This window comes from Streptosporangium sp. 'caverna' (assembly GCF_003203775.1).
GTDB lineage: Bacteria > Actinomycetota > Actinomycetes > Streptosporangiales > Streptosporangiaceae > Streptosporangium > Streptosporangium subroseum.
In genome coordinates, this window is sequence record NZ_CP029711.1 from 1,660,844 (window position 1) to 1,776,186 (window position 115,343).

Below are 115,343 nucleotides of genomic sequence, written 5' to 3' on the forward strand. Positions count from 1 at the left end.
GATGTTCATGGACGCCGGGGCCGCCGTCGTGTTCGATGGCCCCGGCGTCCGGGGTCATGGCCGGGAGGGGAGCAGCCTGACCTGGCCGTGGCCCAGCAGGAGCAGCGGGTCGAGATACAGGTGCTCGCGGAGCAGGCCCCAGTGCAGGCAAACGGCCGGGCAGTGTCCGCGAACGTCCTGCACGACGCCGATCACCTCGCCCTCGCTCACCGTCTGCCCGCGCCGTACCGACGGCTGGACGGGAAGATAGGTCGTTCGCAGGCCGCCTGCGTGGAGCACGGTGACCACGCCCCGCTCGGCGAGTGGTCCGGCGTAGCCGATGATCCCCGGTCCTGCCGCCCGGACCTCAGCGCCGGGCGTCGCGGCGAGGTCGACTCCCCGATGCCCGCTCAGCCACGGCTGCGGCGGCGGTGCGAAGCCTCGGATCACCTGGGGCCGGCCGGTGAGCGGCCACTCCCAGCGGGCGGAGGGCTCGGGTGCCCTCTCATGGCTCATTTCGCTGGTTAGGGTGTGCGGCCCCGCTGTTCCCGGTACGGCGAACAGCAGCGCGGACATCAGAGCTCGGACCCCGGAGGCGCGGAGAGAATTCACGCACCCGAGGATGGAGACCTCACGGGGACGCGAGCGGACCGAGTGGGGTTCTGTGGACAGGCGACATGGGGCTGTGGACCGACGAACCGGTCTTCTGAGAAGCGCCGGCCTGAGGAGAGAACCGATCTTCTGAGGCCGATCCGAGAAGCGCAGGTCTGGGAAACACCGGCCTGAGGGGTGGCGGTCCGAGGAGCGCAGGTCGAGGAAGTGCCGGTCTGAGGGATGGGGGTCTGGGAAGTGCCGGTCTGAGGGATGGGGGTCTGGGAAGCGCCGGTCTGAGGGGTGGGGGTCTGAGGGGTGGCGGTCATGGGAGGCGCCGGTCCGAAAAGTGACGACCTGAGGAACGTGGGTCTGAGAAGAGAGCCGGTCCAACCGGACCGGCCTACCAGACCGACCTGACCGAGGAGAGCGGCGTGATCGAGGAGAACATGGTGGAGGATCGCATCCACGAGCTGGCCACTGAGGTGGGGGTCGAGCTGCCATCGGTCAGGTGTACCGGGGACGACCCGGTGCTGCCTTCCGTCTTCCGGGTGGGTACCGCCGCCGCTGTCGCCGTTGGCGCCGCCACCGCCGCGGCCTCGGCTCTCCTGGGGAAGGCACGGGAGGCCGCGGTGGACGAGGCCCGGGAGGTCGTGGTGGACGTGCGGGAGGCCGCGGTCGCCTTCCGTGACGAGCGCTACTTCAGAATCGACGGCGCCACCGGGGAACTGTGGGCCGCGCTCTCCGGTGACTACCGGACCGCGGATGGCTGGGTCCGGCTGCACTGTAACTTCGATCACCATCGTGACGCGGTTCTCGCGGCGCTGGGGCTGCCCGCAGGGGCGGACAGGGACGCCGTCGCCCAGGCCTGCGCGCGCCGTACCGCCGTCGAGGTCGAGGAGTCCGTGACGGCCGCCGAGGGATGCGCGGCGGCGATGCGCAGCCGCGCAGAGTGGCGGGGGCACCCGCAGGCCCGTGTGATCGCCGAGTCGCCGCTCATCGAGCTGACCCGGATCGATGACACCGGCCCCGCCTGGCCCGGTGACGAGGGCCCACGGGAGCGGCCGTTGAGCGGGGTGCGGGTGCTGGACCTGACCAGGGTGCTCGCGGGACCGGTGGCGACACGTTTCCTGGCCGCCCATGGAGCCCAGGTGCTCAGGGTGGGAGCCGAGCACCTGCCCGAGGTCCCGGGTCTGGTGATCAGCACCGCTTTCGGAAAACGGTCCTGCCGGCTCGACCTGAGGACTCCCGCCGGAGCCGCCGCGCTGCGCGACCTGGTCGCTGGGGCGGACGTGTTCGTGCAGTCGTATCGGCCGGGCGCCCTCGAAGCGCTGGGCTTCGGCCCCCGGGAGCTGGCCGCGATCAGACCCGGAATCGTGTGCGTGGACATCTCGGCGTACGGCTCGCGCGGCCCCTGGGCGGGCAGGCGCGGGTTCGACAGTCTGGTCCAGATGGCGTGTGGCATCGCGCACGAGGGTGGCGGTGGATCGCGGCCGCATCCTCTGCCCGCCCAGGTCCTCGACCATGCCACCGGTTACCTGGCGGCATTCGGAGCGATGGCCGCGCTGTTCCGCCGCCCGGTCGAGGGCGGTTCGTGGCGGGTTCGGCTCTCCCTGGCCAGGACCGCGCAGTGGCTGGATGATTTCGGCCGGGTCGACGGGGCGGGCACGCCGGATCCGGACGTCTCCGATCTGATGGAGGAGATGGACGGCACCTTCGGCAGGCTCGCCTACCTCCGGCCGCCCGGCACGATCGACGGTGCCTCGCCGTACTGGTCGAGCCCGCCGCCCAGGCAGGGGGAGCATCCGCCCGCCTGGTGGTGAAGCCATGTCGGTGAAGCCCCGGTGGTGAAGCCATGGTCAGACCGGCCGCCGGAGTCATCGTGCTTCTCGCGGGGAGAAGTGGCGGAGCGGGGAGAGCCAGATCCACGGGATCGTGAGCAGGACTCCTACCGCGCCGATCCACAGCACCGGGCGCAGCCCCAGCAGGCTGCCGAGCAGGCCGCCCGTGAGGCCGCCGAAGGTGAGAACGCCCTGGATCGTGAAGGTCAACGTGGCGTTGACCCGGCCCATCAGTTCGGCGGGGGTCTCGCGAAGGGTGACGGCGCCCATGCAGACGGCGAAGAACACGACGGCCATGCCGCTGATCAGCGCGCTGGCGGACATGAGCAGGAACTTGCCCCACACCGGGCCGGAGGCGAGCGCCGCGACCACGAAGTCGATCGGGAACAGCAGTACGGAGTAGGCCAGCATCCGGTTCTCGCCGAACCTTCTGACCAGGCGCGGGGTGACGGCCGCCCCGATCAGGCCGCCGACGCCGAAGAAGGCGGTGAGCGCGCCGACCAGTCCCGCGGGCAGGCCGATCACGTCGAGGGCGTAGAGCACGAACAACGCCATGTACACGCTGCCGAAGAAGTTGATCGTGATTCCGCAGCCGCAGAGTGCGCGGAGCGTCGGGTGCCGGACCACCGCGTGCAGACCCTCGCGGACCTCGATCCACATCCCACGCGGGGGAGCGGGGGTGCGGTTCTCCGGTGCCGCGATCTTTCGGATCAGGAACGCCGAGACCAGGAACGACACCGCGTCGGCCAGGATCGCGAACGGCGCCGTGACCAACTGGACGAGCAGTCCGGCGAGTCCGGGACCGCCGACGCTGGCGAGGGCGTAGGCCGACTGGAAGCCTGCGAGTGCCTCGGTCCGCTGGCTCTCGTGGACCACCGTGACCAGGTGCGGGAAGTTGGCCGCCCGGAAGATCACGGAGCAGGTGCCGACGACAAACGCCATCGCGATCAGCCACGGCACGGTCAGCAGCCCGGCGATCCAGGCCGCGGGGATCGTGGCCATGGCCGCGGCCGAGATCACCTCACAGGCGATCATGACCGGCCGGTGCCGTCCCAGCCGGTCGGCGATGGCGCCCGCCTGGAGCCCGATCAGCAGGTAGGGCAGCGAGGTCACGGCGGTGAGGATGCCCATCTGGACGGGGGAGGCGCCGAGCAGGATGGCGGCGGTCAGCGGTATGGCCAGCCGGGAGACCTCGGCACCGGTCTCGGAGACGGCGCGGGCGGAGAGCAGCAGCCGGTAGTCGCGCTGTTTCTTGAGAGGGATCTGCTGGAGCACGGGGTTCACGGCGCCTTCCGGGGGGTCTGAAGGGAACGCTTCATATTTATGAAAGTAACCCTTCAGAGTTGTGAAGGCAATACTTCAGACCTGAAATGGGTACGGTCTTCCCATGACCCAGGTACGGAGGCCGCTCACCGATCCCACGGCGATGCGCGCGCTGGCGCACCCCGCGCGGCTCGCGATCCTGACCCGGCTCCAGGAGGGCCCCGGCACGGCGACCGAGGTCGCCGAGGTCGTCGGGGTCACACCGAGCGCGGCCAGCTATCACCTGCGAATGCTCGCCAAATACGGCTTCGTCGAGGATGCGCCCGCGCGCGGTGACGGCAGGGAGCGTCTGTGGCGCCACGGCGGCTCGGGTCTGACCGTCACCCCCGAGGTGGACGACCTCCCGGAGGTGCGCAGCGCCAAGGAACTGCTGATCAAGATCGTGCGCGACCAGGCGGCGGATGAGATGACCCGGGCGCTGGACAACCACGACAGGGAGTCCCAGGAGTGGCGCGATGCCTCGGTCTTCCACCGCACGGTCCTGCTGGTCGACGCCGAGGAGCTGAAGCGGCTGGGTGAGCAGATCGACGAATTGCTCGCCCCCTACCTGGTCTCCGTCAGGGACAGGTCCGAGGCGTCCACCGGGGTGCGGATCTCCGAGGCGCAGGTGAGTCTTTTCCCCCGCGTCGTACGCCGGCCGCATGGGCTGCCGCGAGAGGGATAGGGAGGTCTGACGCGCTGAGGCCGCTGAGGTCAAGGTAAGGCCCGTTAACGGGTAGACTTTTCGATGGCCTGTATTCATGGGCCGACTTCGCATGCCCCATAAAGAACCGCGGTCCCTCGGTCCGGGTGAGAGCCCGGCTGGATCCGGTTCGGGGTATCAGGGCGACAGCCGCAGGCTGTCGCGTCAAAACCGAGAACTGCGCCCAGCGATGGGCGCCCCGACCTGGAGGACAATCACATGTCCACCCCCGTCGTCACCATGCGACAGCTGCTGGAAAGCGGCGTTCACTTCGGTCACCAGACTCGTCGCTGGAACCCGAAGATGAAGCGTTTCATCTTCACGGAGCGCAACGGCATCTACATCATCGACCTGCAGAAGTCGCTGGCCTTCATTGACCGGGCCTACGACTTCGTCAAGGAGACCGTCGCGCACGGCGGCACGATCATGTTCATCGGCACGAAGAAGCAGGCCCAGGAGGCCATCGCCGAGCAGGCCGCGCGCGTCGGCATGCCGTACGTCAACCAGCGCTGGCTGGGTGGCATGCTCACCAACTTCTCCACCGTGCACAAGAGGCTCCAGCGTCTGAAGGAGCTCGAGGAAGTCGACTTCGACAACGTGGCCGCCTCGGGGCTCACGAAGAAGGAGCTCCTCATGCGCCGCCGCGAGAAGGAGAAGCTGGAGCGCACCCTCGGCGGTATCCGCGACATGTCCCGGATCCCCAGCGCGGTGTGGATCGTCGACACGAAGAAGGAGCACATCGGGATCAGTGAGGCCCGCAAGCTTCACATCCCGGTCGTCGCGATCCTCGACACCAACTGCGACCCGGACGAGGTCGACTACCCGATCCCGGGTAACGACGACGCGATCCGCGCCGTCGGCCTGCTGACCCGCGTCGTCGCCGACGCCGTCGCAGCCGGTCTCATGGCCCGCGCCGGTGCCAACCGCGGCGACGACAAGCCGGCCGTCGCCGGTGGCGCCGAGCCGCTGGCCGAGTGGGAGCAGGAGCTGCTGACCGGCAGCACCGAGAGCGTCGCCGAGGCGGCTCCGGCCGCCGAGGCTGACGCCGAGACCTCCGAGGTCGCCGAGGCCGAGGTTGCCGAGGCCACGGAGGCCCCCGAGGTCGCCGAGGCTGAGGTCGAGGACGCTCCGGCCGCCGAGACCGTCGCCGACGAGGAGGCCGCTCCGGCCGCCGCCGAGGCCGAGGCCAAGCCCGCCGACAAGACCGACGAGCAGGCGTAGTTTCGTCGCTTCGCCGTCTGTCGCTTCTTCTCGTACGGCCCGGCCGTACGAACCGCACGACCCTTCCGGGTGGGTGTCCTCACATGAGGGCACCCACCTGATCCACCCAGCTACCTGATCTCATGCCGACTTCTGAGATCAGTGATGATCCCGACGAGGAAAAGACAATGGCTTCCGTGAACATGGCCGACGTGAAGCGGCTTCGTGAGCTGACCGCCGCCGGCATGATGGACTGCAAGAAGGCTCTTGAGGAGTCCGAGGGCGACTTCGACCGCGCCGTCGAGATCCTGCGGCTCAAGGGCGCCAAGGACGTTGGCAAGCGCGAGGCTCGCACCGCCTCCAACGGCCTGGTCGCTCTGAAGCAGGATGGCGACTCCGCCGCCGCGCTGCTCGAGCTCAACTGCGAGACCGACTTCGTCGCCAAGGGCGAGCGTTTCCAGGAGCTCGCGGCTCAGGTCGTCGCGCACATCCTGGCCACCAAGCCCGCCGACGTTCCCGCGCTGCTCGACTCCGACCTCGGTGGCAGCAGCGTCAAGACGCACCTGGACGAGGCTAACGTCGCGCTCGGTGAGAAGATCGAGATCCGCCGTTTCGCGGTGCTCGAGGGCGGCTTCATCGGCGCCTACATGCACAAGACCGACCCCCAGCTTCCCCCGGCGGTCGGCGTTCTCGTGCAGCTCGACAGCGCGAACGCCGAGGTCGCCAAGGACATCGCGCAGCACGCCGCCGCGATGGCTCCGAAGTACCTCAGCTCCGCCGAGGTCCCCGCCGACGTCATCCAGAAGGAGCGCGCGCTCTTCGAGGAGATGACCCGCGAGGAGGGCAAGCCCGAGGCTGCCATCGGTAAGATCGTCGATGGACGGATCAACGGCTGGTACAGGGACTTCACCCTGCTTGAGCAGGCTTTCGTGAAGGACAACAAGAAGTCCATCGCGAAGTTCGCCGACGACAACGGTGTCAAGGTCCAGGCCTTCGTCCGCTTCAAGGTCGGCCAGGCTTAAATCTTGATCCAGCTCTCAGTAGAGCACTAAACGAGGAGGCCGCCGCCGTGCAGGAGAACCCGGAACCCGCTACGTCGGCGGTTTCGTCGTATTCGGACCCGCTTCGCTGGAAGCGGGTCATGCTGAAACTGTCCGGCGAGGCCTTCGCCGGAGGTGAACCGCTGGGCATCGATCCGGGCGTCGTGGGTCATCTCGCCGACTCGATCGCCGAGGCCGTCAGCGAGGGCGTACAGGTCTCGATCGTGGTCGGCGGCGGCAACATGTTCCGGGGTGCCGCCCTGTCCGAACGCGGCATGGACCGCGCCAGGGCCGACTACATGGGGATGCTCGGCACGGTCATCAACTGCCTGGCCCTCCAGGACTTCCTGGAGAAGCGAGGCGTCGGCACCCGCGTCCAGACGGCCATCACCATGCAGCAGGTCGCCGAGCCCTTCCTGCCCCGCCGCGCCATCCGCCACCTTGAGAAGGGGCGAGTGGTCATCTTCGGGGCGGGGCTCGGGTCGCCGTTCTTCTCCACCGACACCTGCGCCGCGCAGCGCGCACTGGAGATCGGTGCCGAGGCGCTGCTCAAGGGCACCCAGGTGGACGGCGTCTACGACGCGGACCCCCGGAAGAACCCCGACGCCGTCCGATTCGATCACCTCGAATATGGTGAGGTGTTGACCCGTGGTCTCGGTGTCATGGACGCCACCGCAATCAGCCTGTGTATGGACAACAGCCTGCCCATCGTGGTCTTCGACCTCATGGGTGAGGGCAACATCCTGCGGGCGGTGCGTGGTGAGAAGATCGGCACGCTGGTGAGTCCGGCAGGGAAATAGGGAGCGAGCCTGACGGAGCGAGCGGAGTGGTGCGCGACGTAGGAGCGTCCCGCGATGTGAGTGAGGAAGGTAAGCGACCCGTAGGTGGAGAGCGAGCCTGACGGAGCGAGCGGAGTGGTGCGCGACGTAGGAGCGTCCCGCGATGTGAGTGAGGAAGGTAAGCGACCCGTAGGTGGAGAGCGAGCCTGACGGAGCGAGCGGAGTGGTGCGCGACGTAGGAGCGTCCCGCGATGTGAGTGAGGAAGGTAAGCGACCCGTAGGTGGAGAGCGAGCCTGACGGAGCGAGCGGAGTGGTGCGCGACGTAGGAGCGTCCCATGAAGTGAGCGAGGAATGGTGAGTGACCGAGAAGACAGGGAGCCGCTGTGATCGACGAAACCCTCCTCGAAGCCGAGGACAAGATGGACAAAGCCGTGTCGGTGGCGAAGGACGACTTCGCCGGCATCCGCACGGGCCGGGCCACCCCGTCGATGTTCAACAAGATCACCGCTGATTACTACGGGACGCCCACTCCCATTCAGCAGCTGGCCTCGTTCCACGCCTCCGAGGCTCGCATGATCATCATCCAGCCCTTCGACAAGGGCTCGATGGGTGCGATCGAGAAGGCGATCCGCAACTCGGACCTCGGTGTCAACCCCGGCAATGACGGCGTGGTCATCCGCGTGTCCTTCCCCGAGCTGTCGGAGGATCGCCGCAAGGAGTACATCAAGGTTGCCCGCGGCAAGGCGGAGCAGTCCAAGGTCTCCATCCGCACCATCCGCCGCCACGCCAAGGAGACCCTCGACAAGATGGTCAAGGACAGCGAGGCCGGTGAAGACGAGGTGCGTCGCGCCGAGAAGGAGCTCGACGATCTCACTCAGAAGCACGTCGCCGAGATCGACGAGCTGCTCAAGCGCAAGGAAGCCGAGCTGCTCGAAGTCTGAGCCACGATCCTTGTCCCGCGTGGGCTTTTCGCGCGGGACAAGGATTTTGTGTATGAAAGTAGGACGCCTTGGAACCCGCGGCGGGTAGTAGCCGTACCGGCAGGAATCTTCCCGTTGCGATCGCGGTGGGTGCCACCCTGGGTGCGGTCACCATCGCCTCCCTCTACTTCGTAAAGGTGCTTTTCCTCGCCGTGATGATCGCGGCGGTGGGCATCGGCGTGACAGAGCTGGTCCGGTCGTTCGCGACCCGGGGAATCAACATTCCGTTGATCCCCGCCCTCGTGGGAATGACCGTCATGATCGGCGGCGCCTACTGGGGCGGGACCGCGTGGCTGCTCGGCAGCTTCGCGATGACGGTGCTTCTGCTGATGTTCTGGCGGATGTTCCAGGGCGTCGAGAACTACGTCCGCGACATCACCGCGACCATCCTGGTCCTGGTCTATCCCTCGCTGCTCGCCGGATTCGCGGCGCTGCTGCTCGCCGTTCACGGTGAGCAGGGCAACCGGGGTGCGGATCTGGTGCTCGTCTTCATCGCCACCACGGTCGCGAGTGACATCGGCGGATATTTCGCCGGAATCTCCTTCGGCAAGCACAAGATGTCCTCGTTGATCAGCCCGAAGAAGACCTGGGAGGGCTTCGCCGGCTCCGCGCTGGCCTGCATGGCCGTGGGCGGCTGGCTGGTGTCCTGGCGGCTGGAGGAGGACGTCTGGAAGGGCGTGCTGATCGGCGCGGTCGTGGTGGTCTTCGCCACGCTCGGCGACCTGATCGAATCGGCGATCAAGCGGGACCTCGGCGTCAAGGACATGAGCAGCTTCCTGCCAGGTCACGGCGGCATGATGGATCGCCTCGACTCCCTGGTCGTCGCACTGATTCCGGTCTGGGTGCTTCTCACCTTGCTGGTGTGATCCAGCGGCGGAGACCGCTCACCCCCTTATGAATTGAGCTCCGCTCGCCCATGGGGCGAGAGGAGGAGGCCGCCCACACCTTGCTCGTGGTCTGGGCGGCGGAGACGCTCACCCCACGTGCGCATCGAAGAGGCGGGGGTCGCTCACCTCGTCCGTGAGCAGGGGACGGAGACCGTTCACCCCGCCCGTGTGAGCCGGGCGGCGGACAGCCGGGGGACCAGCGCGCCGTATCCCTCCGCCGTGACCAGGCGCAGCTCGTCGGCGGTGATCGGGATCAGCCAGAGCCACTGCACGGCGTCGCCGCCGAAGGTGAAACCCGACAGCTCGGGTAGTCCCGGCAGCTCGGCCAGCATCATGACGCCGCTGTAGGCGGAGCCGAGGGGGAAGGTCTCCGGCCGGTGGTACCACTTGGCGGTGTGGCCGTGGCCCAGCCAGGTGACCGAGTGCCATGGATACTGTGCCAGCCAGAGGAACAGCCGGGCCGCGTCGCGTGCGTCACCGGGAGAGGCGACGGCGAGCTCCACCCGGGCGTAGGCCTCCGGCCTGTCGATGTACTGCTCCACGGTGGGCATCCGCTGGCAGCTCATCCCGACCGTGGACAGGATCGTGTGGTTCCGCCCCTGTTCGGGTGGGCGCTCGGTGATGCCCACCGTGGGCAGCCGGCCGCCTCCGGCGTCCCAGAACCTGCCGGCGGTCCCGATTTTCCGGTCCAGATGGCCCATCACGAACTGCTGGAACGTCGCCCAGGCGCCGTTGCCCCCGCGCCACTGCCAGTAGGCCTGCGCCTTGGCCAGCCGGGAGGCGAGGCCGTCGTAAGCCTCCTCCAGCGACCAGGCGAACGGCGACTCGCCCACCGCGTCCCGGGAGTAGCCCGGCATTCCCCTGCTCATGTCCGCCCAGCCAGGAATGACGGCGAGAAGCTCGTCGTTCTCGTACAGGGCGACGCCGTCGCCCTCCTCGAACCACAGCGGTCGCAGTGTGCCCAGCGGAGGCCTGCCGCCGGGGTGCCGGGTGTTCGCCCGGGGCACCACCGGAGGCAGCCCGGAGTTCATGCGCTCCAGGTCGATCTCGGCCGGGGCCGGGCCGTGGTTGGCCAGCCAGGCCGCTCCGTGCACCATGCCTCCGGACCCGCACAGGTAAGCTACCGAGGAAGTCTCGTCGCGTTCGACCACCAGGGTGCGGCTCCCATAGGGATTGACGTCGGTGAGTATGACCTCGACGCCGTCTCCCCGCTCTCCTGCGGGGCGGATTGTCGCCATACCTCCGGACTCTAGATCAAGGTTGAGCACCGCTTCGAGCATTCGTGTAACCGTCGAGAGAAGGCGTTGGACTTGTCGACTGTCAGCCCGCCCGGGGCCCCCGTACCCGGCCAGCTCACCTTCGTGGCGCGTCCGCGGGCCAAGCCCGCGCGTCACCTGGCCGATCTGACCATGGCCGAGCGCCGGGCGGCGGTCGCCGAGCTGGGTGAGAAGCCGTTCCGTGCCGATCAGCTCTCCCGGCACTACTTCGAGAAACTGAACAGCGACCCGAGCCTGATGACCGATCTGCCGGCCGCCGCTCGCGAGAAGCTCACGACCGCGCTGTTTCCCCCTCTCCTGACCTCGGTCCGGGAGATGACCGCTGACGGCGGCACCACCCGCAAGATGTTGTGGCGGCTGTTCGACGGCGCGCTGGTCGAGTCGGTCCTCATGCGGTACACCGACCGCACCACCATGTGCGTGTCCTCCCAGGCCGGATGCGGTATGAACTGCCCGTTCTGCGCCACCGGCCAGGCCGGTCTGACCCGCAACATGACCACCGCCGAGATCGTTGAGCAGGTCGTCGCCGGAGCGCGGGCGCTGGCCGCGGGCGATGTCCCCGGCGGCCCCGGGCGGGTCAACAACGTGGTCTTCATGGGCATGGGCGAGCCGCTGGCCAACTACAAGGCCGTGATCGGCGCCGTCCGCCGGATGGTCGATCCCGCTCCCGACGGCCTGGGCATCTCCGCGCGGGGCATCACGGTCTCCACCGTCGGCCTGGTGCCGGCGATCGGCAAGCTCGCCGACGAGGGCCTGCCGGTGACGCTGGCGGTCTCCCTGCACGCGCCCGACGACGAGCTCCGCGACACCCTGGTGCCGATCAACACCCGCTGGAAGGTCGCCGAGGTTCTCGACGCGGCCTGGGAGTACACGGCCAAGACCAAGCGCCGTGTCTCCATCGAATACGCGCTGATCAAGGACATCAACGATCAGGAGTGGCGGGCCGACCTGCTCGGCAGGCTCATCAAGAACCAGCTTGTGCACGTCAACCTGATCCCGCTCAACCCGACTCCGGGCTCGAAGTGGACCGCCTCCCGGCCGGAGGACGAGCGCGCCTTCGTCCGGCGCCTGGAGTCCCACGGCGTCGCGGTGACGGTCCGTGACACCCGTGGCCGCGAGATCGACGGCGCCTGCGGCCAGCTGGCCGCCGCCGAATAGCCGTTACTCCGCTGTCGCCCGGCACACCGTACGGCCGTGCCCCCGAGGCGCCGACCGCCGCTCGCGGGAAGGACCGCGAGCGGCGTTTCCCTGCCGCCCGGCATCCCGCCGCATCGCCATATCGCGATCAATCCGCAGGTAACCCAGCGACCAATCTGCCAGCAGAGCGGCGATCAATCTGCAGGCAGCCCAGCGACCGACCGGTCGGCTGCCGTCAAATTTGTTACTCAGCGTGACGAATGGGAGCCGGGGCCTCCGGCCTGGCCGGTCAGGGGCGGGTGCGGCGGAGCCTTACGTAGAACACCATGCCGGCGGCGGCCCAGAACAGTGCCGCCGCGGCGAGGCCGGGCAGGGCCCCGTCGAGCACTTTCTCGTTCGCCGCGCGCATCCAGAGCACGATCGGCACCGAGAAACGACCCACCGGGGTGAGGCTGATCAGCAGCAGGGCCACGTAGCCGCCGAACAGGACCAGCATCGAGACGGCGGGCGAGGGCAGGATCGCGTTGCTGGCCAGCGCGCCCAGTGCGGTCCCGACGCTCAGGCTGAGCAGGTGCAGCCCGATGCCGCGCATCAGGTCGGCGGGGACGGGCATGGCGGCGAAGCCGTGGATCAGCGGCAGCACGATCGCGATCGCGGCCATGCCGAGGTTGACGACGAGCGCGCTGATCAGGCCCGCCGTGATCTCCCGGACGGGTCCTCTGGCCGCCGTCATCGAGATCAGCCGCTGCGTCGGAGGTTCGGTGTCGAGCAGTCCCCGGGACGCCCAGGCGAAGATGACGATCAGCAGCCCGGCGGAGTCCGCGTAGGAGGACAGCTCGCTGCCTGGCGGGATCAGCGTGGAGTAGAAGAGGATCAGCATCGCGGTCAGCCCGATCATCGGCTGGAGCAGCCGGTGCGACCGGGCGTAGGCGGCGAGCTTGAAGCGCACGAGATGGATCATGAGGTCCGCCTGGTGAGGTAGCCGTCGGCGCGGAGTTTCTGCTCGACCTCGTCGGCGTCGTCGGCGTCCACGAGCACTTCGATGACCACCCGCCGTTCCCCTTCGCCGTTCTGAGGGGCGGACGGCCACTCGTCGCCCTGGGAGATGGACGGCTGTCTGTCGCCCTGGGACGGGGAGGCGGAGAGCTGCGGTGTCTCCACGCCGTCCGGGGGAGCGGGCGCCTGCCGGGTTTCCGCGCCGTCCCGGGGAGTGGATGCCGGTGACCGTTCGCCGCTCCGGGAGGTGACCGCGCCGTCCTCGACGAGCCAGTGGTCGGCGCCGGGAAAGTTCTGGAGCTGGTTCTGGTGGTCGCTGACCACGACTATCCCGCCGCTTGCGGCGATCTCGTCGATGATCAGGGGGAGCTCGGCGCGCGTCTGCTGGTCCAGTCCCGCGAAGGGCTCGTCCAGGATCAGCAGGTCCGGCGGTGCCATCAGCGACTGGATCAGCCCGACCTTCTGCGCGCTGCCCTTGGACAGGTCGCCGAGCGGCTGGCCCAGCAGGTGAGTCGCGTTCAGCCGAACGGCGAGCTCCTCGGCGGAGGCGGGGGAGATGCCCCGGATCCTGGACATGTGTTCCAGGTAGCCGATCACGGTGAAGGGCTGACCCACGGGGAACACGTCGGGGGCGTAGCCGACGACGCCGGGACGGCCGGCGATCGTGCCCCGGGAGGGGGGCATGATCCCGGCCAGCAGGCGCAACAGCGTGGATTTGCCCGCGCCGTTGCGGCCGGTGACCTCGATGACGGAGCCGGGATCGAGCGTGAGCTCGACGTCCCGCAGGACCCATGGACCGCGACGTGAGTATCGAAAGGACACGCTGGAGAGCCGCATAGGCCCGTCACCCTACCGCGATCACCTGCTTTTGGCGGATCTGTTCCGTCGGGCCGGAGCGAGGGGGAAGGCTTCCCGCTCCTGGTCGAAGCCGGCGGAAGCACGGCCATCGCGCGGGGTGTCCCGGGAGCCGGCGACGTGCTCGTCAGCCTTGGCGACATCGGACGTCCTGGATTGGACGAACTCGCACGGGACGGAAGCAGGCCCATCACGCGGGGACGGCGACTGCGGGTGTCCGGGACCCGGCGACGTGCTCGTCGGCCCCGGGGACGTCGCGGGCCGGACGAATCCGCGCGGAACTCTTTTTCGGGAGTGCCTATCGGGGCGGGCGCCTGACGCCTCGGGGGCCCGTCGCCATCCGCCGTCCGGCGGGCCTGCGGCGCGTCAGCGAGTGCCCCAGGAGTAGGTCTGCTTGTGAAGTCTGAGGTAGACGAAGGTCTCGGTGGCGCGGACCGCGGGGATGGCCCGGATCTTGCCGAGGATCTCCAGGAGGTGCTGGTCGCTCTCACAGACGACCTCGACCATGACGTCGAGGGATCCGGCGGTCAGGACGACATAGTCGATCTCCTTGATGGCCGACAGTTCGTCGGCCACCATCTCCAGATCGCCCTCGCACTTGATGCCGATCATGGCCTGACGGGAGAAGCCCAGGGTGAGCGGGTCGGTCACCGCGACGATCTGCATGACTCCGCCGTCGATCAGGCGCTGAACCCGCTGGCGGACGGCGGCCTCGGACAGGCCCACCGCCTTGCCGATGGCGGCGTAGGGCTTGCGCCCGTCCGCCTGCAGTTGTTCGATGATCTGCTTGGAGATCTCATCGAGGACGACGGGGCCAAGCCTGGCGTCGTTTTCGCGGCGTACCTTGGGCGGCGTCGTCATCCGCGCTCCCTGGCGTCATGTTGCGAGGCTGTTGCCGTCATGTTGCGGCTCCGATGCGACATGGTGTCAGTTCTGGGCCTTCTGTCAAGCGATTTCGTAGCAATTTGGTATCTTAACAACGAAATCCCTTGTCGCGAGGCTTCCTCTCTGTAAGAGTCGCGACAACTCAGCCCCAAGCGCAAGGAGGTCGACCTTGACCACCCCGGTTGAGAACCACGCACCCACTCACCTGCGGAATTACATCAACGGTGAGTTCGTGGACGCCAAAAGCGGCCGGTTCTCCGATGTCATCGACCCCTGCACCGGAGAGGCCTATCTTCAGGCCCCGATCTCCGGTCCGGAGGACGTCGACGCAGCCTATGCCGCGGCAGCCGCCGCGTTCGAGTCCTGGAGCCAGACCACGCCGGGCGAACGCGCCAACCTGCTCCTCAAGGTCGCCGACGCGATCGAGGCGCGGGCCGACGAGCTGAACGAGGCCGAGTGCCTCAACACCGGCAAGCCGCGCGCCCGCATGGCGGAGGACGAGACGCCGATCGCCGCCGATCACTTCCGCTTCTTCGCGGGCGCCGCGCGCACGCTGGAGGGGCCGACGTCGGGTGAGTTCCTCGCGGACCACACCTCCATGATCAGGTACGAGCCGATCGGCGTCGTGGGCCAGGTCACGCCCTGGAACTATCCGATGATGATGGCGGTCTGGAAGATCGCCCCCGCGATCGCCGCGGGAAACACCGTCGTGCTCAAGCCCTCCGACACCACCCCGGCCGCGACGATCAAGCTGGCCGAGATCCTGGGCGAGATCCTGCCGAAGGGCGTCTTCAACGTCGTCGCCGGCGACCGCGAGACCGGTGCCCTGGTCGTGGGACACCCGACCGCGCAGATGGTCGCGATCACCGGTTCGGTCGGCGCCGGCATGGCCGTGGCCAAGTCCGCGGCCGACGACCTCAAGCGGGTCCACCTGGAGCTCGGCGGCAAGGCCCCGGTCGTCGTCTTCGACGACGTCACCGACCTCAAGGCCGCCGCCGACGCCATCGCCACGGCGGGTCTCTACAACGCCGGCCAGGACTGCACGGCGGCCTGCCGCGTGCTGGTCCACGAGAACGTCCACGACGAGTTCGTGGCCGCGCTCACCGAGGCGGCCGCGAACACCGTGACGGGTGACCTGTCCAACGAGGACGCCCTGTACGGCCCGCTCAACAACGCCAACCAGCTGGCCCGCGTCTCGGGTTTCTTCGACCGGGTCCCTGACCACGCCAAGGTCCTGACCGGCGGCCACCGGGTGGGTGACAAGGGCTACTTCTTCGCGCCGACCATCGTGGACGGCCTCCACCAGGACGACGAGATGGTGCAGGACGAGATCTTCGGGCCGGTCATCACCGTCCAGACCTTCTCCGACGAGACCGACGCCGTGGCCAAGGCCAACGGCGTCAGGTACGGCCTGTCGAGTTCGGTGTGGACGTCGAACCACGGCCGGGCAATGCGCGTGTCAAAGCGTCTTGACTTCGGCGTCGTGTGGGTTAACACTCACATCCCTTTCGTCTCAGAAATGCCTCACGGAGGCTTCAAGCACTCTGGTTACGGCAAGGATTTGTCCGTTTTCGGACTGCACGATTACCTTCGCATCAAGCACGTCATGCACTACATCGGCGAATAGCCGCGAACAGAGGGATAAGCCTGGCATGACCGAAACCCAGGCGGGCATTGAGGCGGCCGCCGCCGCCTCCGGCTCGTCCAATGTGCCCGCCATCGAACTCGACGGGGTCGTCAAGGAATACCTCTCCCAGGGAGAGGCCGTCCGGGCGGTCAAGGGCGTCACCATGTCGATCACCGAGGGAGAGTTCTTCTCGCTCCTCGGACCTTCGGGCTGCGGTAAGACCACGACCATGCGCATGATCGCCGGGTTCGAGGATCCGACACAGGGCAAGGTGTGGTTGCACGGCCAGGACGTGACCAACGTTCCTCCCAACAAGCGCGACGTGAACATGGTGTTCCAGTCCTACGCGCTGTTCCCGCACATGAACGTCTGGGAGAACGTCGCCTTCGGCCTCAGGCGCAGGAAGGTGGCGGCCGACGAGATCAAGCGGCGCGTCGGCGAGATCCTGGAGATCGTCGACCTCACCGGCCGTGAGAAGCGCCGTCCCCGGGAGATGTCCGGCGGTCAGCAGCAGCGGGTCGCCCTGGCCCGCGCCCTGGTCAACAACCCCCGGGCGCTCCTGCTGGACGAGCCGCTGGGCGCCCTGGACCTCAAGCTCCGCCAGGCCATGCAGATCGAGCTCAAGCGAATCCAGCGCGAGGTCGGCATCACGTTCGTCTACGTGACGCACGACCAGAGCGAGGCGCTCACCATGAGCGACCGCATCGCCGTCATGAACGACGGCCAGGTCGACCAACTCGCCTCACCCCGCGAGATTTACGAGCGTCCGGCCACCCCGTTCGTCGCCGGATTCATCGGCACCTCCAACCTGCTCAGCGGCACCGTGGACCGGATCACCTCCGGCTTCGCCGTGCTCAGGCTCGGAGGGGAGGATCGGGTGCTCGTGGCCGGTGAATCACACCAGGCCGGAGACCCGATCGCCGTCACGGTACGGCCGGAGAAGATCAGGATTTCCACCGAGGAGCCGACGGGTGACGTCAGCGTCGTGCGCGGCACCGTCTTCGAAGTGGTCTATCTCGGCCTTTACAACAGCTACGCGGTAAGTCTGGCCGACGGTGCCGAGGTCACCGTATTCCAGCAGAACGCGGTCGACAGTACGAGCACGGCGGAGCGTGGCGATGCCGTCTGGCTGTCGTGGCAGCCGCAACACTCGTACGCAATCGGAAGTTGAGTCCTGCCATGCACGATTCCCGCACGAACCCCGCCTTTCTGCGTGGCATGACGCAGAGCCGTTCCGTCACCCGTCGTGACGCCTTCCGCATGGCGGGGCTGTCGGCCGCCGGTCTCGCACTGGCCGCCTGCGGTGTCCAGGGCAAGAAGGTCGCGGCGCCCCAGAAGGACGCCGTCGCCGAATACTGGGCCGCCCAGAAGAAGAACGGCACCCTGCGCTTCGCCAACTGGCCGCTGTACATCGACAAGGACGGCAAGAAGTATCCGTCGCTGGACCTGTTCACCAAGGACACCGGCATCCAGGTGGCCTACCAGGAGGCCATCCAGGACAACAGCACGTTCTTCGGCAAGGTCCAGCCTCTGCTCGCGGCCAACAACGACATCGGCTACGACCTGATGGTGCTGACCAACGGCCTCCAGCTGAGCAAGGCCATCGAGCTGGGCTACCTGGTCCCGCTGGACCACTCCAAGCTGCCGAACTTCGCCGCCAACGCGGCGCCGAAGGTCAAGAACCCGACCTGGGACCCGAACAACACCCACACGATCCCGTGGACGGTCGGCCTCACCGGCATCGCCTACAACCCCAAGTACGTGGACGAGGTCACCAGCATGGAGGACCTCTGGAACCCCAAGTACAAGGGCAAGGTCGGCATGATGCTCGACACCCAGGAGGTCGCGAACTTCGGCATGTTCGCCCTGGGCATCGACCCCGACACCTCGGGCGAGGCCGACTGGCGGAAGGCCGGCGAGAAGCTCAAGCAGCAGCGCGACGCGGGGCTCGTCCGCAAGTACTACGAGAACGACTACGTCGACGCGCTCGCCCGGGGCGACGTGTGGATCACCATGGCCTGGTCGGGCGACATCTTCCAGCAGGTCGCCGAGGGCAAGGACCTGAAGTTCGTGGTGCCCCAGGAGGGCGGCACGATCTGGACCGACAACATGTGCATCCCCAAGACCGCGCAGAACCCGCTGGACGCGCTGACGCTGATGGACTACGTCTACCAGCCCAAGATCGCCACCATGCTGGTGGAGTACATCAACTACATCACCCCGGTGCCCGCCACCAAGGACCTGGTCCTCGCCGACGCGGAGAAGGCCACGGGTGACGACAAGGCGTCGCTGGAGCAGATCGCCAACAGCCCGCTGATCTACCCCTCCGAGGCGGACCAGGCCAAGCTGCGGTCGTACAAGGCGCTGACCTCCGCGGAGGAGAAGATCTTCGAGAGCATCTTCCAGCCGGTCACGCAGGGCTAGAGGTCATGGAGCCGATCCGGCGCCCTGAGCGCCGTGAGCCTCGTGAGGTGAGCGACCGATGAAACGCTTCGCTCCCTACCTGCTCATCCTGCCCGGCGGCCTCTGGCTGTTGATCTTCCTGGTGGTGCCGATGGTCTTCATGGCCTCGGTCTCCACCCAGGAGGGCGACGTGGTGAACGGTTTCGTCCAGACGTTCAACTTCTCGGTGTACGGCGACGCGCTGGTGCAGTACCAGACGCAGTTCCTGCGGTCCGCCGGATACGGCCTGGTCGCGACGGTCATCTCCATCGCGATGGCCTACCCGGTGGCCTACTGGATCGCCTTCAAGGGCGGCGCCCGGAAGTCCACCTACCTGCTGCTGGTGCTGCTGCCGTTTTTCGTCTCGTTCGTGCTGCGCACGGTGTCGTGGAAGTTCCTGCTGGCCGACGACGGCATGCTGCTGTCCCCGATGAAGTCGATGGGCCTGGTGCCCGACGACTTCCACGTGCTGCAGACGACGACGGCGGTGATCGGCGGGCTGGTCTACAACTACCTGCCGTTCATGATCCTGCCGATCTACGTGGCACTGGAGCGGGTGGATCCCCGGGTGGTCGAGGCCGCCCAGGACCTCTACGCGGCCAAGCGCTCGGCCTTCGCCAAGGTCGTGCTGCCGCTCTCGCTGCCGGGCGTGTTCGCCGGGGTGCTGATGACGTTCGTCCCGATGACCGCGGACTACGTCAACGCCGGCATCCTCGGAGGCCCGCAGAACACGATGATCGGCAACATCATCCAGACCAAGTATCTGGTCAACAACGACTACCCGACCGCCGCCGCGCTGTCGTTCACGCTGATGGCGGTGATGCTGATCGGCATCTTCGCCTATGCCAAGGCGCTCGGCACCGAGAACGTGCTGGAGGCGGCGGCCCGATGACGAGCACGAGTGAAACCGGCGCGGTCGGCACCGTACCGCCCCCGCGCGCGTCCGGCACGACGTCCGGCGCACGATCCGGGCCACCGGTGACGAAGAAGAGCGGCCGGTTCGGTGACCGGCTGCTCAAGGGCTACGTCTGGCTGATCCTCGCCTGGCTGTTCCTGCCGATCGTGGTCATGATCGTGTTCGGCTTCAACGACACCCAGAGCAAGTCCAACGTGACCTGGCAGGGCTTCACCTTCAAATGGTGGGGCCGCCTGGGCGACTACCCCGATCTGACCACCGCGGTGTTCAACTCGCTCAAGATCGCCGTGATCAGCGTGGTGATCACGACGGTGATCGGCACGTTCATGGGGCTGGCCCTGGGCCGTTACCGGTTCCGCGGGCAGGGCGCGACCAACCTGGTGCTGTTCGCCGCGATCGCCTCGCCGGAGCTTGTCATGGGCGCCTCGCTGCTGTCGCTGTTCGTCAGCAGCGGCGTGCAGACCGGCTTCGTGACCGTGATCATCGCGCACGTGCTGTTCTCGCTGTCGTTCGTGGCGATCACGGTGCGGGCCCGGGTGGTCGGGCTGGACCCGTCGATCGAGGAGGCGGCGCGCGACCTCGGGGCGTCCACGTGGGTGACGTTCTGGCGGGTGACGTTCCCGATGATCCTGCCCGGCGTCGTCTCGGGCGCGCTGCTGGCCTTCGCGCTGTCCATCGACGACTTCGTGATCACCCAGTTCACCAGCGGTTCCGTCCAGACGTTCCCGCTGTGGATCTGGGGTGCCACCCGTATCGGGGTGCCGCCACAGGTCAACATCATCGGAACGCTTATATTCGCGGTAGGCGTCGTGATCGCCGTGGTCAACACGGTGACTTCCCGCCGCCGCACCTAAGCTGCCCTCAGCCCCGTGCCACCGAAGGGCGGCGCGGGGCTTCGGTGTATTCAGATCCTCGGCAGAGAACAGGGAGGCGAGATCGGACTCAGGCGGGGGGAACCCGCGCGTGATCTTCAAGGTCACGCGATACACATAAAAACAACCTGACTCACGTAGGGAAGTGAGATTTGTGGATCCGCTGAAGGCTCTTGCTGATGCGGAGCGCAAGCCGTACTGGCTCGACAGTCCGGCGAAACCTGAGCCGCTGCCGCGGCTCTTCGGAAACACGACCGCCGATCTCGCGGTGGTCGGCGGAGGCTTCTCGGGGCTCTGGACCGCCCTGATGGCGAAGGAGCGTGATCCGTCGCTCGACGTGGTCCTGCTTGAGGGACGCAGGATCGGCTGGGCGGCGTCCGGCCGCAACGGCGGCTTCGCCATGGCCACGCTCACCCACGGGATCGCGAACGGGCTCGAACGCTGGCCCGAAGAGATCTCCACGCTCGAGCGCCTGGGTGTCACGAACCTCGACGAGATCGGTGAGGCCGTCGCCAGGTACGACATCGACTGCGGCTACGAGCGCACCGGCGAGCTGCACGTGGCCACCGAGCCCTGGCAGCTGGAGGCGATGAGCGAGCACGTCGAGATCACCCACGAGCTGGGTGTCCGCTTCGACATCCTCGACCAGGAGCAGATCCGGGCGGAGGTGAACTCGCCCACGTACATCGGAGGCCAGTGGGAGCGCGACGGCTGCGCCATGCTCGATCCCGCCCGGCTGGCCTGGGGGCTCAGGCAGGCCTGCCTCTCCCTGGGCGTGCGCATCTACGAGCGCACGCCGGTCCGGGCCATGAAGGACTCCCAGGTGAGCATGGATCTGCTCACCCCCAACGGCACGGTCAAGGCGGGCAAGGTCGCCCTCGGCACCGGGGTGTTCCAGCCGCTGCTGCGGCGGCTGAAGCACTTCCTCGTGCCGGTCTACGACTACGCGCTGATGACCGAGCCGCTCTCCGCGGAGCAGATGGACGCCGTCGGCTGGCACAACCGGCAGGGCGTCGGCGACTCGGCCAACCAGTTCCACTACTACCGGCTGACCGACGACAACCGCATTCTCTGGGGTGGCTACGACGCGGTCTACTACAACGGCGGAAAGATCAAGCCGGAGTACGAGCAGCGCGACGAGACCTTCGTCAAGCTGGCGGAGCACTTCTCCGTGACGTTCCCCCAGCTCTCCGAGCTGCGCTTCACCCACAAGTGGGGCGGCGTCATCGACACCTGCAGCCGGTTCAGCGCCTTCTACGGCCAGTCGCACGGCGGGCGCCTCGCCTACGCCGCCGGCTACACCGGCATGGGCGTCGGCGCGACCCGCTTCGGGGCCAATGTCATGCTCGACCTGCTGAGCGGTGAGAAGACCGAGCGGACCGAGCTCCGGATGGTTCAGGAGAAGCCGGTCCCCTTCCCACCCGAGCCGGTTCGCTCGGCCGGGATCCAGATGACCCGGTGGTCGATCGCCCAGGCCGACCTCCACCAGGGCCGCCGCAACCTCTGGTTGCGGACCCTGGACCGGATGGGTCTGGGATTCGACTCCTAGGTTCTTCAGAGGGTGTTCCTCCGGTCCCGCCCTCCAGGCGGGGCCGGAGGCATCCGCTTCCGGCCGGTCGTGGGTTCGCGAGACCCGGCCCGATCGATCGTCTCCGGCCGCGGAGGCCCTGCGGGCTGTGCGGGCTGCGCGGGCTGTGCGGGCGCCTTCGCGTCCGGTGCGCGGGTTACGCGGATCACCGTGTTTGCGGCCCCGGCCCCTGGCCCCCGTGCGCGCTGTCAGGCGCTTTCACATTCGGCGCGCGGATCGCACGGATCGTCGTATTTCCGGCCCCCGGTCACCGTGCGTACCGTCGGGTGCTTTTGGCGTCCGGTGCGTAGGCCGTACAGACTTGGGGGTATGTCCGAGAAGGTGAAGTTCACGGTCGACGGCGTCACGCTCGTCGGCGACCTGCGGGTTCCGGCGACACCGGGTCCGCACCCCGCGCTTGTTCTCACGGGACCGTTCACCGGCACCCGGGACCAGGTCATCGGGCTGTACGCGTCCCGCCTGGCCGGGGCGGGATACGTGACGCTGGCGTTCGACCACCGGAACTGGGGCGAATCCGGCGGTGAGCCGCGCTGCCACGAGGACCCGCAGGGCAAACTGCACGACCTGCGGGCCGCCGTCTCGCTGCTCCGCTCGCGGCCCGAGGTGGACGGCGAGCGGATCGGCGCGGTCGGGATCTGTCTCGGCGGGGGCTACGCGCTCAAATTCGCCGCGTTCGATCCCCGGGTGAAGGTCTTCGCGGGCATCGCCGGGGCCTACAACAACCCCTACGGCATGCGCGCCGGAATGTCGCCGGGCGGTTATCAGGACGCGCTGAGCTCCTTCGCCGGGATACTGGAGCGCCAGGATCTGGGTGGTCCGGTGGAATACCTGCCCGCGGTGGCACAGGAGGGGGAGGCGGCCATGCCGTCCGGAGAGCCGTTCGCCTACTACGGCACCTCCAGGGGTGCTTCCGCGCACTGGCGCAACGAGGTGACCAGGGCCTCCGTCCGTGAGCTGATCACTCTGGACAACATGACCGGCGCCGACTTCCTGTCTCCCAAGCCCGGTCTGATCGTGCACGGGGTGGTGGACGGCTTCTGCTCGCCCGAGGGCGCGGAGGAGGCGTACAAGCGGATGGACGGACCCAAGAAGCTCGTCTGGCTGGACGCCAAGCTGCACATCGACCTCTACGACGCCGAACCGTACGTCACCCAGGCCGTGGAGGCCACGGCCTCCTTCCTCGGCGAACACCTCTGATCGCGATGTTCGTTCTGGGACTGGACGTCGGCGGCACGTCCTCACGCGCGCTTCTGCTCGACGCCTCGGGGCGACGGGTCGGGTACGGCAAGGCGGCGGGCGGCAACCCGGCCGCCCACGGGACCGAGGTGGCCGCCGCCAACATCGGCAGAGCGCTGGAGCCCGCCCTCCGCGGGATCGACCCCGCCCAGGTGGCCGGGGCGGTCATCGGGATGGCCGGGGCCGGGGCACTGGAGCGGGCGGTGTTCGACCTGATGTGGGCCTCGGCCGGGCTGCGCCCCGCCCCGCGGGTGACCGGCGACCTGGGCATCGCGTTCGCCGCCGGTACGGCGGAGCCGTGCGGCACCGTGCTCATCGCCGGGACCGGGGCGATCGCCGCCAGGATCGAGGACGGCGAACCGACGGTGATCGCCGACGGGCTCGGCTGGCTGCTGGGGGACGAGGGCTCCGGGTTCTGGCTGGGGCGGGAGGCGGCCCGCGTCGCCGCCCGCGCGCTCAGCCGGGGCGAGGCGGCCGGGCGGCTGGTCCGCCTGGTGGCCGCCGCCCTGCTGGACGAGGAGTCACTGCCGGACGCCGTGCACGTGGCGCGCGGACCGCAGGGACCGCAGGGACAAGGCTCTGGGAACGGTGCTCAGGAGGCGCAGGGGCGGCCTCCCGGGAACGGTGCTCGGGAGGCGCAGGGCCGGCCTCCCGGGAACGGTGAGATCCTGCGAGGCGGTGTTCCGGAGATCGGCGCCGGGGCCGCCGGAACGCTCGCGGGCATGCGGGCTCTGGCGATCAAGCTGGTGATCGGGGCGCAGTCGCGTCCCCCGCTGGAGCTGGCCAGGCTCGCGCCCCTGGTCAGCCAGGCGGCGGCCGAGGGGGATCCGGCCGCGCTGGAGATCGTGGACACGGCGGCCCGGCTGCTCTGCCGGACGGTGGCCGAGGTGCGCGCGGCGGAGGAGAGCGGCCCCGTCGTGCTGTCCGGAAGCGTGCTGACCAGCGAGGGGCCGGTGTGCTCCGCCGTACGGGAGCGGCTGGGGGCCTCGACGGTCCTGGCGGGGGACGGGGCAGGGGCGGCGGCGTGGCTGGCGGGCCGGGAGGCGTTCGGCTGGGATCCGGTGACCGCCGCGCGGCTGCACGAGCGGATCGTCTCGGGCGGGTGAGTCACGTCGCGCGCCGGGGCCGCGCCGTTCCGAGCGGGGGCCGATCGAGACGCCCCGGCATTTCCAGATCGAGACGCTCCGGCGTTTCCGGCGGGGCCGATCGAGACGCTCTGAGGTTTCCGATGGGGCTGATCAAGAGGCTCTGGGGTTTTCAGCGGGGCCGATCGAGACGCTCTGGCGGTGGGCCCACCTGGCGCCGCGACCTAATCCGACAAACACTGATAAAATGGTAGAGAATTCCACCAAGCGTTAGGGTCTGGTTTGTCGCGGAGGGTCGTCGGTACGGTCGCGGCCCTGCTGCTGGCCATATTCGCCGTCCTCTACGCGCCGCTCTCGAAGCCCGCGGACCACCACCCGGTCGCTCCTGACGCCGCGATAACGCTGGCCAGCGGGGTTGGGCTCTCTCCCGCGCATCTCCACCCTGCGACCCACACCCTGCCCCCGCCGGGCCTCGGGCTCGCGCCGCCCGGCACCGGAACGCCGGCCCCGCTCCTGTCTCCGGGACGGGGCCCCGCCACGCGGGCCGTGAACGATGACAGCAGTCCCCGAGCGCCTCCGTCAAACGACCTCTGAGATTCGGTTCCCAGGTCACTTGACGGAGGTTTTCCATGTTCCACGAATGTGTGTTCACCCTGCCCGGATTCTCCCTTCGAGGGGGACCTCATGGCACTGGGTGACGCTCTCATCGCCCTCGGCGGCTCGTTCCTGGCCGCCGGGATCATCGCCAGGCTCGGCACCCGGATCGGGTTGCCGACCATCCCGCTGTTCATGCTCGCGGGCGTCATCTTCGGCCCGCACACCCCCGGCCTCGCCCTGGTCGAGAACCCGGCGGACCTGAAGGTCATCGCCGCGCTCGGCCTGATCTTCCTGCTGTTCTACCTCGGCCTGGAGTTCTCCCTCGACGACCTGGTCTCGGGGGGCAGGCGGCTGGTGATGGCCGGGGTCGTCTACATCCTGCTCAACGTCGGCGGTGGTCTGGCCTTCGGATTCGCCGTCGGATGGGGGACCAGGGAGGCGCTGGTGCTGGCCGGGGTGATCGGCATCTCCTCCTCGGCGATCGTGACCAAGCTGCTCGTCGACCTCGGACGCCTCGGCAATCCGGAGAGCCGGCTCATCCTCGGCATCATCGTCGTCGAGGACGTCTTCCTCGCGCTCTACCTCGCCGTGCTGCAGCCGGTCCTCAGCGGCGCCGACAGTTTCGCCGCCGCCGCGATCTCCTTCGGCAAGGCGTTCGCCTTCCTGCTCGTGCTGACCGCCCTGGCCCGGTGGGGCACCCGGCTGGTCAGCAAGCTGGTGAACACCAGGGACGACGAGCTCCTCGTGGTGACGTTCACCGGTCTGGCGATCCTCACCGCCGGGGTCGCGGAGGAGTTCGGCGTCTCCGACGCCATCGGCGCCTTCATGATCGGCCTCATTCTGAGCTCGACCAAGGCGGCTCCGCGCATCCGCCGGCTCGTTCACCCGCTCAGGGACGCCTTCGCCGCGCTGTTCTTCTTCGCCTTCGGCCTGTCCATCGAGCCGGGGGACATGCTCTCGGTCGCGTGGCCGATCGTGATCGCGGTGGTGATCACGCTGGTGCTCAACGTCGTGGCCGGCGCGCTGGCCGCGAGGCTGAACTCCCTCGGCACGTCGGAGGCGGTCAACATCTCGCTCACCGTGCTCTCTCGCGGTGAGTTCGCCCTGATCCTGGCGACCATGGCTCTGGCCGCGGGCCTGGACGGCAGGCTCGCCCCGTTCATCGCCGGGTACGTGCTCGTGCTCGCCCTGTTCGGACCGCTGATCGCGAGCCGTTCCGAGCCGATCGCACGTCTGCTCCCCGACTGGGGACGGAGGGCCGAGAAGCGAGAACTCGTGCCCTGAGGGGTAGGACTCCGGAGTACTTCGGGGGTTGACCTGGCCGGGGGCAGAGGGAGTCTCCCGGTCAGGTGCCGAGAACCGGTGGAAACTCACCACCTCCGACCGGGAGGACCGGCTCGACCGGCTCGACCGGCATGCCACCGGTCGACGGGGAGAACCCCTCGGCCACGTCGGCGGCATGATCAACCCCCGAAGGATCTCCGAAGCCGATGGTCGCTTGGTGAAACGATCGCCCGGCGGCATCGTCCGGGCCGAAGGTAAATCCGATATCAAGCCAATTTTTGTCGGAATCCGGCCATCGGAGGGGGTGAAGTTGGATCGTTTGGCCAGATCGGCTATTACGTAGATGGTGACCACGCACCGTGTGATTGGCTCCGACCCGCCGCCTGACGCTCGACGCCGCTGTCGCGGAGCCGTCACGCCAATCGGTCCGCGGACACGGCGATGACGACGCGCGGAGTTCCGATCGACGCCGATGCCGTGGATGACGCGGCAGGCCGCCTGGCCGGCGTGGTGTCGACGACGCCACTCGAACGCAACACACGCCTCTCCGATGCGATGAGCGCCGAAGTGTGGCTCAAACGCGAGGATCTGCAGACCGTGCGCTCCTACAAGGTGCGTGGCGCGTTCAACTTGATCGCACAGCTCGACGACATCGCGCGAGCGGCCGGAGTGGTCGCCGCCAGTGCGGGCAATCATGCGCAGGGCGTGGCTTACGCCTGCTCGGCGCTCGGCGTTCACGGGCGGGTGTACCTACCGCGCACGACGCCGCGCCAGAAGCGCGACCGGATCGCGGCGCTGGGCGGCAGCATGATCGAGACCATCCTGGGCGGCGATACCTACGACGAGGCGGCCGCGGCCGCGGCCGCCGATGCCCGTGCCACCGGCGCGACGATCGTGCCGGCGTTCGACGACGCGCGGACCATCGCCGGCCAGGGGACCGTCATCCGCGAGGCGGTGGAGCAGCTCGGCGCCAGCCCGGATGTGGTCGTACTGCCCGTTGGCGGAGGAGGGCTGCTGGCCGGTTCTCTCACATGGCTGGCCCAGCGGCACCCGCAGACCCGCGTCATCGGCGTCGAGCCTGAGGGAGCGGCAGGCGTCGCCGCGGCACTCGCGGCCGGCGAGCCCGTCACCCTGAGCGAGATCGACACCTTCGTCGACGGCGCCGCCGTGCGCAGAGTCGGAGCCATCACATTCCCGATCATCGCGGCCTCGGGTGTTGAACTCGTCGCGGTGCCGGAAGGCCGAGTGTGCAGCGAGATGCTGGCCCTCTACCAGACCGACGGCATCATCGCCGAGCCTGCCGGTGCGCTCGCCAGCTCCGCCCTCGGAATGTCAACGGTCGAGATCCCAGACTCCGCCAGAGTGATCTGCGTGCTTTCCGGTGGAAACAATGACGTCAGCCGCTATGCCGAGGTTGTCGAACGCTCTTTGATCTACGAGGAGCGCAAGCATTATTTCCTGGTCGAGTTTCCCCAGGAGCCGGGTGCCCTGCGCCGATTCCTCGACGAGGTGCTCGGCCCCAACGAAGACATCACGCTGTTCGAATACGTCAAGCGCAGCAACCGCGAAACGGGCCCCGCCCTGGTCGGTATCGAGCTGGCCAGCCCCGATGACCTGCCGAGTCTGCTGAAGCGAATGGAGACCGCTCCGCCCCGGATCGAACGGATCGATGCCTCCAGCCCGCTCTTTCGATTCCTGCTGTGAGCCCCGGGAGCCGCGGCGCCCCGTTGCCGGGGTCGGCCATCGGGGTCGGCCGAGGAACATCGCCGACACCGGAGATCGGGCCGGATCTCAGCAGGCTTCTGTCTCCACCCGCCGCGACCCACTGTCGAACACGCCCTCAATGCTCAATTTCGATATAATTCCATATTGTGCGGGATTCGAGCCAGGCGTGGGATACCGCGACGATGGTCCTTGAGCTGCCCTCGCGTGCGGTGATCGCCCACCATGTGCACGACGAGCATCAGCTGGTGTATGCCAGCACCGGAGTCATATCGGTCGCAACGAGTGCGGGGAGTTGGATCGCCCCCGCAAATCGGGCGATCTGGATTCCCGCAGGGGCGAGCCACCAGCACCGCGTGTACGGACCGACCAGGTTTCACGGTGTCGGTCTGCCCGCCACGCGCAACCCCCTGGGCGTGGACGTCCCGGCGGTGGTCGAGGTGAGCTCGCTGTTGCGCGAGTTGATCATCCACTACACCGAGCAGCCGGACGGTACGGAAGAGCCTCGGCGTCGCCAACGGTTGCTGGCCGTGCTGATCGATCAGCTGGCCGCGTCGCCACAGCAACCGATCCGACTTCCCGCGCCACACGATCCTCGATTGATCGAGGCCTGCAGGCTGGTCGAGGAGAACCTGTCCACAACCTTCGATCTTGAAGACCTTGCTCAGGCGTGTCGCTCCAGTGCACGCACCTTGGCTCGACTGTTCCGAGACGAGATGCGGATGAGCTACGTGCAATGGCGAACTCAGCTACGGCTGTATCACGCCCTACGCATGCTTGCCGACGGAGCCCAGGTGAGCACGGTGGCGCACCGCTGCGGGTGGAGCACGGCGAGCACGTTCGTCGACGTATTTCGCCGCACCTACGGGCATACTCCCGGCGGGCGTCAGCGCGCCGAATAGGCTGCCCGGGCCGCACCTCGGCGAGTGCCGTACGGATGAGGCCTCAGGATGTCTCCTCCAGCGTCGCCGTACGGATGACGGCACCCCGGCGGCGACCGGGTGCCGGATCCGGTGACGGGGCCTCCTACGGCTTCCGGTTCGGTCCGATGATCGGGCGCAGGACGTCCAGCACCGTCGCGTCCTCGATGGTCGGGGGCGCGGGCTCGTCGGCTCCCTCGGCGATGCCGCGCATGGTCTTGCGCAGGATCTTCCCCGACCTGGTCTTCGGCAGCGCGGGGACCACGTCCACCTTCTTGAACGCCGCTACGGCGCCCACCTGATCCCGGACCGCCTGGATCAGCTCGGCCCGCAGGGAGTCGAGGCCGGTCTCTACCCCGCTCTTCAGCACCACGAAGCCATGAGGGACCTGACCTTTCAGGGCGTCGGCCACTCCGATCACCGCGCATTCGGCCACCGCCGGATGCGCGGCCAGCACAGCCTCCATCGACCCGGTGGACAGCCGGTGCCCGGCCACGTTGATCACGTCGTCGGTGCGGCCCATCACGAAGAGGTAGCCGTCCTCGTCCAGATAGCCGCCGTCACCGGTCAGATAGTGGCCGGGGAAGGCCGACAGGTAGGACTTCACGTAGCGCTCGTCGTCCTGCCAGAGCGTGGGAAGCGTGCCGGGCGGCAGCGGCAGCCGTACGCAGATCGCGCCCTCCTCGCCCGGGGCGCAGTCGGCGCCCGAGGGCGTGAGCACGCGCACGTCGTAGCCGGGGACGGGCACGGTGGGGGATCCCGCCTTGATCGGCATTGGCTCCAGGCCGCGCAGGTTGGCGGCGATGGGCCACCCGGTCTCGGTCTGCCACCAGTGGTCGACGACCGGGACGCCCAGTTTGTCCGACGCCCAGTGGTAGGTGTCGGGGTCCAGGCGCTCTCCGGCGAGGAAGAGCGTCCGCAGCGACGAGATGTCGTAGCCGCCGAGCAGGGCCGCGGACGGGTCCTCCCTCTTGATCGCCCGGAACGCGGTCGGCGCGGTGAACAGCGCGCTCACCCCGTGTTCGGCGATCACCCGCCAGAACGCGCCCGCGTCGGGGGTGCCGACCGGCTTGCCCTCGTACAGCAGGGTCGTGGCGCCGAGCAGCAGCGGGCCGTAGACGATGTAGGAGTGGCCGACCACCCAGCCGACGTCGGAGGCCGTCCAGAACACCTCGCCGGGGTGGATGTCGTAGACGTTCGTCATGCTCCACAGCAGCGCCACCGCGTGCCCGCCGTTGTCGCGCACGACGCCCTTCGACCGGCCGGTGGTTCCGCTGGTGTAGAGGATGTAGAGCGGGTCGGTCGCCTTTACCGGGACGCACTCGGCCGGTTCGGCCTCCGCGCTCGCCCAGTCCACGTCCCGGCCGGGCACGAGCTCCGCCGGGGCCTGCTCGCGCTGCAGGATCACGCAGCGCGCGGGCGGGTGTTCGGCCAGCTCCAGGGCGGCGTCCAGCATCGGCTTGTACGGCACGACGCGGGTGGGCTCGATCCCGCAGGAGGCCGAGACGATGACCGTGGGCTGCGCGTCGTCGATCCGGGCCGCCAGCTCCCTGGGCGCGAATCCGCCGAACACCACCGAATGCACCGCCCCCAGCCGCGCGCACGCCAGCATGGCGATCACCGCCTCCGGGATCATCGGCATGTAGATCACCACCCGGTCACCCCTGCCCACCCCGAGTGATCGCAGCACCCCGGCGAACCTCGCGACCTCATCGAGCAGTTCGGCGTAGGTGTGCTTCCCCGAGGCGCCGGTGACGGGGCTGTCGTAGATCAGCGCGACCCGGTCGCCGTGGCCCGCCTCGACGTGCCGGTCGAGCGCGTTGAAGCAGGTGTTCAGCTCCCCGTCGGGGAACCAGCGGTACAGGGGCGGGTTTCCCGCGTCCAGCACCTGACGGGGTGCCCTGGTCCAGGTGACCGCCTCGGCGGCCTCGGCCCAGAAGCCCTCGGGGTCGGTGATGCTGCGGGCGAAGGCGTCAGCGTACGGCATCTCGCCATCATCTCCCTTCCCCAACCGCTTGGTCGAGACATCCCTCCGCCAGGTCGTGCGCCGTTTTCCCGACGCCCGGCCGGATCACCTGGTCGGCGGGGACGCCTCGCCTGCCAGGTCACGCGCCCACGGCGGGTTGGCCCCGGCGACGGAGCAGGTGAGCGCGGCGACCCGGGAGGCGAAGGCGGCGGCGTCCCTGGCCTGGTCGAGGTCGAGCTCGTCGAGCCGGCCGCCGAGCCGGCCGGAGGCGTGCAGCCGGTGCAGGAGTCCCGCGGTGAAGGAGTCGCCCGCGCCGACCGTGTCCACCACGTCCGTGGGAGGCGCGGGCACGGTCGCCCGCTCGCCGTCGAGGGAGACGGTCGCGCCCCGGGAGCCGCGAGTGATCACGATCAGGCGGGCGCCCGCGGTGTGCCAGGCGTCGCAGATCCGCTCGAAGGGCTCGCCCGGGTGGATCTGCTCAAGGTCGTCGTCGCTCAGCTTGACGATGTCGGCCAGCGCGCACCACCGGGTCATCCGCTCCCGGTAGACGGCCAGATCGACGAACCCGGCGCGCACGTTGGGGTCGATCGAGACGGTGGCGCGGGTGGCGGCCTCGGCCAGCAGCTCCTCGACGGGTTCGGCGCCGGGGGCGCGGACCAGGGCCAGGGAGCCCGTGTGCAGGCAGGAGACGTCGCCGAGCCGCTCGGTGGTCAGCTCCGCCGCGGTCCACTGCCAGTCGGCGGAGCCCTCCGCGTAGAAGGTGTAGACGGCCTGTCCCGACTCGTCCAGGGTGGCCACCGCCAGCGTGCTGGGCTCCTCGGCGGTGACGGAACCGGTCAGATCGACCCCGGAGGCGCCGAGGTGGGCGCGGAACAGGGCGCCGAAGGAGTCGCGGGAGATCCGCCCGAGAAAGCGAGCGGAGGTGCCCAGGCGGGAGAGCGCCACGGCGGTGTTCGCGGGGCTGCCGCCGGGCAGGACGCGCAGGGCGAGCTCGCTCTGCGCGGTGCTGCCCGGCTCGCCCTGCGAAGGGCCGCCCGGCCTGGCCTGCGAAGGGCTTCCCGTGACGAAGGCGTCGGCGACGCACTCGCCGAGCACGGCGACCTGGCTGCGGGGCATGTGGCTGCCTTTCTGAACGGTCCGACAGGAGGCGCTCGTCGGCATCGCCGATTCGTCACGGCGATTGTCGCAGGCGCGGAGTCCGAACCGTTGCCGCGCCGGACCGGTTGAGCACGAGGGCCCACTCTGTCACCGGATATTCAGGGCGGATGCCCGTCCCTCGGGCGAGGGAGGAAGCACTCCTTCAGACCCGACTGAAAGGCCGGGTGCTGGAATCCCCGGTTTCACAGCCGAGGAGGACGTGAAGGTACGGCTGTGATCACGGCGCCCGAGGTGCCGTCGACGGTGATCATCTGGCCGGTGACGATCTGGTCGATCGCGTGGGCCACGCCGACGACCGCCGGAATGCCGTACTCGCGGGCGACCACCGCGCCGTGGGAGTTGGCGCCGCCCATCTCCATCACCAGGCCGCCCGCGGTGAGGAACAGCGGGGTCCAGCCGGGGTCGGTGGAGGGGCAGACCAGGATCTCGCCGGGCTCCAGATGGGCGCCGATCGGGTCGAGGACCACCCTGGCGACTCCGGTGACGTGGCCCGCGGAGGCCGGGGTTCCGGTCAGCGCGCCGTCCACCGGTGCATGTGTGGCGACGGCCTCCGGCTCGGTGCCGTCCGACAGCATGACGCGGGGCACATGCCTGCGGCGGAGCTCCCGGGCGGCGTCCTGGTGCCGTTCGGAGACGAGCGCGCGCAGTGCGGTGGGGCCGGAGGTGGAGTCGAGGGCGGCCCTGACCTCGCCGAAGGTCAGGAAGAAGATGTCGTCGGGCGAGGAGAGCAGGTCGCGGGCGGTCAGATCGGCGCCGATGATCCTCAGCTCGGCGCGCAGGGCCGCCAGCGCGGTCACCAGGTAGTACTTGGGCAGTTCGCGGAGGCCGGCCAGGGCCCGTGTCCGGCCCAGGGCGAAGCGGACGGTCCGGCCGCGGAGGCCGCCCGCGCGGGAGCTCAGAGTCTTGATCATGAGAGCGGCCTCGGCGGCACCCCTGGTGAACAGGGCGTCGGGGGACAGCGCCGGGTCCTCCAGCCGGAGGTAGTTGGCCAGGACCCCGATGATGTGCGTCGGGTCCTCCGACCAGCGCGGCACCCCGAAATCGATCTCGGCGACCGCGCGACCGCCGTAGACGGACAGGAACTCCCTCAGGCCCCGATCCACCACGCCGGGCAGCGACCCGTCGTGGAAGTGCTTGACGAGCTCGGCGGCGGGAGCGCTCAGCAGCAGCGATGTGGCGGTCTCATCCTTGCGGATCCGTTCGGCCAGGTGCCACAGGGCCAGGTCCATCTCGGTGGTCACGTTGTGCGGGAGCCCCCGCAGGACGGTCTGGAGCTCGCCGGGGCGGGCGCGGTCACCGAGAAGGCGGTAGGCCAGGCCGAGCATGGCGAACCCGGCCGCCGCCCCCGGAAAGATCTCCGGCAGCACCGGGATGACCTGGGTGCCCAGCACTCGTTCGACGCGGTCGAGCCGCTCCAGGGGCGTGGCGTTCGCCGGGGACACCAGCCGTTCGCGCAGAGCCGCCCCCACTTGATCCACGTGCCTGTGCGCCGACTCGGGCTTCAACAGGGCGTGTAAGGCGCGCGGCGGGATCCGGAAGCGGACCCCGAGCCTGACGAGCCGGCGCAGGGTGGGGCGCACGGAGCGCTGGGTCACGCTGAACCGCGGGTCGGTGAACAGGCCGCGCAGAACCTTGGCGGACCTGGCCTCCATCACGTCGAGCACCCTGGGGAAGAGCGCCCGGCCCACCCTGCCGCGGATCAGCCCGGTGGCGTCGATGAACAACCGCCCGCCCGCCTCGGCGAACAGCGGAGCCCCGGACAGCCGGTCGGGCACCGGAGCTCCCAGCATCTCGGCGGCGGACGAGGACAGCAGCCGGAAGGCCGACATGCCCATCGGGGTGATCGGCGCGTAGAGCCCCTGGGCCACGCTGAAGCAGAAGTAGATCCGGATGTCCTCGGAGGCGACGGATCCCGCCGCGCCGCCGGGGACGGCACGGGCATCGGTGACCCCGCGTGTCGCCCCTCCCTCCGGCGTGGAACCGAGCCCGATCGGGTGGTTTCCTCCGGTGGGTCCGGCGTGCCGGGGGATCGGGAAGAGGGTGGTGATCGGGCGTGACTGGGTCAGCCACAGGGTGCCGTCGGCGTCGATGGCCCACTCGGTGTCCTGCGGGGATCCGTAGTGGTCCTCGACCTGGCGGCCGAGGTCGGCCAATGCCCCTACCTGGGCATTCGTCACGCAGGCCTCCTCCATCGGGGCCTCGACGTGCTCGACGCCGCCACCCGCCAGAGACCGTACGGCCAGCCGCTTGTCGCCGAGCCGTCGTTCGGTGATCTGTCCGGTGGCGGTGTCCACCACGAAGTGGTCGGGGTTGACCGCGCCGGAGACCACGGCCTCGCCGAGGCCGGGGCTGGCGTCGATCACCGCCTCGTGGCGCCGCCCGGTGACCGGGTTGGCGGTGAACATCACTCCGGCGACCTCGGACTGGACCATCTCCTGGATGACCACGGCCAGCCGCACGGTGTGGTGATCGACGCCGTTCGCGGCGCGGTAGGCGACGGCCCGGTCGGTCCAGAGCGAGGCCCAGCAGCGCCGGACCGCGTCGAGCACGGCGTCGGCGCCGATCACGTTGAGGTAGGTGTCCTGCTGCCCGGCGAAGCTGGCGTGCGGCAGGTCCTCGGCGGTGGCGGAGGAGCGGACCGCGACGGGACCGTGCGCGCACCGCCGTACGGCGTCGGCGATGTCGTCCGGGACCGGTGCGGAGAGCACCAGGTCGCGGGCCCGTGCGGCCAGCGCGTTCAGGGCCGTGATGTCCCGGGCGGGCGTCGCGGCCAGCGTCGTGAGCACGTCTTCCAGACCGGCCCGCTCGGTGATCCGGCGATAGGCCTCGGTGGTGACGCACAGGCCGGGCGGAACGGGGAGCCCGGCGGTGGTGAGCACGCCGAGGTTGGCGGCCTTGCCGCCGACGAGGGGCAGCATCTCTGCCCCGATGTCATCAAATTTCAGGATGAGTGGGATGGACATGGGTGCGTCTCCTTGAGGCTTCGCCGAGCAGCGCCATCGCCCGGGTCACGAGCTCGCGTTCTTCGGCGGTCAGATGGGCCATGACGTCCAGCTGGGCGTCGGCCCTGGCGCGCTCGAACTCCCGCAGAAAATCCGTGCCGCGCTTGGTGAGGGCGATCCGCCGGGCACGGCGGTCGTGGGGGTCCTCGTGCCGGTCGACCAGGCCCCGCCGCACGAGCTGGTCGACCAGACGGCTGGTGGCCGAGACCGATCGGTCGATGCGTTCGGCGAGTTCGCGGAGCGTCGGGGTGGAGGGGTGATCGAGGACGTAGAGCGTGGCGATCTGGATCACGGAGGGCTCGTCGCCTTCGAATCCGCGCAGCAGGTGGAGCAGGAAGCCGGGGATCAGAGCCCGCCGGAAGTCTCCGATGTCGTCGGCCAGGCGGTCGCGCGCCGCGCTGGCCGTCGGCGTCATGGGGTCCACTGGATCCATCGGACAACTCCTTGCATCACTGCAACTAGTGCGTGTATGCAACGTTAATCCGAGTCGCCAAATAAGTCAACAGGTGATGAAATTAGACCACGGAACTCGATCGACTTCCCCATCGAGCGGGATGCGCGCGGTGACGCTTCGCCTGCCTGCGGCGGATGACGCTCGCGAAGCGTCACCGGCGCCGAAAAATCTTTGACGTCACTGTCCGTGGGCCGGCGACACGAGAGTCTCCCGGCTCAGAAATCCGCGGAGACACGCGCTTGATCGTTGATGATGCAACGGTCGCGTCCTACCGTGAGTATCTGCATCGACGCTCAAAGTAGCGAACTTTCGGTTGTGAATCATGAAAGGCCGAGCATTTCGCCGGTCCGGCAGGTCGGCTACTCGAATGGCGTCGGCCCGTGGCAGAGGCCATTGGCCTCGAATCGTCGCCCTATACGACCGGGACGGCTGGGAGATTCCGGGGCTCCCTTCGCCACGCCTTTCATGCATCGCCCGTAAATCATCGATTCCGAATGAGGTTCCGTATGAACAGGCACATCATTGGTCGAGTGATCGTCGCCCTGGTGACCGCGGTCGTGGTCGTGTCTCCGAGCACGCCGGCCGGAGCATCGGTTCGGGTCGCGGGGGACCCCCCGAGGCTTCCCAGGGTGTTCTTCGATATGGAGAGGGGCGGAGAACCCATCGGGCGCATCGTCGTCGAGTTGCGTAGCGATGTGGCACCGCGGACGGCGGAGAACTTCAGAGTGTTGGCCACCGGCGAGAAGGGCTACGGGTATGAGGGGTCCGGGTTCCACCGGGTGATTAAGAACTTCATGATCCAGGGCGGCGACTTCATCAACGGTGATGGAACCGGTGGTGTAAGCATTTACGCCGAAAGATTTAACGACGAGAATTTCACCCTCCGCCATGACGGTCCGGGCCTCCTGAGCATGGCGAACACGGGGCCGAACACCAACGGCTCGCAGTTTTTCATCACGACCGTGGCAACGTCCTGGCTGGACGGGAGGCACGTCGTGTTCGGCAGAGTGATCGAGGGCATGGACGTGGTGCGTACGATCGAATCCTCCCCGACCGACCAGGGTGACAGGCCTCTGAAGAACGTCGTCGTGAAGGACTGCGGAGTGCTGCCGAGCTGAGAGGGCACGGGTGCCGGGCCGCTTGGATGTCGCCGGCATCGGATGGCACCACCCGAGAGGGGCGGTCCCCTCGCCCCCATGGGAGTCGTTGTCGAACGTCACGTCCTTGAATCCGCATTCCGACCAGGTCATGCCGGTCAACCGGCCGGAAGGTGGCCGCTCCGGGGTTCGTGTCCCACCGGCCGCCGATGGGTCAGGAGCCGGGAGCGGGGAAGGGCGGGGCGAGGCTCCACACCCGTACCGTCTCGTCGCGGCTGCCGCTGACGGCGACGGGGGCGCCGCCGACCTGGCCGACGGCGACGGCCCAGACGCGGTCGGTGTGTCCGGTGAAGGGGGAGCCGACCCGCTGTCCGGTGAGCAGATTCCAGACCCGGACCGTACGGTCCTCGCCGCCGGAGACGGCGATCGGGGTGTCGTTCGCCTCGCCGAGGGCCACGGCCCAGACGGTGCCGTCGTGGCCGGTCAGCGAGTCGCCGAGCTGCCGTCCGCTGTCCAGGTCCCAGACCCGCACCGTGGCGTCGTCGCTGCCGGAGATCACGACAGGAGCGCCCTTCACCTGGCCGAAGGCCACCGACCTGACCTCGCCGGTGTGTCCGGTGAGCGGGTCGCCGAGTTGCCGGCCGCTGGTCAGGTCCCAGACGCGCAACGTGTTGTCGCCGCTGCCTGAGACCGCGACGGGCTCTCCGCCGACCTTGCCGTACGCGATCGACCAGACCGTGTTCGTGTGGCCGGTCATGGCCGCGTACAGCTGGACGCCCGTCGCGATGTCCCAGACCCGCACGGTCCGGTCCGCCCCGCCGGTGATGGCGACGGGAGCGCCGTTCACCTCGCCGATCGCCACCGCCTTGACATCCCCGGTGTGCTCGGTGAACGGCTTGCCGATCTCCTTGCCCGTGGTCAGGTCCCATACGCGGACCGTGTCGTCGTCGCTGCCGGTGAGGGCGATCGGCGCGCCCTTCAGCTCGCCGTACGCGATCGACCGCACCCACCCGGTGTGTCCGGTGAGCGGGTCGCCGAGCTGCCGTCCGCCGGCCAGGTCGAACACGCGGGTGGTGGTGTCGTCGCCACCGGTGATCGCCACCGGCGTCGCCTTCATCTGGCCGATGGCGATCGACCGGACGTCGTTGCTGTGATCGGCCAGTGGGTGGTCGTACAACGGGGTGCCGAAGGGCGCCGCAACCGGCCCCCCGGTCGCCGCGGGGGAGACGCTCGTGCCCGTGGACGGGGAGAGGGTCGTGCCGATTTCGGAGGTGCCCTGCCCCGTGACGGTCGTCTCCCGGAGCAGTGGCGGCAGGACCAGCGCCGCCGCGATCGCGACCACTCCCACCGCGGCGGCCGCCAGGGCACGGCGCGAGATCCCGCCCGCCCTCCGTGACCCCCCGGAGGGCACGGTCGCCGTCTCCGGAGGCGGCAGGAGTGAGGTCCCGGACATGGACTCGATGGGCGGTGCGGGCGGGGCCGCGGATGTGGATGCGGCGGGCGGAGCGGGCGAGGCCGCGGATTCGGCGGGCGGTACGAACGGTGACGCGGCAGGGAATCCGGGTGAGGACTCCCGCGCCGTCCCGGACGGGAATCCGGGTGGGGATTCCTGCGATGTTCCGGACGGGAATCCAGGGGAGGACTCCCGCGCCGTCCCGGACGGGAATCCGGGTGGGGATTCCTGCGATGTTCCGGGCGCGAATCCGGGGGAGGACTCCTGCACCGTCCCGGGCGGGAATCCGAGCGGGGACCTCTCCGATGTTCCGGGCAGGGGCGGGGCGGCGCCGTCGCCGGTGAGAATGCGGAACACGTCGGCGGTCGCGGGCCGTTCGGCCGGGTTCTTGGCCAGGCAGGCCGCCAGCAGCGGGCGGAGTATCTCGGGTACGCCGGACAGGTCCGGCTCGCGATACAGGATCGCGTTCACGATGGCGGGGACCGTTTCCCCGGGGAAGGCGCGATGGCCGGTCGCCGCGTACACCATCGTGCACGCCCAGCTGAAGACGTCGGCGCTGTACCCGGGCGACTCGTCGGTGAACTGCTCGGGCGCCATGTACGGCGGCGTGCCGATCGAGCCGGTCCCGGTGACGGTGTGGTCCAGGGCGCGGGAGATGCCGAAGTCGATCACCACCGGCCCTTCCGGGCCGAGGATGACGTTGCCCGGCTTGAAGTCGCGGTGCACGATCCCGGCGCGGTGGATCCCGGCGAGTGCGCTGATCGTGGCGATGGCCAGGCGGTCCAGGCCGCCGCCCGACCGTGGCCCGTCGGTCTTGACGAGCTGGTGCAGAGAGAGGCCGGGGACGTATTCGCTGACGATGTACGGCCGATTGCCGTCCAGTCCCATGTCGAGCACCCGGGCGGTGCAGAAGGGCGCGACCCGTCGTGCCACGTCGACCTCGCGCAGGAAACGCCGCCGGGCGTCGGCGTCGTCCGCCATCCAGGCGTGCAGCACCTTGACCGCCACGTCGCCGCCGGCCGGGGCCCGGCCGAGGTAGACCACGCCCTGGCCGCCACTGCCGAGACGGCGGATCAGCCGGTAGCCGCCGACCTGCTCCAAATCCTCCGGGCCGGGTGGGAGTGGATCCGACATGCCCACCTCTTCACGACCCCGTTGGAACGCAGCATGACAGGCTCCCCATGGTACGCGTCAGCGGTTTGGCGAACGGAGATGGGATCACCCTCGAATTGCTGAAAGGCGTTGCCGGGGTTGGGTCCTCGGTACGGCGTCGGCGGTCCGGCGAACGGAGATGGGGTCACCCTCGAATTGCTGAAAGGCGTTGCCGGGGTTGGGTCCTCGGTACGGCGTCGGCGGTCCGGCCGACGGTGAGGGGACCACCTTCGAACTACTGGAAGACGCAGCCGGGGTTGGGGACGTCTTCGGACAGCGGGCTTTGCGCCGGGTTCACGTAGAGGACGTCGAGCACGAGCGGCGTGGAGCCGAGGTTGCGGCCGACATGGACGTGATCTGCCCCGCTGGGCTCGACGAACGTGCTGCCGACGCCGTAGGTCTGGGTCTTCGTGCAGCTGGGGCCGGTGTGGGTGAGGATGCCCTGCTTCACCAGCGCGTGGAGCGTCCCGTCGTGGTAGTGCCAGCCGGTGCTCCCGCCGGGCTTGATGGTGATCTCCCGCAGGATGTAATCCTTTCCGGCCACGGTTCTCTGAGCGATGGTCTTGCCGGTGACCCCCATGGCCGGAGTGGCGATCGCGACCCCCGGAGACAGGGAGAGGCAGACGGCGGTCGCACCCGCGAGCGCGACCCGATGTGCAGTGCGCATGTGCTTTCCTTTCGAGCAGCCGAGAGGCGACTGAGAGGTGACACCGGTGTGCCGATCTCGAACAGCGGTCCACTCCGGGCCGTGCGATCGGCGGACCCGTGCCGAGCATTCGTGCGGGAGCGGTGTTCACGGTGCGTGACACCCGCCCCACCCCGAAGGTACAACACCTGCTCAGGACGGGGGTGCGGTGGATGGCGAATCGCCTACTCCTCGATGGTGATCCCCATCGCGCTCGCCAGGCTGTAGACCAGTCCCTGCGCGTCCTGGCTCTTGATGATCACGCCTCTGAGGCTGGTCACCCCGCCGATTTTCAGCAGCACGCAGTCGGCGAACCGGGCGCCTTCCATCTGCGCCCCGGAGAACTGGGCCTCCGTCAGGTTGCAGCGTTCGAACCGGACCCCCCTCAGATCCGCGTTCTGGAAGTTGATCTCCGGCATGGAGCAGTCGCGGAAGACGACGTTCTTGAACGTCGAGAACCGGAACGCCGTCAGGTCGGCGCGGCAGGAGTCGAACGTCACGTCCTTGAACCCGCACTCCGACCAGGTCATGCCGGTCAACCGGCTGGCGGACACCAGGGTGCGGTGCATCGAGGCCGACCTGGCCGCCATGCCCGACAGGTCGCAGCCCTTCAGCTCCACGTTGGAGAAGCCGCCCCGGCGCATCTTCGTCCCCGAGAACCGTGTGTCGACGAAGCGGCAGGTCTCGAACTCGACCGCGTCCGCGTCGCGGGACGACAGGTCGGACCCCCTGAACTCCAGCGACCGATACACCCCGTCGTCCTCGAGATCGTGCTCGGGGAGCCCCGCGGTGGGGAGCGACGCCGCCATTTTGGGGGCGAGGGGCTCTTTCAAACGCTGCGGCCGAGCGGGGGAGGTGCGAGGAGACATGCAGCGGAGCCTACTGAGTGCCGGTGACGGCCGTGATGACGCGCTCGATCACGTCGCTCCAGGGGCGCGCGGTCACCGTCGGGACGCCCGCCTTCGCTGCCTGCTCGGTGAGGCGATCACCGTAGAGGGCGCTCACCCGGGCTCGTTGGAGCTGCTCGCCGAGGCCGGGTTCGCGGCGCAGGTAGTTCGCCACGATCTGGGCTTCGTCGGGCTCGTGCAGGACCACGGCGGCGACCCGTCCCTTGGCGGGGATCCCGGCGAAGCCGTCGCGCGTGGCGAGGGAGGGCAGGAGGTAGTCTCCCTCGATGATCACCGGGGTGTCGGTCTCCAGGTGGTTTCCCACGATGGCGTCCACCGCGGGAACGAGCGCCTCGGCGACGGCGACCTGCAGATCGGCGATGTCCGCCGGGGGCAGCCGCGCGGCTTCGGGGTGGGTGCGCCAGTAGTGCAGGATCGGCTGCTGCTCCGGTGTGGTCATGGCCTGCAGCGCCTCGACGAGGTCGTCCACCTCCACGATCGGGACTCCGTAGTGCCGTGCCAGCGGATAGCTCACCCGGGTCTTCCCGGTCCCGGAGGCGCCGCAGAGGAGCAGGACACTCCAGCGGGGCCGACCGCCTCCGTCCATCGTGATGACGTCCCGATCCACATTCATCCCTCTCATTCGCGGTCACCGATTATCACCGGATGAGGAACATCACGTAAGGAGAGAACGACGGCCGGGCGGAAAGGTCCAGGGCCGTCGGACCTCAGAGGCTGCGGGCGGTGATGTCGCCGTGGGAGGTGGTGGCGCGGATGTCGAGCTCGACACCGCCGTTGTTCTTCAGGGCGTTGCTGATCCGGCCAAAGGAGGTACCGGCATCCAGCGCGGCCGAGACGCCCGCGGCGGCGGTGACCGAGATGTCGCCGGACTGGGTGCGCAACACGAGGGTGCCGCGCGCGGCCTCGGTGATGCGGATGTCGCCGCGTGCGGTGCTGACCTCGGCGGAGCCGCCGAGTCGGCCGATCTCCACGTCACCGTCGACCGCGGTGAGGCGGACGCTGGCGGCTTCGTCGATTTTGATCTGGTGGTAGGCGCCGTCGAAGGTGACCTCGCCCAGCCGGCCGACGCTGCGGAGTTCGCAGGCGGCGGTGGTGGCTTCGAGGTGGGAGCCGGTGGGCAGCTGGACGGTGATCTGGATGGATCCGGAGGGGCCGAAGAGCTGGTTTTTGGGCTGGGGGGTGTGGATCCGCAGCACGCCGTCGGTGTGGGTGACGGTGGTCTGCTCGGCGGCCTGGACGTCGCGGGTTTTGGCGGGGTTGGTGGGCAGGATCTCGACGGTGGTGTCGGGGCGGTCGGCGGCGATGAGCTGGAGGCGTCCGGCGGGGAGGTCGATGACGGTGGTGATCGGGGTGGGGGTGGCGAACTTCTGCATGATGCGCTCCTGTGCCTCGTTGTTTCTGACAATGGAAACGCTACGTTGCATTCCAGTACAAGGCAACATGTTCGTTGCGGATAATCGATATATTCGCAGGTGAAAGCGAGAAAATCGTTGCGATGACGTTGAAAGGAATGCAACAGTCATCTTCGTATGTGTTGCAATGGATTGAGAGTGAACGCTATGGTGGGGGCCTCAGGAACACGAAGGAGATCGCGATGCCGGGAGGCAGACTCACCCAGCAGGACCGCCAGCAGATCGCGCTGGGGCTGGCCGACGGCCTCGCCTACGCGGAGATCGCCCGAGGTCTGGACCGTCCCACCTCCACGATCACGCGTGAGGTGATGCGCAACGGCGGACCCACCGCCTACCGCGCCGACCTGGCCCACCGCGCCACCGAACGCCGCACCCATCGGCGCAGCCCGGCCGCGCCCCGGGGGCCGCAGGCGTCCCCGCAGCCCCACGGGCGCGACGCCGAGGCCGTGCGCGAGTACGAGGAGACGTTGACCACCGTCTTCATGCAGTCGGGCCTGCCCAAGATGATGTCCCGGGTGCTGGGCTGCATCTACACCACCGACTCGGGCAGCATCACCACGTCCGAACTCGTCCAGCGACTCCAGGTCAGCCCGGCGTCCATCTCCAAAGCGATCACGTTCCTCGAAAGCCAGGACCTCGTCCGCAGGCAACGCGACGAACGCCGCCGCGAGCGCTACGTCGTCGACGACGACCTCTGGTACCAGTCGACGATCGCCAGCGCCCGAGCCAACGACCTGCTCGTCGAGACCGCACGGCAGGGCGTCGCCATCCTCGGCCCCGGCACCCCGGCCGCCACCCGCCTCGAAAACACCGCCCGCTTTCTCGACTTCGTCACCGAGAGCCTCCTCCGCGCCGCGGAGCAGGCCCGCGAGGTCCTCCACACCAAGGCCGAAATCCCCGAGCCCAACGACCAGTGATCAAAAGTGCGGCCCGACTCTGCCGCGTTCCGGTGGGACCCCCTCACGGTCGAGACGGCTGTCCATGTCGAGGCAGAACCGGCCGCGGGAGTTGACGTGTGCCCCAAAAAGCGGAGACAGGGCGCGCCGGACGGACCGCAAGATGGCTCACTGCTGTTCTGCCCCTGGCCGTAGCCGGAGGAGTTCAGGGCCGAGATCCCCGAGAGTTCGCATGAACCGAAGGTTCTTCGGGTTCTATGAGTGGCCCTGGCCCTCGGGTTCGTACCGTACGGGCGTGTCCGTCGCCCCCGTGGGGAACTCCTCGAGGCCGAGCACCCGCAGCAGCTCCAGCCGCTCGCGCGTCTCGGCGTCCGCCGGGGTGAGCACCAGCAGCTGCTGGCCCTGGTCGGGAGTGACCAGGGTCTCGCAGTCCATCAGCAGGCGGCCCACCCGCGGGTGCAGCATGGTCTTGCGGTCGGCGCGCCGGACCGCCACCTCGTGCTCGGCCCAGAGCCGGCGGAAGTCGCCGCTCGCGGCCCGCAACCGGTCGACGAGTCCGGCGAACGTGGGATCGCCGGACCGGCGGCCGGCGGCCGCGCGCAGGTCGGCCACGAGCCGGCGGGAATGATATTCCTGCTCCTCGGGCGGGCTGACGGTGCGGGCGGCGGGATCGGTGAACCAGCGGTATACGACGTAACGCCGATCGCCGGAGAAGCCGGTGTGGTCGCCCGCCAGCAGGACGGCCACCCGGTTCTGGGCGAGGACCTCGCCCAGGTCGGACAGCACCATGGCCGGGGTGTCGCCGAGCAGGTCGAGCATGCGCATCAGGCCGGCGCGGGCGAGGCGGGCCACCCCGTCGGCGGGCGGGGGCCGGTGGCCGGCCAGGTGGAACAGGTGGTCGCGCTCGTCGTCGGACAGGCGCAACGCCCGGGCCAGCGCGCCGAGCAGCTGCGTCGAGGGCTGACTGCTGCGGCCCTGCTCGAGGCGTACGACGTAGTCCACCGACATGCCGGCGAGCATGGCCACCTCTTCCCGGCGCAGACCGGCGGTGCGGCGACGTGGACCGTCGGCGATGCCCACCTCGGCCGGGCGGATCGCCTCGCGGCGACGGCGCAGGAAGTCGGCGAGCTGTTCACGTTGCATGCCCTCATGGTCCCTCGCGGCGGGCGAGCCGATCCAGGGAGCGGCTCTCCCACGATGACCGCTCCGCTCCCGGATGTCACGGCGGGGGAGCAAAGTGGGTGACAGATCGACGACGAAGGAGAACACCATGCAGATGCGAACCCTGGGCACCACCGGCCCGGCCGTTTCCGCGCTGGGCCTGGGTGCGATGGGCATGTCGGGCGCCTACGGCGAAGCCGACCGCGCGGAGAGTATCGCCACCGTGCACGCCGCGCTGGAGAACGGCGTCACGCTGATCGACACCGGCGACTTCTACGCCATGGGCCACAACGAGTTGCTGCTCGCCGAGGCGCTGCGCGGCCGGGATCGGGACAGCTACAAGCTGAGCGTCAAGTTCGGCATGCTGCGGGGGCCTGGCTCCTCCGGGTTCGGCGGGTATGACGGCCGCCCCGAGGCGGTGAAGAACTTTCTGGCCTACTCGCTGACCCGGCTGGGCACCGACCACATCGACATCTACCGTCCCGCCCGGCTGGACCCGGCGGTCCCCATCGAGGAGACGGTGGGCGCGATCAAGGAGATGGTCGACGCCGGGTACGTGCGGCACGTCGGCCTCTCGGAGGTCGACGCGGCGACGATCCGCCGGGCGCACGCCGTGCACCCGGTCGCCGACCTGCAGATCGAGTATTCGCTGATCTCCCGCGCGGTGGAGGCGGACATCCTGCCCACGCTGCGGGAGCTCGGCATCGGCCTGACCGCGTATGGCGTCCTCAGCCGCGGACTCATCTCCGGGCACTGGTCCGCCGACCACATCGCCGGCCCCGGCGACAGCCGCAACTTCAGCCCACGGTTCTCGAGCGGGAACGTGGAACACAACCTCGCCCTCGTGGAGGCTCTGCGCCGGGTCGCCGAAGCGAAGGGGTGCACCGTCGCCCAGCTGGCCATCGCCTGGGTGGCCGCACAGGGCGAGGACATCGTGCCGCTGGTCGGAGCCCGCACCCGCGAGCGCCTGGCCGAGGCGCTGCCCGCGATGGACCTGAACCTCACCGCGGACGACCTCGCGGAAATCGAGAAGGCGGTGCCGCCGAGCGCGGCCCGCGGCGACCGATACCCGTCCGCGTTCATGTCCAACCTCGGCGTGGGCAACTGAGCCCGGCCCTCCGACGGCCGTGACGCTGTCACCTCCAACGGCAGGAGAGCCAAGCCGGTGATCAGTTGGTGTGGTCGCCGCCACCGACGACGGCGACCCGGTCCTGCACGGAGAAGGACATCAGACCGCGCCGGGCGAAAAACATGCAGCCCGCCAGGAGGGTCACGCCGGACAGCACGCCGCTGACGAAGGGCACCCATTCGACGGCGGAGGTCGCCGACAGGACGAGCCCGGCGACACCGAACAGGCTGAGGATCACACCGGGCAGGATGATGCTCCGTTGCTTCCAGGCCGGTGCCAGGGCGATGAAATGGACACCGACGACAAACGCGATCCAGGCGACGTTGGTCTCCTCGGGCCGGTCCCAGGCGCGGAGCACCGCGATCCCGCCGAAGAGCAGGACGACCTCGGCGACGACGACCAGCCAGTAGCCCCGGTTGAACATCCTCGCCGCCGGCGGTCCCGGAATGCCGGCCGGTTGGGCGCCGTCGGCCCTTCCTCTCCGGCCGGCGAGGACCCACATGGCGATGACGCAGGCGAGGCCGACGGAGGCGGCCACCCGAAGGACGATTCCGATCACTGTGTTCAGAGGGCTGTGTGCGTTGACGATCACAAAAACCGTCCCAAAAACCGCACCGATCAACATTCCGGTCATACGTTGCATGGCGCGAAATCCTGTAGGCCTCTTGATCAATGGCGGCCTCGGGGTGCTATGAGCGTCAGGACAGGAAGCTCGCGACGGCGTCGAGCCACGCGCGGGGCTGGTCGACGTGGGCCATGTGGCCCGCCTCCTCGATCACCACGGCACGGGCCGAGGGGATCAGCCTCGTGGTCTCGTCGGCCAGGGCAACGGGGAAGATCATGTCCTGCCGGCCGTGGAGCAGGAGCAGAGGGATGCCGAGGGCTGCGAGCCGCTGGGCCGCGTCCGTGTGACGGGCGGTGGGCAGGCCACCGGCTTTCCAGGAGCGCATCCACTCCCCGGAGAAGTGGACATCTGCCAGGCGATCCAGGTAGGCGGGCAGCATCTCCGGGCGCCAGACGTTCGCCGCCGCCCCCGCGACCGCCGCCGCGCGAGTGAGTTCGGGGCCGGACAGCGACGGGTCAGACCACACGGCGGACTCCGGGGCGCGCCGCTCCTCGCGTTCGCGCCAGCCGTCGAAGGCGTCAGGGGGCACTGGCAGAACGCTGCTGGAGGCGATGACGAGCCGTCGGACGCGTTCGGGCGCGGCCAGGACCAGGCGCTGGGCGATCAGTCCCCCGTAGGAGAAGCCCAGGACGTCGATCCGCGGGGTGCCGAACGCGTCCAGCAGGGCGACGAGGTCGGCGGTGGCCGCGGCGGGGGTGTACCGGTCATCGCTGAGGCCACGGGTGGAACGCCCGCAGCCGCGCAGGTCCGCCAGGGCCACCCGGTGGCGGCCGGCGAGCTCCGCGAGCGGTTCGCGCAGGTAGGTGTGGTCCCAGTCGGGGCCCCCGTGGACCACCAGCAGGGTGCGATCGGCGGGACCCGCTGTCTGCGCGACGAACAGTTCCACGACGGGTTCGGCGGACACGGCCACAACGCTCTCGGTGAACATCCGGCCAGTGTCCCCCACCGCGGGAAGGGCTCGGCTCACAGGAGCCCCGTGACGTCTATCCGCGGGTACGCCGTGCCCTGCTCCGCGTCCCGGCGGAGACGAGGGCCGTCGCGCCGAGGCCGAGCTCCACCCCGAGGTAGGCCCAGAAGGTCCAGTCGGTACGCGGGCGATCGAGTTTCAGGGAGGCCAGCCGGACCCCGGCCGCGCCGAGCCAGGTCACCCCTACGGCCACGTCGGCGGCGGGCTCCCGGCTGACCAGCGCCCATCCGCCCAGGGCGGCGTAGGTGCCGCCGAGCCCGGCCCGGGTCTCCGTCACGCCTCGCGCGCTCGCGGCAGGCAGGTCGAGCGCGGATCCCACGCTTTTCGGAACGACCATCCCGGCGACACCGGACAACATCAGTGCCGCGCTGCTCACACGCCCAAAATTCACTTACGTGACATTACAGCGGCGGGTACGGCGCGTGGCGACGGGGATGCCCGGGCCGGCCGAGACGCGTCCCCGACCTCGCCCACATCTTGCGCCGCCTCGCGGCGCAACGACCGCGGGCGGTATCGCCACCCGGTGGACAGAAGGATGAAAGTGGGGGCGCGAGCCACAATCCCCCAGTGGCTCGCGCCCCTACAACGCACGGTTCCGGCCCTCCAACGCGGCACCGTGCGGGCTTTTCCGCTCCGTCGTACCTCAAAGGAGTACGGCGAGCCGCGGTCATGATGATCGGCGGGGCTGGAGACGCGGCGATATGGCAGCTGACCGGCCGCAACCCGACTGAGGCCGGTCGCCGGCCATATCGCCGCGTCGGTCAGGAGGCCGGTCGCCCGACTTCCGCAAGGACGCGCTCAACGCGGTCCGCTGCGGCGACGATGTCGGATGCCGGGGTGATGGCCGTTCGCCAGGGGAACCAGAACCAGAGCACGCCCTTGGTGTCCGGCAGGGCCATGACGTTCTCGCTCAGAGCGGGGGCCGCGGGATTGATGACGGTGAGGAAGTGGGGCCGCCCCTTGACCGTGCTCAGCAGTACGGAGAACCTGCGGCTCTCCAGTTCGTTGCCGAGTTTGCTCAGGTAGTCGATGACCTGTTGCGTATCCACTGGCACAGGATGTCCTTGATGGGCTGGGGGGCTGATGGTTTACAGATTGACCGTCAGACGCCCCCGCGAGTGACACAGAGTGTGTCATCGGTGATTCTCTGTCAGATCGCGCGTACCCAGGCGGCGAAGCTGAGGAAGGCATCGGGTGGCGTCCTCTGGAGCCGCAGCAAGGTGATCAGCATTTCGCGGACCCGGGGATGCTCGCGAGTGTGCTGGGGCGCGATCTTCCGCGCCCGTTGCAGTGAGGCGAAGGCATCGTCGCGCCTGCCCGTCCAGAGCTGAGCCTGAGCCAGGTCGATGTAGTAGTGGGAACGCCGCTCCGCCGGTAGCGCCTGCGGTGGCGTCCAGTCTCCCGCCGCCCGCTCCGCGCGCTCGCCGTCCCCGAGCTCAACGGCTACGGATATCTCGTGGATGCGGACGGACGACGACCCGAAGGCCGTGCCGTGGTACACGCCCTCCGGCACGTGCCGGGCGCTCTCCCTCGCCTCGCCCAGGTGATCCCATGCCGTCGTGGCCTTGCCCGACCTTCCGGCCACCACCGCCGCGCGCATGTGCAGCGACCCGTAGGCGGCTGAGGCGGCGATTGACGTTCCCGGGTTCACCCGGGTCGCCGCCACCTCCAGCGCCCGGAGCGCGGGGCCGAGGTTGTGGTCGGCGAAGAACACCTCGGTACGGACGTAGGCCGCGGCGGCGCTCACCAGCTCGTCGCCGCTCATGGCGGCCGACCAGCGCATCAGCTCGATGATGCGCGACGAGAGATCGAGGTACTGGTATTTGAACGCGACCCCGTCGGCGGCCCGATAGGCCAGCGCGAGCAGTGTGGCGGCGCGCTCTCGCTCGTGACCCGTATGCGCGTGGAAGACCCGGATGAGCTCTGGAAGGAGGCTTGGGAGTGTCTTCGCGAGCTTGGTGTACTGGGACTCGAGACGCCAGGTGACCGCTGCCCGGACCGCGGGGTCCAGCTCTCGAAGCGTGCGGATCGGACCGTCCTCCGGCAGGTCGAAGGAGCCGATGATCTGCCGGATGCCGGGGATCGCGGCGTGCACGCGGCTGTCGCTCGGAGCGAGGCTCCCGGTGAGGCGGCTCGGGTCCACGTCGAGTGCGTCGCCGACGGCGATGAGGATGGCGGGAGTCGCGCGCCTGCTCCCTTGCTCGATCTTGCGGATGAGACTGGCCGACAGGTTCGCGGCAGCGGCGAGTTGCACCTGGCTCAGCCGGCGACCGGTGCGGGCAGCGGCTATACGCCTGCCGGTGGGGCTGAATTCGGGGAGAGACACATCAACTCCGCTCCGTTATATTTCCTTGGAACGGTACTCGGCGCAGACGTCTCGTATGAGGGGTTCGGGCCATTCATCGGCCCCGGCCGAGCAGCGCGGGCAACTCCGAAAGGGAGTCGATCCGCCGGTCGGCGGCCTCGATCAACGCGGGGTCACTCGCCCAGAGGTGCCCCCAGGGGCCGCGACGGATGGCGGCGGTGCGGAGACCGGCCGCTCTCGCCGGGAGGATGTCGTTGTCTCGGTGATCCCCCACGTAAACGATCTCCGCCGAACCGCCGGGAGCCATCTCGATGACCCGGCGGAAGAAGGCCGGATCCGGCTTGGCGACCCCCCACTCGCCGGACGTCGCGATCAGATCCACCGGCAGGTTCAGTTTCCGGAGCAGTTCGGCCGCCCGCGGGGTCTGGTTGCCGGCGATGCCGATCCACAGCCCGGCCTCCCGCAGGGCGGAAAGCGCGGGACGCACGTCCGCGTAAAGGTCGCGCTCCTCGATGTTCTCTCCCATCCCGGCGTCCTCACGACGCTGGCGCTCAAGATGAAGGTCGAAGCCGGGCCGGAAATACGCGAAGGCCTCGGAGTTGTCCCGCCCCGCCGCTGTCACGGCCCCAAGAACGGCGGAGAACGTATGGCGCGGTACGCCGATCCAGTCGGCCCACGCACCGAACTCCCGGCTGTCATCGAGCAGAGTCTCGCCGACGTCGAATACCACGGAGAGGATCACACTGCCAGCGTACGGACAGCGGTCTCCGTACGGTGACCGCGGAATCAACAAAATAAAGTTTCCATATTTACTGGACCTTGTCAGGAGTATGGCGGCGGCCGACCCGACCGCGCGTCCCAGCGGATGCGCGGCGCGATCGCGGAGGGGTCCGGCCGGTTCGAGGTTGTCGCCACGCGTCTCCGGCCGCAGGCAGACGGCGGCGGCTGTTCCGAAAATCGATCAGCACGGTGTGCTCACCGGTGCGTGGTCGTCGGCGCGGAACGTGTGGCGGTAGGTCGTGGGCGAGACGCCGGTCGTGGCCACCAGGTGCTGGCGCAGAGAGGTGGCGGTCCCGAAGCCCGCCTCGTCGGCGACGCGATCCACCGTTAGGTCGGTGGTCTCCAGCAGGCGGCGCGCGTGCTCGACCCGTTGCCGGGTCAGCCACTGGCCGGGGGTCATCCCCACCTCGTCGCGGAAGCGCCGGGAGAACGTGCGGACGCTCATCCGCGCGTGACCGGCCAGCTCGGCCAGCGAGAGCGGCCGATGGAGCTGATCGAGCGCCCATGCGCGGGTCGCGGACGTGGTGGCCGCCGACGGTTCGGGCACCGGACGCTGGATGAACTGCGCCTGGCCGCCTTCGCGCCACGGCGGTACGACGCAGAGGCGGGCCACCCGGTTGGCGACCTCGCTGCCGTGGTCGCGACGCAGGATGTGCATGCACAGGTCGATGCCGGCGGCGACCCCCGCCGCGGTGAGCACGTCGCCGTCGTCGACGAACAGGACATCCGCATCGACCTTGACCTTGGGGAACATCCGCTGGAAATGGTCGGCCTCGTTCCAGTGCGTGGTCGCCTGGCGGCCGTCGAGCAGGCCCGCGGCGGCGAGGACGTACGACGCGGTGCAGATCGACACGATGCGGGTGCCTCGCCGGAGGCGGGTGAACGCATCGGCCAGCGGTTCGGGGAGCCAGTTCCTGCCCTCCCCGGGGGCGCACGTGAACGGAGGGATCACCAGGGTGTCCGCCGTCTCGAAGGCCTCGACCCCGTGTTCCACGGTGACGGCGAAGTCGGCGTCCGTCGTGACCGGGCCGCCGTCGAGGCTGCAGGTGATCACCTCGTAGAGCGGCTCGTCACTCTCTCCGACCGCGGTGCCGAAGATCCGGACGGGGATGCTCAGCTCGAACGGATAGACACCCTCAAGGGCCAGTACGACGACGCGGTGCATGGCCGGATTCTTTCACATGTTGGCTATCTGGCCACTCGTCGGCGTCTGCCGATTCCAGCACCGTTGGTCGCACACCGCAGGGAAACCGAACGAGAGCAAGGAAACGTGACTATGCGCGCCATCGGTCAGGAGTCGCTGGGAGGGCCCGAAGTGCTGAAGGTGGTCGAGGTGGACCCTCCCGAACCGGGCGCTTCGGAGGTACTCGTCCGGGTCCACGCGGCCGGAGTCAACCCGACCGACCGGTGGAACCGGGCCACCGGGGGGCTGCTGGGCGGCTCGCCGGTCAGGCTGGGGTGGGACGTGTCCGGCGTGATCGAGGCCGTCGGGGTCGGCGTGACGATGTTCAAGCCCGGCGACGAGGTGTTCGGCATGCCGCGGCACCCGCGGGAGGCGGGCACGTACGCGGAGTACGTGACCTCCCCGGCGCGGCACCTCGCTCGCAAACCGGCCGGGCTCTCCCACGTGGAGGCCGCCGCGCTTCCCCTGGCCGCGCTCACCGCGTGGCAGGCGCTGGTGGAGACCGCCGACGTACGTCCGGGTCAGCGCGTACTGATCCACGCGGCGGCGGGCGGCGTCGGCCACCTCGCCGTCCAGATCGCCAAGGCGCGCGGCGCGTACGTCATCGGCACCGCCCGCTCGGCCAAGCACGCCTTTGTCCTCGGCCTCGGCGCCGACGAGGTCGTCGATTACACCCGGGTCGATTTCGCGTCGGCCGTCCGCGACGTCGACATAGTGATCGACACCATCGGGGGTGACTACGGACCACGCTCACTTCGGACCCTGCGTGACGGCGGCATCGTCGTGTCGCTCGCCTCACCGGCCGAGGCGTCTCTGGCGTCCGAGGCGCACGCGCTCGGTCTCCGGGCCGGGTTCATGATCGTCGAGGCCGACCACGCGGGGATGAAGGCGATCGCGGCGCTTGTCGAGACAGGACGGCTGCGCGTCGAGATCGACACGGTTCTGCCGCTCGAACAGGCGGCCAGGGCCCACGAGATCGGCGAGGCGGGCCGTACGACCGGAAAGATCGTCCTTAGCGTCGTCGGCGAGGACCCGTTCGGGTCGGAAAGATCATCCGACCTGCGGTGACGCGCCGGCGAACCGACCGGGGACCTCCTTCCGCCGGGTGCCGTCAGCGAGGCCGGCCGGTTGGCCGAAGAAGTTCATTTTGAGCGCCTTGCGGCCGTCCGTCGCGCAGGATGGTCGCGCAGGATGACGGTCATGGAATCACGGCGGTTTTATCACGGCACCGGCCCGGGACCGATCACACCGGACGGTTGCGCGGTCGACTACTACGCGATGCTCACGCCCAGCGGTGAGCCGGAGCGCGTTCACGCGGCGATCCCGGAGGGGGCGTCCATCCTGGAGCTCGGTGCGGGCGCGGGCCGGATCACGCACAGCCTCCTGGCCCTCGGGCACCAGGTGGTCGCCGTGGACGAGTCGCCCGAGATGCTCGCACACGTCAGGGGGGCCGAGACGGTCTGCTCCTCCATCCAGTCCCTGGCGCTCCACAGGGTGTTCGACGTCGTCCTGCTCATGTCGTTCGTGATCGAGACGGCCGACGACGAGCTGCGCCGGGCGTTTCTGAGGACCTGCCGCGAGCACGTCGCCGATGACGGGTGCGTGATCCTGCAGCGCCAGCCTCCCGGGTGGTACGACACGATCCAGCCCTTCGAACGGGACACCGGTGACGGCCGTACCGTCCGCATGACGGAGATCAGCCGACCGGAGCCCGGCCTCCTCGCCGCCACCATGGAGTACACGGTCGACGACCGGCGCTGGACCCACTTCTTCCTCAGCCGCCGCCTCGACGACGACTTCCTCGAGGCGGAACTCGGTGAGGCGGGCCTGACGATGTCCGGATTCCTGGACGGCGACCGCGGATGGGTGCGCGCGGTGCCGCGCTGACCTGTGCGCCCGGCGCGATCGAACCTCGGCGGATCCGGCGTCGAACGGATCCCGGCGTGGGCTAGGGCCGACGGGTGGAGGCGCGTCTGACCAGGTTCCAGGCGACCTCGGCGTCCCGGTCGGTGGAGGTGAGACGGCCGAGGGCGATTCGGGCGCAGCGGGCGCCCTGGTCGCGTAGTGACTGGGCGATGGTGGTGAGTCCGGCGGGGGCGGCGGCGTCGGTGTCGTCCCAGCCGCTGACGGTGACGTCACCGGGAACGGCGAACCCCAGGCGGGCGGCGGCGCGGAGAGTGCCCAGGGCCAGCTCGTCGCCCATCGCGGCGATGGCGTCGCAGGCGTCCGGGCCGGTGAGCAGCTCGGCGGCGAGCGCCTCGGCCTCGCGGGCGCTGTTGATCGAGCAGACGGCCACGCGGACCTGCGACCACTCGCCGCCGGCCTTGGCCCAGGCGTCGCGGAAGCCGAGCAGGCGCCGGCGGGTGACCCGGAAGGTCGCGGTGTCGGGGTCGATCCCGGACGCGGTGCCGGCGGTTGTGACGTCGGGGTCGGCTCCGGTCGCGGCGTCGGGAACGGTGCCCGCGGTCGCGGCGCCGAAGGCCACGGTGGAGATTCTGTCGCGGTCGAGCGGAAAGCTGAGCACCGCCGGTCGTCGCGCGCCCGCGAACACCTCGCGGCCCACGGCCTCGGCGGCGGCACGGTCGTCCACGGCCACGAAGGAGAGGCCGTCACGGCGCGGCCCGCCGTGGACCACGGCGGGCAGGCCGGTGGCGGCGATGGCGTCGATGACGGGATCGTCGTCGGCGGTGGTCCAGACGACAAAGCCGTCGACGGCCGCCTCGGTGACCCGATCGACGTCGGAGGGGCCTCCGGTGATGGGGACGAGGGTCAGCGCCATGCCGTGGTCGGCGCAGACTCCTGCGACGCCGGACAGGAAACGGGTCGCCTGCGGGTCGTCGAAGGCATAGGTGAGGTGTTCGCCGAGGACGACCCCCAGGGTGCCGGTACGGCCCCGGCGCAGCGAGCGCGCTCCGGGGTGCGGGCCGGGGTAGCCGAGGCGCTCGGCGGCCTCGCGGACCCTGGCCCTGGTGTCGGCGGAGACCCGCTCGGGCCGGCCGTAGGTGTAGGAGACGGTCATCACCGACACCCCGGCCGCGTGGGCGACCTCCACCATGGTCGCTCGCCGCCGGGCCGCCGTCTCGCTCATGAGCAGAGGATATCTATTCAGGATTATGATCTTTGTGTATCGTTACACGCATGCCGATTCCGAAGGGCGCCGTCCGCGCACGCACCGCCTGCGTAAGCTTCGCCGCCTTCGGTGGTTTCTGGGGTGTCTGGGGCGCTTCGGTGCCCGCGATCCGGGCCCAGGCGGAGATCGGTGACGGCCGGTTGGGGACGGCGTTGCTGTTCGTGGGTGCCGGGGCTCTGCCCACGATGCTCGCCACCGGAAGGGCGGTGGATCGCTGGGGATATCGGGTGACGGCCGCCCTGCTCGTGGTGCTCGGCGCGGTGGGGGTGGCGGTGGCCGCCACGGCACGAGACTTCCTGAGCCTGTCGGCGGGCCTGGCGCTGCTCGGCGCGTCCTCCGGTGCGGCGGACGTCGCCATCAACGCGGCGGCGGGCTCGGCCGAACGAGCGGCGGGAAGACCGGTCGTCATCCGCGCACACGGGTTCTTCTCCGCGGGGGTGGTGCTCGGCAGCCTCTCCACCGGGCTGCTGGCCGGTCTCGGGACACCGGGCATCGTGCCGTTCCTTCTTGTGGCGGCCCTCCTGGTGGGAGCGGGCCTCGCCGTCATGGCCGACGGACGGGCGGCCTCCGCGGTGTCGGGCGTGGACGGGCGGGCCGCTTCGGTGGTGCCGGACGCGGGCGGGCGGGCGGTCTTGGCGGGATCGGAGCGCGATGCGGCACGTGGGCCCGCGTCACGAGGAACCGGCGTGCGCCTGGTGCCCCTGCTGGTGATCGGAGGGCTGGGCGCCCTGGCCTTCGGTCTGGAGAACGCCCACCAGAGCTGGGGGGCGGTCTATCTCGCCGACATGCTCGACGCGGGTCCGGTGCTCGCCGCGGCCGGCCCGGCGGTCTTCGCCGCCATCGTCGCCCTCACCCGCTTCACGGCGGGTTCGGTGGGATCTCGCCGGGCCACACCCCTGCTCGTCGCCGGCGCCACGACGGCCGGCGTCGGAACCCTGGTGGTGGCCGTCGCCGATGCCGTGCCGATCGCCCTGCTCGGGCTCGCCCTGGCCGCGGCCGGTACGGCGGTGCTCTTTCCCACACTGATCAGCCTTGTCACCGCACATGTCGACGACGCCGCGCGGGGGCGGGCGACGTCCATCGTGACCACCGTGGCCTACCTGGGGTTTCTCGCCGGGCCGGTCTACGTCGGACGCTGGGCCGAGGCGACCGGCCTCTCCGGGGCGATGGTGGCGGTGGCCGCCCTGGCCGCCACCCTCGCCATCCTGGCCTGGCCGGCCCTTCGGTCGGTCGTTCACCCCGGCTCCTCGTGGGATGTGATCCCGGATGATCCCAACCTCGTCAGGAAGGCTCCCAGTCTTGACCCGTGACATCGCATCCCACCGGAGGTCGAGGAAGGTCTCCAGCGCCGACCCGTGACATCTCACATCCCACCGGAGGCCGAGGAAGGACTTCAGCCCCGGCCCGTGACGGCAGACCCCACCGGAGGCCGGGCATGTTTCGTGGCATAAACTCTGGGGCCGTTGTGTTCTGAACGGACGCACACCCCGAACGAACACACGCACTGACCGCTCGGCGGCCGCGACAGCGGTATCACCCCGGTCGAAGCCCGTCACCCCCGGCGGGCTTCCGAGCCGGGCGGAGTCTCCGTCTGGATGTTGGATGGAGATCCGTTGAAGTCGTATTTCGCCGTGCTCGGCTCGCCCGGAGCATGGCGCTTCCTCGTCCCCGCGTTCGTCGCGCGCCTGCCGTACGCGATGCTCCAGCTCGGCGTCCTTCTGCTCGTGCACTGGTCCACCGGTTCGTACGGCGCGGCCGGCATCGCCGCCGCCGCTGCCGCGGTGTCACCGGCGCTGGTCGGCCCGCAGACCGGACGGCTCGCCGACAGGTACGGCCAGGCGAAGGTGCTGATCCCGCAGGTCGTCGTGCACGCCGCCGCGCTGGGCGCCCTGCTGCTACTCGCCTCGGCACACGCCTCGGCGGTCTTGCTGGTGGTCGTCTCGGCGCTGGCCGGCGCCACGGTGCCGCAGGTCGGCTCGATGGTCCGCGCCCGCTGGGCGCACGTGCTCGGCGGCTCGGGCAGGCTGAGCACGGCCTTCGCCCTGGAGTCCATCACCGACGAGCTGACCTTCACCCTCGCACCGGTACTGCTGGTGGCCATCTCGACCGGTTTCTCGCCGGTCTGGGCGCTGCTGGTGGCACTGGTCATGGTCGTGGCCGGGACGCTCGTGTTCGCCGTGGTCCGCAAGGGCGCCCCCGAGCCGATGCCGGTGCGGGTCCGTTCCCGGTACGGGGTGCTGCGGCTGCGCGGCGTGGCCGTGCTCGCGGTGGCCTTCGTCGCCCTCGGCACCGTCTTCGGCAGCCTCCAGGTCGGCATCACCTCCTACACCGCGGCCCTCGGCCAGGCCGCCGCTGCCGGGCCGATCTACGCGAGCTTCTCCGGCGCCAGCTTCGTCGGCGGCATCCTCTACGGCGTGGTCAACTGGCGGATCGGCGCCCCGGCCAGGCTGGCCGCCACCCTCGGCCTGCTCTCCGCGGCCACCGTCGCCCTGACACTCGCCGGATCCATCCCGCTGCTGTACGGCGGGGCGGTCGTGGCCGGGTTTGTCATCGCCCCCGCCCTCATCACCGGCTACACCCTGGTGGAGGGCCTGATCCCGGCCGAGGTCAGGACCGAGGCGTTCGCCTGGCTCAACGGCTCCGTCGGCCTGGGCATCGCCCTCGGCGCGGCCATCGCCGGTCAGCTCGTGGACCGCTTCGGCGAGGCCCTGGCCTTTTTTGTCCCTCCGGTCACGACCGGCCTGGCCGCCCTGCTCGTGCTGGCCTTCCTGCGCAGCCTGCGGCCCGGAGCCGACCGCTCCCAGGCCCGCGAGCTGGTCATGACCGTCTGAGAGCCGAGTCCGTGAGCCGGTCACGGCTGCGTGAGACCCGGGCCTGTGATTTCTCGTGAATCGGTCATGGCCGTGTGAGGCTCGGGCCCGTGAGCCGGTCATGATCGTGCGAGGCTCGGGTCCGGGAGCCGACCGGGCACGTCGAACGCGTCGTCGCACCGGGACCGCCAAGGGCGTCAGGACCATCGAGGGCGTCGGGACCGCCAAGGGCGTCGGAAACGCCAAGAGGGACCGCTCGGAAGCGGTCCCTCTTTGGAGAACGATCAGGCCGGGAGGAGGGGGTCAGGCGCCGGCGGCCTGGCGGGCGCGGCGGGCCTCGCGGCGCTCGACGAAGCGGGAGGCGGAGGTCTCGATGCGGGCGAGGAACTCCGAGAGCTCGTCGCGGGCCTTCTCACCGTCGGCGTCGAGGTCCGTCATCTCGAACACGCCCCACTGGCGCAGGACGGGCATGAGGACGTCGTCGATGTGCAGGCGCAGGTCGTAGATACCGGCGTTGGCGATGGTCATCGCCTTGCGGGTGAAACCCTCGATTCCGGTGCCGGGCATCTGGAAGGTGGTGACCACGTCGGTCACGGCCCGCATGGTCTGGGCGGGGGCGAGCTTGAAGGCCGCGTTGAGCAGGTTGCGGTAGAAGAGCATGTGCAGGTTCTCGTCGGCGGCGATCCTGGCGAGCAGGCGCTCGCAGTTCGGGTCCTGGGAGGCCTTGCCGGTGTTGCGGTGGGAGATCCGGGTGGCCAGTTCCTGGAAGGAGACGTAGGCCAACGAGGGGAGCACGCCGTCATAGGAGTTGGTGAAACCCTCGCCCATGTGCACCATCCGGGCGCGCTCCAGCGCGACCGGGTCGACCGCGCGGGTGACCGTCAGATAGTCGCGGATGGCGACGGCGTGCCGGCCCTCTTCGGCCGTCCACCGGTGGACCCAGGTGCCCCATGCCGCGTCGCGGCCAAAGGTCGTGGCGATCTCATGGTGGTAGCTGGGGAGGTTGTCCTCGGTCAGCAGGTTGACGATGAGGGAGATCCGGGCCTCTTCGGGGATCTTCGAGTCGGTCTCGGCCCAGGCCTCGCCACCGAAGACGCCGTCGTAGTTCGTCCCCTCCGACCAGGGGACATACTCGTGCGGGAACCACTCCTTGGCCACCGCGTGGTGCCGGTCCAGCTCACCGGCGACAACGGGCTCAAGCTCCAGCAGCAGCTCGGTCTCACTGAACTCACGCATAAGGCTCTCCCTCACAGACTACGGAACCGTAACCTACGTTAGCGTAGGTTGATCGGAAGCGGTAAGCGAGATATGTCTCATTGGACGCCTATTGGCGGATTTGGCGAGGCCGCAGCCGGGCAGCCGGAACGGTCATGTGGAGTGGAGGCCGACCGGCTCGCGAGGGCGCCGGGCGTCGTCCGCGGACGGCTGGGCGGGGACCGTCGCGCGGGCGCCGAGGCGGTCGGCTCCAGGCGATCGGTGAGTGAGGGGGAGCGCGCTCTCGCGCTTCCGGTCGTCCGCGTCGCGGGGAGCCGGAACCACGCTCGCGCGATTCCAGCCGCCCACGCCGCGGGCGGCCAGGAAGATCAACACGATCTCGGTGAGCACCAGCAGGCGTTCGATCAGACCGTAGTATTCGGAGCCGTCGATCAGATCCGCGGTCAGTGAGCCCGGGTGAGCCGCGAGGAACGCCGCCAGGAACACCACGGACAACGCACTGACGGCCGACAGCGCCCGATCGCTGGAGCGGCGGCCGAGCATCCAGCCCGCGCAGGGCAGAGCGGTGAAGACCACCGCCGCCGACCAGCGGTGGATCTCCCCGCCGATCGACACGACGTCGGGCGCCGAGTCGGTGGGGAATCCCGCGGTGAGAAGGAGGCCCAGCGCGGCGGCGAGGAGCAGCACACGTGCCGCGGCACTGCGCGCCGGGTCCACCCGTGCCAGGCCGAACGCGGTCCACAGGGACCCCATGGCCAGCATGATCGTGCCACCGACCAGCGCCCAGGCGCTGGTGCCGACCAGTGCGTAGTCACTGATCAGGCCGCTCGCCGGGTTCACCGTGTCGGCCGCGGCCACGTGCGCGTAGGCCATCGCGGCCAGGGCGAATGCGGCCCCGGCCATCCCCGGCCAGCGTGACAGGGGGGTTCCGTTCATCGAGCCACCTCCTGGTAGATCGCCTCGAAGCGGGAGAGGGAGGCCTGGTGGTCGTGGGTCACCGCGATCGCACGGCTCGCGGCGCCCATGGCGGCGCGCAGGCCGGGCGAGCCGAGCAGGCCGGTCAGGTGGCGGGCCAGTTGCTGGGCGTCCCCCGGCGTGAACAGGTAACCGTTCTCGCCGGGCCGTACCAGATGGGGCAGGGCCATCGCGTCGGCGGCGACGACCGGCAACCCGGTGGCCATGGCCTCCAACGTGGCGATGCTCTGCAGCTCCGCGACGCCCGGCATGGCGAAGACGTCGGCGGCGGCGTAGGCCTGGGGGAGCATCTCGTCGGGGACGAACCCCAGGAAGATCACTCGGTCCCCGACCCCGATCCGGCGCGCGAGCTTCGCGAGCGCCTCCCGCTGCCCGCCGGTGCCGACCAGGGCGATCTGGGCGTCGGTGTTGTTGAGGACGTACGGCAGGGCGCGGATGAGCTCGTCCAGCCGTTTCTCCTCGTCCAGGCGTCCGACGAACAGCACGGTGTCCCGGTCGGGCAGGTCGAAGGCCTTGCGCGCCCACAGCTTGGGCTCGGCGCGCGGCTGGAACCTCTCCAGGTCGATACCGCAGGAGATGGGCTCCACCGAGCGGCTGAAGCCCTTGCCCATGAGCAGCCCCGCCGCGATCCGGGTCGGCGTGGTCACCCGGTCCACGCGGGAGAAGACACGGTTGAAGTCGCGCCAGGCGATCGCACCCGCCCGCACGCGGAGCCGTTCGGGGATGTGCGCGAACTGGAAGAGGTTGTCCGGCATGAAGTGGTTGGTCGCCACCACCGGGACGCCCTCGCGCCGGGCGGCGGAGATCGAGGCCCGGCCGACGACGAAGTGCCCCTGGACGTGGACCACATCCGGGGCGATCTCCTCGACAAGCCGGTCCAGCCGGGTCGGTACCGAGATCCGCATGGTCGGGTGGACCAGCAGCGGCGCTGAGCGCAGCCGGTGCACGGTCACCCCGTCCACGCGGTCGACCCTGGCCGGCCCCTCGTCCGAGGCGCAGACCACGTGGACGTCGTTTCCCCGTTCCGCCAGACCGCAGGCCAGCCGGTGGGTGAAGTAGGCGGCGCCGTTCACGTCCGGCGGGTAGGTGTCGGTCCCGATCATCACCCGGCGCGGCCGGGAGGCGAGGGAGCTGGGAGCGAGCGCGGGGGCGGCGACTGACATGACCATGGGGGCTCCGTTCATCGGGCTATCGCGTCGTGCGTGGGGGACATCGGGGTGGTGCGTGCCAGCGCGACGGTGCCGGCGGCGGTGAGCGCCGCCGCCGCCAGCGCGATGAGCATGCTCGACGTGCTGGTCGGCAGCGGTTCGCCGAGAAGAAGTGCGCCGAAGGCGACGGCGGTGAGGGGGTCGGCCACCTGAAGGGTGGCGAAGGAGATGCCGAAGTGGCCGACGGCATAGGCACGCTGCAGCAGGGCCAGCGCGATCAGGGCGGGCATCGGGACGGCGAGCAGGAACCAGGGCTCCCAGTTCCCGTCGACCAGGACGCGGGTGAGCGTGGCGGTCGCGCCGTACAGCACCCCTGCCGCCATGGCGAGCAGTCCGGCTCGCGCGGCCGGTGAGGCCTGCCTGGCGGTGATCCACAGCGCGAGAGCGGCGGTGGCCGCCCCCGCGAGCAAGGTCGCCGCCCCTCCCGTGCTGAGGTGGGGGTCGCCGGTGTGCTCGGGCACGACCAGCACCAGACCGATGAGCCCGATGGCGATCACGGCCGCGGCGGCGAGTTCGCCGGGCTGGGGCCTGCGGCGTTGCAGGGCGGCGGCGCAGGGCAGGGCGAACAGGAGGCTGGCCACGCCCATCGGCTGGACCACCGTGAGGGGGCCGTACTTCAGCGCGACGATGTGCAGGGCGGTGCCGACCGCGATGGCGAGGCCGCCGAGCAGCCATCGGGGACGCCTGATCAGGTGACGGAGGTTGACGTTGACCGTACTCGCCGCTTCGAACTGTTGTAGCGCGGCGCCGAGTGCGAAGAACAGTGATCCCAGCAATGCCAGACCGACCGCCAACACAGTCATGCGCACTCCTCTCAAGCAGATGAAGACATGGCGAGATGTCCGAAGCGCCTCGCTGAGGCGTCCGGATGTGGTCTTTCGGTGGACTAGTGGCAGCGTCCCGCGAAGGTGGCGCTCAGGCCATCGGGGTTCACCCTGACTTCGGGGCGAATTCCCTGAGATTCGCGTCGGGGCTGTTGACCTGCTGGCTTCGCTTATCGTAGTTTCGCGAGCATGGATCTGGTCGGAGCCTGGAAGCTGGTCGAGTGGCGGATCGTCAGTGCGGCCGGGCGGGTCTCACATCCCTTCGGCCCGGACGCGGTGGGCCTGCTCTGCTACACATCCGACGGCCACATGAGCGCGACCGTCGCACGGGCCGGGCGCGTCCCGCTGCCCGCGGAGACCGCTCGGCACGCGTCGGCCGAGGCGCAGGCCGAGGCGTTCGCGTCCTTCTTCTCCTGCGCGGGACGCTACGAGCTCCGAAACGGTCACGTGGCCCACGACATCGAGATGGCCCTCAACCCGATCTTGGTCGGCACCCAGATCCGCGAGCTGAACTTCGACGACGACCGGCTCGTCCTGGCCGCCGAGGAGAACGGCAGGTGGCACACGATGATCTGGGTACGTCCCTGAGCGCGGCCGGCACGCGCGGTGGAGGTCCGGCCGTCAGTCGTTCGAGGCGACCAGGACCGGCTCGGGCTCCCGGACGGTACGGCGTCGCCGTACGTGCCGGACGATCTCGACGAGCGCGGTGATCGTCAGGGCGATGCCGAGACCGAGCAGCAGGCCCTTGATCGGGTCGTTCTCGAAGGCCGCGCCGCCCACGTAGCCGATCAGCCCCGAGTAGATCGCCCAGGATCCGGCGGCGACGGCGTCGAAGAGGGCGAACGAGCGCCGGGGGTAGGCGACCGCGCCCATGGTGATGGTGCAGGCGGTCCGGCCGCCGGGGATGTAGCGGGCCACCACCAGGACGAGCCCGCCGCGCTCGGCCAGTGCCCTCTCCGCCCAGCCGAACGCCTTACGGCTGCGCCTGCCGTTGCGCAGCCGGTCGTTGGTGGTGCGCCCGATGGCATAGGAGATGTGGTCACCGGCGAACGCGCCCAGGGCGGCCGCCACGATCACCAGCGCGAGATTGGGCGCGCCGGTGGCGGCGGCGAACACACCCGCCGTGATGACGGACGTCTCGGCGGGGACCACGGGGAAGAACCCGTCGAGCATCGCCAGCGCGAAGAGGGCGAGATAGACCCAGGGGGAGCTCATCACATCGTGCAAGGCGTCAAGGATGGTCTGTGTCATGGTCGTGCTCCAGTCAGGGTCGGGGGGATCCACACAGCACGCTGCCGACCCGGTGATCTCAGGGCATCCGGGGAGGACCCCGGTGTTCGCTCGCCGTGTCCCTGAGTTCGCTCAGGGACCGTCGTGCCCTGAGCTCATCGGGGGATCGGTCCCATCGACCCTAGGAAGAGGACGAAGCACGGCACATCGCACGAAAGGTTGCCCCCACCCCCCACTTTCGTCAGGGGGCCCGTTACCTCGGGGGAGCCCGCGGTCCTGGCCCGGCTGGTCATCTCGGAGGGAGGAGCCGCTCACCTTGGGGGAAGGGGGCGCCACGGTCCTGGCCCGGCTGGTCATCTCGGGGGAAGCCGCGGCCCCGGCCCGGATGGGGGCACGCGGCCGGGCCCGGATCGCGATCCTCACCCGCCGGGCGGGGCCGCCGGGCTCAGTTGAGCCGCCAGATGGCGATGGTGAGCGATGCCGCGTAGGTGACCCAGAGGAGATAGGGCACCAGAAGCCAGGCGGCCGGTCGGCTGATCCGCCGGAACATCATGATGTTGACCACGATCGCGAGCCAGAGCACCGCGATCTCGGCGACCGCCAGGCCGTACCGCTCCGCGCCGAAGAACAGCGGTGTCCACGCCGCGTTGAGGATCAGCTGGGCCGCGTAGACGCCGAGCGCGGGAGTCCAGCCGCGCGCCGACCAGGCGAGCCAGCCGGAGATCGCGATCATGACGTAGAGCACCGTCCAGGCCGGGCCGAACAGCCACTGCGGCGGCGCCCAGGGCGGACGCTCCAGCGACATGTACTCGCTGCCGGCGTTGATCGCGGACAGCGATCCCACGACCGCCACCAGCACGAGTGCCAGAGCGAAGACCGGAAGCCCTGCCCAGCGTTTCGGTTGCCGTGCGATGACCATGAAACCTCCCTGCCCTTTCTTCGGGCCCACACGCTGATCGGTTTCATCCGCGGGGAAACCGATCCTGCGGAGGCCGGAGATCGGGGCCACCGGAGTGGTACGTATAGATCACATGACCGAAGCGAACGACGGCACGCGGGCGGGAGCGCTTCAACTGGCGGCCGCCGCGACAGTCGTCGCGGGTGTGCTCCCCTACATCGTTCTAAAGATCACCTGGTTGGCCGGCGGCAACCTGGGCGTCGAGAATCCAGCCGTGATCGAGGACGGCGGTTTTTTCGCCCTCAACCTCCTCACCTTCTGCATGGACCTGGTGGCGTTGCTGGTCGTGCTGGCCCTGGTCAGGCCCTGGGGCCGCCGGATCCCGGCAGGGCTGATCCTCCTGCCGATGTGGGTCGCCACGGGACTGCTGGTCCCCATCTCGATCCAGGCTCCGCTGGGCGCCCTGGCCGCGCTGTTCGGCGGTGCTCCGGTCATCCCGGGAAACCTGGTGGCCGGATGGGTCTACCTGGTCGTCTACACCGGGTTCGTCTGCCAGGGGCTGGGCCTCACGATCGCGTTCGTCCACCACGCCAGGCATCGCTGGCCGCTGGTGTTCGCCACCCGGGTCGAGGACGGCCCGCCGAGCCCGACACGGGAGCTGCAGGTCTTCGTGGCGCGGGGGACCGTGCTGGTCGCGGGGATCCTGGCGACTCTGAACCTGAGCTGGGTCCTCGGCTCTCCCCTCGGACTCCCGGCGGACGTGATCGCGGGGCGTTCCTTCATGTTCTACCTGGGGTACGGGGTGAACGCGGCGGTGGCGATCGCCGCGGCGGCGGGCCTGTGGATCGTCATCGGCCGGCGCTCCGGCAGGCCACTCTGGGTGCCGGTGACGCTGGCCTGGATCGGTTCGGGTGCCATGTTCGGATGGTCGATGTGGCTGATGCTCGTCGTCCTGACCCCGAACGGTTTCACCACCGGCGGCCCCGGCAGTGCGGGCGTGGTCAGTCTGGTGAGCCTGTTCACGCTGCTCACGGGTCTCGTCGCGGGTCTCACCGGCGCCTTCGCCCTGGCCGAGCGGGTCCGTTCTTAGGCGGCCTCGCTCCTGGAGTGTCTCGCCGGCGGGGAGAGGCGGCCCTCACCTGATCCGGGTGCCGGACCGGTCGGTGGTTTTTTCGCGCGTGTCCCGGCCTCGGGTCACCGCCATTCTCCCCGGTTCATCGTGAACTCTCCGTACGGCACGGTCCAGACGACCTCGTGGCCGATGCGGTGGCCGGTGTATCCGTCCTCGCCGTAGGCGGTGCCGTGATCGGAGCAGACGATCGCGAATCCCGGCCGCCGGGCACTCATGGCGGCGAACAGCCTGCCGATGTGCCGGTCCACGTACTCCAGCGCGGCGGCGTGACCGGCGTGGCCGTCGCCGCGCTCGCGGGTGCCCTCCGGCAGATGAAACCAGTTGGGCTGGTGCAGGGCCGAGACGTTGACGAACAGGAACACCGGTCCGGCAGCCCCCGCGACCGCCCGCTCGGCGCACTCGATCTGCGCCTCGAACGAGGTCGGCGAGGTGACCCCGAAGGACTGCTCCCAGTGGCTCTCGGCGAACATCCCCGGGAGGGTGGAGCCGAGCGGGGTCCGCTTGTTGAAGAACCCCACCCCTCCGATGCAGATGGTGTGGTAGCCGGCCCCGGCCAGCCCCTCGGGCAGGTTGGGCTCGTCGAACATCCATGTGCGCGGGACCGTCGTCTCGCTCCCGTGGAACGCGGCGGCGAACAGCCGGGGGTGAGGGCCGGGCGCGACGGGAGTCGGCAGGAACCCCGCCAGGATCGCGGCGTGCGCCGCGTAGGTGAAACTCCCCGGGCTGTGCCGCCGCTCCCACCGCCCGCCCGGCAGCGCGCGCTCAAGAGTGGGCAGCCGCCCGGCCGCCATCAACTCCTCGGCCACGTCGTAGCGGAGTGTGTCGAGGGTCACCAGCAGCAGGTCGTGGCTTCCCACGATCTCGTTCATGTCATGCATTCCGCTCCCTCTCGTCACCGGGGCCGTCTTTTTCCGGCACGTGTTGTGCGAGGGTGAGGCCAAGGGGCCAAGCGCCGGTGACCATGGCATCCTTCAGATGCTTGACCCTCGCCCCCGGACGAGCAAGCTCCTGAAAATCCGGCGAATCTGCCACGATGTCTACGGCTAGCCTGCCATGGATCTTGCGGCAGAACTGCCGTGCATACTTCGGCAAATCCGCCACTCCGTTAACCGCTGGCGACCATCCTGGCCCGGCTCACCCTCACCGGGGCGGGCGAGACGCAGGGTGTGCGCACGCACCTCATGAGGCTGGTCCGGATCGGCCGATCGACCGACCGGTGCGTGTCCTCGTACTCGCCACGAGCAGCGGTCATAACCAAAGTCCGCGCCGGCTGATCCGCGCTAAGCGGATCCGGCGGTGAGGGCGGCGGGGGCGGGGTCGTGGTGGAGGCGGCGCAGGACGCGGCGGAAGGCGTAGAGGGAGACGGCCACCGCCAGGCCGGTGATCACGGCCACGGCCGTGGTGCGGACCAGCAGGTAGGTGCCGACCGATTGGTGGACCAGGAGCCAGATGCTCACCGTGGAGTTGGTCAGCAGCACGAAGGCCCACAGCAGGGTGATCCGGGCGAAGAAGCGGCGAACCCGTTCGTGTTTCAGCACCGCCGAGGGCAGGTGGATGTAGTCGAGGGTCAGCTTCTGCACCAGCGGGCGGTTCAGCCGCACCGAGGCGAGGAAGACCATGCTGATGCAGATCGTCCCGAGCTCGGGCTGGAGGAGGAAGAACTTCATGCTCCCGCTCCAGAATCCGATCAGCGCCCGCACGGTGATCGCGATCGCGGCGAGGACCATCGTCCCGGGCACCGGGATCCGCCGGATCAGTCGCCAGCCCACCCCCGCGTACACCCAACTCACCGCGGTGATCAGCGCACCGTGCTCGCCCAGGAGGGCCAGCGCGGCATAAAAGACGGCGAGGGGGGCGACCACGCCCTCCAGGAGCTTGGGCACCGCTTGCCGAGCCAGAACCGCAAGGCGAGGAAGGACGACGGGCGGATAGCTCATGACACTCCACGGAACGGTGGATTACAGCAGAGGCTGAGAACTCGGGCCTACCCCGGTATGAGGCCGTCAGACGTGTCGGGCCTGCCGCATGGGCTTATGAGGGGGGATCAGCCCGGAGTATTTGCTGGCCACTCACCGTACCCGACCCGGATCGATGCCTTTGCTGGAACCGCTGAATACCCTGGCGGCCGCCCCGGACCGGGTCGCAGACCGTCTCGACGGGAACCGGCCGACACCGTTACGAGCTCTCCGGGGCGGGGCGTGGATCGCCTCTGCGGGAACCGGCCGACACCGTCACGAGGCCCCTACGGGCCGGGGCGTAGGTCGTCTCCGTCGGAATCGGCGAGCATCGCCTCCGCCGCCGGATCGAGCCGCGGATCGTCTTGGTTAACGGAAGGTTCGTCACTCGGATAACGGTTCAGAAACGGGAGCTTTCCCGAATGGGTCCAGTCCGCGACGATTGAGGCATGGCAGTGCGCGCGCACACGTCCGGCCGCTCGACCGATGGTGTTGCGAACGTGGCGGCCCAGCTCATCTGCTGGCCCGCCCTGGCGCTGAAACGCACTCGCAGGGGGCTGGGCTTCCGGGCCAGCGGCCGGGAGATCGTCAGGATGCGCGGAGACCACACCGCGGAGCTGCTGCTCACGACCCCCATGATCGACCGATGGGCCCGGGTGCTCACCGACTGCCACCGGGTCACCCCCGGCACGGACGCCGGATGGGTGATCATGACCATCGACAGCAGGGCCGACGCCGAGCTGTTCCTCTCGCTCGTCAGCGTGGCGATCAAGGTCAACCAGACGCCGCGGTGATCGGTCTCGATCCGAGGCCGATCGAGTGCCGGTCGGCCGGTCTCGCACCATGGCCGACCAGGCGTCGCGGTAACCGGCCTCGGGGTCATGGTCGGTCGCGGTGCGGTAGCCGGCCTCGGGCCAAGGTCAGCTGAGCGTCGCGGTGGCCAGCTTCGCGCCGAAGCCGAGGAACAGCATGCCCACTCCCGTGCTCAGCCCCGCCGACAGCTTGCGGCGCGCCCGGAACTGATTGGCCAGGAAGGTTCCGCCGAAGATCAGCGCCGACAGGTAGAGCACGCTGAACAGCTGGCAGATCGCGCCCAGGATCAGGAACGACAGCGCCGGCGTGCCGTAGGCGGGATCCACGAACTGGATGAAGAACGAGATGAAGAACAGGATCGCCTTCGGGTTCATCAGGCTGATCACCAGGGCCTTGCGGAACGGGTCCTCCTCGGTCCGCTCCGGCGCGGGGGCGGCCTCCGCGCTCGCGGGCCTGCGCCAGGAGCGCCAGGCTCCCCGCAGCATCTGGAACCCGATCCACGCCAGGTAGGCCGCTCCGGCGTACTTCACGACGTTGAACAGGATCGGTGTCGACTTCAGAAGCGAGGCGACCCCGGCCGCCGCGAGCACCATCAGGACGGTGTCGCCGATGAAGACCCCCGCCGCTCCGCGATACCCCTGCCGCACCCCACGCTGCGCGGCGGTGGCGAGCACGTAGAGGGAGTTCGGGCCGGGGAGCAGGATGATGAAAAAGGCGCCGAGGACATAGGTCCATAGATCGGTGATACCGAAGAACACGGTGATGCTCCAGAGGGCGTTACGGGATGCTTCGTCACCTTACTCCCAAAGGGTGCACCAAAAGACTCCCCGAAGGCGCCGTGGAGGGACTTCGCGGAAGGGCTTTCAGGGAAGGCACCCGAAGGCTCTTCGGGAGGGCTTCGGAGGGGGTCCGCCGCCCCGTCGGCATCGGAGGCCGTCGAAGAGGATCCGGCTCGCCAGATCTATTTACCTTTAATTCCTATCTATTTACTATGGAATAGCTCGGGGCGTACCGCAAGACGGTGAGTGAGGTCGTGAGATGAGCGAGACAGGTCCCCCGGCGGGTGACGACGGCCGGACGGCGATCAACGAGGACTGGGCGGCCACGATCGTCGGGCTCGTGCTGCTGGTGCTGGTGCTCACCGGGGTCATCCCCGTCGGGCTGGTGCCCTGATGAGTACCGAGGAGCGCCGGGACGCCCCGGCAGGTACGCCAGACGGTCTCGCGGCCGATACATCCGGCGGTCCCGCGGTCGGCACGTCCGACCGCCCTGAGATCGATGCGCCCGACGGTCCCGAGGTCGCCTCCGGCGCCGGATGGGTGTGGGCGCTGCTCGGCGTCCTCGTCGTCCTGCTCCTGGCCGCCGGCACCCGCTACCTGGACAGGAACGTACCCGACCTGCTCGCGGGCACCGCGCTGGAGGACATCGGCGCGGCCGTCGAGTATCCGGTGTACGCGATCATCCTCGGCCTGGTCGGCAACGCGATCCTGACCGCGACCGGGCTGCGCGACCGGCTCGCCGGCGGATTCCGCACCGAGTTCTTCATCAAGACGGGCCTGGTCCTGCTGGGCGCCTCGATCAACCTCAAGGTGATCGCCACGGCCGCCGGTCCCGCGATCATCCAGGCGATCGTGCTGATCACCACGGTGTTCCTGTTCACCTGGTGGCTCGGCGGCAGGCTCGGCCTGGACGACAAGCTCCGCGCGCTGCTGGCGGCCGCGGTGTCGATCTGCGGGGTGAGCGCGGCCATCGCGGCGGCGGGCGCGGTGCAGGCCAAACGCGAGCAGCTCGCCTACAGCGCCAGCCTGGTGATCGCCTTCGCCCTGCCGTCCATCTTCATCCTGCCCTGGCTGGCCGGCGTGTTCGGGCTCAGCCCCGAGGTGGCCGGGGCGTGGATCGGCGGCAACATCGACACCACCGCCGCGGTGACCGCCGCCGGTGCGATCGTCGGGGACGAGGCGCTCGCGGTGGCGAGCATCGTGAAGGTCACCCAGAACGCCCTGATCGGCGTCGTGACCATCGCACTGACCGCCTACTTCGCCTTCCGGGTCGAGCGCCGCGCCGACGCGAAGCGCCCGGGGCTCGGCGAGTTCTGGCGGCGCTTCCCGAAGTTCGTGCTCGGCTTCGTCGCGGCCTCCGTGATCGCCACCTGGTGGCTGTCCACGGTGAGCGCGGCGGACGGCAAGGCGACCATCGGCGTGGTCAACGACCTGCGGATCTGGTTCCTGATCCTGGCCTTCGTCAGCATCGGCCTGGAGTTCCGGGTGGCCTCGCTCAGAGAGGCGGGTTGGCGCCCGGTCGGTGTCTTCGCCGCCGCGACCGTGGTCAACGTGGTCGTGGCCCTCGGTCTGGCCCTCCTGCTGTTCAGCGGTTTCAGCGTCGCGTAAGGCCCGTTCGGCGGCTTCGCCGTCAGGTGAAGCCGGGGTCCGGTACGGCTCGCCGTACCGGACCCCGAACTTGTCTCGTCACGCGCGTCGCGGGTCCGGCCGAGGTTGTCCAGACGGCCGTAAGGGATGTTTCCGTGCGCGTCTCCATCCTTGGGCCGCTAGAGGCCGAAGCAGGAGCGGGGCCGGTGGTCGTGGCCGGGTCGCGGGTGCGGGCGCTGCCGGCGGATCGCGGGCTCAGCCGAGGTCGGCCAGGGGCTGGACCCGGTGCGGGACCACGGTGGACAGGGTGATCACCGTGCTGCTCCGCCGTACGCCGGGGATGGCCAGGGTCCGGTCGATGACCTCCTGGATGTGCTCGTGGTCGCGGCCGGCGACGCGGCACCAGACGTCACCGGGGCCGGTGACGATGTGCGCCTCCAGCACCTCGGGGATCGCGGACAGGGCGGCGGAGATGTCGGCGCGGGAGACCTGCTCCACCTCAAGGGTGGTGAACGCCTGGACGGGGTAGCCGAGGGCGCCGGGGGAGAGGTTCGGGCCGAAATCGGTGATCACACCGTCGGCGATCATCCGGTCGAGGCGGGCCTGGACGGTGCCCCGGGCGACGCCGAGGAGGCGGGCCAGCTCCAGCAGACCGCTCCTCGGACGCTCCCTGATCAGATGCAGCACCTTGCGGTCGAGGTCGTCCAGGCCGTTCTTCCCGGTCCTTCTGACTGTCAATCTGCCCACCTCCGAGGCGCCGCGCCGACCGTTAACTGCCAATCTGACAGTGAAATGACCAGTCTGTTGCACCATTTGTAGTCGCAATTAAGACTATGCCTTCATATATGGCACTCATGGAGGCGATCATGGCGCAGGAGCATTCCCATCCGTTCATCCCGTACCGGCCCGCGCGCTACCCCGAGCCGGAGATGGTGGCGCGGGGCCGGGAGTTCTACGAGCACATGGACCGGCGCCGGAGCGTGCGGTTCTTCAGCGACGAGCCGGTGCCGCGCGAGTGCGTCGAGCTGGCCGTCATGGCCGCGAACACCGCGCCGTCGGGGGCGCACCAGCAGCCGTGGAAGTTCGTGGTGATCGGCGACCCGAAGGGCCGGCGGCGGGTGCGGGAGGCGGCCGAGGTCGAGGAGCGGCAGAACTACGAGGGCGGGCGGCTGACCCCCGAGTGGCGTGAGGCCCTGGCCCACCTGGAGACCGGTTCCGACAAGGGCTATCTCGAAACGGTGCCCTGGCTGGTGGTCTGTTTCGCCGAGAAGTACGGCGTGCGCCCCGACGGCACCAGGGTCAAGCACTACTACGTCAACGAGAGCGTCGGCATCGCATGCGGGTTCTTCATCGCGGCCCTGCACTCGATGGGCCTGTCCACGCTCACCCACACCCCGAACCCGATGGCGTTCCTGACGGAAATCTGCGGGCGTCCCGGCAACGAGCGGCCCTACATCCTCTTCCCGATCGGCTACGCCGCGCATGACGCCGAGGTGCCCGATCTGGTCCGCAAGCCGCTGTCCGAGGCCCTCGCCGACGGCTTGGCCTGAGCGGACGGCTTGGCCTGAGCGGACGGTCTGGCCTAAGCCAGTGGTCTGGTCTGAGTCGACGGCCCGGTCCGAATCGGCGGCGGCCCGAGGGGAGGGGCCGGGGTCGGGGCGGACGGCTCCGGGCGAGAGGGCGGCCGGGATGGGACGGGGGCGGAGTCGCCACCCGGAATCGCCTCGACGGGCAGGCGCGGGGCGTCATCCGATCGCGGAATCCCATATTTGGAACGTGCCTAGCTGGATCGTCGGAAATCGACTTTTTTGGGCCTTGTGGGAGGAGTCTGTCAAAGCTACGATCACGGCAACTCTTAGGAAACTTTCCTAAAAGAAATACCGAATGGGAGTCCCCATGGCCCGTTCGCCCCCGGCAGCCTCGATTGCAGGCTGCGGAAACTCGATGGTGGCAGTTGTCACCGCAGAAGGTCCGACCGTCCGGACGTCTCATCCCCCCAGGTTCCCCCCTTCATGGGAGCGATCATGCGGCGCACCTTTCCCTTACTCTTCCTGACTGCGGCTGCAAGCCTCCCGCACGGGCCGTCCGTGCCCGGCGGTGCCAGCGCGGCAGCCGTCACGACCACCGTCACCGAGATCTCCGACCGGGATCGTGGTCCGAGGACAAGCGCACGCTCAGGGATGACATCACGGCGGTCCTGACCAGCCAGAACGTCCAGCCCGGCCGTTTCTCACCACCGCCGTGGATAACGGCCCGCGTTGATCGACGGCGTGGTTCCGCCCTCCCCCGGGCGGAGCCGTGGCCACCACGCCGTACGGCTTGCGCTCACGTCCGCCTCCAGCGCCCCCCACGTGGTGCAAGCCGTACGGTCACCCCCAGTGAATGCATGAGGTTAACGTGAAGTTTCGCGTCATCGCTCGATCTCTCGTCGCTCTGGCGGCCATCGTCCTGACGATGGTGATCGCCCTCCCGGCCCAGGCGGCCACCGCCACCGCCACGTTCACCAAGGGCTCCGACTGGGGTTCCGGCTTCGAGGGCAAGTACACGATCACCAACGGCGGCACCACCACCATCAACGGCTGGTCGGTCGCCTTCGACCTGCCCTCGGGCGCGAACATCGGCTCCTTCTGGGACGCCTCGATGAGCCGGAGCGGGCAGCGCTTCACCTTCACCAACGTCGGCTGGAACGGCACCCTGGCTCCGGGGGCGTCGGCGAGCTTCGGCTTCAACGGCAGCCCCGGCGGGATCACCCCGTCCAACTGCACGCTCAACGGCGTCGCCTGCGGCGGCGGCACCACGATCCAGGTTCCCGGTAAGCCCGGCACGCCCACCGCGACCGGCGGCGCGAACGCCGTCACGCTGTCGTGGGGGGCCTCCAGCGGCACCGTCACCGGTTACAGGGTCTACGAGGGCACGACCCTGAAGAGCACCGTCACCGGCACGAGCGCCACCGTCTCCGGCCTGGGCGCCTGCGAGTCGCACACCTACACGGTCGCCGCCTACAACGCCACCGGCGAGGGCACGAAGAGCGACCCGGCGAGCGCGACCACCACCGGCTGCACCGCCGGGGTGCCCGGCAGGCCCGGCACCCCGTCCGCCACGGGCAACTCCGGCAGCATCGCGCTGAGCTGGGGGGCCTCCAGCGGCACCGTCACCGGTTACCGGGTCTACGAGGGCACGACCCTGAAGACCACCGTCACCGGCACGAGCGCCACGATCTCCGGTCTGGGCGCGTGTGAGTCGCACACCTACACGGTCGCCGCGTACAACACGGCGGGCGAGAGCCCCAAGAGCAACCCGGCGAGCGCGACCACCACCGGCTGCACCGTCAGCCCGCTGCCCAAGCACTTCCTCACCGGCTACTGGCACAACTTCGACAACCCCGCCGTCGAGCTCAAGCTGTCGGCGGTGCCCAACGAGTACGACCTCGTCGCGGTCGCCTTCGGCGAGTCCACCGCCACTGCCGGTGAGGTCGTCTTCAGCGTCGACCCCGGCCTGTCGGCCTCCCTCGGCGGCTACACCGACGCCCAGTTCAAGGCGGACGTGCAGACGCTCCACTCACGCGGCAAGAAGGTCATCCTCTCGGTCGGCGGTGAGCTGGGCCGCGTCCAGGTGGCCAACGCCGCCGCGGCGACCAAGTTCGCCGACACCGTCTACGCCCTGATGCAGAGCTACGGCTTCGACGGCGTGGACATCGACCTGGAGAACGGCCTCAACGCCACCTACATGGGTCAGGCACTGCGGGCGCTGCGCGCGAAGGCGGGCGCGAACCTGATCATCACGATGGCGCCGCAGACCATCGACATGCAGTCCACCGGCGGGGAGTACTTCAAGCTCGCGCTGAACATCAAGGACATCCTCACCGTCGTCCACACCCAGTTCTACAACTCCGGCTCGATGCTCGGCTGCGACCAGATGGCCGCCTACTCGCAGGGCACGGTCAACTTCATGACCGCGCTGGCCTGCATCCAGCTGGAGAACGGCCTGCGCCCCGACCAGGTGGCGCTCGGCCTGCCCGCAGGACCCGGCGGGGCCGGCGGCGGGATCGTCGCCCCGTCCCTGGTGAACCAGGCGCTGACCTGCCTGGCGACCCGGACCAACTGCGGCAGCTTCGTGCCGCCGCGCGCCTACCCGGGGATCCGCGGCGCCATGACCTGGTCGATCAACTGGGACGCCTCCAACAACTGGAACTTCTCCAGGACCGTCAAGCCCCACCTCGCCACCCTGCCCTAGCCCTCCGCCACCTTCGGCGTCCCCGGACCTGCCCGGCACCTCACGACCCGGCCGGGCAGGCCCCGAACCTCACACCCTCAGCACCTCGCACCCCCACCACCTCGCACCCCCCAACCGAGGAAAAAACATGAGATTTCGACGAACACTGACCGCGGTCCTGGCCGCACTCGGCGTGTCACTCGGCCTGTCGATGGTCGCGACCCCCGCGTTCGCGGCGCCCCCCACCGCAGCCTTCACCAAGGTCTCCAACTGGGGTACCGGCTTCGAGGGCAAGTACACGGTCACCAACGGCGGCACCACCACGATCAACGGCTGGTCGGTCGCCTTCGACCTGCCCTCCGGGGCGAACATCGGCTCCTTCTGGGACGCCTCGATGAGCCGCAGCGGGCAGCGCTTCACCTTCACCAACGTCGGCTGGAACGGCACCCTCGCCCCCGGCGCGACCGCGAGCTTCGGCTTCAACGGCACCCCCGGCAGCGCCACCCCGTCCAACTGCACCCTCAACGGCGCGTCCTGCGCCGGCGGCACCCCGCCCAACCCCGGCACCCCGGGCACGCCCGGAGCCCCGTCGGTCACCGGCACCACCAACTCCTCGATCTCCCTGTCGTGGGGCGCCTCCAGCGGCACCGTCACCGGCTACCGTGTTTACGAGGGCACCACGCAGCGGGCACAGGTCACCGGCACCAGCACCACCGTCGGCTCGCTCGGCACCTGCACCTCGCACACCTACACCGTCAAGGCGTACAACGCCCAGGGTGAGTCGGCCGCCAGCGCCTCGGCGAGCGCCACCACCACCGGCTGCACCAACCCCCCGGCCGGCGGCAAGATGGCCGGCGCACCGTACCTCTACATGGGCTGGGGCAGCCCGCCCAACCCCGCCACGGTCATGAGCGCCACCGGCGTGAAGTCCTTCACCATGGCGTTCATCCTGTCCAGCGGCGGCTGCACCCCCGCCTGGGACGGTAACCGCCCGCTGACCGGCGGCGCCGACGCTCAGGCGATCTCGCAGATCAAGGCCGCGGGCGGCAGCGTCCAGGTCTCCTTCGGCGGCTGGTCGGGCAACAAGCTCGGCCCGAACTGCGCCACCCCGGCGGCCTTCGCCGGCGCCGTGCAGCAGGTCATCAACGCCGTCGGCCCCGCGGTCGTGGACTTCGACATCGAGAACACCGACGAGTTCGAGAACTACACCGTTCAGGACCGGATCCTCAACGGCCTGAAGATCGTCAAGCAGAACAACCCCAACGTCAAGGTCGTCGTCACCTTCGGCACCTCGACCACCGGCCCCACGGCCGCCGGCATCCGCCTGATCAACCAGGCCAAGGCGCTCGCCGTGCCGATCGACAACTACACGATCATGCCGTTCGACTTCGGCGGCGGCGCGAACATGTACCAGAGCACGGTCAACGCCTCCGAGGGTCTGAAGAACGCGCTGAAGTCCGCCAACGGCTGGACCGACGCCCAGGCCTACTCCCGGATGGGCATCTCCGGCATGAACGGCCTGTCCGACCAGCAGGAGCTGACCAGCCCGGCGACCTGGACCCAGATCACCAACTGGGCCAAGTCGAACGGCCTCACCCGCCTGGCCTACTGGGCGGTCAACCGCGACCGTCCCTGCCCGGGCGGCGGCGTGACCTCCACCTGCAGCGGCATCGCCCAGACCGACTGGGAGTTCACCCGCATCACCGCGGGCTTCTGACGACCACGGCCCGCACCCCGAGCGAGGGGTGCGGGCCGTATCCCCGTGTATCCCCGTGACCGTGCAGGTCACCCGGCCTTGAAGATCATCGAAAACCCCAGCATGACCGCAATCGAAGGGAGGCAGGGGCGTCCCGCTCTCGGCCGTGGCCAAGGGTCTCCGCCCTGGAATTCCGATGGGTCTCAGAAAACTCGTGGCGGTAGCCGTACTGGCTCTGAGCGGCACGATGCTGGTCGCATCACCAGCTCAAGCGGCCAATATCACGACAAATCCTGGATTTGAGAACGACCTGGCCGGCTGGACCTGCACGGCGACCTCGGGTGCTGCGGTCGTGTCCTCGCCGGTGCACGGCGGCACCAAGGCGTTGCAGGCGACGCCCGCGGGTAATGACACCGCGCGTTGCCAGCAGACGGTCAGCGTGAAGCCGTCCTCGTCCTACACCCTGTCGGCGTGGGTCAGGGGCGGCTACGTCTTCCTCGGCGCGACCGGCACCGGGACGACCGACCCGAGCACCTGGGGCACCCCCGGCGCCTCGTGGACCCAGCTGTCCAGGACGTTCACCACCGGCGCCTCGACCACCTCGGTGACGGTCTACGTCAACGGCTGGTACGGCCAGGGCACCTACCAGGCCGACGACTTCGTGCTGGACGGCGCGGCCGGTGGCGGCACCCCGCCCGACACCACCGCGCCCACCGTCCCCGCCAACCTGGCCGTGGGCAGCCCGACCGGCAGCTCGCTGAGCCTGACCTGGGGGGCGTCCACTGACAACTCCGGTTCGATCGGCCGCTACGAGGTCTCGCGCGACAACGGGACACCGGTGAGCGCGGGCACCTCGACGACCTACACCGCGAGCGGCCTGAGCGCGGCCACCTCCTACGGATTCCGCGTCCGGGCCTGCGACGGGGCGGGCAACTGCTCGGCCTACACCTCCTCGGTAAGCGGCAGGACGAACACCGACACCGGCCCGCCGCCGTCCGGCGGCACGATCCGCTACGCCCCCTACATCGACATCACGATGACGACCCCGTCGCTGACCGGCGCAGCCGCCGCGACCGGCGTGAAGAACTACACCCTGGCCTTCGCCCTCGGTGACAGCAGCGGCTGCAACCCCGCCTGGGGCGGCACCATCCCGATCAACGACTCGCGGATCATCAACGACGTCAAGGCGCTGCAGGCCCAGGGCGGCCAGGTCATCGTGGCCACCGGCGGCGCGATGGGACCCTACCTGGAGCACGTCTGCGGCACCTCGGCCTCGCTGCTCGCGGCCTACAAGAAGGTGCTCGACACCGTCGGCACCAACCACCTCGACGTCGACGTCGAGGCCTCGATCGACGCCAACAAGGTCAACGCCGCCCTCAAGCAGCTCCAGACCGAACGCGGCACGACGATCAGCTACACGCTGCGGATCCAGGGCCAGGACTACGGCGTGGACCCGTTCTCGCTGTCGATCCTCCAGGACGCGGCGGCCAAGGGCCTCAACGTGATCGTCAACCCGATGCTGATGAACTTCGGCTACTCGGGCAACTGGGGCGACGCGATGATCGCCGCAGCCCAGGCGACGCTCGGCCAGATGAAGACCGTCTGGCCCTCCAAGTCCGACGCCCAGCTCAGGAAACTGCTCGGCCTCACCCCGATGATCGGCAAGAACGACACCGGGATGACCACCACCCAGGCCGACGTCCGCAAGCTGCTCGCCTGGGCCAACACCAACCACGTCGCCTTCGTCGGCTTCTGGTCCAGCGCGCGCGACAACGGCGGCTGCACGGGCGGCCAGGTCTCACCGACGTGCAGCGGCATCTCCCAGTCGTCCTGGGAGTTCACCAACATCTTCAAGGGGTTCACCGGATGAATCTGCGGAAGCTCGCGGCGGTAGCCGTACTGGCCCTGGCCGGGACGATGCTCGCCGCATCACCCGCCCACGCCGCCAACATCGCGGTCAACCCAGGCTTCGAAAGCGGGCTGACCGGCTGGACCTGTACGGCGACCTCGGGTGCTGCGGTCGTGTCCTCGCCGGTGCACGGCGGCACCAAGGCGTTGCAGGCGACGCCCGCGGGTAATGACACCGCGCGCTGCCAGCAGACGGTCAGCGTGAAGCCGTCCTCGTCCTACACCCTGTCGGCCTGGGTCAGGGGCGGCTACGTCTTCCTCGGCGCGACCGGCACCGGCGGCACCGACCCCAGCACGTGGACGTCCTCGCCGTCGGCCTACGCCCAGCTGTCCACCACGTTCACCACCGGCGCCTCCACCACCTCGGTGACGGTCTACGTCAACGGCTGGTACGGCCAGGGCACCTACCAGGCCGACGACCTCGTGCTGGACGGAGCGGCCGGACAGGGACAGCCCCCGGCCGCGCCCACCGGCCTCACCGGCACCGGCAACGCCACCACCGCCTCGCTGAGCTGGAGCGCCTCCTCGGGAGCGACCGGCTACAACGTCTACCGCAACGGGACGAAGGTCGCCGCCGCAACCGGGACCACCTTCTCCGAGACCCCCGGCACGGGCACGCACTCCTACCAGGTGAGCGCGACCAACGCCTCGGGTGAGTCGGCCAGGTCCGGCGCGGTCTCTGTGACGGTCGGCACCGGCCAGCCGCAGCTCCCGTCCGTGCCGTCGGGGCTGGCCGCCACCGTCAGCGGTACGAGCGTCTCGCTGAGGTGGAACGCCTCCACGGGAGCGACCGCCTACAACGTCTACCGCAACGGGACGAAGGTCGCCGCGCCCACCGGAACCTCCTACACCGACACCCCCGGCGCGGGCACGCACACCTACCAGGTGAGCGCCTCCAACTCCGCCGGGGAGTCGGCCAGGTCCGGCCAGGTCTCCGCCGTCGTCAGCACCGCGCCGCCCCCCGGCGACCTGCCCAAGCGGGTGCTGGTCGGCTACCTGCACGCCTCGTTCGCCAACGGCTCCGGCTACATCCGGATGGCCGACGTGCCGAACGAGTGGAACGTCATCAACCTGTCCTTCGGCGAGCCGACCTCGGTGACCTCGGGTGACATCCGGTTCGCCCAGTGCCCGGTCGCCGAGTGCCCCAACGTCGAGTCCGAGGCCGAGTTCATCGCGGGAATCCGGGCGAAGCAGGCCCTCGGCAAGAAGGTGCTGATCTCGATCGGCGGCCAGAACGGCCAGGTCCAGCTGAGCACGACGGCCGCCCGGGACAAGTTCGTCCAGTCGATCGGAGCCATCATCGACAGGTACGGGCTGGACGGGCTGGACATCGACTTCGAGGGCCACTCGCTCTATCTCGACAACGGTGACACCAACCTCGCCAACCCCACCACCCCGGTGATCGTCAACCTGATCTCAGCGCTGAAGTCGCTCAAGGCCAGGTACGGTTCGAAGTTCGTGCTGACCATGGCCCCCGAGACGTTCTTCGTCCAGCTCGGCTACCAGTTCTACGGTCCGGGACCGAACGGCTCCGCCGACCGGCGCGCCGCGTCCTACCTGCCCGTCATCCACGCGATGCGCAATGACCTGACCCTGCTGCACGTCCAGGACTACAACTCCGGGCCGATCACCGGGCTCGACAACCAGTACCACACCATGGGCACCCACGACTTCCACGTGGCCATGACCGACATGCTCCTCGCGGGCTTCCCGATCGCGGGAAACCCGAACAACGTCTTCCCCGCCCTGCGCCAGGACCAGGTCGCCATCGGCCTGCCCGCCGCCCCCTTCGCGGGCAACGGCTTCACCACGGTGAGCGAGGTCCAGAAGGCCTTCGACTGCCTGGCCAAGGGAACGAACTGCGGGTCCTACCGGCCCCGGGGCGTCTACCCGAACCTGCGCGGCCTGATGACCTGGTCGATCAACTGGGACAAGTACAACGCCTTCGAATTCTCCCGTAGCCACCGGGCCTACCTCAACGGCCTGGGCTGAAAGCCCCTCGCCGCCGGGAGAGACGGACTCCCGGCGGCGAGGTTCCCCGGGGACGGTGGAGCCGGCCCGCTGTCCCCAATAGGGTTTTTGTTGGATGATGTTCCAGATATGTCATGATCACTGGAAGGCTAGACATGACCGGCACGGTGAAGTCGTTCAACGAATCCAAGGGGTTTGGCTGGATCACTCCAGACGACGGCGGTGAAGACGTCTTCGTGCACTTCTCCCAGATCATGACGCAGACCCTCACGACGCTCCTTGAAGGTCAGAAGGTCTCATTCACGGTCGCGGACGGGCCGACGGGCAAGCAGGCGACGGGGATCAAGCCTCTGTAGCCGGCTCCCACCGGGCAGGCGCGTGTCCCGAGCCACACGCCCACGGACGCACCGGTCTGGAATATGCCGATCTCAGGCCTGCCGGCCTGGAACGTACCGGTCTCGGAGCCGCCGCTCTGGGACGTACCGCCCGCAGGCGGATCCGTCTCGGACGTATCGGTCTGGAACGCGTCGGCCACGGGGGCACAGCCTCGGACGTCGCCGGAACGGATCGGCGCACGCGTCCGCGGCACCCCTTCGGAAGGCGCCATCGCTCAACGTCATCGCGGAAGTGCTCTGAGCGACAAAAGCTAGGAGACTGGTCTCTTTTTGAAGACCGAGTAGCTGGTCGGTCACAACTTCCGGCAGGCTGGTGACCGTCATGGACTACGCAATTCTCACGGGGTGCGTCCTCGTCACAGGTGTCGTGCTCGCTCTGGTTGCCCAATGGAAAGGCTGGCGCCCACCGCTTCTTGTCGTACTCGCCGTCGGAATCGCCTTCCGGGTGCTCATCATGATCACCTCGGCGAGGAGCGAATGGCAGCCGGTCGACTTCGTCAACAGCTTCAAGCCCGCGGGCGAGGCGATCCTCAACCACCAGGACCCCGTCCTCGGGAGCAACGGCGGCTGGCACTTCCTGCCGACCATCCCGTACGTCTATGGCCTGCTGCTCTGGCTCGGCATCCCGTGGGAGATCGCCGGGCGACTGGTCACCGTGGTGGCCGACATCGTGCTGATCCCGCTGGTCGGCAAGCTCGCCGGAGGCTCCAAGGCGTCACTGCGCGCCTTCCAGTACGCCTGCAACCCGGTGGCCATCCTCGTCGCCTCCGTCCACGGCCAGGTCGAGCCGGTCGCGCTGGTCTTCGGTGTGGCCGCGTTTGTCGTCGCCCGCGGCCCCGGGAACCCCGACCGGCCGGGCATGACCAACGACCTGGTCGCGATGGTGAGACAGAGCGTCTCCGCCAACGGCCTCGTCGGCGCCCTGCGCCACGCCGTCGGATCCGCCGGTGGCGTGACGCGCCAGGCTCTCGCCTCGCGTCCCGACGAGAAGCCCGTCCTGCGCCGCGCGCTGTTCGCCGGTCTGCTGATGGGCCTGGCGCTGTGCGCCAAGAGCTGGCCCATCTGGCTGATTCCCGGCATGCTCCTGTTCCTTCCGACCTTCCGTGCCCGAGTTGTCGCGTTCGTGGCCACCGGCATCGCGCCGGTCTTCTTCCTGGTCACCCTGCCGATCTTCGCCGGCACCCCGCTGGACCAGCTCCCCGAGGTCATCCGGGTGATCCAGGACGTCCGCCCGATCGTCGGAGAGTGGACCTACAGCGCCTGGCTGGTCGGCGGCGAGTGGACACTCGACCAGGGAATCGCCACGTTCGGCACGCGGCTGATCTACATCACCGTGGTGGTGGTGGCCTTCCTCTGGCGCCGCGCCGACCCGATCGACCTCACCATGGCCGTGCTGCTCGCCTTCATGGTCGTCACCCCGCGCATGGGCGCGCAGTACCTCCTGTGGTTCATGCCGTTCCTCATCGCCCGGCCCACCCGCTTCGCGTGGCTCGCCGTCATGGGGACCTCCTTCTGGGCCGCGTACGGCTACATCTACATGACCCAGTACCGGGGCGCCGAGTGGGGGAGCCTCCACGTGATCTGGGCCAAGGCCTCCATCGTGTTCATCCCGATCCTGACCATGGCCATGCCCTGGGGCCGCCGCGTCTCCAAGGCCTACGCCGAACCCGAAGGGACCCCACCACAGGCCTCCGTCCCCACGCCTGCCTGAATACCCCCGGCCTCGCGGAGAGGCGCTTTCGCGCCAGTCCAAGACCTACGCCGAATCCGAGGGCCTCCACCACAGGCCCCCGTCGACGACCCCGGCCTCGCGGAGAGACGCTTTCGCGCGAGGTCGGCGGGGTGCGCGGAGAAGTGGGTGCTAGGTTCCGGTGACTGTGACGAACACTGTGGAAATTCTGCGATACACCGCCTTCACCCATGAGCCGGAGGGCGGGAATCCCGCGGGGATCGTCCTTGACGCCGGCGAGCTCTCCGATGCCGAGATGCTCGCCGTCGCCGCCGAGGTCGGATACTCCGAGACGGCCTTCGTGACCGGCCGCGACGACGAGAGCCGCACCTTCCGGGTCCGATACTTCGCCCCCGCGGCGGAGGTCGACTTCTGCGGGCACGCCACGATCGCCACCTCGGTGGCCCTGGCCGAGCGCCTCGGGACCGGCCGGCTGGTCTTCGACACCAACGCGGGCGAGATCGTCGTGGACACCGAGATCGCCGACGACGTGCTCTACGCCACGCTCACCAGCGTGCCCACCCACTCCCGCCCCGCGAGCGAGGAGGCGGTGGCCGAGGTGCTCTCCGTCCTCGGCTGGTCGCACGACGACCTCGACCCCGCCTTCCCACCGCACGTCGCCTTCGGCGGGGTCGAACACCTCATGCTCGCCGCGGCGTCCCGGGAACGTCTGGCCGACCTCCGCTACGACTTCGACACGCTGAAGTCGGTGATGACGCGCAACGGCTGGACGACGGCGAACCTGTTCTGGCGCGAGAGCGACGAGCGGTTCCACTCCCGCAACCCGTTCCCGGTCGGGGGCGTCGTGGAGGACCCCGCGACCGGGGCCGCGGCCGCCGCCTTCGGGGGTTACCTCCGCGTCCTGGGGACCGGCTCCTCCGAGTTCACGATCATCCAGGGGGTGGACATGGGACGGCCGAGCACGCTGAAGGTGTCGATCGCCTCCCCGGACGGCCGTACCCGGGTGAGCGGCGGAGCGGTGGCGATGGAGGCCGTCTGACGCCGGCCGCGTTTCGCCGGCCCAGACGGCGCGACCGGCCCGCGTGGTCGGCCGCGCCGGTCGCGACCACTTCTCCGAGCGTTTCCGGGTTTTCGTGAACTTTCCCGCTGGCGCGGACGGTTCGCGGTGTGAGTGAATCGGATCATGGACGGATACCTGAAACGGATCGGCGCCACTCGTCCCGCGCGGCCGGACGCCGAGTCGCTGCGCGAACTGCAGCTGCTCCACCTGCTGACGGTCCCGTTCGAGAATCTGAGCGTCCATCTCGGCGAACCCGTCGTGCTCGACGACCAGGCCCTGGTCGAGAAGGTGGTGGACAGGCGCCGCGGCGGTTTCTGTTACGAGCTCAACGGCGCGTTCGCCGTACTGCTCCGGTCGCTGGGCTATCAGGTGGCCCTGCTGTCCGCCCAGGTCGCCGGCGACGGCGGTTCGCTCGGCCCGCCCCTCGCCCATGTCGCCCTGCGGGTGAACGGTCCCGGCTCCGGCCCCTGGCTCGTCGACGTCGGGTTCGGCAGGTTCAGCCACCACCCGCTCCGCCTCGACGTCCGCACCGACCAGCCCGACCCCGGCGGCACCTTCCGCGTCGTCGAGACAGCCGAGGGCGATCTCGACGTGCTGAAGGACGGTGCACTCGAATACCGCCTCGAACAACGGCCACGAGTCCTGGCCGACTTCGAGCCGACCTGCTGGTGGCACCAGACCTCGCCCGCGTCACACTTCACCCAGTCGCTCGTGTGCTCGCTGCTCACCGAGCGGGGACGCATCACGCTGAACGACAGGCTGCTCGTCGAGACCGTGGGAGGCGACCGCCGTGAGCGGCATCTGGACGGCGACGCCGCGACGCTCGCCGCCTACCGCGACCACTTCGGCATCGAGCTGACCCGGCTGCCCGCGCCCCCCGGTGGATCAGACGGCTGACGTCGAGGGCGCATCCGTACGGAGCGGCTCAGCCGATGAGGGATCCGCGCTTCGCCGCAGGACGCTCGTGTGTTCCCGGGGATGGTGTCCGGGTGCCCACGGCTGCGGCCCTCTGGGAGGTAGGTGCCCGGGCGTCTACGACCGGCCGACCAGCTTGCTCAGGGGCATGCCCGCCAGCCGCCGGACCTCGTTGGCCAGGTGTGCCTGATCGGCGTATCCACTGGCCACCGCCACCTCGGCCGGTGCGACGCCGAGTCTGGCCAGCCGTAGCGCACGCTGGAATCTGACCACCCGCTGCAGCACCTTGGGCCCGTACCCAAAGGAGCGCAGCGACCGGCGGTGGAGCTGCCGCTCACCGAACCCCAGATCCCAGGCCACCTCTCCGACGCTCCGTCCCGCCCGCAACGCCGCGGCGATCACCGGTGCGGCGGGGTCGGGTTCGGGCGTCGCGCGCAGCCGTACGGCCAGCGCCCGCTGCATGGTTCCGGCGATCAGCTCCGGCGTCACGGCCGGCGCCTGCCGCGTTGCCTCGGTCCGGTCCGACCGTACGGCCGACGCCTCCAGGAGAGCCTCGTCCGTCAACTCGGTCAGCACGCCCAGCTCGGCCAACGGCACCCGCAGATCACGCAGGGCGTCGACCGGGACGCCGAAGACCTCGCCCACTCTGCCCGGCCGGAACCGGATCCCCGTGTAGCGGTCGCCGGGGGACATCAGGACGTGCATCGGCCCGGTGTCCGGCCCCGCGACGTGCGGTCCCTCCGGACCCCAGATCAGATCGACGCAGCCGTCGGGCACGACCGGCTGTGTCCCGGCCGAGGTCGTTTCCTGCGTCCAGAGGCAGGCCACCCGCCCGGCCATCTCCGGGGCCGGCGCCCACTCGCGATACATGACCTCAGGCTACGCGCGGGGGACTCGGCCCCGTTCCCCCGTCAGGAGGGACAGCTCCGGAGATGAGAGCAGCGGCCCAGTCGCCGTCGGGATCGCTGTCGACCAGCAGGGTGCGGGCCAGCAGGCTGAGCGGGATGGCCAGGAGCGCGCCGAGCGGGCCGAGGATGAAGGTCCAGAGAATGAGGGACAGGAACGTCACCGTCGTGGACAGTCCGACGGCGTCCCCGAGGAACTTGGGCTGGATGAGCGACTGCACCACGAAGTTGATCAGCATGTAGGCGATGATCACGAAGATCATCGTTCTCGGTCCTCCCTCAAGCAGGCCGAGCAGGGCCGGTGGGACCAGTCCGATGACAAAACCGATGTTCGGGATGTAGTTGGTGATCAGCGCCAGCACTCCCCAGAGCAGAGGGAGCGGCACACCCAGCAGCCAGAGCGCGGTCACGTCCAGTGCGGAACAGACCAGCCCGAACGCCGTTGAGACCAAGAGATACCGCCGGGTCTTCTGGGCGAAGTTGTCGAGTGCGCCGATGAGCCTCGGCCTGCGAGCCGCGCCCATGGAGAGGATCCGTGAAAGCGCCTGTGCGTCCAGGCACATCGCCAGGAGCAGGACGACGATGAGGATCAGACCGGAGAACACGTTGAGCAGTCCGGAGACGACCCCCTGCGCGAGTTCGAAGATCTTGCCGGGGTCGAACGACTTGAGCGCCTCGTTCATCTGCTGGGTGCCGATTCCGAGTCGGCCGGCCAGTTGCTGCGCTTCGACGATGAGCTGGTTGAACTGGGTGTCGTAGGTGGGGGCGAGGGCGGCCATCTGCGCGATGGAGACGGTCAGGATCGCCACCATGCCCAGAAGTACGACCAGCACGATGGTCAGCGGGACCGCGACCAGCGTCCACCCGGGCGCGCCGCGTCTCTGCAGCCAGGTCCTCACCGGGGAGACCGCAAGAACGAGCACCAGGGCCAGCAACGTGGGGCCGACGATCGACCCGACTTCTCTGATGCCCGCCAATGTGACCACCGCACCCGCGGTGCAGAGCAGCACGACGAGTATTCGGGGCATCGGCCTTTGGTCCGTCATACCGGGTCCCTACCCCTGGAGGGGAAAACACGTCTCCTGTCGTCCGGTCTCTGATTTGACGAGGGCGGACGTCATACATAGAGTTCACAGGCCCGAGGGGGTTGGCGGAGATCGCCAGGACCTCGGGAGCCCCTCTGATCACCTTCCTCCGTTGGGACGCGTGCGTCCCGCCGAAGTCCAGTTTGACAAGGACAAGGTGTCGGAGTAAGTTGGAGGGGTTGCCCTGGAAACAGGGTGGTCGAGATCCTAACGGATTCGACGGGACAAGCGGAAACGGTGTGTAAAGCGCTGGTTTTCCTTAAACCGCCTGATCCTGGTAAGATCGGAACACAGCACAACAGAACGAACGCCCCGGACGTCGGGCCCGTAACAGGGTCGGCGGAGGGTGTACGCGTCCGTTTCTTGAGAACTCAACAGTGTGTTAAAAGCCAGTGCATGATGCACAACCCCGTTCATCTCACCCCTTTGGGGTGGGGGACGGATTCCTTTGGTTGATACATCCGCTGTCATCGTGCGCCATCTGTGGTGCGGGGTGAAGTGGGTGCTTTCAGCTGGGGTGAACTTTTTCAGACATTGTTTGGAGAGTTTGATCCTGGCTCAGGACGAACGCTGGCGGCGTGCTTAACACATGCAAGTCGAGCGGAAAGGCCCTTCGGGGTACTCGAGCGGCGAACGGGTGAGTAACACGTGAGTAACCTGCCCCCGACTCTGGGATAAGCCCGGGAAACTGGGTCTAATACCGGATATGACACCTCCTCGCATGGGGTGGGTGTGGAAAGTCTTTTCGGTTGGGGATGGACTCGCGGCCTATCAGCTTGTTGGTGGGGTAACGGCCTACCAAGGCGACGACGGGTAGCCGGCCTGAGAGGGCGACCGGCCACACTGGGACTGAGACACGGCCCAGACTCCTACGGGAGGCAGCAGTGGGGAATATTGCGCAATGGGCGAAAGCCTGACGCAGCGACGCCGCGTGGGGGATGACGGCCTTCGGGTTGTAAACCTCTTTCAGCAGGGACGAAGTTGACGTGTACCTGCAGAAGAAGCGCCGGCTAACTACGTGCCAGCAGCCGCGGTAATACGTAGGGCGCAAGCGTTGTCCGGAATTATTGGGCGTAAAGAGCTCGTAGGTGGCTTGTCACGTCGGGTGTGAAAGCTTGGGGCTTAACTCCAGGTCTGCATTCGATACGGGCTGGCTAGAGGTAGGTAGGGGAGAACGGAATTCCTGGTGTAGCGGTGAAATGCGCAGATATCAGGAGGAACACCGGTGGCGAAGGCGGTTCTCTGGGCCTTACCTGACGCTGAGGAGCGAAAGCGTGGGGAGCGAACAGGATTAGATACCCTGGTAGTCCACGCTGTAAACGTTGGGCGCTAGGTGTGGGGACCTTCCACGGTTTCCGCGCCGTAGCTAACGCATTAAGCGCCCCGCCTGGGGAGTACGGCCGCAAGGCTAAAACTCAAAGGAATTGACGGGGGCCCGCACAAGCGGCGGAGCATGTTGCTTAATTCGACGCAACGCGAAGAACCTTACCAAGGCTTGACATTGCCCGGAAACACTCAGAGATGGGTGCCTCTTCGGATCGGGTGACAGGTGGTGCATGGCTGTCGTCAGCTCGTGTCGTGAGATGTTGGGTTAAGTCCCGCAACGAGCGCAACCCTTGTTCAATGTTGCCAGCAACACCTTCGGGTGGTTGGGGACTCATTGGAGACTGCCGGGGTCAACTCGGAGGAAGGTGGGGATGACGTCAAGTCATCATGCCCCTTATGTCTTGGGCTGCAAACATGCTACAATGGCCGGTACAGAGGGCTGCGATACCGCAAGGTGGAGCGAATCCCTAAAAGCCGGTCTCAGTTCGGATTGGGGTCTGCAACTCGACCCCATGAAGTCGGAGTCGCTAGTAATCGCAGATCAGCAACGCTGCGGTGAATACGTTCCCGGGCCTTGTACACACCGCCCGTCACGTCACGAAAGTCGGCAACACCCGAAGCCCGTGGCCCAACCAGCTTGCTGGGGGGAGCGGTCGAAGGTGGGGCTGGCGATTGGGACGAAGTCGTAACAAGGTAGCCGTACCGGAAGGTGCGGCTGGATCACCTCCTTTCTAAGGAGCACTTGGCCGCGCAGCGGAAGCTGCGGGGTCTACGCCGTGTTCGTGAGCGTTCGTCTCACGCATGGCACGCTCATTAGTGGAGCACTGGCTAATCGGATGATCTGGGTTCGCCTGGGTCGGTTGGTACCGCCTGAACCCCCTTGCGGGGTGCGGGAGTGGGAAGACCGGCTAGGGAATCGAGATGGGTCTGGACACACTGTTGGGTCCTGAGGAAACGGGCCATGTCGCAGCTGCCGCCGTCGGGTGGCGGCTGCGATGCCTGCCCTGCGATGTTGATCGCGGGTGGGTGCCGTTGTTCCTCGTGTGCGGGACCGCTCTCCGATCACATCGGCTCACATCTTGCATGTGGGTGTCTGGTGGTCGGGTGGATGCGGTCGCTGTTTGTTGTTTGAGATTTGCATAGTGGACGCGAGCATCTTTGTGGCCAAGTTTTTTAGGGCACACGGTGGATGCCTTGGCATCAGGAGCCGATGAAGGACGTGGGAGGCTGCGTTAAGCCCCGGGGAGTCGCCAACCAGACTTTGATCCGGGGATGTCCGAATGGGGAAACCTAGCACCAGTCATGTGGTGTTGCCTCCGCCTGAATGTATAGGGCGGCTGGTGGTAACGCGGGGAAGTGAAACATCTCAGTACCCGTAGGAAGAGAAAACAAATAGTGATTCCGTGAGTAGTGGTGAGCGAAAGCGGATCAGGCTAAACCGTTCGCGTGTGATAGCCGGCAGGCGTTGCGCGGGCGGGGTTGTGGGACCCTCTTATGGTCTCTGCCGAGATCATGAACAGTAAGAAATCAGTGGGATAGTCGAAGCCTCTGGGAAGGGGCGCCGTAGACCGTGAGAGTCGGGTAGGCGAAATCCTGTTGACTGTTTGAGGGGATCCCAAGTAGCACGGGGCCCGAGAAATCCTGTGTGAATCTGCCAGGACCACCTGGTAAGCCTAAATACTCCCTGATGACCGATAGTGAACAAGTACCGTGAGGGAAAGGTGAAAAGCGCCCCGGTGAGGGGTCGTGAAATAGTACCTGAAACCGTGTGCCTACAAGCCGTAGGAGCGTAAACAAGGCTTGCCTTGTTTGTGATGTGACTGCGTGCCTTTTGAAGAATGAGCCTGCGAGTTATGGTGTGTGGCGAGGTTAACCCGTGTGGGGGAGCCGTAGCGAAAGCGAGTCTGAATAGGGCGCTCTTTAGTCGCATGCTGTAGACCCGAAGCGGAGTGATCTAGGCATGGGCAGGTTGAAGCGCGGGTAAGACCGCGTGGAGGACCGAACCCACCAGGGTTGAAAACCTGGGGGATGACCTGTGTTTAGGGGTGAAAGGCCAATCAAACTCCGTGATAGCTGGTTCTCCCCGAAATGCATTTAGGTGCAGCGTTGCGTGTTTCTTGCCGGAGGTAGAGCACTGGATGGCTAATGGGCCCGACAAGGTTACTGACGTCAGCCAAACTCCGAATGCCGGTAAGTGAGAGCGCAGCAGTGAGACTGCGGGGGATAAGCTCCGTAGTCGAGAGGGAAACAGCCCAGACCACCGACTAAGGCCCCTAAGCGTGTGCTAAGTGGGAAAGGATGTGGAGTCGCAGTGACAACCAGGAGGTTGGCTTAGAAGCAGCCACCCTTGAAAGAGTGCGTAATAGCTCACTGGTCAAGTGATTCCGCGCCGACAATGTAGCGGGGCTCAAGTACACCGCCGAAGTCGTGGCATTCACACAATAGCTGAGCCTTTGTGGTTTAGGTGTGTGGATGGGTAGGGGAGCGTCGTGCGGCCGGCGAAGCAGCGGAGTGATCCAGCTGTGGAGGCCGTGCGAGTGAGAATGCAGGCATGAGTAGCGAATCAGAAGTGAGAAACTTCTGCGCCGGATGACCAAGGGTTCCTGGGCCAGGCTAATCCGCCCAGGGTAAGTCGGGACCTAAGGCGAGGCCGACAGGCGTAGTCGATGGACAACGGGTTGATATTCCCGTACCCGCTACGATGCGCCAATACTGAATCCAGTGATACTAAGGGTCCTTAAGTCCCCTGCACGCACCCTTCGGGGTGTTTGGGGTGAGGCCGAACGCCTGACCTGAACTGGTAGTAGGTAAGCGATGGGGTGACGCAGGAAGGTAGCCCAGCCCAGGCGATGGTAGTCCTGGGGTAAGCATGTAGGGAGGACCGTAGGCAAATCCGCGGTCCATTGATCCTGAGATGTGATGCCGAGCCGATTGTGGCGAAGTGGGTGATCCTATGCTGCCGAGAAAAGCCTCTAGTGAGTGTCGTGGCGGCCCGTACCCCAAACCGACTCAGGTGGTCAGGTAGAGAATACCAAGGCGATCGGGTGAACTGTGGTTAAGGAACTCGGCAAATTGCCCCCGTAACTTCGGGAGAAGGGGGGCCTCCGCTGGTGATCAGACTTGCTTTGTGAGCTGGTGGGGGTCGCAGAGGCCAGGGGGAAGCGACTGTTTACTAAAAACACAGGTCCGTGCGAAGTCGTAAGACGATGTATACGGACTGACGCCTGCCCGGTGCTGGAACGTTAAGGGGACCGGTTAGCGCATCTTCGGGTGTGCGAGGCTGAGAACTTAAGCGCCAGTAAACGGCGGTGGTAACTATAACCATCCTAAGGTAGCGAAATTCCTTGTCGGGTAAGTTCCGACCTGCACGAATGGCGTAACGACTTCCCCGCTGTCTCAACCGCAGACCCGGCGAAATTGCACTACGAGTAAAGATGCTCGTTACGCGCAGCAGGACGGAAAGACCCCGGGACCTTCACTACAGCTTGACATTGGCGTTTGGAACGTCTTGTGTAGGATAGGTGGGAGACGGTGAAGCTGTCACGCTAGTGGCGGTGGAGTCATTGGTGAAATACCACTCTGGTCGTTTTGAACGTCTAACTTCGGTCCGTGATCCGGATCAGGGACAGTGTCTGGTGGGTAGTTTAACTGGGGCGGTTGCCTCCTAAAGAGTAACGGAGGCGCCCAAAGGTTCCCTCAGCCTGGTTGGTAATCAGGTGTCGAGTGTAAGTGCACAAGGGAGCTTGACTGTGAGACCGACGGGTCGAGCAGGAGCGAAAGCTGGGACTAGTGATCCGGCGGTGGCATGTGGAAGCGCCGTCGCTCAACGGCTAAAAGGTACCCCGGGGATAACAGGCTGATCTTCCCCAAGAGTCCATATCGACGGGATGGTTTGGCACCTCGATGTCGGCTCGTCGCATCCTGGGGCTGGAGTAGGTCCCAAGGGTTGGGCTGTTCGCCCATTAAAGCGGTACGCGAGCTGGGTTTAGAACGTCGCGAGACAGTTCGGTCCCTATCCGCTGCGCGCGCAGGAGACTTGAAAGGAGCTGTCCCTAGTACGAGAGGACCGGGACGGACGAACCTCTGGTGTGCCAGTTGTTCCGCCAGGAGCATGGCTGGTTGGCTACGTTCGGAAGGGATAACCGCTGAAAGCATCTAAGCGGGAAGCTCGCCTTGAGATGAGGTCTCCCACCACGTGAGTGGGTAAGGCCCCCGGGAGACGACCGGGTTGATAGGCCGGAGGTGGAAGCATGGTAACGTGTGGAGCTGACCGGTACTAATAGGCCGAGGACTTGACCACAAAGCAACAGTGCTGTGTGTGTGAATGTGGTTGTCGCTGCGCTCTGTATCCTCGCCGGGTCCGGAGCAGCGCGTGATCGGTTCATGGTATGCAGATTGTGTTGCCCGCGTCCACTATGTGATTCTGAAACAGCAAACACCGCCGCCCGTGGCAGCATTAGCGGGCGAAGACGTGTGGTTGATTGTTTAATAGGGTTACGGCGGTTATGGCGAAGGGGAAACACCCGGTTACATTCCGAACCCGGAAGTTAAGCTCTTCAGCGCCGATGGTACTGCACCGGGGACGGTGTGGGAGAGTAGGTCACCGCCGGACAATCTTTCACAGGAAAGGGTCACCCCATGTTGGGGTGGCCCTTTTCTGCGTTCACCCACCAGCATGACCTGGAATCACCTGCGTTACTCGGAAGGGGGTCCTGCCATGCGGCGTGGACCCCCTTTTTTTCGTGTCCGGGGGAGGGGGTTGTACCCGTGGGGCGCGGACCCCTTTTTGTGTTCCTTCGTGTTCCTTCGTGCCGGGGAGAGGGGCAGGCACCGCGGGGTGGACCCCCCCTTTTTTTTCGCGTTCGAGGGGATGATCCGCTGTTGGCGCCCCCCGGCCCGATGCTCTCCGGCCCGGCCGTACTCACGCATGCCTTGGGACGATCACACAGCGCAACCAGCAGAACCAGAAAGCGGCTTCAGTAGGGGGTCGATGAGGCTTGCCTCTTCTCAACCAGCTGATACTCGTATGCGAAGGGCAGTAGACCGTCGGAGGTAGGTCTCGGCCTGGTAGGTCGAGTGTGTTGCGTCGGGGCGTTCCCGATTGGGCTCGTCAGCCTGTTCTTGCTGGTGGTAGTCACCCGGGACGTAGGCAGAGCGAGGGTCTGGGTAACTTCGCGCAGCCGGCGTAAACCTGAATCTGAATGTGTCCCCGAAGGAATGCCCGGGGGCACCCGCCCAGCGCAGCATCGGCCGCGACCCATGGACCGCGCGCACGTCGGCGCGTCGGCATGCCGGATACGAGGCATTTCGGCATGCCAGGGAAAGGATCACATGGCGAAGATACGTCCGTTCCGCAGCGAAACCAGTCCCGAGCAGCTCACCGACCTACGGGAGCGGCTGGCCAGAACGCGGTTCGCGCCGGCACTGTCTGGACAGGACTGGACGCACGGCACGCCACCCGGCTACCTCGCCGAGCTGCTGGAGTACTGGCGCACCGAGTTCGACTGGGGCGCGGCTGAGGAGCGACTCAACGCGATTCCCCAGTTCCTCGCCGAGGTCAACGGCAATACCCTGCACTTCGTGCATGCCAAGGGGGTGGGGCCGCGCCCGTTCCCGCTGCTGTTCTCGCACGGCTGGCCGGGTTCGTTCTGGGAGGTGCAAAAGATCATCGGGCCGTTGACCGACCCGGCAGCGTATGGCGGGGACCCGGCCGACGCGTTCGACCTGGTCGCGCCGAGCCTGCCCGGCTACGGCTTCTCCCCACATCCCGGCACGCCCGGGATGACCCCGACGGCCATGGCGACCCTGTTCAACCAGCTCACGACCGAGGTGCTCGGCTATTCGCGCTACGGCGCGCAGGGCGGCGACTGGGGCGCGCAGATCACCAGCCGCCTCGGCCGCGACCATGGTGACACCGTGGCGGGCATCCACCTGAACCTGATGGGGGCGACGCCGGTGCTGGACGAGAACTCGGCCCCGCTCACGCCCGCCGAAGAGGCGTTTGTGGCCAAGGCCGAGCAGTTCTTCTCCGAGGAGGGCGGGTACGCACAAATCCAGGGCACCCGGCCGTCCACGCTCGCTGCGGGACTGTCCGACTCTCCCGCCGGGCTGGCCGCGTGGATCGTGGAGAAGTTCCAGGCGTGGAGCGACTGCGGCGGCGACGTCGAGTCGGTGTTCAGCAAGGACGAGTTGCTCACCGACATCACTCTCTACTGGCTGACCAACTCCATCGCCACCTCCACCCGCCTGTACTACGAGACCATGCACACCGAGGGCATGCTTGGCAGGTCTGTGCCCGGTTATGTCGATACGCCGACCGGGTTCGCCTCCTTCTCCAAGGACAACTTCACGCCGCCCGAGGAGTGGGTGCGGCGCTGCTACCGCCTGACCCGGTTCACGGAGTTCGACCGGGGCGGTCATTTCGCGGCATTGGAGCGGCCGGAGGAGCTGGTCACCGAGATTCGCGAGTTCTTCCGGCCGCTACGAGCCTGACCAGGTTGAACCGATCGCTCTGACGCGCACTCTCATGGCCGGGAACGCCCGGCTCCGGAGAACGCGGAGCTGCGTGAGCGGGTGGCTCGACGGGAATGGCGGGTGTCGCACAAGGGCCCGCACCGCATGGTGCGGGCCCTTACTTCGTTCGCAGGCTGAACGAACGAGTCCCGGCTCACCCGAGCCGGGACTCGCGGAATCACAGGGGGTCGGCTGAAATCCGGCCGAGGCAGACGGGAACGGTCAGGGAGCGGTGACGAACAGACCGTCGCCCACGGTCCGCTCGGCTCCGTCGGACGGCCGGTTGACGGCCTTGTTCCCGATGACCATCGCGCTCGAACCGCCGCCGTCGAAGTTGATGGCCTGCTTGGCGCCCAGCCAGCGCATCAGCTGGGCCGCCTCCACCATTGAGGCGCCCACGGTGACACCCGGGTTGCGGCCGTCGACCGTGGCCATGATCAACCCGCCGGACTTGGTGATGCCCACCATCGTGCGCGGGTGGCGGCGGAGCATCATGTTGAGCGAGGCCTGCCCGTCGGCCAGCGCGGTGATCCGTACCCGGCCGTTCCTGACCAGCCCGACCCCGCCCCCCATCACGTACGTGTCGGGAGCGAGCGGCACGGCCTTCTGCGTCCGCAGGTCAATGACCTTGTTGTCCACCTTCATCGTCCAGGTCTCCAGGGCGTGCTCCTGGAGCCAGAGGGCCATGAGGCCCGTGCCGTGCAGCACGTAGTTGCCGCGCGCGACGACGCCGCCGGCCTGGCGGACGTTGACGACCTTGCCCTGGGCGGCGTTGACCACGACCTCGATGCCCCCGTCGGCCAACGTCTTGGCGCCGAACTCCTCGGTGTAGAGGACGAGCTCGTCAGGGCCCGCAGCCCGGTTGATGCCCTGGATCGGGGTCTTCGTCCCGTCGGAGGAGATCGCGGTGACCGCCGTCTTCAGCTCGGTGATCCGGGCCTTGCGTCCCTCGGTGATGACCAGGCCGGTACGGCCGGGCACCGCCTCGCTGAGGAGCCTGCCGCCCACCACGGACACTCCCATCGGGTCACCCTGAAGGGTCTTGGCCGTGTGGATGTTGAAGAAACCGCCGTTGACTCCGGCGAGGGCATGGGTGAGCTTGGACATGGAGCCGACGGTTTCGCGTGCCGCCACGCTCTTGCCGACGCTGGTCCTGAAGGATCCCTTGAAGACCTTCGGGTCCACCATCAGGACGCGCATGTCCCAGGGGCCGGTGGTCTCCGTGCCGTCGTCACCGAGGTAGTCGGCCTTGGCCTTGATGCCGTACTCCTTGAGATCCTTCACCATCGCGTCGGCCTTGGCGCGCTGCTTGAGCGTCCACAGCCCGATCCGGACCATGTATCGCTCCACGGCCGGGGCGTCCGCCGCGGCGGGCTGTATGACCTGCACAATGCCGGGGGTGAATCCCGCGGCCTCCACGGCCGCGGCCTGCGTCTGCGCGGTGGCAAGGCCGCCGGCATCGTGTCCATTGGGCATCATCACCGACACTGTCCACCCCTGGGTGGATTTGCCGTGTGTCACGCTGAAAAGGTCAATTCCCGGAGCCACACTGCGTTGCTTTTTGACAGGAGCCATGCCCGTGCCGAGCGGGAACGCCGATGAGGGAAACCGTAAACTCGCCTGGTCGGCTTCGGCTGGAATCGCTGTGGCGGCGAGCGCCATGACCGTAAATCCGATGACGATGCGTCGCGACATGTATGTCTCTCCCGTAAGTGACCTGACTTCGGTGCACTATCGTGTCGAGATCTACGTGCCAAGGGGAGCGAAACACGCGAAACGACCCAAGAAAGTGTTGTTCCCCATGCAAGATCATATGAAAAAAGTGGAACTCGCGTGATCCATGACGGCCCCAACCGGGCTATCCGCCCTGGTCAATAGGGGTTAGTCCCCGCTGTTTCGCCGCGAGGACGAGAGCGCGTGGCGCTACGGTGCAGTAGGCCGCGTCCCTTCACATCAAGCGGCACATCTTTCCGAGAGGCAGCCGTCATGGGGCTGAGCATTCTCATCGTGATCATCGCAAGCATGGTCCTCGGTTTCATCTTCGGTGTGATCCTGGCGCGTCCGCGCCGCTGGGATCTTCACATCTGTGCAGGTGACACCATTCACATGGACCCCGCCTCCGACAGACACGGTTAGTCAGGCGCGGATAACACGCGCAGGAAATCACACAGGTAGTCGCAGGTGCGGGCCGTACGGAATCCAGATTCCGTACGGCCCGCACCGCCGTTTCCGCCCAGGCCGTTCAGGCCGTGGAGTGATACACCTTGCGGAGGGTCTCGTGGACGATCCAGATGGTTTTGGCGCCGTCGGCGAGCAGGCAGACCGAACCCGGGACGAGCTCGATGGTCGCGCCTCCCTCGACCTCCACGGTGGCACGCCCGGACAGGACCACGAAGATCTCGTCGCGTTCCACATCGGTCACCGTTCCCGGGGTGATCTCCCAGATGCCCCGGCTCTGTGTGCCGTCCGGCGAGGACCACAGCTCGATCGAGGAGACGCGCGGTGAGCCCGCGAGAATCTGGGCGGGGTCCAGCTCGTCGGGTGACAACCGCACGTCGCCGGTCGGGACGGCGAACGCGCCGGCGGCGGTGACCATGCGAGCCAGGTCGGCGGTCTCGGGGACGAGGATCTCGGGCATGAGGGCCTTTCAGCGGGGGTTGTCTCTCCGGAAGGATTCCAGCGCCAGGAGGGCGACGTGGAGGGAGAGGCAGGACTCGACATCGTCCAGGTCGGTGTCGAGGATGCGTTCCAGCCTGCGGAGCCGATCGTAGAAGGCGGGCCGCGACAGGTGGGCTTTCTGGGCGGAGACGGCCTTGTTGCGGCCGGCGTCCAGGTAGATGCGCAGGATCCGGGTGAGGTCGCCACCGCGCTGGGCGTCGTGCGCCAGCAGGGGGCCGAGCTCACGTTCGGCGAAGGTCTGCAGGCGGGCGTCGTCGCGTAACAGGTGGAGCAGGCCGCGCAGGCGAAGGTCGGGCAGGCGGTAGAAGGCCCGGCCGTCGGGCTGCCTGACGGCTACGTCGGCGACCTGCTCGGCCTCCAGGAAGCTTCGCCGTACGTCACGGATCGACTCGACCACCGAACCCGCGGCGAGGACGAAGGGAGTGGTGAAGGCCTTGCGCAGGTGGTCGGCGAGCGCGGTCAGGGTGGGCTCGGCGAACGTGCGTGGAGGCAGGGGGAGCAGGACGCCGACGCGGTTCTGGTCCAGAGCGCCGATCAGGGCCGGAAGGCGGGCCTCGCGGCAGGCCGCGGCGGCCGCCTCGGCCAGCTCACCGAGCCTGGCGAGCTGCTCCTGGCCGTCCAGAAGGCTCTCCGACGCCTCGGCCAGGCGGAGCACCACACTGATCAGTTTGCGGCCGGTGAGTGGCACGCCGACCGCGCGGGCACGGGCCGCGGCCTCTTCCGGGTCGGCGTAGGCGTGGGTCAGGATGCCGGTGATGATCGTGCCGTGGGCCTGGCGTTCGAGTGACTCCTGGTGGCGCTCCAGCAGGCGGCCCAGGGCAAGGGTGGTCGCCGCGCGCTCGGCGAGCACGATGTCGCGGGGACCGGGCTCGGCGTCGCAGAGCAGGATCAGCCGGCCCCAGTCCTGTCCTCGTGCGCCGACCATGGTGACCAGCCAGCCGGAGGTCGCGTCGTAGGCGGTGCGCAGGTCGGGTGCCACGGCGCGGGAGCGGGTCTCCCAGCTGGCGAGCAGGTTGCCGGTGTCGCGTCCGGCGGTCTCGCAGGCCAGGACCTGGTGGGCGAGGTTCTCCAGCAGGACCGGCCGCCCGGACAGCCGGGCGACCTGACTGAGCACCTCGGCGGGGGACGCGCCCTCGACCGACAGCTCGGTGAAGACCTCGTGAAGGTGCTCGGAGGCGCGCAGCTCCTCCAGCTGGATGTCGATGATCCGGGCGTGCACCGACTCGGTGATCTGCACGAACGGTGTCTCACGGGCCAGCGTGATCAGAGGCAGGCCGTGCTCCTCGGCGGACCTGACCACGGAGTGGGGCAGCTCTCCGATGAACTTGCGGCCCATCTCCACGATCAGTCCGGACACGCCCACGGCGGATAACTCGGCGATGTATTCGGCAAGTTTTCCGGGGTCGTCCGGAAGGGCGATGCCCGTGGTGAGCACCAGCTCGCCCCCGCGCAGCAGGTGCGCGATGTCGGTCACCTCGCCCACGTGGACCCAGCGCACCGGGGTCCCCAGCCGATCGGCTCCCGCGACGACTCGGGGGTTGCCTCGGCGGACGCTGTCCAGCGCGAGAACATCGGCGATTGTAGGGAGCACACCCCGAGAATATCTGATCAGATTGTAAGTATGAACTGCACTTGATTTACATACTGTTTACATCGGGCTGTATCGCAGCAGGTTGGCGGAGCATCGCATGACGCCGGGCCGCAGGGCGTGACGTCGCGACTGGCAGGAAGTTGGTACGAAAGCGAGCCCGTCCGGCCGACCGGGCGGCGCCGGAGAGGTGGTCCGGCCGATCGCTGCGGCCCTCGCCGGAATGAGTCACTCCGCGCCGGCGTGCTCGTCGTCACGGGACGCCTCGGGCGATCGCAACGGCGACGCCGCGGACTGGGCGCGGCGGTTCAGGCGCGCTTCGAGGCCGTCGAGGATGCAGCTCAGGCCGAACTCGAAGCCGAGGGCTATGGAGGTGTTGATGTCTATCGCGGCATAGCGGGCGCGCAGTTCGGGATAGTCGGCCGCGGCCTTCTCCACCGTCGGCCGCGTGGTCTCGTGCCATTCGGCGATGGTCATGCCCGATCCGGCCAGCGCGTTCAGCAGGGAGATCTCCGGCACGGTGATGCCCGCCACGTAGGACAGCAGCGTCGAGGCGGCGTAGTCGCGCTCGAAGTCCTGGAACCCGGCCCGCGCGAAGGTGCCGCTCAGCCGGCTCATGAGCTGCATCGCGTTGGGGCCGACGGCGGGCATCGTCCCGACGAGGGGCATCGCCCAGGGGTGCCGGAAGAGTGCCTCCCGCATCCCGTATGCGAAGAGGGTCGCGGCGTGCCGCCAGTCGGTCGTCTCGTAGGTCTCCAGGAGCTTGAACTCGCCGTAGAACTCGTCCAGGACCAGTTCGAGCAGCTCGTCCTTGTTGGCCACGTGCCAGTAGATGCTGGTGGCCCCCGAGCCGAGTTTGGCGCCCAGGCGGCGCATGCTCAGCGCGTTCAGCCCTTCGGCGTCGAGCAGTTCCACGGCGGCGCGCACGATCTGTGTCCGGCTGAGCGTCGGACTCTTGCTGGTGCGGGGCTCGCGGGTCCAGACCGAGCTGAAGGGCTGTTTCACGGCTCCAGTATAAATTCACTCGCACGATGTACGAGCTTGTCGTACGCTGTGCGAGTGATATCGAACACTGTGCGAGTGGAACGCGACCCCCGGCGTTGGTGGATCCTTGGAGTGCTCTGTCTGAGCCTGCTGGTCCTCGTGGTGGACAACACCGTTCTGAACCTGGCCATCCCCGCCCTGATGACCGACCTGGGGGCCAGCCCGTCGGACATCCAATGGATCATTGACGCCTACGTCCTGGTCTTCGCCGGCCTGCTGCTCACCGCCGGCAGCCTCTCCGACCGCTACGGCCGGAAACGTTTCCTGATCATCGGCCTGACGCTGTTCGGCGGCGCCTCGCTGATCGCCCTGCTGGTCACCGAGCCCTGGCAGCTGATCGCCGCCCGCGCGCTGATGGGTGTCGGCGGCTCCATCCTCATGCCGAGCACGCTGTCGATCCTGATCACCGTCTTCGACGATGAGGAGCGCCGCAAGGCGATCGCCGCGTGGAGTGCCGTGGCCATGGTCGGCGTGATCGCCGGTCCCACGCTGGGCGGCTTCCTGCTCGATCACTACTGGTGGGGCTCGATCTTCCTGCTCAACGTGCCCATCGCGGTCGTCGCGATCATCGCGGCGGCGTTGCTGATGCCCGAGTCGCGCGGTCCGGTCCGGCGGCTCGACCCGCTCGGCGTGCTGCTGTCCACGGTCGGCATGAGTGCCCTGGTCTTCGTGGTCATCTCCGTGCCGGGCGCGGGCCTGACCGCGCCCGCGACGCTGGTCGCCGCGGCGCTGGCCGTGCTGGGGCTGGGGGCATTCGTGCTCTGGGAGCTGAGGTCGGCCCATCCGATGCTCCCGCTCGAGCTGTTCCGCGACCGCAACTTCAGCGGGTCGTCGTTCTCGATCGTGCTGATGTCGTTCGGCACGGGCGCGCTGCTGCTGATGCTCACCCAGTATCTGCAGTTCGTGCTGGGTTACGACCCCATGAAGGCCGGTCTGGCGCTGCTGCCGTACGCCGTGGCCGCCGCGCTGTTCAACGGGGTCGGCGCCGGTCTCGGGCAGAAGATCAGCAACCGCGTGCTGATCGCGGTCGGGTTGAGCGTGATGGCGCTCGGCTTCGGCGTGCTCGCCTTCATGACCGGCGAGACCGGGTACGGCATGCTGATCGCCGCTCTCATGCTCATGGGGATCGGCGGCGGCCTGGCCGGACCCGCGGCCTACGCCACGCTGATGGGGGCGGTGCCGCCCGCGCACGCCGGTGTGGGATCAGCCCTCAACGACACCGTCCAGCAGGTCGGAATGGCGCTGAGCGTCGCCGTGCTCGGCAGCGTGCTGGCCGCGACCTACACCTCGTCGATGCCTCCGGAGGCCCCGGCCGTCGCGCGGGAGTCGATCGCCGGCGCGATTCGGCTCGGGGATCCGGGACTGATCAGGACCGCCCGGGACATGTTCGTCTCGGCCATGTCGTTCGGCTCCTGGGTGGGCGTCGGGTTCACCCTCGCGGCCGCCCTGCTGGCGTTCGTGGTGTTGCGGCCCGCTCCCCGGATCCGTGCCGACGCGGACGCGGACCTGGTGGAAGCGGGGCGCTGAGGGCTCCCGAGGACGTCGATCCTGCGCGTCCGCTCCGTCGATGGCCGATCTGCCGAGCAGGTCGGCCATCGACGCGGATGACCGTACGGGGTGCCGGGGCCGGGGAGGCTCGTCGAAGCCCCGAATCATTCATGTATTTCAGGTTGTTTTAATAGGAAATATGAGTGACCATGAAGATGGCGAGGTCGGATGACCGCCGATGCTCGGCGAGGAACCTGGGGGGTGCTTCGCTCGAGCCCCTGTACGGCTTGCGCCTTCCGTCGCAGGGCGCAAGTCGTACAGGCCTCGTCCGGCGGGCGGGGCCTGCGGGGCCGTCCATCTCGCCGGAGGGGGCCGATTGCGGGAGGATGGCCTGGTCGATCCGTCATTGGGGAATCCCCGAGTGTGACGTGAAAGACAGGGTCTGACAGTGTGACGGGTTTGATGGCAATCTTCCGACAGGGTGTCGGTAGGAGTGGTAGCCCGAAACCGCGATAATTGATGTATGTCGGATCTCCTTGCGCGCCATCGCGCGGTAATGCCCAACTGGCTCTCCATCTACTACGACGAGCCCATCGAGATCGTCGGGGGCAAGGGCAACCGGGTCGTCGACGCGGCGGGCAAGAGCTACCTCGACTTCTTCGCGGGGATCCTGACCAACATGATCGGGTACGACGTGCCCGAGGTGCGCGAGGCCGTCGAGCGCCAGCTCGCCACCGGCGTCGTGCACACCTCCACGGTCTACCTGCTCCGCGGCCAGATCGAGCTCGCCGAGAAGATCGCCAGGCTGTCCGGCATCGAGGACGCGAAGGTCTTCTTCACCAACTCCGGCACCGAGGCCAACGAGACCGCGCTGCTGCTGGCGACCTACGCGCGCAAGTCCGACCAGGTGCTCGCCATGCGGCAGAGCTACCACGGCCGCTCCTTCGGCGCGGTCAGCGTCACGAGCAACCGCAGCTGGAAGAACAACTCGCTGTCGCCGCTGAACGTGCACTTCCTGCACGGCGCCGACCGGCATCTCACCCAGTTCAGGGGGCTCTCGGACGCCGACTACATCAAGGCCTGCGTCGACGACCTGCGTCACGTGCTCGCCACCGCCGTCTCCAATGACGTGGCCGCGCTGATCGCCGAACCGATCCAGGGAGTGGGCGGCTTCACCATGGCCCCCGACGGATTGTTCGCCGCATACAAGGAGGTCCTCGACGAAGAGGGCATCCTGTTCATCTCCGACGAGGTCCAGACCGGCTGGGGCCGTACCGGCTCGGCGTTCTTCGGCATCCAGAACCACGGCGTCACGCCGGACATGATGACCTTCGCCAAGGGCCTGGGCAACGGCTTCGCGGTCGGCGGCGTCGTCGCCCGCGGCGACCTGATGGACAGCCTCCCCGCGGTCGGCCTGGCGACCTTCGGCGGCAACCCGATCTCCATGGCCGCCGCCAACGCCACCCTGGACTACGTGCTCGACCACGACCTGCAGGCGAACGCGGCCAGGACCGGCGCCCTGATCATCGACGGCCTTCGCGAGGCCGCGCCGCGCCTGCCGATCGTCGGCGACATCCGTGGCAAGGGCCTGATGTTCGCCGTCGAGCTGGTCGATCCGGCGACCGGCGAGCCCTCCACCGCGCTCACGGCCCGGTTCATGGAGGAGTCGAAGAAGGCGGGTCTGCTCGCCGGCAAGGGCGGCCTGTATGGCAACGTGCTCCGCATGGCCCCGCCGCTCACCCTGACGGAGGCGGAAGCCGCCGAGGGGCTCGCAATCATCGTCAACGTGCTCGAAGTCATCAACGCTGAGGTCGTCTCGTCGTGAAGAACATCACCCACTGGATCGCCGGGAACCCTGTCGAGGGTTCCGGCCGTACATCCGAGATCTTCAACCCCGCGACCGGAGAGGTCAGCGGGCAGGTCCACCTGGCGTCGGTGGCCGAGGTCGACACGGCCGTGGCCGCAGCCGCGGCGGCCTATCCCGCATGGCGGGACTCCTCGCTGGTCAAGCGGTCGCAGGTGCTGTTCCGCTTCCGCGAGCTGATGTACGCCAACCGCGACGAGCTCGCCAGACTCATCTCGGAGGAGCACGGCAAGGTCCACTCCGACGCGCTGGGCGAGGTGGCTCGCGGACTGGAGGTCGTGGAGTTCGCCTGCGGCATCCCGCACCTGCTCAAGGGCGGGTTCTCCGAGGGCGTCTCCACCCGAGTCGACTCCTACTCGATCCGGCAGCCGCTGGGCGTCGTCGCCGGGATCACCCCGTTCAACTTCCCGGCGATGGTGCCGATGTGGATGTTCCCGATCGCGATCGCCGCGGGCAACGCCTTCATCCTCAAGCCCTCGGAGAAGGACCCCTCGGCGTCGCTGCTGATGGCCTCGCTCTGGAAGCAGGCCGGGCTGCCGGACGGCATCTTCAGCGTCGTCCAGGGTGACAAGGTGGCGGTGGACCGGCTGCTGGAGCACCCGGACGTGCGTGCCGTCTCCTTCGTCGGGTCCACGCCCATCGCCAAATACGTCTACGAGACCGGCACCTCCCACGGCAAGCGGGTCCAGGCCCTCGGCGGCGCCAAGAACCACATGCTCGTCCTCCCCGACGCCGATCTCGACCTCGTCGCCGACGCCGCGGTGTCGGCGGGCTTCGGCTCGGCCGGCGAGCGCTGCATGGCGATCTCCGTCGTGCTGGCCGTGGACCCGGTCGGAGACGAGCTGGTCGACAAGATCGTCTCCCGCGTCTCCGAGCTGACCATCGGCCCCGGCGACGATCCCGCCTCCCAGATGGGCCCGCTCGTCACGCGGGTCCACCGCGACAAGGTCGTCTCCTACCTCGACCTGGGTGTCGCCGAGGGCGCGAAGCTCGTTGTGGACGGCCGCCGGACCCCGGTCCTCGCCGGGACCGCTGCCGAGGACACCCCCGGCTTCTGGCTCGGCCCCACGGTCCTCGACCATGTGCCGGCCGGTTCCCGGGTCCAGCAGGAGGAGATCTTCGGCCCGGTCCTGACGATCGTGCGCGTCTCCTCCTACGAGGAGGGCGTCGAGCTGATCAACGGCGGCGAGTTCGGCAACGGCACGGCCATCTTCACCAACGACGGCGGCGCCGCCCGGCGCTTCCAGAACGAGGTGGAGGTCGGCATGATCGGCATCAACGTGCCGATCCCGGTGCCGATGGCCTTCTACAGTTTCGGCGGATGGAAGTCCTCGCTGTTCGGCGACACCCATGTCCACGGAACCGAGGGCGTGCACTTCTACACCCGTGGCAAGGTCGTCACGTCCCGCTGGCTCGACCCGAGCCACGGCGGCGTCAACCTCGGGTTCCCGACCAACAAGTAGTCCCCCGAGGATCCCGATCGACAGGTGGTTCCCAGGGATCTCCGACCAACACGTAGTCCCCCCCGAGGACCCCGGTCGGCGGGTGATTTCCAGGGATCTCCGACCAACACGTAGTCCTCCCCGAGGACCCCGGCCGGCGGGTGATTTCCAGGGTCCCCTGGCCGACAGGCGGTCCCGAGGATTCCCGAACGACAGGCGGTTCCCAGGGATTCTCGGCCGACAGGCGGTCCCCGAGGATCCCGACCGGCAGCGGGCCCCTGGCCGACGGATGGTTCCCGGCACGGCGGTCACCGTGCCTCGCGAGAGAGCCCTTTCGCGAGGCACGGGCACGGGTGGCGCGGAAAGCGGCCGGGTCAGATGGGTTCGCGACCCTCCGGAACGGGGGCGGGCCGGTAGGCTCCGGTCAGGTTGGCGGCTACGTCGTGAGGGGACTTCGTGGGCAGGGACAGGCTCCGCCGTACACGTCTCGGAGCGCTGCTGGGGGTGGGCGGCCTGGCGCTCGCCGCCTGCACCTCGGCGGGAGCCGCGAGCGTGGTCCGGCCGCCGGGGAGCCCTTCGGCCACGACCACGACCACGCCGGGAGCCGGCTCGGCCACCCCCGGGGTCACCCCGTCCACCCCCACCCCGACTCCCTCGGCGTCCATCGGCAAGGGCGAGGGCACGCTTCAGGTGCTGACGTACCAGGGGCATGTCGAGTACGGCGGGACCAGCACGCGGGTCAACTGGGTCACGCCCTTCGAGAAGGAGAGCGGATGCCGGGTCGTGAAGCTCGACCGGGTCCGGACGAGCGAGGAGATGGCCGCCAAGCTCCGCGGCGGCACCTACGACGTCGTCTCGCCCTCTCCCGATCTGGCCGGGCAACTGGTGGCGGAGGGCAAGGTCGCGCCGGTCGACACGTCGCTGATCCAGCCCTACAAACAGATCCCCAAGCGGTTGCGCGATCTGCCCGCCATGCAGCGGGACCACAAGGTCTACGGCATCCCCTACCTCTGGGGAGTCAACCAGATGATCTATGAGGGGGGCGGCCCGAAGGGGCCCGAAGCCCTCTACGGCGATTCCCCCGTGGCGATCAGGGACACCCCGCTGAGCATCGCCGACGCCGCGCTCGTGCTCAAGAAAACCCAGCCGGATCTGGGAATCGAGGATCCGTTCCAGCTCACCCCCGTCCAGCTCGACGCCGCCGTGAACCTGCTCACCGAGCACGACGGTCCCGACCGGGTCTACTGGCAGGACTCCCTGGATGTGATCCGGCCCTTCTCGGCGGGGACGATACGGCTCGCCGAGGCACTGCCGTACCACCTGGACCTCTTCCAGCGTGCGGGCCGTCCGGTGAAGACCCCGGCCAGGGCGCCGATGACCGGATGGGTCGACTCGTGGATGCTCACGGCCAAGCCCACCAGCCCGAACTGCGCCTACGAGTGGCTCAACTGGATGAGCTCGGCGGACGCGCAGCGCGCGGCCGCCGCCTGGACGGGGCTCGCACCGGCCAATCCGGAGGCCTGCACCGGGCGTGCCCAGCGCATGTGCGAGATCTACCACGCCAAGGACGACGACTGGCTCCGGCGTGTCTTCTTTGCCGTCCGCCCGACGAAGGATTGCGGCGGCCAGGGCGGGGAATGCACTGATTACATCGACTGGACCGAACGCTGGAAGAACCTCGTGAAATGAGCGGGTGTCTCCAGACCCACGTTTGACGAGCTGCGGACCCGCCCCCCTCACCGGGTGAGGGTCCGTCAGGGGCGCTCCGGGTGTTCCCCCGACCCCGGAGCGCTTCGTCTTCCCCGAGGCATGTCTGCCTTCCCTCGAAAACACGACGATTTTCGTAGTGATCATCTCATTTGACGATGGATTCCATGGCAAAATCATGTTCCGACTATCGACTGGTCGACCAGTCAGTGGGTAGTCTTCCCTCATGAGAATCCTTCTTGTGGGAGCGGGCGGCGTTGGTTCGGCCGTGGTTCCGATCGCCGCGCGCCGAGATTTCTTCGAACACATCGTGGTGGCGGACTCCAAACAGGGCCGCGCCGCCGACGTGGTGGCCAAGATCGGAGATCCGCGGTTCAGCGCCATCGGGCTGGACGCCTCCGACCGGGTCGCGGTCGAGGCGGCCCTCGCCGAGCACCGCTGCGACGTGCTCTTCAACGCCGTGGACCCCCGTTTCACCATGCCCCTGTTCCAGGCGGCGCTCAACGCCGGGGCGCACTACCTCGACATGGCGATGTCGTTGTCGAGGCCCCATCCCCGCAGGCCGTACGAGCTGACCGGCGTGAAACTGGGCGACGAGCAGTTCGAGCTGACCGAGGCCTGGCGTGGCGGGGGGCAGCTGGCGCTCGTGGGCATGGGGGTGGAGCCGGGCCTGGCCGACGTGTTCGCGCGGTACGCGTCCGAGCACCTCTTCGAGAGCATCGAGGAGATCGGCATCCGCGACGGGTCGAACCTGGTGGTCGAGGGCTACGACTTCGCGCCGACCTTCTCCATCTGGACGACCATCGAGGAGTGCCTCAACCCGCCGGTCATCTGGGAGAACGGTGACTGGCACACCACCGAGCCGTTCAGCGAGCCGGAGATCTTCGACTTTCCCGAGGGCATCGGTCCCGTCGAGTGCGTGAACGTCGAGCACGAGGAGGTGCTGCTCGTTCCGCGTTACATCGACGCCAAGCGGGTGACGTTCAAGTACGGCCTCGGCGAGGAGTTCATCGGCGTCCTGAAGACCCTGCACAAGCTCGGCCTGGACAGCGCGAGCAAGATCCAGGTCGGCGGCGTGGAGGCCTCACCTCGCGACATGGTCGCGGCCAGCCTGCCCGATCCGGCCACGCTGGGCGACCGGATGAGCGGCAAGACCTGCGCCGGCACCTGGGTGAAGGGCATCGGCAAGGACGGGCAGCCGCTCGAGGTCTACCTGTACCACGTGGTCGACAACGAGTGGTCGATGCGGGAGTACGGTTGCCAGGCCGTGGTCTGGCAGACGGCCGTGCACCCGGTGGTCGCACTGGAGCTGCTGGCGAACGGCGACTGGTCGGGCACGGGAGTGCTCGGGCCGGAGGCATTCGACGCCGTGCCCTTCCTGGAGCTGCTCAACGCCTACGGCTCGCCGTGGGGCATGCGTGACCAGACCCGTGAGGTCCTTCTCTCCGCCTGACCATGCCTTTCTGAGCCTCTCACCGCCCTGGATCGATCACCGCCCTGGACCGATCACCGGCTTGGAGCCTTTCACCGGTGTGGATCGCTCGCCGGGCGGATCGGTTTGGGAGCCCGGCCCGATCATCGGCAGACCGGCTCGGGTCGATCGTCTCCGACTCCGAGCGGAGCCGGTCGTCCGTGATCCGGCCACGCGGACAGGGGCCGGACGGCCATCGGTTTCACCGGGTAGCCGCCGGAACGCTCCGTGCCCTTCCCCGCTCCGGCGGGGGAGGGCACATTTGTCTTCTTCTGCTCTTTTTCTTATGTCTTCTACTATTTGCGCGTTCTGCCGTTCCGCTGAAAAGGTCGTCTCAGAAGAAGGCCACGCGCCGGGGGAAGGGATGGACGTTCGTCTGTGACTCCGGGAGGAGCGCATCCGCGCATTCCGGGCAGGCGAACAGAGCTCTGTTGTCGGGTAGACGGCCGATCCTGATCCGCGGACGCGGCCATTTCTTGTGGCAGGCCACGCAGGCGTCACCCTCGCACTGAGTGCGGCTCAACCCCTCAGGGTCGAACGTCATCATGCCTCGTGCCGTTCTCGTGGGCCCCCAGTTCATCACGCTTCCCGTCCTGATCGCGCACTCTCGTATCGGAACCGTTATAACGCCGATAGGGCGTGTGATCGCTTTGGTGGGTGTCAAGCGGTGGTTAAATTGCTTCCTTTATCGGTGCCGTACAACGGCAAAAAGGGGCACTCGGCACAAGCCGGGTGCCCCTTATGAGGGGGTCTAAACCGTCATACCTCGCTGATCGCCTTCTCCAGAATTGCCAGGCCCTCTTCCAATAGGTGGTCGGGCATGACCAATGGGGGAAGAAATCGCAGGACGTTGCCGTATGTGCCGGCGGTCAGAACCAGCAGTCCCTCGGCGTGGCATTTCTTGGCGATCTCCGCCGCCGCGGTGGGGTGCGGATCCTTGGTGCCGGGAACGATCAACTCGATGGCGATCATGGCGCCGCGGCCGCGCACGTCGCCGATCGCGGGGGTCTTCTCGGCGATGGAGCGCAGCCGGGGGAGCATGATCTCGCCGATGCGGCGGGCCTTGCCGGTCAGGTCGTCGGCCTCGATGGTCTCCAGCACGCCCAGAGCCGCCTCGCAGGCGAGCGGGTTGCCGCCGTAGGTGCCGCCCAGGCCGCCCACGTGGACCTTGTCGAGGATCTCGGCGCGGCCGGTGACGGCGGCCAGGGGAAGGCCGCCCGCGATGCCCTTGGCGGTGACGATGATGTCGGGCACGATGCCCTCGTCCTCGCAGGCGAACAGGTCGCCGGTGCGGGAGAAGCCGGTCTGCACCTCGTCGGCGATGAAGACGATGCCGTTCTCCCGGCAGAACTCCGCGATCTTCGGCAGGAAGCCCTTGGCGGGTTCGATGAAACCGCCCTCGCCCGAGATGGGCTCGATCACCACGGCGGCGACGTTCTCCGCGCCGATCTGCTTGGTGATCTGGTCGATCGCCTGGGCCGCGGCCTCCTCGGCGCAGTTCTCGGGGCCCGTGGGCCAGCGGAACGGGTAGGCCAGCGGTACCCGGTAGATCTCAGGGGCGAACGGGCCGAACCTGTGTTTGTACGGCATGTTCTTGGCCGTCAGCGACATCGTCAGCAGGGTCCGGCCGTGGTAGCCGTGGTCGAACACGACGACCGCCTGGCGGCCCGTGGCGTGACGGGCGACCTTCACCGCGTTCTCCACGGCCTCGGCGCCGCTGTTGAGCAGGAAGGTGCGCTTCTCGTGGTCGCCGGGGGTGAGCCGGTTGAGCTTCTCGCAGACCTCGACGTAGGACTCGTACGGGGTGACCATGAAACAGGTGTGGGTGAAGTCCGCGACCTGCCTGCGCACCCGCTCGACCACGCGCGGGGCGGAGTTGCCGACGCTGGTCACCGCGATGCCGGAGCCGAAGTCGATCAGTGAGTTGCCGTCGGCGTCGACGACGACGCCACCGCCGGCGTGCGTCACGAAGACCGGCAGCGTGGTGCCGATGCCGGGTGGGACGGCGGCCTGCTTACGCGCGAACAGCTCGCGAGACTTCGGGCCGGGGATCTCGGTGACGACGCGGCGCTCCTGAGGAAGCGAGGGGCCGCCCGCGATGACGGTGCTCATGGTGTGACGGTATGTCGCGCGTGTCGGTGTGCCGATGCTGCACTATGGCAAAGTTGTAGGGAACACACTGGCCGTAACGTACAAACGGGGGTGGTCGTGGCACCGACGCTCCGCACTGTTGTACGACGCCTGTCGCTCAAGCTCGGCGTGCTCTCGGGACAGGACGCGCTCGACCGGCCGGTGCGCTGGGTGGCGGTCAGCGAGCTGGAGGATCCGACCCCGTTCCTGGAGGGCGGCGAGCTGGTCCTCACGACGGGCATGCGCCTCGACGCCCGCAACGCGGGGTCCTACGTCGACCGGCTGGTCGGCAGGGAGGTCACCGGGCTCGGCTTCGGCATCGGCCTCGGACACGAGAAGATCCCGGCAGCGTTGGTGGACGCCGCGGCACGGGCCGGGCTGCCGCTGATCGAGGTGCCGCGAGACACCCCGTTCGTCGCGATCGGCAAGGTGGTCAGCGAGCTGCTCGCCGCCGAGCAGTACGACGAGATCAGCCGCGCCTTCGCGGCCCAGGGCCGTCTCACCCGCGCCGCCCTCCGCCCCGAGGGGCCGCAGGCGGTGATCGACCGTCTTGCCCGCGAGCTCGGCGGCTGGGCGCTCCTGCTCGACGAGGCGGGAGCCGTACGGCATGCGACGGGCAGGGGTGCGGCCGTCGCCGCCGAGGGCCTCCGTCCCGAGCTGGAGCGCCTGAGGAAGTCCGAGGGCAGGGGCGCGCCCGCGAGCCTGGCGCTCTCCACGCCGCTGGAGCACGTCATCGTGCAGCCGCTCGGAGCCCGCCGGATCAGGGGGTTCTTCGCGGTCGGCCTGGAGCGGCCCTTCACGCCGGTCGCGCACACCGTGGTCAACGCCGCAGGGTCCCTGCTGACGCTCGCCATCGAGCACGGCGGGGAACACCTGGCCGCCGAGCGCCGGGTCCGCTCCGCGGTGCTCCGGCTGCTGCTGGCCGGGCAGGTGCAGGCCGGGAGGGAGACGCTGGAGCTATTGGGCGACGGTTTCCCCTGCGGGCCACTGGTGGTGATCGCCGCCGGGGGAGACGGGGAGGCGGTTCTGGAGGCCGCGGGCAACGAGTTCGCGGCGGCCGACGAGGACCGGGTGGTCGTCGTCGTCCCGGCGGGCAGGGCCGACACCGTGGTTTTGGCACTCCGGGATCACGGCCCGCTCGGGGTCGGCGCCACGGTGAGTCCCGAGGATCTGCGCACCGGACTTGAGCAGGCGGATCGGGCACTCGCCTCGGCCAGACGCGGGGCCGTGCCGGTCATGCGCTTCGCCGACCTCGCGGGACAGAGCCTGATGTCCCTGCTCGACCCCGACGTGACCGCGGCGTTCTCCTCCGCGCTGCTCGCCCCGCTCAGGGAGCACGGCTCCCGAGCGGACCTGCTGGCCTCTCTGCGCGCCTATCTGGAATGCAACGGCCACTGGGACGCGGCGGCCCAACGGCTCGGGGTGCACCGGCACACCCTGCGCTACCGCATGCGCCGCGCCGCCGAACTCCTCGGCCGGGACCTCGACGATCCGGCGGTCCGCGCCGAGTTGTGGGTCGCGCTGGCCGTGGCGGACTGAACGGTCCTCGCGCCACGAATCAGGGATTACGGGCTGGGACGCGGAGCCCGAGACCTGATCGGGACGCTCGGGGCCGGGACGGGGCGCGCGGATCACGGTGGTGCGGCCCGCGCCGAACGGCAGATCACAGAGAGTCCCGGCGAGCCCTTCCTCACCGCCGGACGCCGGATCAGGACTTGTCGGCCAGATAGCGGGAGACGGTGGCGCGGGTGACCGCGTCATAGGTGCCGCTGTCACGCAGGTGCCCGGCGCGCTCAAGGCTGATGGCGCCCTGGGCGGCGGCCCACAGGGCATCGGCGATCTTCCTGGGCTGGATCGGGATGATGTATCCCGCCGAGATGCAGTCGGCGATCACTCGGTCGAGGACGTTGAGCGCGGCACGGGCGAGCGTCCTGGCCCGCTCGCTCGGCGCGAAGCCCGGGATCGCCCGCTCGAACATCAGGGCGTAGTAGCCGGGCTCGGCCAGAGCCGCGTCCCGGTAGGCGGGACCGAGCGCGCTGAGGTGCTCAAGGGCGTTCTTGCGCGGGGGCACGGCCTCCAGGCGGCGCCGGAACCGTTCGAAGCCCTCCAGGTAGAGCGCCTCGGCGAGCCCTTCCTTGCTGCCGAACATGGTGTAGATGACGGTCGTCGAGCATCCGGCCTCGGTGGCGATGCGGCGCATCGACAGGCTCTCGGGCCCGATGGTGACGAGAAGCTGGCTGGCGACGTCGAGCAGCTTGCCGCGGAGCTCGTCCTGCGAGGCTCGTTCGCCCAGTAGATAGGCACCCTGAAGGCCGCGCGGCGCCGAGGAGGTCATGCGCCCACGCCCTTCCGTCTCAGAGTTCCTTCGATGACTTAGCCACGCCGGAGATGATTCAAACCGGTGCCGTGTAAGGAATATCCCTTAATGCCCATGTTTTTGTTACAGGGCCGGGCGGGAGGCTGTTTTATGCGTAACGGCGCGCCGGTGCAGATCTCTTGTGCGAAGTGGAGCAACGCCACGTCCGGGCACGTGGCATACCGTCGGGGCCATGGACGTGCGCCCCTTCTGGCTCGCCGGTCGCCCCGCCACCGGGGACGCCGAGCTGACCGTGACCAACCCGTATGACGGCAGTGTCGTCGCCGTCTGCTCCGTGCCGACCGAGAGTCAGGTCGCCGAGGCCGTCGCCGCCGCCGCGGCCGTGCGGAAGGAGGCCGCCGCGCTCCCGATCCACGTGCGGGCCGAGGCCCTCGCCCACGTCTCGCGCCGTCTGGCCGAGCGCGCCGACGAGATCGCCCACCTGATCACGGAGGAGAACGGCAAACCGATCTTCTGGGCCCGCGGTGAGGTCAACCGCGCGATCTCCACCTTCCGGTTCGCCGCCGAGGAGACCCGCCGCCAGGGTGGCGAGACCATGCGCCTGGACACCGAGGCCGCCGCCACCGGCCGCCTCGCCTACATCTCGCGCGTCCCGCACGGCCCGATCCTGGCGATCGCGCCGTTCAACTTCCCGCTCAACCTGGTGGCCCACAAGGTCGCCCCTGCCATCGCGGTCGGCGCCCCGATCATCATCAAGCCCGCTCCGGCGACGCCGGTCTCCTCGCTGGTGCTGGGGGAGATCCTGGCCGAGACCGGGCTGCCCGAGGGCATGTTCTCCGTGCTTCCGGTGCCCAACGACCGTGCGGCCGGCCTGGTCGACGACCCGCGCCTGCCGGTCGTCTCCTTCACCGGCTCCAGCCCGGTCGGCTACGCGATCATGGATCGCGTCCCGCGCAAGCACGTCACCCTGGAACTCGGCGGCAACGCCGCCGCGGTCGTGCTCGCCGACGCCGATCTCGACTGGGCCGCCTCGCGGGTGGCGCTGTTCTCCAACTACCAGGCCGGGCAGAGCTGCATCGCGGTCCAGCGGGTGATCGTCGAGGAGTCCGTGCACGACGACTTCGTGTCCAGGCTGGTTCCGGCCGTCGAGGCCCTGGTCACCGGAGATCCCGCCGACGAGAAGACACAGGTCGGGCCGTTGGTCTCGGTCGCGGCAGCCGAGCGGGTGGAGCAGTGGGTCAACGAGGCCGTCGCCGCCGGCGCCCACCTCCTGACCGGCGGCACCCGCGACGGCGCCACCGTCGCGCCGACCGTCCTCACCGATGTGCCGCGGGACGCCAAGGTCTCCTGTGAGGAGGTCTTCGGCCCGGTGATGATCATTCAGACCGTGTCCGGGGTGGACGAGGCGTTCGCCGCGGTCAACGACTCCAAGTACGGCCTGCAGGCAGGGGTGTTCACCCGCAGCCTGGACAACGCCTTCCGGGCCAACCGGGAGATCGAGGCCGGCGGTGTGATCATCGGCGATGTCCCGTCCTACCGCGCCGACCAGATGCCCTACGGCGGGGTCAAGGAGTCGGGAGCCGGCCGCGAGGGCCTCCGCTCGGCCATGGCCGACTTCACCTACGAGAAGGTCATGGTCCTCACCGGTCTGACCCTCTGAAGTTCTCTGAAAAACCGTCGCCGGTCACTGAGCGGGGGTGGGCCCTGTCCTGCGCGCCCACCCCGGCCGGTGCCGGGGATCCTCGATGAGCCACCGGACGGTCTGCAGCCCGTCCGGTGTCAGCGGGCTCCACCGCCGGACCGGGTTCATCAGGCTCGCCTGTGAACCACCGTGGTCACGGGGTGACTCTGCCCAAGATGCAGGATCAGTGCCCGAGCAGGCCACCGGCGAGCTTGGTGAGGTCCTGAGGGTTCAGGCCAAGCTTGCTCAGCTGCTCCATGTGCTGGTCGGTGTCGATCTGCGGGGGCAGCTGCTTGTCGGCCTGCTGCGCGAGGGCGTTGTCGCCACGGCTGCGGAGCATCTCAACGATCTTGCTCTTTTCAATCTTCATGGTGATGCCTTTCTGAGGATCACGGATTTCCGAGGATCGCCGACGGTGGTCGCCGGGACCGCCTGATGAAAGGCGGTCACGTTGCCGGACGACCTGCAGCCGAACGACGGCTGCGGTCAACGATCGGGGCGTTTCTGAGCCGATGGTGCAGATCGTGAATCCTGCAGCCGACATCGTCGACTCCCCCCGTGGTGACCTGCCCCGGTTTATGTGGCGCCACTCCGTGAGGCGCCGTCTTGATCCTGAAAACCTGATCATCCCGCTTTGCGAATCGTTGATCCGCGTCCTCGCCCGCAACTCCCGTGGGGCTACGAGTTCTGGGCGGTGGCGTAGAGCTGCTTGGCCGACTCGCCGAAGTACGGCCCGTACATGGTGCGGCGGTCGTCGCTGTATTTGAAACTGCTCACCGAGGTGAGCGTGCCGCGCCCGGTGGCGGGGTCGAAGCCGCTCAGCCAGGGGCCGCCGCTGGACCCGGCGGTCATGTCACAGCGCAGGCCCTGGTCGTTGGTCTGGTCGTTGGGATCGTCGCGGAGCGAGCCGGCGCAGTAGACCAGGTGCTCGCCGTTGTAGGGCGAATCGGCGGGGAAGCCGAAGCCGTAGGTCTGGCGTCCCCTGGGCGCGCCGAAGGTGATGTCCTGGCCGCCTACGGCGTCGCCCAGGTGCGTGCCGTTCCTGGGGTTGACCGCCACCATGCCGACGTCGTGGCTGTCGTCCGCGCTGCGCGACCACGAACCCGCGACGAACATGCGGCGCGCGGTGAACTGCCCGTAGGGCTGACGCCCCGCGTCATAGCCGGGGACGAAGATCCAGTTGTCGGCCCACGCGCCGGTGCCGTCCTTGACGCAGTGCCCGGCGGTCACCACGAGATCCTTGTTGGCCCCCTTGACCGAACTCGCCGAGCACACGAAGTCCGTTCCGCCGAGGGTGAGGAACACCCGCCCCGTGGTGCGGGCCACGGAGCCGCCCGCGTTCCAGCGGGCCCCGCTGATGCGGGCCGCGGAACCGCGCAGGTGTCCGCGGGCCTCTCCGGTGGGGGCGGCCCGATGGCCGGCGGGGGCGGCCCGGTGGCCGGCCGGGACGGTGGGCCACTCCGCCATCTCGATCGTCGCCTTGGACAGACGATTCGGGACGGTGGGCTGCCCGGGAATCCCGGCGGTGAGCCCGAGCGGACCGGCCGGGGCGATGGACCGACCTGACGTCCCGGTCGCCGCCCTGGGCGGACCGGCCGGGGCGGTGGGTCTGGTGAGTCTCCCCAGCATCCCGGTCACGGTCCCGAGCGGATCGATCGGGACGGCGCCCGCCATCCGGCGAGGGGTCCAGTAGCTGAGCACACGACGCCGGTCCGAGGTGCCGGGGGCGGTCATGTGCTCGACGACGTCTGATCTGCCGGGGGCGGCTACCGAGGCCTTCCCCGCGGGCTGGACGGGCTGGGTGGGAGTGCTTGCGGCCTGCTGCCTGTGCTCCGTGGCCGTGGCGCCGATCATGGGGGCGCACAGCAACCCGGCGACGAGCGAAGCAGTCGCAAGCAGGGGGAGGCTCGGGGTCATGAATCCCGAGTTTGCACTACCGCATGTGTTCTTGCGACTACTTTAGGTAAATCTTCTAGGGAGTGCCGGTGCTCTGCGCGGCCTGGTAGACGGCTCGCGCGTCGGTCCCGAAGTAGGGGCCGAACATCCATCCGGTGGCGAAGTTGTACTTGAAGCTGTTCACCGAGTTCAGGGTGCCCAGGCCGGTGCTCTCGTTGAAGTTGAGGAACCAGGGCCCGCCGCTTGATCCGCCGGTCGTGTTGCAGTTCATGCCGATGTCACGGGACATCAGGATGTCGTCGAAGGCCCGCCCGCTGCAGTAGATCAGCTTGGAGCCGTCGTAGGGACTGGCCGACGGGTAGCCGAAGGAGTGCATCTGCTGCCGCCGCGACTGGTTGAAGGAGACGCCCTGGCCGCCGACCACGTCGGTCAGCGACTTGCCGTTCAGCGGCGCCACCACGGCGGCGGCCACGTCGTAGTTGATGTCCTCACCGTTGTTCCACTGCGGGGTCGTGTAGAGGGTGGTCGCCACCCACGTGCCGTACGGACGGTCGCCGTCCTGGTAACCCGGCACGAACACCCAGTTGTCGTGGAAGGCGCCGCCCATCCTCACGCAGTGCCCAGCCGTGATCACGGTGCTCTTGTTCTCACTGGTCACGGCATTCGCGGAGCAGGAGGCGTTGCGGCCCTGATAGACGAAGAAGACCCGCCCGACGGTTTTCGCGATCG

94 protein-coding genes and 3 rRNA genes (1 of these 97 cut by a window edge) are annotated in these 115,343 nt (G+C 68.5%); 52 read left to right on the forward strand and 45 right to left on the reverse strand.

Annotation, left to right across the window (positions count from 1 at the left end):
* Window positions 1–54 precede the first annotated feature (54 nt).
* On the reverse strand, window positions 55–495 hold the full coding sequence (locus DKM19_RS07470; RefSeq protein WP_204358693.1) for a murein hydrolase activator EnvC: 441 nt from the start codon (window positions 493–495) through the stop codon (window positions 55–57).
* A 509-nt stretch (window positions 496–1,004) separates the two neighbouring features.
* On the opposite strand from DKM19_RS07470, the gene DKM19_RS07475 reads away from it, so the two are divergent.
* The gene (locus DKM19_RS07475; protein ID WP_204358694.1) at window positions 1,005–2,393 is read left to right on the forward strand and encodes a CoA transferase; all 1,389 of its coding nucleotides are present in this window, start codon (window positions 1,005–1,007) and stop codon (window positions 2,391–2,393) included.
* A 54-nt stretch (window positions 2,394–2,447) separates the two neighbouring features.
* Here DKM19_RS07475 and DKM19_RS07480 read toward each other — a convergent pair whose 3' ends face one another.
* Window positions 2,448–3,695 (reverse strand): MFS transporter, encoded by a 1,248-nt coding sequence (locus DKM19_RS07480; RefSeq protein WP_239514129.1) that lies wholly within the window; start codon window positions 3,693–3,695, stop codon window positions 2,448–2,450.
* Window positions 3,696–3,798: 103 nt separating this feature from the next.
* Between DKM19_RS07480 and DKM19_RS07485 the strand changes: the two genes are divergently transcribed.
* From DKM19_RS07485 to DKM19_RS07510, 6 genes are all read left to right on the forward strand, one after another.
* Window positions 3,799–4,398 (forward strand): helix-turn-helix transcriptional regulator, encoded by a 600-nt coding sequence (locus DKM19_RS07485; RefSeq protein ID WP_110695068.1) that lies wholly within the window; start codon window positions 3,799–3,801, stop codon window positions 4,396–4,398.
* A 237-nt stretch (window positions 4,399–4,635) separates the two neighbouring features.
* Complete coding sequence (rpsB, locus tag DKM19_RS07490) at window positions 4,636–5,637, forward strand: 30S ribosomal protein S2 (RefSeq protein WP_110695069.1); 1,002 nt, start codon at window positions 4,636–4,638, stop codon at window positions 5,635–5,637.
* A gap of 167 nt (window positions 5,638–5,804) precedes the next feature.
* Window positions 5,805–6,638, forward strand: coding sequence for a translation elongation factor Ts (gene tsf, locus DKM19_RS07495; RefSeq protein ID WP_089208059.1), 834 nt, complete (start codon window positions 5,805–5,807; stop codon window positions 6,636–6,638).
* 119 nt (window positions 6,639–6,757) lie between these two features.
* On the forward strand, window positions 6,758–7,456 hold the full coding sequence (gene pyrH / locus DKM19_RS07500; protein WP_239514130.1) for a UMP kinase: 699 nt from the start codon (window positions 6,758–6,760) through the stop codon (window positions 7,454–7,456).
* A gap of 363 nt (window positions 7,457–7,819) precedes the next feature.
* Window positions 7,820–8,377, forward strand: a complete 558-nt coding sequence (gene frr, locus DKM19_RS07505) for a ribosome recycling factor (RefSeq protein WP_110695070.1) — start codon at window positions 7,820–7,822, stop codon at window positions 8,375–8,377.
* Between the two features lie 68 nt (window positions 8,378–8,445).
* A complete protein-coding gene (locus DKM19_RS07510; protein ID WP_239514131.1) occupies window positions 8,446–9,282 on the forward strand; it encodes a phosphatidate cytidylyltransferase in 837 nt (278 codons plus the stop codon).
* Between the two features lie 176 nt (window positions 9,283–9,458).
* Here the strand turns inward: DKM19_RS07510 and DKM19_RS07515 are convergent, their stop codons facing one another.
* The gene (locus DKM19_RS07515) at window positions 9,459–10,541 is read right to left on the reverse strand and encodes a suppressor of fused domain protein (protein WP_110695072.1); all 1,083 of its coding nucleotides are present in this window, start codon (window positions 10,539–10,541) and stop codon (window positions 9,459–9,461) included.
* 72 nt (window positions 10,542–10,613) lie between these two features.
* On the opposite strand from DKM19_RS07515, the gene rlmN reads away from it, so the two are divergent.
* Window positions 10,614–11,738: a 23S rRNA (adenine(2503)-C(2))-methyltransferase RlmN gene (gene rlmN, locus DKM19_RS07520; protein WP_110705540.1), complete on the forward strand. Its 1,125-nt coding sequence runs from the start codon at window positions 10,614–10,616 to the stop codon at window positions 11,736–11,738.
* Between the two features lie 268 nt (window positions 11,739–12,006).
* Here rlmN and DKM19_RS07525 read toward each other — a convergent pair whose 3' ends face one another.
* The 3 genes from DKM19_RS07525 to DKM19_RS07540 all read right to left on the reverse strand — a co-directional run bounded on the left by DKM19_RS07525 (window position 12,007) and on the right by DKM19_RS07540 (window position 14,429).
* Complete coding sequence (locus DKM19_RS07525) at window positions 12,007–12,678, reverse strand: hypothetical protein (RefSeq protein ID WP_162641355.1); 672 nt, start codon at window positions 12,676–12,678, stop codon at window positions 12,007–12,009.
* Window positions 12,675–13,550, reverse strand: a complete 876-nt coding sequence (locus DKM19_RS07535; RefSeq protein ID WP_239514132.1) for an ATP-binding cassette domain-containing protein — start codon at window positions 13,548–13,550, stop codon at window positions 12,675–12,677. Before DKM19_RS07535 ends, DKM19_RS07525 begins: the two co-directional genes overlap by 4 nt.
* Window positions 13,551–13,934: 384 nt before the next feature.
* Window positions 13,935–14,429, reverse strand: coding sequence for an Lrp/AsnC family transcriptional regulator (locus DKM19_RS07540; protein ID WP_110695074.1), 495 nt, complete (start codon window positions 14,427–14,429; stop codon window positions 13,935–13,937).
* Window positions 14,430–14,622: 193 nt separating this feature from the next.
* Between DKM19_RS07540 and DKM19_RS07545 the strand changes: the two genes are divergently transcribed.
* The 11 genes from DKM19_RS07545 to DKM19_RS07595 all read left to right on the forward strand — a co-directional run bounded on the left by DKM19_RS07545 (window position 14,623) and on the right by DKM19_RS07595 (window position 28,724).
* Window positions 14,623–16,080: a gamma-aminobutyraldehyde dehydrogenase gene (locus DKM19_RS07545; protein WP_204358695.1), complete on the forward strand. Its 1,458-nt coding sequence runs from the start codon at window positions 14,623–14,625 to the stop codon at window positions 16,078–16,080.
* Window positions 16,081–16,105: 25 nt separating this feature from the next.
* Complete coding sequence (locus DKM19_RS07550; protein WP_110695075.1) at window positions 16,106–17,251, forward strand: ABC transporter ATP-binding protein; 1,146 nt, start codon at window positions 16,106–16,108, stop codon at window positions 17,249–17,251.
* A gap of 8 nt (window positions 17,252–17,259) precedes the next feature.
* Window positions 17,260–18,504, forward strand: a complete 1,245-nt coding sequence (locus tag DKM19_RS07555) for a spermidine/putrescine ABC transporter substrate-binding protein (protein WP_110695076.1) — start codon at window positions 17,260–17,262, stop codon at window positions 18,502–18,504.
* Between the two features lie 58 nt (window positions 18,505–18,562).
* A complete protein-coding gene (locus DKM19_RS07560) occupies window positions 18,563–19,414 on the forward strand; it encodes an ABC transporter permease (protein WP_110695077.1) in 852 nt (283 codons plus the stop codon).
* Entirely contained in the window at window positions 19,411–20,292 is an 882-nt protein-coding gene (locus DKM19_RS07565) for an ABC transporter permease (protein WP_110695078.1), read from the forward strand. Before DKM19_RS07560 ends, DKM19_RS07565 begins: the two co-directional genes overlap by 4 nt.
* A 172-nt stretch (window positions 20,293–20,464) precedes the next feature.
* Entirely contained in the window at window positions 20,465–21,859 is a 1,395-nt protein-coding gene (locus DKM19_RS07570) for an FAD-binding oxidoreductase (RefSeq protein WP_110695079.1), read from the forward strand.
* 348 nt (window positions 21,860–22,207) lie between these two features.
* Window positions 22,208–23,095, forward strand: a complete 888-nt coding sequence (locus DKM19_RS07575) for an alpha/beta hydrolase (RefSeq protein WP_110695080.1) — start codon at window positions 22,208–22,210, stop codon at window positions 23,093–23,095.
* 5 nt (window positions 23,096–23,100) lie between these two features.
* Complete coding sequence (locus DKM19_RS07580) at window positions 23,101–24,240, forward strand: N-acetylglucosamine kinase (RefSeq protein WP_110695081.1); 1,140 nt, start codon at window positions 23,101–23,103, stop codon at window positions 24,238–24,240.
* 663 nt (window positions 24,241–24,903) lie between these two features.
* Window positions 24,904–26,100, forward strand: coding sequence for a cation:proton antiporter (locus tag DKM19_RS07585; RefSeq protein ID WP_110695082.1), 1,197 nt, complete (start codon window positions 24,904–24,906; stop codon window positions 26,098–26,100).
* Between the two features lie 441 nt (window positions 26,101–26,541).
* A complete protein-coding gene (ilvA, locus tag DKM19_RS07590; protein WP_110695083.1) occupies window positions 26,542–27,804 on the forward strand; it encodes a threonine ammonia-lyase IlvA in 1,263 nt (420 codons plus the stop codon).
* A gap of 203 nt (window positions 27,805–28,007) precedes the next feature.
* Window positions 28,008–28,724, forward strand: a complete 717-nt coding sequence (locus tag DKM19_RS07595; RefSeq protein WP_110705542.1) for a helix-turn-helix transcriptional regulator — start codon at window positions 28,008–28,010, stop codon at window positions 28,722–28,724.
* 124 nt (window positions 28,725–28,848) lie between these two features.
* Here DKM19_RS07595 and DKM19_RS07600 read toward each other — a convergent pair whose 3' ends face one another.
* The 4 genes from DKM19_RS07600 to DKM19_RS07615 all read right to left on the reverse strand — a co-directional run bounded on the left by DKM19_RS07600 (window position 28,849) and on the right by DKM19_RS07615 (window position 35,301).
* Window positions 28,849–30,729, reverse strand: coding sequence for a propionyl-CoA synthetase (locus DKM19_RS07600; RefSeq protein ID WP_110695084.1), 1,881 nt, complete (start codon window positions 30,727–30,729; stop codon window positions 28,849–28,851).
* Window positions 30,730–30,813: 84 nt separating this feature from the next.
* Window positions 30,814–31,824: a carbohydrate kinase gene (locus tag DKM19_RS07605; protein WP_110695085.1), complete on the reverse strand. Its 1,011-nt coding sequence runs from the start codon at window positions 31,822–31,824 to the stop codon at window positions 30,814–30,816.
* Between the two features lie 224 nt (window positions 31,825–32,048).
* Entirely contained in the window at window positions 32,049–34,829 is a 2,781-nt protein-coding gene (locus DKM19_RS07610) for a PEP/pyruvate-binding domain-containing protein (protein WP_110695086.1), read from the reverse strand.
* A complete protein-coding gene (locus DKM19_RS07615) occupies window positions 34,801–35,301 on the reverse strand; it encodes a MarR family winged helix-turn-helix transcriptional regulator (RefSeq protein WP_239514133.1) in 501 nt (166 codons plus the stop codon). The genes DKM19_RS07610 and DKM19_RS07615 overlap by 29 nt, the downstream gene beginning before the upstream one ends.
* Before the next feature lie 662 nt (window positions 35,302–35,963).
* On the opposite strand from DKM19_RS07615, the gene DKM19_RS07620 reads away from it, so the two are divergent.
* Entirely contained in the window at window positions 35,964–36,440 is a 477-nt protein-coding gene (locus DKM19_RS07620) for a peptidylprolyl isomerase (RefSeq protein WP_204359039.1), read from the forward strand.
* A gap of 193 nt (window positions 36,441–36,633) precedes the next feature.
* Here the strand turns inward: DKM19_RS07620 and DKM19_RS07625 are convergent, their stop codons facing one another.
* From DKM19_RS07625 to DKM19_RS07645, 5 genes are all read right to left on the reverse strand, one after another.
* A complete protein-coding gene (locus DKM19_RS07625; protein WP_110695089.1) occupies window positions 36,634–39,006 on the reverse strand; it encodes a serine/threonine-protein kinase in 2,373 nt (790 codons plus the stop codon).
* A 253-nt stretch (window positions 39,007–39,259) separates the two neighbouring features.
* Window positions 39,260–39,691 carry a cupin domain-containing protein gene (locus tag DKM19_RS07630; protein WP_110695090.1) on the reverse strand — a complete coding sequence of 144 codons (432 nt, stop codon included), beginning with the start codon at window positions 39,689–39,691 and terminating at the stop codon, window positions 39,260–39,262.
* Window positions 39,692–39,894: 203 nt separating this feature from the next.
* Window positions 39,895–40,578, reverse strand: a complete 684-nt coding sequence (locus DKM19_RS07635) for a pentapeptide repeat-containing protein (protein ID WP_110695091.1) — start codon at window positions 40,576–40,578, stop codon at window positions 39,895–39,897.
* Between the two features lie 10 nt (window positions 40,579–40,588).
* The gene (locus DKM19_RS07640; protein ID WP_204358696.1) at window positions 40,589–41,230 is read right to left on the reverse strand and encodes a hypothetical protein; all 642 of its coding nucleotides are present in this window, start codon (window positions 41,228–41,230) and stop codon (window positions 40,589–40,591) included.
* Between the two features lie 94 nt (window positions 41,231–41,324).
* Window positions 41,325–41,990 carry a DUF4097 family beta strand repeat-containing protein gene (locus DKM19_RS07645; protein ID WP_110695092.1) on the reverse strand — a complete coding sequence of 222 codons (666 nt, stop codon included), beginning with the start codon at window positions 41,988–41,990 and terminating at the stop codon, window positions 41,325–41,327.
* A 221-nt stretch (window positions 41,991–42,211) separates the two neighbouring features.
* Here DKM19_RS07645 and DKM19_RS07650 point away from each other — a divergent pair, with 221 nt between their 5' ends.
* A complete protein-coding gene (locus tag DKM19_RS07650) occupies window positions 42,212–42,946 on the forward strand; it encodes a helix-turn-helix domain-containing protein (RefSeq protein ID WP_110695093.1) in 735 nt (244 codons plus the stop codon).
* 234 nt (window positions 42,947–43,180) lie between these two features.
* Here DKM19_RS07650 and DKM19_RS07655 read toward each other — a convergent pair whose 3' ends face one another.
* Window positions 43,181–44,068: a helix-turn-helix transcriptional regulator gene (locus DKM19_RS07655; RefSeq protein WP_110695094.1), complete on the reverse strand. Its 888-nt coding sequence runs from the start codon at window positions 44,066–44,068 to the stop codon at window positions 43,181–43,183.
* Between the two features lie 127 nt (window positions 44,069–44,195).
* Between DKM19_RS07655 and DKM19_RS07660 the strand changes: the two genes are divergently transcribed.
* Window positions 44,196–45,194 (forward strand): aldo/keto reductase, encoded by a 999-nt coding sequence (locus DKM19_RS07660; protein ID WP_110695095.1) that lies wholly within the window; start codon window positions 44,196–44,198, stop codon window positions 45,192–45,194.
* 61 nt (window positions 45,195–45,255) lie between these two features.
* Here DKM19_RS07660 and DKM19_RS07665 read toward each other — a convergent pair whose 3' ends face one another.
* The 7 genes from DKM19_RS07665 to DKM19_RS07695 form a co-directional block, all read right to left on the reverse strand.
* On the reverse strand, window positions 45,256–45,858 hold the full coding sequence (locus DKM19_RS07665; protein ID WP_204358697.1) for a hypothetical protein: 603 nt from the start codon (window positions 45,856–45,858) through the stop codon (window positions 45,256–45,258).
* Between the two features lie 55 nt (window positions 45,859–45,913).
* Window positions 45,914–46,807, reverse strand: a complete 894-nt coding sequence (locus DKM19_RS07670) for an alpha/beta fold hydrolase (protein ID WP_239514134.1) — start codon at window positions 46,805–46,807, stop codon at window positions 45,914–45,916.
* A gap of 16 nt (window positions 46,808–46,823) precedes the next feature.
* Entirely contained in the window at window positions 46,824–47,183 is a 360-nt protein-coding gene (locus DKM19_RS07675; RefSeq protein WP_110695097.1) for a DUF4345 domain-containing protein, read from the reverse strand.
* 385 nt (window positions 47,184–47,568) lie between these two features.
* Window positions 47,569–47,856 (reverse strand): hypothetical protein, encoded by a 288-nt coding sequence (locus tag DKM19_RS07680; RefSeq protein ID WP_110695098.1) that lies wholly within the window; start codon window positions 47,854–47,856, stop codon window positions 47,569–47,571.
* A 101-nt stretch (window positions 47,857–47,957) separates the two neighbouring features.
* Complete coding sequence (locus DKM19_RS07685) at window positions 47,958–49,133, reverse strand: helix-turn-helix domain-containing protein (protein ID WP_110695099.1); 1,176 nt, start codon at window positions 49,131–49,133, stop codon at window positions 47,958–47,960.
* A gap of 73 nt (window positions 49,134–49,206) precedes the next feature.
* Window positions 49,207–49,854: an HAD family hydrolase gene (locus tag DKM19_RS07690; protein WP_369988272.1), complete on the reverse strand. Its 648-nt coding sequence runs from the start codon at window positions 49,852–49,854 to the stop codon at window positions 49,207–49,209.
* 219 nt (window positions 49,855–50,073) lie between these two features.
* Window positions 50,074–51,057: a GlxA family transcriptional regulator gene (locus DKM19_RS07695; RefSeq protein WP_110695101.1), complete on the reverse strand. Its 984-nt coding sequence runs from the start codon at window positions 51,055–51,057 to the stop codon at window positions 50,074–50,076.
* 111 nt (window positions 51,058–51,168) lie between these two features.
* On the opposite strand from DKM19_RS07695, the gene DKM19_RS07700 reads away from it, so the two are divergent.
* Both DKM19_RS07700 and DKM19_RS07705 read left to right on the forward strand, forming a co-directional pair.
* Window positions 51,169–52,143 carry an NADP-dependent oxidoreductase gene (locus tag DKM19_RS07700; protein ID WP_110695102.1) on the forward strand — a complete coding sequence of 325 codons (975 nt, stop codon included), beginning with the start codon at window positions 51,169–51,171 and terminating at the stop codon, window positions 52,141–52,143.
* A gap of 132 nt (window positions 52,144–52,275) precedes the next feature.
* The gene (locus DKM19_RS07705; RefSeq protein WP_110705544.1) at window positions 52,276–52,962 is read left to right on the forward strand and encodes a bifunctional 2-polyprenyl-6-hydroxyphenol methylase/3-demethylubiquinol 3-O-methyltransferase UbiG; all 687 of its coding nucleotides are present in this window, start codon (window positions 52,276–52,278) and stop codon (window positions 52,960–52,962) included.
* A gap of 61 nt (window positions 52,963–53,023) precedes the next feature.
* Here the strand turns inward: DKM19_RS07705 and DKM19_RS07710 are convergent, their stop codons facing one another.
* Complete coding sequence (locus tag DKM19_RS07710; RefSeq protein WP_110695103.1) at window positions 53,024–54,163, reverse strand: LacI family DNA-binding transcriptional regulator; 1,140 nt, start codon at window positions 54,161–54,163, stop codon at window positions 53,024–53,026.
* 50 nt (window positions 54,164–54,213) lie between these two features.
* Here DKM19_RS07710 and DKM19_RS07715 point away from each other — a divergent pair, with 50 nt between their 5' ends.
* Entirely contained in the window at window positions 54,214–55,515 is a 1,302-nt protein-coding gene (locus tag DKM19_RS07715) for an MFS transporter (protein ID WP_110695104.1), read from the forward strand.
* 303 nt (window positions 55,516–55,818) lie between these two features.
* Window positions 55,819–57,036, forward strand: a complete 1,218-nt coding sequence (locus tag DKM19_RS07720; RefSeq protein ID WP_110695105.1) for an MFS transporter — start codon at window positions 55,819–55,821, stop codon at window positions 57,034–57,036.
* 282 nt (window positions 57,037–57,318) lie between these two features.
* On the opposite strand, the gene DKM19_RS07725 is transcribed toward DKM19_RS07720, so the two are convergent.
* The 4 genes from DKM19_RS07725 to DKM19_RS07740 all read right to left on the reverse strand — a co-directional run bounded on the left by DKM19_RS07725 (window position 57,319) and on the right by DKM19_RS07740 (window position 61,216).
* The gene (locus DKM19_RS07725; protein WP_110695106.1) at window positions 57,319–58,251 is read right to left on the reverse strand and encodes an acyl-ACP desaturase; all 933 of its coding nucleotides are present in this window, start codon (window positions 58,249–58,251) and stop codon (window positions 57,319–57,321) included.
* Window positions 58,252–58,383: 132 nt separating this feature from the next.
* Window positions 58,384–59,166 carry a DUF998 domain-containing protein gene (locus DKM19_RS07730; RefSeq protein ID WP_110695107.1) on the reverse strand — a complete coding sequence of 261 codons (783 nt, stop codon included), beginning with the start codon at window positions 59,164–59,166 and terminating at the stop codon, window positions 58,384–58,386.
* Window positions 59,163–60,374, reverse strand: coding sequence for a glycosyltransferase (locus tag DKM19_RS07735; RefSeq protein ID WP_110695108.1), 1,212 nt, complete (start codon window positions 60,372–60,374; stop codon window positions 59,163–59,165). The genes DKM19_RS07730 and DKM19_RS07735 overlap by 4 nt, the downstream gene beginning before the upstream one ends.
* Window positions 60,375–60,385: 11 nt before the next feature.
* The gene (locus tag DKM19_RS07740) at window positions 60,386–61,216 is read right to left on the reverse strand and encodes a DMT family transporter (protein ID WP_110695109.1); all 831 of its coding nucleotides are present in this window, start codon (window positions 61,214–61,216) and stop codon (window positions 60,386–60,388) included.
* 210 nt (window positions 61,217–61,426) lie between these two features.
* On the opposite strand from DKM19_RS07740, the gene DKM19_RS07745 reads away from it, so the two are divergent.
* Entirely contained in the window at window positions 61,427–61,825 is a 399-nt protein-coding gene (locus DKM19_RS07745) for a lipocalin-like domain-containing protein (RefSeq protein WP_110695110.1), read from the forward strand.
* 33 nt (window positions 61,826–61,858) lie between these two features.
* On the opposite strand, the gene DKM19_RS07750 is transcribed toward DKM19_RS07745, so the two are convergent.
* Both DKM19_RS07750 and DKM19_RS07755 read right to left on the reverse strand, forming a co-directional pair.
* Entirely contained in the window at window positions 61,859–62,488 is a 630-nt protein-coding gene (locus DKM19_RS07750; RefSeq protein ID WP_110695111.1) for a DedA family protein, read from the reverse strand.
* A gap of 424 nt (window positions 62,489–62,912) precedes the next feature.
* Window positions 62,913–63,386, reverse strand: a complete 474-nt coding sequence (locus DKM19_RS07755) for a TspO/MBR family protein (protein ID WP_110705545.1) — start codon at window positions 63,384–63,386, stop codon at window positions 62,913–62,915.
* A 112-nt stretch (window positions 63,387–63,498) separates the two neighbouring features.
* Between DKM19_RS07755 and DKM19_RS07760 the strand changes: the two genes are divergently transcribed.
* The gene (locus tag DKM19_RS07760) at window positions 63,499–64,455 is read left to right on the forward strand and encodes a hypothetical protein (protein ID WP_110695112.1); all 957 of its coding nucleotides are present in this window, start codon (window positions 63,499–63,501) and stop codon (window positions 64,453–64,455) included.
* Window positions 64,456–64,559: 104 nt separating this feature from the next.
* Here DKM19_RS07760 and DKM19_RS07765 read toward each other — a convergent pair whose 3' ends face one another.
* Both DKM19_RS07765 and DKM19_RS07775 read right to left on the reverse strand, forming a co-directional pair.
* Complete coding sequence (locus DKM19_RS07765; protein ID WP_110695113.1) at window positions 64,560–65,366, reverse strand: STM4013/SEN3800 family hydrolase; 807 nt, start codon at window positions 65,364–65,366, stop codon at window positions 64,560–64,562.
* A gap of 411 nt (window positions 65,367–65,777) precedes the next feature.
* On the reverse strand, window positions 65,778–66,434 hold the full coding sequence (locus DKM19_RS07775) for a VC0807 family protein (RefSeq protein ID WP_110695115.1): 657 nt from the start codon (window positions 66,432–66,434) through the stop codon (window positions 65,778–65,780).
* Between the two features lie 467 nt (window positions 66,435–66,901).
* On the opposite strand from DKM19_RS07775, the gene DKM19_RS07780 reads away from it, so the two are divergent.
* Window positions 66,902–67,246 carry a luciferase family protein gene (locus DKM19_RS07780; RefSeq protein ID WP_143653235.1) on the forward strand — a complete coding sequence of 115 codons (345 nt, stop codon included), beginning with the start codon at window positions 66,902–66,904 and terminating at the stop codon, window positions 67,244–67,246.
* A 126-nt stretch (window positions 67,247–67,372) separates the two neighbouring features.
* Here DKM19_RS07780 and leuE read toward each other — a convergent pair whose 3' ends face one another.
* Complete coding sequence (gene leuE / locus DKM19_RS07785; protein ID WP_110695116.1) at window positions 67,373–68,023, reverse strand: leucine efflux protein LeuE; 651 nt, start codon at window positions 68,021–68,023, stop codon at window positions 67,373–67,375.
* Window positions 68,024–68,303: 280 nt separating this feature from the next.
* Between leuE and DKM19_RS52470 the strand changes: the two genes are divergently transcribed.
* Both DKM19_RS52470 and DKM19_RS07790 read left to right on the forward strand, forming a co-directional pair.
* Entirely contained in the window at window positions 68,304–68,438 is a 135-nt protein-coding gene (locus DKM19_RS52470) for a hypothetical protein (RefSeq protein WP_255415507.1), read from the forward strand.
* The gene (locus DKM19_RS07790; protein ID WP_110695117.1) at window positions 68,438–69,652 is read left to right on the forward strand and encodes a YeiH family protein; all 1,215 of its coding nucleotides are present in this window, start codon (window positions 68,438–68,440) and stop codon (window positions 69,650–69,652) included. The genes DKM19_RS52470 and DKM19_RS07790 overlap by 1 nt, the downstream gene beginning before the upstream one ends.
* A gap of 234 nt (window positions 69,653–69,886) precedes the next feature.
* On the opposite strand, the gene DKM19_RS07795 is transcribed toward DKM19_RS07790, so the two are convergent.
* Window positions 69,887–70,369, reverse strand: coding sequence for an Lrp/AsnC family transcriptional regulator (locus DKM19_RS07795; protein ID WP_239514135.1), 483 nt, complete (start codon window positions 70,367–70,369; stop codon window positions 69,887–69,889).
* Window positions 70,370–70,497: 128 nt separating this feature from the next.
* On the opposite strand from DKM19_RS07795, the gene DKM19_RS07800 reads away from it, so the two are divergent.
* From DKM19_RS07800 to DKM19_RS07840, 9 genes are all read left to right on the forward strand, one after another.
* Window positions 70,498–71,181 (forward strand): nitroreductase family protein, encoded by a 684-nt coding sequence (locus DKM19_RS07800; RefSeq protein WP_110705546.1) that lies wholly within the window; start codon window positions 70,498–70,500, stop codon window positions 71,179–71,181.
* 847 nt (window positions 71,182–72,028) lie between these two features.
* The gene (locus DKM19_RS07805; protein WP_110695119.1) at window positions 72,029–73,864 is read left to right on the forward strand and encodes a cellulose binding domain-containing protein; all 1,836 of its coding nucleotides are present in this window, start codon (window positions 72,029–72,031) and stop codon (window positions 73,862–73,864) included.
* Window positions 73,865–73,991: 127 nt separating this feature from the next.
* Window positions 73,992–75,560 carry a cellulose binding domain-containing protein gene (locus tag DKM19_RS07810; protein ID WP_110695120.1) on the forward strand — a complete coding sequence of 523 codons (1,569 nt, stop codon included), beginning with the start codon at window positions 73,992–73,994 and terminating at the stop codon, window positions 75,558–75,560.
* Between the two features lie 175 nt (window positions 75,561–75,735).
* On the forward strand, window positions 75,736–77,409 hold the full coding sequence (locus tag DKM19_RS07815) for a carbohydrate binding domain-containing protein (protein WP_204358698.1): 1,674 nt from the start codon (window positions 75,736–75,738) through the stop codon (window positions 77,407–77,409).
* A complete protein-coding gene (locus DKM19_RS07820) occupies window positions 77,406–79,439 on the forward strand; it encodes a glycosyl hydrolase family 18 protein (RefSeq protein WP_110695121.1) in 2,034 nt (677 codons plus the stop codon). The genes DKM19_RS07815 and DKM19_RS07820 overlap by 4 nt, the downstream gene beginning before the upstream one ends.
* A gap of 134 nt (window positions 79,440–79,573) precedes the next feature.
* The gene (locus tag DKM19_RS07825; protein WP_089208113.1) at window positions 79,574–79,774 is read left to right on the forward strand and encodes a cold-shock protein; all 201 of its coding nucleotides are present in this window, start codon (window positions 79,574–79,576) and stop codon (window positions 79,772–79,774) included.
* Between the two features lie 361 nt (window positions 79,775–80,135).
* Entirely contained in the window at window positions 80,136–81,524 is a 1,389-nt protein-coding gene (locus tag DKM19_RS07830; protein WP_110705548.1) for a hypothetical protein, read from the forward strand.
* 178 nt (window positions 81,525–81,702) lie between these two features.
* On the forward strand, window positions 81,703–82,542 hold the full coding sequence (locus DKM19_RS07835; protein ID WP_239514136.1) for a PhzF family phenazine biosynthesis protein: 840 nt from the start codon (window positions 81,703–81,705) through the stop codon (window positions 82,540–82,542).
* Window positions 82,543–82,686: 144 nt separating this feature from the next.
* Entirely contained in the window at window positions 82,687–83,460 is a 774-nt protein-coding gene (locus DKM19_RS07840; RefSeq protein WP_110695122.1) for an arylamine N-acetyltransferase, read from the forward strand.
* Between the two features lie 135 nt (window positions 83,461–83,595).
* On the opposite strand, the gene DKM19_RS07845 is transcribed toward DKM19_RS07840, so the two are convergent.
* Window positions 83,596–84,348 carry a DUF6597 domain-containing transcriptional factor gene (locus DKM19_RS07845; protein ID WP_110695123.1) on the reverse strand — a complete coding sequence of 251 codons (753 nt, stop codon included), beginning with the start codon at window positions 84,346–84,348 and terminating at the stop codon, window positions 83,596–83,598.
* Between the two features lie 4 nt (window positions 84,349–84,352).
* Window positions 84,353–85,429, reverse strand: coding sequence for an AI-2E family transporter (locus DKM19_RS07850; RefSeq protein ID WP_110695124.1), 1,077 nt, complete (start codon window positions 85,427–85,429; stop codon window positions 84,353–84,355).
* A 574-nt stretch (window positions 85,430–86,003) separates the two neighbouring features.
* Between DKM19_RS07850 and DKM19_RS07855 the strand changes: the two genes are divergently transcribed.
* The 4 genes from DKM19_RS07855 to DKM19_RS07870 all read left to right on the forward strand — a co-directional run bounded on the left by DKM19_RS07855 (window position 86,004) and on the right by DKM19_RS07870 (window position 93,286).
* A 16S ribosomal RNA gene (locus DKM19_RS07855) occupies window positions 86,004–87,525 on the forward strand.
* A 431-nt stretch (window positions 87,526–87,956) separates the two neighbouring features.
* Window positions 87,957–91,094, forward strand: a 23S ribosomal RNA gene (locus DKM19_RS07860).
* Between the two features lie 195 nt (window positions 91,095–91,289).
* Window positions 91,290–91,406, forward strand: a 5S ribosomal RNA gene (gene rrf, locus DKM19_RS07865).
* Together the 16S, 23S and 5S rRNA genes form the textbook arrangement of a ribosomal RNA operon.
* 719 nt (window positions 91,407–92,125) lie before the next feature.
* The gene (locus DKM19_RS07870) at window positions 92,126–93,286 is read left to right on the forward strand and encodes an epoxide hydrolase family protein (protein ID WP_110695125.1); all 1,161 of its coding nucleotides are present in this window, start codon (window positions 92,126–92,128) and stop codon (window positions 93,284–93,286) included.
* A gap of 243 nt (window positions 93,287–93,529) precedes the next feature.
* Here DKM19_RS07870 and DKM19_RS07875 read toward each other — a convergent pair whose 3' ends face one another.
* Window positions 93,530–94,786 (reverse strand): phosphodiester glycosidase family protein, encoded by a 1,257-nt coding sequence (locus DKM19_RS07875; RefSeq protein WP_239514137.1) that lies wholly within the window; start codon window positions 94,784–94,786, stop codon window positions 93,530–93,532.
* Here DKM19_RS07875 and DKM19_RS51530 point away from each other — a divergent pair.
* Entirely contained in the window at window positions 94,776–95,144 is a 369-nt protein-coding gene (locus DKM19_RS51530) for a hypothetical protein (RefSeq protein WP_239514138.1), read from the forward strand. The genes DKM19_RS07875 and DKM19_RS51530 overlap by 11 nt on opposite strands.
* 405 nt (window positions 95,145–95,549) lie before the next feature.
* Here DKM19_RS51530 and DKM19_RS07880 read toward each other — a convergent pair whose 3' ends face one another.
* The 3 genes from DKM19_RS07880 to DKM19_RS07890 all read right to left on the reverse strand — a co-directional run bounded on the left by DKM19_RS07880 (window position 95,550) and on the right by DKM19_RS07890 (window position 98,579).
* Window positions 95,550–95,945, reverse strand: coding sequence for a cupin domain-containing protein (locus DKM19_RS07880; protein WP_089207799.1), 396 nt, complete (start codon window positions 95,943–95,945; stop codon window positions 95,550–95,552).
* A 9-nt stretch (window positions 95,946–95,954) separates the two neighbouring features.
* Window positions 95,955–97,577, reverse strand: coding sequence for a PucR family transcriptional regulator ligand-binding domain-containing protein (locus tag DKM19_RS07885; RefSeq protein ID WP_110695127.1), 1,623 nt, complete (start codon window positions 97,575–97,577; stop codon window positions 95,955–95,957).
* A 225-nt stretch (window positions 97,578–97,802) separates the two neighbouring features.
* Window positions 97,803–98,579: a TetR/AcrR family transcriptional regulator gene (locus tag DKM19_RS07890; RefSeq protein ID WP_110695128.1), complete on the reverse strand. Its 777-nt coding sequence runs from the start codon at window positions 98,577–98,579 to the stop codon at window positions 97,803–97,805.
* Window positions 98,580–98,690: 111 nt separating this feature from the next.
* Between DKM19_RS07890 and DKM19_RS07895 the strand changes: the two genes are divergently transcribed.
* From DKM19_RS07895 to DKM19_RS07915, 5 genes are all read left to right on the forward strand, one after another.
* Window positions 98,691–100,145 carry an MFS transporter gene (locus DKM19_RS07895; protein ID WP_239514139.1) on the forward strand — a complete coding sequence of 485 codons (1,455 nt, stop codon included), beginning with the start codon at window positions 98,691–98,693 and terminating at the stop codon, window positions 100,143–100,145.
* A gap of 484 nt (window positions 100,146–100,629) precedes the next feature.
* Window positions 100,630–101,931, forward strand: coding sequence for an aspartate aminotransferase family protein (locus DKM19_RS07900; RefSeq protein ID WP_110695130.1), 1,302 nt, complete (start codon window positions 100,630–100,632; stop codon window positions 101,929–101,931).
* Window positions 101,928–103,433, forward strand: coding sequence for a CoA-acylating methylmalonate-semialdehyde dehydrogenase (locus DKM19_RS07905; protein ID WP_110695131.1), 1,506 nt, complete (start codon window positions 101,928–101,930; stop codon window positions 103,431–103,433). The genes DKM19_RS07900 and DKM19_RS07905 overlap by 4 nt, the downstream gene beginning before the upstream one ends.
* 435 nt (window positions 103,434–103,868) lie before the next feature.
* Window positions 103,869–105,101 (forward strand): extracellular solute-binding protein, encoded by a 1,233-nt coding sequence (locus DKM19_RS07910; RefSeq protein WP_162641356.1) that lies wholly within the window; start codon window positions 103,869–103,871, stop codon window positions 105,099–105,101.
* A 244-nt stretch (window positions 105,102–105,345) separates the two neighbouring features.
* Complete coding sequence (locus tag DKM19_RS07915; RefSeq protein ID WP_089207806.1) at window positions 105,346–106,572, forward strand: saccharopine dehydrogenase family protein; 1,227 nt, start codon at window positions 105,346–105,348, stop codon at window positions 106,570–106,572.
* A 777-nt stretch (window positions 106,573–107,349) separates the two neighbouring features.
* On the opposite strand, the gene gabT is transcribed toward DKM19_RS07915, so the two are convergent.
* Window positions 107,350–108,702, reverse strand: a complete 1,353-nt coding sequence (gabT, locus tag DKM19_RS07925) for a 4-aminobutyrate--2-oxoglutarate transaminase (RefSeq protein WP_110695133.1) — start codon at window positions 108,700–108,702, stop codon at window positions 107,350–107,352.
* A 96-nt stretch (window positions 108,703–108,798) separates the two neighbouring features.
* On the opposite strand from gabT, the gene DKM19_RS07930 reads away from it, so the two are divergent.
* On the forward strand, window positions 108,799–110,259 hold the full coding sequence (locus DKM19_RS07930) for a PucR family transcriptional regulator (RefSeq protein ID WP_110705550.1): 1,461 nt from the start codon (window positions 108,799–108,801) through the stop codon (window positions 110,257–110,259).
* 169 nt (window positions 110,260–110,428) lie between these two features.
* Here the strand turns inward: DKM19_RS07930 and DKM19_RS07935 are convergent, their stop codons facing one another.
* Entirely contained in the window at window positions 110,429–111,055 is a 627-nt protein-coding gene (locus DKM19_RS07935) for a TetR/AcrR family transcriptional regulator (protein WP_089207809.1), read from the reverse strand.
* 214 nt (window positions 111,056–111,269) lie between these two features.
* Here DKM19_RS07935 and DKM19_RS07940 point away from each other — a divergent pair, with 214 nt between their 5' ends.
* Window positions 111,270–112,697, forward strand: coding sequence for an aldehyde dehydrogenase family protein (locus tag DKM19_RS07940; RefSeq protein ID WP_110695134.1), 1,428 nt, complete (start codon window positions 111,270–111,272; stop codon window positions 112,695–112,697).
* Window positions 112,698–112,902: 205 nt separating this feature from the next.
* On the opposite strand, the gene DKM19_RS07945 is transcribed toward DKM19_RS07940, so the two are convergent.
* The 3 genes from DKM19_RS07945 to DKM19_RS07955 all read right to left on the reverse strand — a co-directional run.
* Window positions 112,903–113,088, reverse strand: coding sequence for a hypothetical protein (locus DKM19_RS07945; protein ID WP_089207811.1), 186 nt, complete (start codon window positions 113,086–113,088; stop codon window positions 112,903–112,905).
* A 308-nt stretch (window positions 113,089–113,396) separates the two neighbouring features.
* Entirely contained in the window at window positions 113,397–114,635 is a 1,239-nt protein-coding gene (locus DKM19_RS07950) for a serine protease (RefSeq protein WP_239514140.1), read from the reverse strand.
* Between the two features lie 55 nt (window positions 114,636–114,690).
* Window positions 114,691–115,343 carry the 3' portion of a serine protease gene (locus tag DKM19_RS07955; protein ID WP_110695135.1) on the reverse strand. 424 nt of this gene lie beyond the right edge of the window, so 653 of the gene's 1,077 nt are visible here — the last part of the coding sequence; its start codon lies beyond the right edge, outside the window — the gene reads right to left on this strand; the stop codon is at window positions 114,691–114,693.

What these genes read in the sequence shown, in the direction of transcription:
- DKM19_RS07470 (WP_204358693.1), bottom strand. Translation starts at nt 495, where the DNA reads ATGAGCCATGAGAGGGCACCCGAGCCCTCCGCCCGCTGGGAGTGGCCG.
- DKM19_RS07485 (WP_110695068.1), top strand. Translation starts at nt 3,799, where the DNA reads ATGACCCAGGTACGGAGGCCGCTCACCGATCCCACGGCGATGCGCGCG.
- rpsB (WP_110695069.1), top strand. Translation starts at nt 4,636, where the DNA reads ATGTCCACCCCCGTCGTCACCATGCGACAGCTGCTGGAAAGCGGCGTT.
- tsf (WP_089208059.1), top strand. Translation starts at nt 5,805, where the DNA reads ATGGCTTCCGTGAACATGGCCGACGTGAAGCGGCTTCGTGAGCTGACC.
- pyrH (WP_239514130.1), top strand. Translation starts at nt 6,758, where the DNA reads ATGCTGAAACTGTCCGGCGAGGCCTTCGCCGGAGGTGAACCGCTGGGC.
- DKM19_RS07515 (WP_110695072.1), bottom strand. Translation starts at nt 10,541, where the DNA reads ATGGCGACAATCCGCCCCGCAGGAGAGCGGGGAGACGGCGTCGAGGTC.
- DKM19_RS07525 (WP_162641355.1), bottom strand. Translation starts at nt 12,678, where the DNA reads ATGATCCATCTCGTGCGCTTCAAGCTCGCCGCCTACGCCCGGTCGCAC.
- DKM19_RS07535 (WP_239514132.1), bottom strand. Translation starts at nt 13,550, where the DNA reads ATGCGGCTCTCCAGCGTGTCCTTTCGATACTCACGTCGCGGTCCATGG.
- DKM19_RS07540 (WP_110695074.1), bottom strand. Translation starts at nt 14,429, where the DNA reads ATGACGACGCCGCCCAAGGTACGCCGCGAAAACGACGCCAGGCTTGGC.
- DKM19_RS07550 (WP_110695075.1), top strand. Translation starts at nt 16,106, where the DNA reads ATGACCGAAACCCAGGCGGGCATTGAGGCGGCCGCCGCCGCCTCCGGC.
- DKM19_RS07555 (WP_110695076.1), top strand. Translation starts at nt 17,260, where the DNA reads ATGCACGATTCCCGCACGAACCCCGCCTTTCTGCGTGGCATGACGCAG.
- DKM19_RS07560 (WP_110695077.1), top strand. Translation starts at nt 18,563, where the DNA reads ATGAAACGCTTCGCTCCCTACCTGCTCATCCTGCCCGGCGGCCTCTGG.
- DKM19_RS07565 (WP_110695078.1), top strand. Translation starts at nt 19,411, where the DNA reads ATGACGAGCACGAGTGAAACCGGCGCGGTCGGCACCGTACCGCCCCCG.
- DKM19_RS07575 (WP_110695080.1), top strand. Translation starts at nt 22,208, where the DNA reads ATGTCCGAGAAGGTGAAGTTCACGGTCGACGGCGTCACGCTCGTCGGC.
- DKM19_RS07580 (WP_110695081.1), top strand. Translation starts at nt 23,101, where the DNA reads ATGTTCGTTCTGGGACTGGACGTCGGCGGCACGTCCTCACGCGCGCTT.
- DKM19_RS07585 (WP_110695082.1), top strand. Translation starts at nt 24,904, where the DNA reads ATGGCACTGGGTGACGCTCTCATCGCCCTCGGCGGCTCGTTCCTGGCC.
- ilvA (WP_110695083.1), top strand. Translation starts at nt 26,542, where the DNA reads ATGACGACGCGCGGAGTTCCGATCGACGCCGATGCCGTGGATGACGCG.
- DKM19_RS07595 (WP_110705542.1), top strand. Translation starts at nt 28,008, where the DNA reads ATGGTCCTTGAGCTGCCCTCGCGTGCGGTGATCGCCCACCATGTGCAC.
- DKM19_RS07600 (WP_110695084.1), bottom strand. Translation starts at nt 30,729, where the DNA reads ATGCCGTACGCTGACGCCTTCGCCCGCAGCATCACCGACCCCGAGGGC.
- DKM19_RS07605 (WP_110695085.1), bottom strand. Translation starts at nt 31,824, where the DNA reads ATGCCCCGCAGCCAGGTCGCCGTGCTCGGCGAGTGCGTCGCCGACGCC.
- DKM19_RS07610 (WP_110695086.1), bottom strand. Translation starts at nt 34,829, where the DNA reads ATGTCCATCCCACTCATCCTGAAATTTGATGACATCGGGGCAGAGATG.
- DKM19_RS07615 (WP_239514133.1), bottom strand. Translation starts at nt 35,301, where the DNA reads ATGGATCCAGTGGACCCCATGACGCCGACGGCCAGCGCGGCGCGCGAC.
- DKM19_RS07620 (WP_204359039.1), top strand. Translation starts at nt 35,964, where the DNA reads ATGGAGAGGGGCGGAGAACCCATCGGGCGCATCGTCGTCGAGTTGCGT.
- DKM19_RS07625 (WP_110695089.1), bottom strand. Translation starts at nt 39,006, where the DNA reads ATGTCGGATCCACTCCCACCCGGCCCGGAGGATTTGGAGCAGGTCGGC.
- DKM19_RS07630 (WP_110695090.1), bottom strand. Translation starts at nt 39,691, where the DNA reads ATGCGCACTGCACATCGGGTCGCGCTCGCGGGTGCGACCGCCGTCTGC.
- DKM19_RS07635 (WP_110695091.1), bottom strand. Translation starts at nt 40,578, where the DNA reads ATGTCTCCTCGCACCTCCCCCGCTCGGCCGCAGCGTTTGAAAGAGCCC.
- DKM19_RS07640 (WP_204358696.1), bottom strand. Translation starts at nt 41,230, where the DNA reads ATGAATGTGGATCGGGACGTCATCACGATGGACGGAGGCGGTCGGCCC.
- DKM19_RS07645 (WP_110695092.1), bottom strand. Translation starts at nt 41,990, where the DNA reads ATGCAGAAGTTCGCCACCCCCACCCCGATCACCACCGTCATCGACCTC.
- DKM19_RS07650 (WP_110695093.1), top strand. Translation starts at nt 42,212, where the DNA reads ATGCCGGGAGGCAGACTCACCCAGCAGGACCGCCAGCAGATCGCGCTG.
- DKM19_RS07655 (WP_110695094.1), bottom strand. Translation starts at nt 44,068, where the DNA reads ATGCAACGTGAACAGCTCGCCGACTTCCTGCGCCGTCGCCGCGAGGCG.
- DKM19_RS07660 (WP_110695095.1), top strand. Translation starts at nt 44,196, where the DNA reads ATGCAGATGCGAACCCTGGGCACCACCGGCCCGGCCGTTTCCGCGCTG.
- DKM19_RS07665 (WP_204358697.1), bottom strand. Translation starts at nt 45,858, where the DNA reads ATGCAACGTATGACCGGAATGTTGATCGGTGCGGTTTTTGGGACGGTT.
- DKM19_RS07695 (WP_110695101.1), bottom strand. Translation starts at nt 51,057, where the DNA reads ATGCACCGCGTCGTCGTACTGGCCCTTGAGGGTGTCTATCCGTTCGAG.
- DKM19_RS07700 (WP_110695102.1), top strand. Translation starts at nt 51,169, where the DNA reads ATGCGCGCCATCGGTCAGGAGTCGCTGGGAGGGCCCGAAGTGCTGAAG.
- DKM19_RS07705 (WP_110705544.1), top strand. Translation starts at nt 52,276, where the DNA reads ATGGAATCACGGCGGTTTTATCACGGCACCGGCCCGGGACCGATCACA.
- DKM19_RS07710 (WP_110695103.1), bottom strand. Translation starts at nt 54,163, where the DNA reads ATGAGCGAGACGGCGGCCCGGCGGCGAGCGACCATGGTGGAGGTCGCC.
- DKM19_RS07715 (WP_110695104.1), top strand. Translation starts at nt 54,214, where the DNA reads ATGCCGATTCCGAAGGGCGCCGTCCGCGCACGCACCGCCTGCGTAAGC.
- DKM19_RS07725 (WP_110695106.1), bottom strand. Translation starts at nt 58,251, where the DNA reads ATGCGTGAGTTCAGTGAGACCGAGCTGCTGCTGGAGCTTGAGCCCGTT.
- DKM19_RS07730 (WP_110695107.1), bottom strand. Translation starts at nt 59,166, where the DNA reads ATGAACGGAACCCCCCTGTCACGCTGGCCGGGGATGGCCGGGGCCGCA.
- DKM19_RS07735 (WP_110695108.1), bottom strand. Translation starts at nt 60,374, where the DNA reads ATGGTCATGTCAGTCGCCGCCCCCGCGCTCGCTCCCAGCTCCCTCGCC.
- DKM19_RS07740 (WP_110695109.1), bottom strand. Translation starts at nt 61,216, where the DNA reads ATGACTGTGTTGGCGGTCGGTCTGGCATTGCTGGGATCACTGTTCTTC.
- DKM19_RS07745 (WP_110695110.1), top strand. Translation starts at nt 61,427, where the DNA reads ATGGATCTGGTCGGAGCCTGGAAGCTGGTCGAGTGGCGGATCGTCAGT.
- DKM19_RS07750 (WP_110695111.1), bottom strand. Translation starts at nt 62,488, where the DNA reads ATGACACAGACCATCCTTGACGCCTTGCACGATGTGATGAGCTCCCCC.
- DKM19_RS07755 (WP_110705545.1), bottom strand. Translation starts at nt 63,386, where the DNA reads ATGGTCATCGCACGGCAACCGAAACGCTGGGCAGGGCTTCCGGTCTTC.
- DKM19_RS07760 (WP_110695112.1), top strand. Translation starts at nt 63,499, where the DNA reads ATGACCGAAGCGAACGACGGCACGCGGGCGGGAGCGCTTCAACTGGCG.
- DKM19_RS07765 (WP_110695113.1), bottom strand. Translation starts at nt 65,366, where the DNA reads ATGAACGAGATCGTGGGAAGCCACGACCTGCTGCTGGTGACCCTCGAC.
- DKM19_RS07775 (WP_110695115.1), bottom strand. Translation starts at nt 66,434, where the DNA reads ATGAGCTATCCGCCCGTCGTCCTTCCTCGCCTTGCGGTTCTGGCTCGG.
- DKM19_RS07780 (WP_143653235.1), top strand. Translation starts at nt 66,902, where the DNA reads ATGGCAGTGCGCGCGCACACGTCCGGCCGCTCGACCGATGGTGTTGCG.
- DKM19_RS52470 (WP_255415507.1), top strand. Translation starts at nt 68,304, where the DNA reads ATGAGCGAGACAGGTCCCCCGGCGGGTGACGACGGCCGGACGGCGATC.
- DKM19_RS07790 (WP_110695117.1), top strand. Translation starts at nt 68,438, where the DNA reads ATGAGTACCGAGGAGCGCCGGGACGCCCCGGCAGGTACGCCAGACGGT.
- DKM19_RS07800 (WP_110705546.1), top strand. Translation starts at nt 70,498, where the DNA reads ATGGCGCAGGAGCATTCCCATCCGTTCATCCCGTACCGGCCCGCGCGC.
- DKM19_RS07810 (WP_110695120.1), top strand. Translation starts at nt 73,992, where the DNA reads ATGAGATTTCGACGAACACTGACCGCGGTCCTGGCCGCACTCGGCGTG.
- DKM19_RS07815 (WP_204358698.1), top strand. Translation starts at nt 75,736, where the DNA reads ATGGGTCTCAGAAAACTCGTGGCGGTAGCCGTACTGGCTCTGAGCGGC.
- DKM19_RS07820 (WP_110695121.1), top strand. Translation starts at nt 77,406, where the DNA reads ATGAATCTGCGGAAGCTCGCGGCGGTAGCCGTACTGGCCCTGGCCGGG.
- DKM19_RS07825 (WP_089208113.1), top strand. Translation starts at nt 79,574, where the DNA reads ATGACCGGCACGGTGAAGTCGTTCAACGAATCCAAGGGGTTTGGCTGG.
- DKM19_RS07830 (WP_110705548.1), top strand. Translation starts at nt 80,136, where the DNA reads ATGGACTACGCAATTCTCACGGGGTGCGTCCTCGTCACAGGTGTCGTG.
- DKM19_RS07840 (WP_110695122.1), top strand. Translation starts at nt 82,687, where the DNA reads ATGGACGGATACCTGAAACGGATCGGCGCCACTCGTCCCGCGCGGCCG.
- DKM19_RS07845 (WP_110695123.1), bottom strand. Translation starts at nt 84,348, where the DNA reads ATGTATCGCGAGTGGGCGCCGGCCCCGGAGATGGCCGGGCGGGTGGCC.
- DKM19_RS07850 (WP_110695124.1), bottom strand. Translation starts at nt 85,429, where the DNA reads ATGACGGACCAAAGGCCGATGCCCCGAATACTCGTCGTGCTGCTCTGC.
- DKM19_RS07870 (WP_110695125.1), top strand. Translation starts at nt 92,126, where the DNA reads ATGGCGAAGATACGTCCGTTCCGCAGCGAAACCAGTCCCGAGCAGCTC.
- DKM19_RS07875 (WP_239514137.1), bottom strand. Translation starts at nt 94,786, where the DNA reads ATGATGCCCAATGGACACGATGCCGGCGGCCTTGCCACCGCGCAGACG.
- DKM19_RS07880 (WP_089207799.1), bottom strand. Translation starts at nt 95,945, where the DNA reads ATGCCCGAGATCCTCGTCCCCGAGACCGCCGACCTGGCTCGCATGGTC.
- DKM19_RS07900 (WP_110695130.1), top strand. Translation starts at nt 100,630, where the DNA reads ATGTCGGATCTCCTTGCGCGCCATCGCGCGGTAATGCCCAACTGGCTC.
- DKM19_RS07915 (WP_089207806.1), top strand. Translation starts at nt 105,346, where the DNA reads ATGAGAATCCTTCTTGTGGGAGCGGGCGGCGTTGGTTCGGCCGTGGTT.
- gabT (WP_110695133.1), bottom strand. Translation starts at nt 108,702, where the DNA reads ATGAGCACCGTCATCGCGGGCGGCCCCTCGCTTCCTCAGGAGCGCCGC.
- DKM19_RS07935 (WP_089207809.1), bottom strand. Translation starts at nt 111,055, where the DNA reads ATGACCTCCTCGGCGCCGCGCGGCCTTCAGGGTGCCTATCTACTGGGC.
- DKM19_RS07940 (WP_110695134.1), top strand. Translation starts at nt 111,270, where the DNA reads ATGGACGTGCGCCCCTTCTGGCTCGCCGGTCGCCCCGCCACCGGGGAC.
- DKM19_RS07945 (WP_089207811.1), bottom strand. Translation starts at nt 113,088, where the DNA reads ATGAAGATTGAAAAGAGCAAGATCGTTGAGATGCTCCGCAGCCGTGGC.
- DKM19_RS07950 (WP_239514140.1), bottom strand. Translation starts at nt 114,635, where the DNA reads ATGACCCCGAGCCTCCCCCTGCTTGCGACTGCTTCGCTCGTCGCCGGG.